This is a genomic window from Kitasatospora sp. NPDC058243, assembly GCF_042882025.1.
Lineage (GTDB): Bacteria > Actinomycetota > Actinomycetes > Streptomycetales > Streptomycetaceae > Kitasatospora.
In genome coordinates, this window is sequence record NZ_JBHVWW010000007.1 from 15875 (window position 1) to 127676 (window position 111802).

Annotated in this window: 108 protein-coding genes and 1 riboswitch (1 of these 109 only partly in view); of the genes, 52 read left to right on the forward strand and 56 right to left on the reverse strand. The window is 74.0% G+C overall.

Translation table 11 applies throughout. The annotated features are described in order from the left end of the window. Positions 1-192: 192 nt before the first annotated feature. From ACFVX9_RS07255 to ACFVX9_RS07265, 3 genes are all read right to left on the reverse strand, one after another. Positions 193-720, reverse strand: a complete 528-nt coding sequence (locus ACFVX9_RS07255; RefSeq protein WP_063349631.1) for a histidine phosphatase family protein — start codon at positions 718-720, stop codon at positions 193-195. Between the two features lie 162 nt (positions 721-882). Continuing rightward, positions 883-1005 carry an SGM_5486 family transporter-associated protein gene (locus ACFVX9_RS07260; RefSeq protein ID WP_279634939.1) on the reverse strand — a complete coding sequence of 41 codons (123 nt, stop codon included), beginning with the start codon at positions 1003-1005 and terminating at the stop codon, positions 883-885. Between the two features lie 67 nt (positions 1006-1072). Beyond that, on the reverse strand, positions 1073-2359 hold the full coding sequence (locus ACFVX9_RS07265; RefSeq protein WP_387980841.1) for an MFS transporter: 1287 nt from the start codon (positions 2357-2359) through the stop codon (positions 1073-1075). A gap of 135 nt (positions 2360-2494) precedes the next feature. Here ACFVX9_RS07265 and ACFVX9_RS07270 point away from each other — a divergent pair, with 135 nt between their 5' ends. Continuing rightward, positions 2495-3169 carry a FadR/GntR family transcriptional regulator gene (locus ACFVX9_RS07270; protein WP_350887659.1) on the forward strand — a complete coding sequence of 225 codons (675 nt, stop codon included), beginning with the start codon at positions 2495-2497 and terminating at the stop codon, positions 3167-3169. Positions 3170-3246: 77 nt separating this feature from the next. On the opposite strand, the gene fabI is transcribed toward ACFVX9_RS07270, so the two are convergent. Next, positions 3247-4014: an enoyl-ACP reductase FabI gene (gene fabI, locus ACFVX9_RS07275; protein WP_387980843.1), complete on the reverse strand. Its 768-nt coding sequence runs from the start codon at positions 4012-4014 to the stop codon at positions 3247-3249. Positions 4015-4016: 2 nt separating this feature from the next. Then, positions 4017-4736, reverse strand: a complete 720-nt coding sequence (gene fabG / locus ACFVX9_RS07280; RefSeq protein WP_063349627.1) for a 3-oxoacyl-[acyl-carrier-protein] reductase — start codon at positions 4734-4736, stop codon at positions 4017-4019. 314 nt (positions 4737-5050) lie between these two features. Between fabG and ACFVX9_RS07285 the strand changes: the two genes are divergently transcribed. The 6 genes from ACFVX9_RS07285 (at position 5051) to ACFVX9_RS07310 (ending at position 11000) form a co-directional block, all read left to right on the forward strand. After that, a complete protein-coding gene (locus ACFVX9_RS07285) occupies positions 5051-6196 on the forward strand; it encodes an MBL fold metallo-hydrolase (protein WP_380376493.1) in 1146 nt (381 codons plus the stop codon). A 127-nt stretch (positions 6197-6323) separates the two neighbouring features. Then, positions 6324-7925 carry a TldD/PmbA family protein gene (locus ACFVX9_RS07290; protein WP_380376491.1) on the forward strand — a complete coding sequence of 534 codons (1602 nt, stop codon included), beginning with the start codon at positions 6324-6326 and terminating at the stop codon, positions 7923-7925. After that, a complete protein-coding gene (locus tag ACFVX9_RS07295) occupies positions 7925-9322 on the forward strand; it encodes a metallopeptidase TldD-related protein (RefSeq protein WP_387980846.1) in 1398 nt (465 codons plus the stop codon). The genes ACFVX9_RS07290 and ACFVX9_RS07295 overlap by 1 nt, the downstream gene beginning before the upstream one ends. A 32-nt stretch (positions 9323-9354) precedes the next feature. Continuing rightward, positions 9355-9903, forward strand: a complete 549-nt coding sequence (locus tag ACFVX9_RS07300; RefSeq protein ID WP_380482741.1) for an RNA 2'-phosphotransferase — start codon at positions 9355-9357, stop codon at positions 9901-9903. A gap of 196 nt (positions 9904-10099) precedes the next feature. Next, positions 10100-10495, forward strand: a complete 396-nt coding sequence (locus ACFVX9_RS07305; protein ID WP_380482678.1) for a DUF3099 domain-containing protein — start codon at positions 10100-10102, stop codon at positions 10493-10495. 277 nt (positions 10496-10772) lie between these two features. Further along, entirely contained in the window at positions 10773-11000 is a 228-nt protein-coding gene (locus ACFVX9_RS07310) for a hypothetical protein (protein ID WP_387980848.1), read from the forward strand. A 41-nt stretch (positions 11001-11041) separates the two neighbouring features. Here the strand turns inward: ACFVX9_RS07310 and moaA are convergent, their stop codons facing one another. From moaA to ACFVX9_RS07330, 4 genes are all read right to left on the reverse strand, one after another. Next, entirely contained in the window at positions 11042-12031 is a 990-nt protein-coding gene (gene moaA / locus ACFVX9_RS07315; protein ID WP_380482680.1) for a GTP 3',8-cyclase MoaA, read from the reverse strand. A gap of 92 nt (positions 12032-12123) precedes the next feature. Continuing rightward, positions 12124-13734 (reverse strand): cation acetate symporter, encoded by a 1611-nt coding sequence (locus ACFVX9_RS07320; RefSeq protein WP_387980851.1) that lies wholly within the window; start codon positions 13732-13734, stop codon positions 12124-12126. Next, on the reverse strand, positions 13731-14087 hold the full coding sequence (locus tag ACFVX9_RS07325) for a DUF485 domain-containing protein (RefSeq protein ID WP_063349620.1): 357 nt from the start codon (positions 14085-14087) through the stop codon (positions 13731-13733). The genes ACFVX9_RS07320 and ACFVX9_RS07325 overlap by 4 nt, the downstream gene beginning before the upstream one ends. A gap of 261 nt (positions 14088-14348) precedes the next feature. Beyond that, on the reverse strand, positions 14349-15392 hold the full coding sequence (locus tag ACFVX9_RS07330) for a zinc-dependent alcohol dehydrogenase family protein (RefSeq protein ID WP_380376478.1): 1044 nt from the start codon (positions 15390-15392) through the stop codon (positions 14349-14351). 158 nt (positions 15393-15550) lie between these two features. Here ACFVX9_RS07330 and ACFVX9_RS07335 point away from each other — a divergent pair, with 158 nt between their 5' ends. Both ACFVX9_RS07335 and ACFVX9_RS07340 read left to right on the forward strand, forming a co-directional pair. After that, positions 15551-16546, forward strand: a complete 996-nt coding sequence (locus ACFVX9_RS07335) for a DEDDh family exonuclease (protein ID WP_380376475.1) — start codon at positions 15551-15553, stop codon at positions 16544-16546. A 31-nt stretch (positions 16547-16577) separates the two neighbouring features. Continuing rightward, positions 16578-17384, forward strand: coding sequence for an SURF1 family protein (locus tag ACFVX9_RS07340; protein WP_063349618.1), 807 nt, complete (start codon positions 16578-16580; stop codon positions 17382-17384). A gap of 47 nt (positions 17385-17431) precedes the next feature. Here the strand turns inward: ACFVX9_RS07340 and trxA are convergent, their stop codons facing one another. Then, the gene (gene trxA / locus ACFVX9_RS07345; protein WP_063349617.1) at positions 17432-17764 is read right to left on the reverse strand and encodes a thioredoxin; all 333 of its coding nucleotides are present in this window, start codon (positions 17762-17764) and stop codon (positions 17432-17434) included. A gap of 3 nt (positions 17765-17767) precedes the next feature. Then, the gene (locus ACFVX9_RS07350; protein WP_063349616.1) at positions 17768-18193 is read right to left on the reverse strand and encodes a MerR family transcriptional regulator; all 426 of its coding nucleotides are present in this window, start codon (positions 18191-18193) and stop codon (positions 17768-17770) included. A gap of 177 nt (positions 18194-18370) precedes the next feature. Between ACFVX9_RS07350 and ACFVX9_RS07355 the strand changes: the two genes are divergently transcribed. Further along, the gene (locus ACFVX9_RS07355; protein WP_387980854.1) at positions 18371-19141 is read left to right on the forward strand and encodes an SDR family oxidoreductase; all 771 of its coding nucleotides are present in this window, start codon (positions 18371-18373) and stop codon (positions 19139-19141) included. 42 nt (positions 19142-19183) lie between these two features. Here ACFVX9_RS07355 and ACFVX9_RS07360 read toward each other — a convergent pair whose 3' ends face one another. The 9 genes from ACFVX9_RS07360 to ACFVX9_RS07400 all read right to left on the reverse strand — a co-directional run bounded on the left by ACFVX9_RS07360 (position 19184) and on the right by ACFVX9_RS07400 (position 26190). Beyond that, the gene (locus tag ACFVX9_RS07360) at positions 19184-19825 is read right to left on the reverse strand and encodes an alkaline shock response membrane anchor protein AmaP (RefSeq protein WP_387980856.1); all 642 of its coding nucleotides are present in this window, start codon (positions 19823-19825) and stop codon (positions 19184-19186) included. Further along, on the reverse strand, positions 19822-20430 hold the full coding sequence (locus tag ACFVX9_RS07365; protein ID WP_387980858.1) for a DUF6286 domain-containing protein: 609 nt from the start codon (positions 20428-20430) through the stop codon (positions 19822-19824). Before ACFVX9_RS07365 ends, ACFVX9_RS07360 begins: the two co-directional genes overlap by 4 nt. After that, the gene (locus tag ACFVX9_RS07370; RefSeq protein WP_363369085.1) at positions 20427-20774 is read right to left on the reverse strand and encodes an Asp23/Gls24 family envelope stress response protein; all 348 of its coding nucleotides are present in this window, start codon (positions 20772-20774) and stop codon (positions 20427-20429) included. The genes ACFVX9_RS07365 and ACFVX9_RS07370 overlap by 4 nt, the downstream gene beginning before the upstream one ends. Continuing rightward, a complete protein-coding gene (locus tag ACFVX9_RS07375; protein WP_063349611.1) occupies positions 20774-20965 on the reverse strand; it encodes a hypothetical protein in 192 nt (63 codons plus the stop codon). The genes ACFVX9_RS07370 and ACFVX9_RS07375 overlap by 1 nt, the downstream gene beginning before the upstream one ends. A 52-nt stretch (positions 20966-21017) precedes the next feature. Then, the gene (locus tag ACFVX9_RS07380) at positions 21018-21542 is read right to left on the reverse strand and encodes an Asp23/Gls24 family envelope stress response protein (protein ID WP_380376497.1); all 525 of its coding nucleotides are present in this window, start codon (positions 21540-21542) and stop codon (positions 21018-21020) included. 217 nt (positions 21543-21759) lie between these two features. After that, positions 21760-22566 (reverse strand): enoyl-CoA hydratase/isomerase family protein, encoded by an 807-nt coding sequence (locus tag ACFVX9_RS07385; RefSeq protein WP_380376463.1) that lies wholly within the window; start codon positions 22564-22566, stop codon positions 21760-21762. Between the two features lie 232 nt (positions 22567-22798). Then, entirely contained in the window at positions 22799-23032 is a 234-nt protein-coding gene (locus ACFVX9_RS07390; protein ID WP_030059940.1) for a helix-turn-helix domain-containing protein, read from the reverse strand. 327 nt (positions 23033-23359) lie between these two features. Beyond that, the gene (gene abc-f, locus ACFVX9_RS07395) at positions 23360-24958 is read right to left on the reverse strand and encodes a ribosomal protection-like ABC-F family protein (RefSeq protein WP_063349609.1); all 1599 of its coding nucleotides are present in this window, start codon (positions 24956-24958) and stop codon (positions 23360-23362) included. Positions 24959-25164: 206 nt separating this feature from the next. Then, complete coding sequence (locus ACFVX9_RS07400) at positions 25165-26190, reverse strand: hypothetical protein (RefSeq protein ID WP_387980861.1); 1026 nt, start codon at positions 26188-26190, stop codon at positions 25165-25167. 360 nt (positions 26191-26550) lie between these two features. Here ACFVX9_RS07400 and ACFVX9_RS07405 point away from each other — a divergent pair, with 360 nt between their 5' ends. Beyond that, positions 26551-27819: a glycoside hydrolase family 26 protein gene (locus tag ACFVX9_RS07405; protein ID WP_387980863.1), complete on the forward strand. Its 1269-nt coding sequence runs from the start codon at positions 26551-26553 to the stop codon at positions 27817-27819. A 22-nt stretch (positions 27820-27841) separates the two neighbouring features. Here the strand turns inward: ACFVX9_RS07405 and ACFVX9_RS07410 are convergent, their stop codons facing one another. The 9 genes from ACFVX9_RS07410 to ACFVX9_RS07450 all read right to left on the reverse strand — a co-directional run bounded on the left by ACFVX9_RS07410 (position 27842) and on the right by ACFVX9_RS07450 (position 38661). Next, the gene (locus ACFVX9_RS07410) at positions 27842-29002 is read right to left on the reverse strand and encodes a GNAT family N-acetyltransferase (RefSeq protein ID WP_380376453.1); all 1161 of its coding nucleotides are present in this window, start codon (positions 29000-29002) and stop codon (positions 27842-27844) included. Continuing rightward, the gene (locus tag ACFVX9_RS07415) at positions 28999-29868 is read right to left on the reverse strand and encodes a Wzz/FepE/Etk N-terminal domain-containing protein (RefSeq protein ID WP_380482689.1); all 870 of its coding nucleotides are present in this window, start codon (positions 29866-29868) and stop codon (positions 28999-29001) included. The genes ACFVX9_RS07410 and ACFVX9_RS07415 overlap by 4 nt, the downstream gene beginning before the upstream one ends. A 49-nt stretch (positions 29869-29917) precedes the next feature. Further along, positions 29918-31033, reverse strand: a complete 1116-nt coding sequence (locus tag ACFVX9_RS07420) for a glycosyltransferase (RefSeq protein ID WP_387980866.1) — start codon at positions 31031-31033, stop codon at positions 29918-29920. Further along, complete coding sequence (locus ACFVX9_RS07425; protein WP_387980868.1) at positions 31030-31944, reverse strand: polysaccharide deacetylase family protein; 915 nt, start codon at positions 31942-31944, stop codon at positions 31030-31032. Before ACFVX9_RS07425 ends, ACFVX9_RS07420 begins: the two co-directional genes overlap by 4 nt. After that, positions 31934-33673: a lipid II flippase MurJ gene (locus ACFVX9_RS07430; RefSeq protein WP_380482693.1), complete on the reverse strand. Its 1740-nt coding sequence runs from the start codon at positions 33671-33673 to the stop codon at positions 31934-31936. Before ACFVX9_RS07430 ends, ACFVX9_RS07425 begins: the two co-directional genes overlap by 11 nt. Beyond that, positions 33670-34983, reverse strand: coding sequence for an O-antigen ligase family protein (locus tag ACFVX9_RS07435; protein ID WP_387980870.1), 1314 nt, complete (start codon positions 34981-34983; stop codon positions 33670-33672). The genes ACFVX9_RS07430 and ACFVX9_RS07435 overlap by 4 nt, the downstream gene beginning before the upstream one ends. Before the next feature lie 5 nt (positions 34984-34988). Continuing rightward, complete coding sequence (locus tag ACFVX9_RS07440; RefSeq protein WP_387980872.1) at positions 34989-36512, reverse strand: sugar transferase; 1524 nt, start codon at positions 36510-36512, stop codon at positions 34989-34991. 378 nt (positions 36513-36890) lie between these two features. Next, positions 36891-38045: a glycosyltransferase gene (locus ACFVX9_RS07445; RefSeq protein ID WP_380376436.1), complete on the reverse strand. Its 1155-nt coding sequence runs from the start codon at positions 38043-38045 to the stop codon at positions 36891-36893. 175 nt (positions 38046-38220) lie between these two features. Then, on the reverse strand, positions 38221-38661 hold the full coding sequence (locus ACFVX9_RS07450; RefSeq protein WP_063349600.1) for an SRPBCC family protein: 441 nt from the start codon (positions 38659-38661) through the stop codon (positions 38221-38223). 123 nt (positions 38662-38784) lie between these two features. Here ACFVX9_RS07450 and ACFVX9_RS07455 point away from each other — a divergent pair, with 123 nt between their 5' ends. Next, the gene (locus ACFVX9_RS07455) at positions 38785-39678 is read left to right on the forward strand and encodes a HipA family kinase (RefSeq protein WP_380482699.1); all 894 of its coding nucleotides are present in this window, start codon (positions 38785-38787) and stop codon (positions 39676-39678) included. Positions 39679-39808: 130 nt separating this feature from the next. Here the strand turns inward: ACFVX9_RS07455 and ACFVX9_RS07460 are convergent, their stop codons facing one another. From ACFVX9_RS07460 to ACFVX9_RS07470, 3 genes are all read right to left on the reverse strand, one after another. After that, positions 39809-41296 carry a S8 family serine peptidase gene (locus tag ACFVX9_RS07460; protein WP_380376432.1) on the reverse strand — a complete coding sequence of 496 codons (1488 nt, stop codon included), beginning with the start codon at positions 41294-41296 and terminating at the stop codon, positions 39809-39811. Positions 41297-41504: 208 nt separating this feature from the next. Continuing rightward, positions 41505-42641 carry an amidohydrolase family protein gene (locus tag ACFVX9_RS07465; protein ID WP_387980875.1) on the reverse strand — a complete coding sequence of 379 codons (1137 nt, stop codon included), beginning with the start codon at positions 42639-42641 and terminating at the stop codon, positions 41505-41507. 3 nt (positions 42642-42644) lie between these two features. Continuing rightward, complete coding sequence (locus tag ACFVX9_RS07470) at positions 42645-44099, reverse strand: glutamine synthetase (RefSeq protein ID WP_387980877.1); 1455 nt, start codon at positions 44097-44099, stop codon at positions 42645-42647. A 530-nt stretch (positions 44100-44629) separates the two neighbouring features. Here ACFVX9_RS07470 and ACFVX9_RS07475 point away from each other — a divergent pair. The 9 genes from ACFVX9_RS07475 to ACFVX9_RS07515 all read left to right on the forward strand — a co-directional run bounded on the left by ACFVX9_RS07475 (position 44630) and on the right by ACFVX9_RS07515 (position 56240). Beyond that, complete coding sequence (locus ACFVX9_RS07475; protein WP_380482705.1) at positions 44630-46405, forward strand: 3-hydroxyacyl-CoA dehydrogenase family protein; 1776 nt, start codon at positions 44630-44632, stop codon at positions 46403-46405. Positions 46406-46614: 209 nt separating this feature from the next. Continuing rightward, positions 46615-47535 carry a TetR family transcriptional regulator gene (locus tag ACFVX9_RS07480; protein WP_371519426.1) on the forward strand — a complete coding sequence of 307 codons (921 nt, stop codon included), beginning with the start codon at positions 46615-46617 and terminating at the stop codon, positions 47533-47535. Between the two features lie 367 nt (positions 47536-47902). Further along, positions 47903-49240, forward strand: a complete 1338-nt coding sequence (gene ccrA, locus ACFVX9_RS07485) for a crotonyl-CoA carboxylase/reductase (protein WP_387980880.1) — start codon at positions 47903-47905, stop codon at positions 49238-49240. 10 nt (positions 49241-49250) lie between these two features. Then, the gene (locus tag ACFVX9_RS07490) at positions 49251-51278 is read left to right on the forward strand and encodes a protein meaA (protein WP_063349594.1); all 2028 of its coding nucleotides are present in this window, start codon (positions 49251-49253) and stop codon (positions 51276-51278) included. Between the two features lie 27 nt (positions 51279-51305). Then, a complete protein-coding gene (locus ACFVX9_RS07495; RefSeq protein WP_363369053.1) occupies positions 51306-52268 on the forward strand; it encodes a CoA ester lyase in 963 nt (320 codons plus the stop codon). Between the two features lie 11 nt (positions 52269-52279). Beyond that, positions 52280-52783, forward strand: coding sequence for a MaoC family dehydratase (locus tag ACFVX9_RS07500; RefSeq protein ID WP_380376418.1), 504 nt, complete (start codon positions 52280-52282; stop codon positions 52781-52783). Positions 52784-52944: 161 nt separating this feature from the next. After that, a complete protein-coding gene (locus ACFVX9_RS07505; RefSeq protein ID WP_063349591.1) occupies positions 52945-54147 on the forward strand; it encodes an acyl-CoA dehydrogenase family protein in 1203 nt (400 codons plus the stop codon). A 535-nt stretch (positions 54148-54682) separates the two neighbouring features. Next, complete coding sequence (locus ACFVX9_RS07510; RefSeq protein WP_063349590.1) at positions 54683-55375, forward strand: phosphatidylserine decarboxylase; 693 nt, start codon at positions 54683-54685, stop codon at positions 55373-55375. Further along, positions 55362-56240 (forward strand): CDP-alcohol phosphatidyltransferase family protein, encoded by an 879-nt coding sequence (locus ACFVX9_RS07515; protein ID WP_030059975.1) that lies wholly within the window; start codon positions 55362-55364, stop codon positions 56238-56240. Before ACFVX9_RS07510 ends, ACFVX9_RS07515 begins: the two co-directional genes overlap by 14 nt. Before the next feature lie 100 nt (positions 56241-56340). On the opposite strand, the gene ACFVX9_RS07520 is transcribed toward ACFVX9_RS07515, so the two are convergent. Further along, positions 56341-57774, reverse strand: coding sequence for a hypothetical protein (locus ACFVX9_RS07520; RefSeq protein ID WP_244293475.1), 1434 nt, complete (start codon positions 57772-57774; stop codon positions 56341-56343). Between the two features lie 347 nt (positions 57775-58121). Next, positions 58122-59234: an alpha/beta hydrolase family protein gene (locus tag ACFVX9_RS07525; RefSeq protein ID WP_387980884.1), complete on the reverse strand. Its 1113-nt coding sequence runs from the start codon at positions 59232-59234 to the stop codon at positions 58122-58124. Positions 59235-59531: 297 nt separating this feature from the next. After that, positions 59532-59664: riboswitch (cobalamin riboswitch) on the forward strand. Between the two features lie 107 nt (positions 59665-59771). On the opposite strand from ACFVX9_RS07525, the gene ACFVX9_RS07530 reads away from it, so the two are divergent. The 5 genes from ACFVX9_RS07530 to ACFVX9_RS07550 are packed head-to-tail and all read left to right on the forward strand — an operon-like array spanning position 59772 to position 66463. After that, positions 59772-60740 carry a cobalamin biosynthesis protein gene (locus tag ACFVX9_RS07530; RefSeq protein WP_380558578.1) on the forward strand — a complete coding sequence of 323 codons (969 nt, stop codon included), beginning with the start codon at positions 59772-59774 and terminating at the stop codon, positions 60738-60740. Beyond that, a complete protein-coding gene (locus ACFVX9_RS07535) occupies positions 60737-62275 on the forward strand; it encodes a cobyric acid synthase (RefSeq protein WP_380482710.1) in 1539 nt (512 codons plus the stop codon). The genes ACFVX9_RS07530 and ACFVX9_RS07535 overlap by 4 nt, the downstream gene beginning before the upstream one ends. Further along, complete coding sequence (locus ACFVX9_RS07540) at positions 62272-64437, forward strand: putative cobaltochelatase (RefSeq protein WP_387980887.1); 2166 nt, start codon at positions 62272-62274, stop codon at positions 64435-64437. Before ACFVX9_RS07535 ends, ACFVX9_RS07540 begins: the two co-directional genes overlap by 4 nt. Positions 64438-64443: 6 nt before the next feature. Continuing rightward, positions 64444-65049, forward strand: coding sequence for a cob(I)yrinic acid a,c-diamide adenosyltransferase (gene cobO / locus ACFVX9_RS07545; RefSeq protein WP_380425523.1), 606 nt, complete (start codon positions 64444-64446; stop codon positions 65047-65049). Between the two features lie 25 nt (positions 65050-65074). Beyond that, entirely contained in the window at positions 65075-66463 is a 1389-nt protein-coding gene (locus ACFVX9_RS07550) for a cobyrinate a,c-diamide synthase (protein ID WP_387980972.1), read from the forward strand. Between the two features lie 61 nt (positions 66464-66524). On the opposite strand, the gene ACFVX9_RS07555 is transcribed toward ACFVX9_RS07550, so the two are convergent. From ACFVX9_RS07555 to ACFVX9_RS07570, 4 genes are all read right to left on the reverse strand, one after another. Continuing rightward, on the reverse strand, positions 66525-66881 hold the full coding sequence (locus ACFVX9_RS07555; RefSeq protein ID WP_387980889.1) for a hypothetical protein: 357 nt from the start codon (positions 66879-66881) through the stop codon (positions 66525-66527). Then, entirely contained in the window at positions 66878-67339 is a 462-nt protein-coding gene (locus tag ACFVX9_RS07560) for a prevent-host-death family protein (RefSeq protein ID WP_387980891.1), read from the reverse strand. Before ACFVX9_RS07560 ends, ACFVX9_RS07555 begins: the two co-directional genes overlap by 4 nt. A 69-nt stretch (positions 67340-67408) precedes the next feature. Then, positions 67409-67873: a hypothetical protein gene (locus ACFVX9_RS07565; protein WP_380379949.1), complete on the reverse strand. Its 465-nt coding sequence runs from the start codon at positions 67871-67873 to the stop codon at positions 67409-67411. Between the two features lie 208 nt (positions 67874-68081). Beyond that, positions 68082-68594, reverse strand: a complete 513-nt coding sequence (locus ACFVX9_RS07570) for a MarR family winged helix-turn-helix transcriptional regulator (RefSeq protein WP_387980893.1) — start codon at positions 68592-68594, stop codon at positions 68082-68084. A gap of 159 nt (positions 68595-68753) precedes the next feature. Between ACFVX9_RS07570 and ACFVX9_RS07575 the strand changes: the two genes are divergently transcribed. Together ACFVX9_RS07575 and ACFVX9_RS07580 are read left to right on the forward strand one after the other, a co-directional pair. Next, positions 68754-69677 carry an EamA family transporter gene (locus ACFVX9_RS07575; RefSeq protein ID WP_387980895.1) on the forward strand — a complete coding sequence of 308 codons (924 nt, stop codon included), beginning with the start codon at positions 68754-68756 and terminating at the stop codon, positions 69675-69677. A gap of 29 nt (positions 69678-69706) precedes the next feature. Next, complete coding sequence (locus ACFVX9_RS07580; protein ID WP_380336192.1) at positions 69707-70003, forward strand: DUF1330 domain-containing protein; 297 nt, start codon at positions 69707-69709, stop codon at positions 70001-70003. Positions 70004-70097: 94 nt separating this feature from the next. Here the strand turns inward: ACFVX9_RS07580 and ACFVX9_RS07585 are convergent, their stop codons facing one another. The 4 genes from ACFVX9_RS07585 to ACFVX9_RS07600 all read right to left on the reverse strand — a co-directional run bounded on the left by ACFVX9_RS07585 (position 70098) and on the right by ACFVX9_RS07600 (position 74241). After that, positions 70098-70874: a hypothetical protein gene (locus tag ACFVX9_RS07585; protein ID WP_387980897.1), complete on the reverse strand. Its 777-nt coding sequence runs from the start codon at positions 70872-70874 to the stop codon at positions 70098-70100. Between the two features lie 66 nt (positions 70875-70940). Next, positions 70941-71975 carry a hypothetical protein gene (locus tag ACFVX9_RS07590; protein ID WP_063349576.1) on the reverse strand — a complete coding sequence of 345 codons (1035 nt, stop codon included), beginning with the start codon at positions 71973-71975 and terminating at the stop codon, positions 70941-70943. Beyond that, positions 71972-73300 (reverse strand): MFS transporter, encoded by a 1329-nt coding sequence (locus tag ACFVX9_RS07595; RefSeq protein ID WP_387980899.1) that lies wholly within the window; start codon positions 73298-73300, stop codon positions 71972-71974. Before ACFVX9_RS07595 ends, ACFVX9_RS07590 begins: the two co-directional genes overlap by 4 nt. Before the next feature lie 5 nt (positions 73301-73305). Next, the gene (locus tag ACFVX9_RS07600) at positions 73306-74241 is read right to left on the reverse strand and encodes an alkaline phosphatase family protein (protein WP_387980901.1); all 936 of its coding nucleotides are present in this window, start codon (positions 74239-74241) and stop codon (positions 73306-73308) included. A gap of 243 nt (positions 74242-74484) precedes the next feature. Here ACFVX9_RS07600 and ACFVX9_RS07605 point away from each other — a divergent pair, with 243 nt between their 5' ends. Beyond that, positions 74485-75885: a cobalamin biosynthesis protein gene (locus ACFVX9_RS07605; protein ID WP_387980903.1), complete on the forward strand. Its 1401-nt coding sequence runs from the start codon at positions 74485-74487 to the stop codon at positions 75883-75885. After that, positions 75882-76958, forward strand: a complete 1077-nt coding sequence (gene cobC, locus ACFVX9_RS07610; RefSeq protein WP_387980905.1) for an Rv2231c family pyridoxal phosphate-dependent protein CobC — start codon at positions 75882-75884, stop codon at positions 76956-76958. The genes ACFVX9_RS07605 and cobC overlap by 4 nt, the downstream gene beginning before the upstream one ends. Here cobC and ACFVX9_RS07615 read toward each other — a convergent pair. The 7 genes from ACFVX9_RS07615 to ACFVX9_RS07645 form a co-directional block, all read right to left on the reverse strand. Continuing rightward, on the reverse strand, positions 76915-77736 hold the full coding sequence (locus ACFVX9_RS07615; protein ID WP_387980907.1) for an MOSC domain-containing protein: 822 nt from the start codon (positions 77734-77736) through the stop codon (positions 76915-76917). The genes cobC and ACFVX9_RS07615 overlap by 44 nt on opposite strands. Further along, the gene (locus tag ACFVX9_RS07620; RefSeq protein ID WP_380336171.1) at positions 77733-78263 is read right to left on the reverse strand and encodes a hypothetical protein; all 531 of its coding nucleotides are present in this window, start codon (positions 78261-78263) and stop codon (positions 77733-77735) included. The genes ACFVX9_RS07615 and ACFVX9_RS07620 overlap by 4 nt, the downstream gene beginning before the upstream one ends. A gap of 49 nt (positions 78264-78312) precedes the next feature. Next, positions 78313-79410, reverse strand: coding sequence for an LLM class flavin-dependent oxidoreductase (locus ACFVX9_RS07625; RefSeq protein ID WP_387980910.1), 1098 nt, complete (start codon positions 79408-79410; stop codon positions 78313-78315). Positions 79411-79627: 217 nt separating this feature from the next. After that, positions 79628-80650, reverse strand: coding sequence for a glutamine synthetase (gene glnII, locus ACFVX9_RS07630; protein ID WP_063349568.1), 1023 nt, complete (start codon positions 80648-80650; stop codon positions 79628-79630). A gap of 261 nt (positions 80651-80911) precedes the next feature. Next, positions 80912-82009: an SCO1860 family LAETG-anchored protein gene (locus tag ACFVX9_RS07635; protein ID WP_387980912.1), complete on the reverse strand. Its 1098-nt coding sequence runs from the start codon at positions 82007-82009 to the stop codon at positions 80912-80914. 184 nt (positions 82010-82193) lie between these two features. Beyond that, positions 82194-82871, reverse strand: coding sequence for a uracil-DNA glycosylase (locus ACFVX9_RS07640; RefSeq protein WP_387980914.1), 678 nt, complete (start codon positions 82869-82871; stop codon positions 82194-82196). Between the two features lie 133 nt (positions 82872-83004). Beyond that, complete coding sequence (locus tag ACFVX9_RS07645) at positions 83005-84096, reverse strand: amidohydrolase family protein (protein WP_387980916.1); 1092 nt, start codon at positions 84094-84096, stop codon at positions 83005-83007. A gap of 97 nt (positions 84097-84193) precedes the next feature. Here ACFVX9_RS07645 and ACFVX9_RS07650 point away from each other — a divergent pair, with 97 nt between their 5' ends. Both ACFVX9_RS07650 and ACFVX9_RS07655 read left to right on the forward strand, forming a co-directional pair. Further along, complete coding sequence (locus ACFVX9_RS07650) at positions 84194-85279, forward strand: pyridoxal-phosphate-dependent aminotransferase family protein (protein WP_380481504.1); 1086 nt, start codon at positions 84194-84196, stop codon at positions 85277-85279. A gap of 253 nt (positions 85280-85532) precedes the next feature. Continuing rightward, positions 85533-87128, forward strand: a complete 1596-nt coding sequence (locus tag ACFVX9_RS07655) for a TauD/TfdA family dioxygenase (protein WP_387980918.1) — start codon at positions 85533-85535, stop codon at positions 87126-87128. Positions 87129-87176: 48 nt separating this feature from the next. Here ACFVX9_RS07655 and ACFVX9_RS07660 read toward each other — a convergent pair whose 3' ends face one another. Continuing rightward, on the reverse strand, positions 87177-87956 hold the full coding sequence (locus ACFVX9_RS07660) for a GntR family transcriptional regulator (protein WP_063349562.1): 780 nt from the start codon (positions 87954-87956) through the stop codon (positions 87177-87179). A 369-nt stretch (positions 87957-88325) separates the two neighbouring features. Between ACFVX9_RS07660 and ACFVX9_RS07665 the strand changes: the two genes are divergently transcribed. From ACFVX9_RS07665 to ACFVX9_RS07735, 15 genes are all read left to right on the forward strand, one after another. Beyond that, entirely contained in the window at positions 88326-89492 is a 1167-nt protein-coding gene (locus tag ACFVX9_RS07665; protein WP_387980921.1) for an ABC transporter substrate-binding protein, read from the forward strand. 7 nt (positions 89493-89499) lie between these two features. Next, complete coding sequence (locus ACFVX9_RS07670; protein WP_387980923.1) at positions 89500-90549, forward strand: ABC transporter permease; 1050 nt, start codon at positions 89500-89502, stop codon at positions 90547-90549. Next, positions 90549-91358 carry an ABC transporter permease subunit gene (locus ACFVX9_RS07675; protein WP_063351452.1) on the forward strand — a complete coding sequence of 270 codons (810 nt, stop codon included), beginning with the start codon at positions 90549-90551 and terminating at the stop codon, positions 91356-91358. The genes ACFVX9_RS07670 and ACFVX9_RS07675 overlap by 1 nt, the downstream gene beginning before the upstream one ends. 78 nt (positions 91359-91436) lie before the next feature. After that, a complete protein-coding gene (locus ACFVX9_RS07680) occupies positions 91437-92522 on the forward strand; it encodes an ABC transporter ATP-binding protein (RefSeq protein ID WP_380378114.1) in 1086 nt (361 codons plus the stop codon). A gap of 55 nt (positions 92523-92577) precedes the next feature. Beyond that, positions 92578-93333 carry an HAD family hydrolase gene (locus ACFVX9_RS07685; RefSeq protein ID WP_387980925.1) on the forward strand — a complete coding sequence of 252 codons (756 nt, stop codon included), beginning with the start codon at positions 92578-92580 and terminating at the stop codon, positions 93331-93333. A 5-nt stretch (positions 93334-93338) separates the two neighbouring features. Then, the gene (locus ACFVX9_RS07690; protein WP_063349558.1) at positions 93339-93659 is read left to right on the forward strand and encodes a multidrug efflux SMR transporter; all 321 of its coding nucleotides are present in this window, start codon (positions 93339-93341) and stop codon (positions 93657-93659) included. Positions 93660-93761: 102 nt separating this feature from the next. Then, a complete protein-coding gene (locus ACFVX9_RS07695; RefSeq protein ID WP_380378109.1) occupies positions 93762-94250 on the forward strand; it encodes a hypothetical protein in 489 nt (162 codons plus the stop codon). Positions 94251-94415: 165 nt separating this feature from the next. Further along, positions 94416-94712, forward strand: coding sequence for a hypothetical protein (locus tag ACFVX9_RS07700; RefSeq protein ID WP_063349556.1), 297 nt, complete (start codon positions 94416-94418; stop codon positions 94710-94712). Next, on the forward strand, positions 94709-96028 hold the full coding sequence (locus ACFVX9_RS07705; protein ID WP_387980928.1) for a putative T7SS-secreted protein: 1320 nt from the start codon (positions 94709-94711) through the stop codon (positions 96026-96028). The genes ACFVX9_RS07700 and ACFVX9_RS07705 overlap by 4 nt, the downstream gene beginning before the upstream one ends. After that, on the forward strand, positions 96018-96698 hold the full coding sequence (locus ACFVX9_RS07710) for a hypothetical protein (RefSeq protein ID WP_380481492.1): 681 nt from the start codon (positions 96018-96020) through the stop codon (positions 96696-96698). Before ACFVX9_RS07705 ends, ACFVX9_RS07710 begins: the two co-directional genes overlap by 11 nt. Next, positions 96695-97351 (forward strand): hypothetical protein, encoded by a 657-nt coding sequence (locus ACFVX9_RS07715; RefSeq protein ID WP_387980930.1) that lies wholly within the window; start codon positions 96695-96697, stop codon positions 97349-97351. The genes ACFVX9_RS07710 and ACFVX9_RS07715 overlap by 4 nt, the downstream gene beginning before the upstream one ends. A gap of 95 nt (positions 97352-97446) precedes the next feature. Beyond that, on the forward strand, positions 97447-97779 hold the full coding sequence (locus ACFVX9_RS07720) for a WXG100 family type VII secretion target (protein ID WP_380378101.1): 333 nt from the start codon (positions 97447-97449) through the stop codon (positions 97777-97779). 135 nt (positions 97780-97914) lie between these two features. After that, the gene (locus ACFVX9_RS07725) at positions 97915-99405 is read left to right on the forward strand and encodes a hypothetical protein (protein ID WP_387980932.1); all 1491 of its coding nucleotides are present in this window, start codon (positions 97915-97917) and stop codon (positions 99403-99405) included. A 20-nt stretch (positions 99406-99425) separates the two neighbouring features. After that, positions 99426-99986 carry a hypothetical protein gene (locus tag ACFVX9_RS07730; RefSeq protein ID WP_387980934.1) on the forward strand — a complete coding sequence of 187 codons (561 nt, stop codon included), beginning with the start codon at positions 99426-99428 and terminating at the stop codon, positions 99984-99986. Between the two features lie 174 nt (positions 99987-100160). Further along, positions 100161-100775: a hypothetical protein gene (locus ACFVX9_RS07735; protein WP_387980936.1), complete on the forward strand. Its 615-nt coding sequence runs from the start codon at positions 100161-100163 to the stop codon at positions 100773-100775. Between the two features lie 60 nt (positions 100776-100835). On the opposite strand, the gene ACFVX9_RS07740 is transcribed toward ACFVX9_RS07735, so the two are convergent. The 5 genes from ACFVX9_RS07740 to ACFVX9_RS07760 form a co-directional block, all read right to left on the reverse strand. Next, positions 100836-101510: a phosphonatase-like hydrolase gene (locus ACFVX9_RS07740; protein WP_380378095.1), complete on the reverse strand. Its 675-nt coding sequence runs from the start codon at positions 101508-101510 to the stop codon at positions 100836-100838. A gap of 11 nt (positions 101511-101521) precedes the next feature. Continuing rightward, positions 101522-102643 carry a TIGR03364 family FAD-dependent oxidoreductase gene (locus ACFVX9_RS07745; RefSeq protein WP_380336134.1) on the reverse strand — a complete coding sequence of 374 codons (1122 nt, stop codon included), beginning with the start codon at positions 102641-102643 and terminating at the stop codon, positions 101522-101524. Between the two features lie 104 nt (positions 102644-102747). Then, positions 102748-103263 (reverse strand): pyridoxamine 5'-phosphate oxidase family protein, encoded by a 516-nt coding sequence (locus tag ACFVX9_RS07750; protein WP_063349549.1) that lies wholly within the window; start codon positions 103261-103263, stop codon positions 102748-102750. A 243-nt stretch (positions 103264-103506) separates the two neighbouring features. Continuing rightward, positions 103507-104178, reverse strand: coding sequence for a phosphatase PAP2 family protein (locus tag ACFVX9_RS07755; RefSeq protein WP_380378090.1), 672 nt, complete (start codon positions 104176-104178; stop codon positions 103507-103509). Continuing rightward, positions 104175-104843 (reverse strand): DedA family protein, encoded by a 669-nt coding sequence (locus ACFVX9_RS07760; protein WP_387980939.1) that lies wholly within the window; start codon positions 104841-104843, stop codon positions 104175-104177. The genes ACFVX9_RS07755 and ACFVX9_RS07760 overlap by 4 nt, the downstream gene beginning before the upstream one ends. 115 nt (positions 104844-104958) lie before the next feature. Here ACFVX9_RS07760 and ACFVX9_RS07765 point away from each other — a divergent pair, with 115 nt between their 5' ends. From ACFVX9_RS07765 to ACFVX9_RS07775, 3 genes are all read left to right on the forward strand, one after another. Beyond that, complete coding sequence (locus tag ACFVX9_RS07765; protein ID WP_380424229.1) at positions 104959-105438, forward strand: BlaI/MecI/CopY family transcriptional regulator; 480 nt, start codon at positions 104959-104961, stop codon at positions 105436-105438. Beyond that, complete coding sequence (locus ACFVX9_RS07770; protein WP_387980942.1) at positions 105438-106532, forward strand: M56 family metallopeptidase; 1095 nt, start codon at positions 105438-105440, stop codon at positions 106530-106532. Before ACFVX9_RS07765 ends, ACFVX9_RS07770 begins: the two co-directional genes overlap by 1 nt. A gap of 288 nt (positions 106533-106820) precedes the next feature. After that, positions 106821-108344 carry a GAF domain-containing protein gene (locus tag ACFVX9_RS07775; RefSeq protein WP_380378083.1) on the forward strand — a complete coding sequence of 508 codons (1524 nt, stop codon included), beginning with the start codon at positions 106821-106823 and terminating at the stop codon, positions 108342-108344. Here the strand turns inward: ACFVX9_RS07775 and ACFVX9_RS07780 are convergent. Then, positions 108263-108763 carry an SsgA family sporulation/cell division regulator gene (locus tag ACFVX9_RS07780; RefSeq protein ID WP_380336124.1) on the reverse strand — a complete coding sequence of 167 codons (501 nt, stop codon included), beginning with the start codon at positions 108761-108763 and terminating at the stop codon, positions 108263-108265. The genes ACFVX9_RS07775 and ACFVX9_RS07780 overlap by 82 nt on opposite strands. A 339-nt stretch (positions 108764-109102) precedes the next feature. On the opposite strand from ACFVX9_RS07780, the gene ACFVX9_RS07785 reads away from it, so the two are divergent. Both ACFVX9_RS07785 and ACFVX9_RS07790 read left to right on the forward strand, forming a co-directional pair. Then, positions 109103-110437: a hypothetical protein gene (locus ACFVX9_RS07785; RefSeq protein ID WP_380378080.1), complete on the forward strand. Its 1335-nt coding sequence runs from the start codon at positions 109103-109105 to the stop codon at positions 110435-110437. A 239-nt stretch (positions 110438-110676) separates the two neighbouring features. Next, a protein-coding gene (locus tag ACFVX9_RS07790; RefSeq protein ID WP_380378123.1) for a TerD family protein crosses the window boundary here: on the forward strand, positions 110677-111802 show its 5' portion. Its footprint extends 116 nt past the window's final position; only the first 1126 of its 1242 coding nucleotides appear in the window; its start codon is at positions 110677-110679; its stop codon lies off the right edge, out of view.

A 111802-nucleotide genomic window follows, 5' to 3' on the forward strand; every position in this document is an offset into this window, starting at 1 on the left:
GATACGTCGGGGGGGGGGGGGCGGGGGCCGAAGGGGGGGTGGGCGGCGCTCGGAGAAAGGGGCCCCGAAACACAGAGGGGGGGTGCCCGCCCCCTTCCCCCCCCCGCCCCTCGTCGTCATCGAAGCCCGAAGCCCGGAGCAACGGAGCCCGGAGCAACGGAGCCCGTACGGAACCCGGAGCTCCGTACCGGGTCAGTCCTGCGGCGTGTAGTACGAGACCAGCGCGGCCGCGCCCGGCTCGACGCCCTTCCACGAGCCGCTGAAGCTGAGCACCGCGATCGCCGCCGTCGGGAAGCCGCCGAGCCGCAGCCGCTCCAGCGCGTCCCGGTCGCCCGCGTCCCCGGCCAGCACCTGGGTCAGGCCCAGCACGCCGGGGTTGTGCCCGACCAGCACCACGTCCGCGTACTCCTCCGGGGTCTCCTGGAGGACGGCGATGATCTCGCCGGGGCTGGCCTCGTAGATCCGGTCCTCGTACACGGTCTTGCGGGCCCGCTTCGGCAGCTCGTGCGCCGCCAGCTTCCACGTCTCGCGGGTGCGCAGCGCGGTGGAGCAGAGCACGTACTCGGGGTTGATGCCGGAGTCGACCAGCCAGCGGCCGGCGTCCGGGGCCTGGTGACGGCCCCGGTCGGCCAGCGGCCGCTCGTGGTCGTCCACGCCGTTGGGCCAGTCGGCCTTGGCATGGCGGAGAACGATGATCCTGCGGGACGTGTCGGCGCTCATACCCAGCAAGCTTGGCAGAAAAGCCGCTCCGGGGCGCGATGCTCCCGGATGCCGCCACTCGCAGGGGTGGCGGGTGTCATCATCCGCCGTTCGTCCGGCCCTTCCGATAAACGGGGGTGGCCGGTGAGCGGCGGTCGTGCGCGGGGGGGGGGATGGACCGGATCAGCCTATGGCGGCGGCGACGGAGGCGATGATCGCCACCAGCACCACGATGCCGGCGATCGCCAGGGCGATCTGGCCGAGCTGCTTGCGGCCGTCGGTCGGGTTGGGATCGAGAACGGGCATGTCCGGGATTCTTCCACCCCGAACACGCCCGTCGGTCACCGACCCCTCGGCGTTGGCCGGCCCTTGGTCAGGCCTTGACCTGCGCCACGGGGTGGACCGCCTCGTCCTCGATGTGCCGGGCCATCGCGGCCCGCAGGCCGAACAGCACCTGCGGCACCAGCAGCAGCGCCAGGAAGCCCAGCGGGCCGTACCACTCGCCGGTCATCTGGTAGATCCCGCCGATCAGGAACGGGCCGGGGATGGAGATCAGGTAGCCGACGCCCTGGGCGAAGGCGGAGAGCTGGGCGACCCCGCCGGCGGTGCGGGCGCGCAGCCCGATCATCGTCAGCACCAGCGGGAAGGCGCAGTTGGACAGGCCCACCAGGACCGCCCAGAGCCACGGCGCGCCGGCCGGGGCCAGCGCCAGCCCGGCGTAACCGGCGATGCCGCAGGCTGCCAGCACGACGACGAACAGCCGCTGGTCGCCGCGGCGAACGGCCAGGTTGGGCAGCACGAAGGAGACCGGCACGCCGATCACCATGGTCACCGCGAGCAGCACCCCGGAGGTGCCCTCGTCGATGCCGGAGGCCTGGAAGATCTTCGGCATCCAGCCCATCACCCCATAGGCGCCGGCGGCCTGGAGGCCGAAGAAGCAGGCCATCGCCCAGGCCGTCCGGCTGCGGGTGATCGGCAGCCTGGCGGCGGCCGCCCCGCCCGCGCGCTCGCCGCGCTCGCGCTTGGTCAGCAGCACCGGGAGCCAGAGCAGCAGGGCCAGCGCGGCGAGACCGGCCCAGACGCCCAGGCCGTAGCGCCAGTCGCCGCCGAGCGCGCTGGTCATCGGCACGCTGACGGCGGCGGCCAGCGCGGTGCCGGCCGACAGCGCCATCGAGTACAGGCCGATCATCGGACCGACCTTGTCCGGGAAGTAGCGCTTGATCACCACCGGGATCAGCACGTTGGAGACCGCCACACCGGCCAGCGCGAGCGCCGTCAGCAGCAGGAACACCGCGGTGCCGCCGGCGAAGGAGCGGGAGAGCACGCCCACGGTGATCGCGCCCATGCCCGCGGTGATCACGGCGATCGGGCCGATCCGCCGGGCCATCGAGGGCGCGGCGTAGCCGAACAGGCCGAAGCAGAGCGACGGGACGGCGGTGAGCAACCCGGCGAGCGTCGGGTTCATCCCGAGGTCGGCGCGGACCTGGTCGAGCAGCGGTCCGAGGCTGGTGACCACGGGGCGCAGGTTGAAGGCGGCGGCGGCGATCGCGACGGCGAACAGCCAGCCCAGGTACTTGCCGGAGGAGGGCGTGGAGGGCCGCTCGGTCTGCGGCCGGGCCTCGGTTCGTGGGGAGGCGGTGGTGTCTGCTGCGGGAGGCATGGGCACCATCATAGAATGATGGGATGAATCGGCGCACCTTCGAATTGGCATGATGTGCCGACCCTCTCCCCCACCGGACGCCGGCCCTCCCACCCGCCGGCCCCGTCCATCGAACCGTAGCCGCAAGGAGTACCCGTGGCGCTGTCCTCGCCGAGGCGCACCCCGCTGTCCGACCAGGTGATCGCGCAGCTGCGCGCCCAGATCACCTCCGGAGAGTGGCCCGTCGGCTCACGCATCCCCACCGAGGCCGCACTCGTCGAACAGCTCGGCGTCGCCCGCAACACCGTCCGCGAGGCCGTCCGCGCCCTCGCCCACAACGGGCTGCTCGACATCCGCCAGGGCTCCGGCACCTACGTGCTCGCCACCAGCGAGCTGGCCGGGGTCATGCACCGCCGCTTCGCCGACGCCGACCAGGCGCAGGTCGCCGAGCTGCGGGCCGCCCTGGAGACCTCCGCGGCCGGCCTCGCCGCGGCCCGCCGCACCGACCGCGACCTCGGCCTGCTGGACGCCGCGCTGGGCCGCCGCGAGAGCGCCTGGCACTCCGGCGACGCCGAGGACTTCATCCAGGCCGACGCCGCGTTCCACCAGGCCGTCGTCGCCGCCGCCCACAACGACGTGCTGGCCGCCGTCTACGCCGACCTCGGCGAGGTCACCCGCGCCCACCTGCGGCACGACGTCGGCCCCGAGCTGATCGCCGAGCGCTACATCGGCCACGCCACCATCCTCGACGCCATCCGGGCCGGCGACGCCCAGCGCGCCTCCGTCGAGGCCGGCCGCGCCATCGGCGCGTGCACCCCCGCCGACGCCTGAGGCGCCCCGGCACGTCCTGGAACGCCGCTGCCCGGCACCCCCACGAGGGTGCCGGGCAGCGGCGTGCGGCGAAGCGGTCAGGCGCCGATGGCGTGCAGACCGCCGTCGACGTGGATGATCTCGCCGGTGGTCTTCGGGAACCAGTCCGACAGCAGCGCGACGATGCCGCGGCCGGCCGGCTCCGGGTCGCTCAGGTCCCACTTCAGCGGGGAGCGGTGGTTCCAGGTGTCCGCGAGGTCGCCGAAGCCCGGGATGGACTTGGCGGCCATCGAGCCGAGCGGGCCGGCCGAGATCAGGTTGCAGCGGATGTCCCGCTCGCCCAGGTAGCGCGCCAGGTAGCGGTTGGTCGACTCCAGGGCGGCCTTGGCCGGGCCCATCCAGTCGTACTGCGGCCAGGCGAACTGCGCGTCGAAGGTGAGGCCGACGACCGAGCCGCCGTCCTGCATCAGCGGCAGCAGCGCCATGGTCAGCGACTTCAGCGAGAAGGCCGAGACGTTCATCGCGGTGGCCACGGACTCCCACGGGGTGTCCAGGAAGTTGCCGCCCAGGGCGTCCTGCGGGGCGAAGCCGATCGAGTGGACGATGCCGTCCAGGGTCGGCAGGTGCTCGCGGACCGTGTCGGCGATGCCCGCCAGCTCCTCCGCGCTGGAGACGTCCAGCGGCAGCACGGTGACCGGCTTCGGCAGCTTCTTGGCGATCCGCTCGGTCAGGCTCGGGCGCGGGAACGCGGTGAGGATGATCTCCGCACCCTGCTCCTGGGCGAGCTTGGCGGCGTGGAAGGCGATGGAGGACTCCATCAGCACACCCGTGATCAGGATGCGCTTGCCCTCAAGGATTCCAGTCATGCTCAGTGACCCATGCCCAATCCGCCGTCCACGGGAATGACGGCTCCGGTGATGTACGCGGCCTCGTCCGAACCGAGGAACCGCACGGTGGACGCGACCTCGGCGGGCGACGCGTAGCGGCCCAGCGGCACGCCCGAGACGATGTCCGCGCGGCGCTCGTCGCTGAGCACAGCGGTCATGTCGGTGTCGACGAAGCCGGGGGCGACCACGTTGACGGTGATGTTGCGCGGGCCCAGCTCGCGCGCCAGCGACCGGGCGAAGCCGACCAGGCCCGCCTTGGACGCGGCGTAGTTCGACTGGCCCGGCGAGCCGGACAGGCCCACCACGGACGAGATCAGCACGACGCGGCCCTTGCGGGCGCGCATCATCAGCTTCGAGGCGCGCTTGACCACCCGGAAGGCCCCGGTCAGGTTGGTGTCCAGGACGGAGGTGAAGTCCTCCTCGGACATGCGCAGCAGCAGGGTGTCGTTGGTGATGCCCGCGTTGGCGACCAGCACCTGGACCGCGCCGTGCTTCTCCTCGATCTCGGTGAAGGCGGCGTCGACCTGCGCGGCGTCCGTGATGTCGCAGCGCACCGCGAGGACGTCGTACTTCTGCAGGGCCTCCGGCACCTCGCCCGAGCGGCTGGTGATGGCGACCTTGTCACCCGCCTCGGCGAAGGCCTGGGCGATCGCGAGGCCGATGCCCCGGTTTCCTCCGGTGACGAGAACCGAGCGGCTCAACGATCCACCTCTCTCCGTGTGTGCGGACGTACGTCGGAACGCGTACGCAGTGTGACGCTATCGGGCGGTCGGCGGTGTCGGCGCATCGGGCTCCCACAGCGCCGCACCGGAGGAACTGTCGCAATCCGACAATCCGTACCCGCAGCGCCCCGCACCTGCTCAGCCGCCCTGACCGAACCACGGCCGGAGCCCAGCCGGCGCCGCCGTACGGGAACAACACGGCCCCGCGCACCCGTTGCCCCCGTGGTGCGGGCCGACCCGGGACCGGCCGTACCGATCCCCGAAGGGTCCCGCGAGGAACGAAGGCAGGGCGCATGACCAAGGCACGGCCCAGGAGCACCCACCGGAACGGACGGCTGCTGGCCCTGACCGCCCTCGCGGCCGGCCTGGGAGCGGCCGCCTGGTCGCTGCGCGACCTGCCGGCGGCGTTCGGCCGGCGGCCGGACGGCGAGCACGAGGAGCGGGTGCGCGACTCGCCGCAGTACCGCGACGGCGTCTTCCACAACGCCCCCTCCACCCTGGCCCGGGCCACCACCGCCCCGGACATCGACCGCGGCACCATCCGCCGGATGCTGTTCGAGCGCGAGGGCCGCGTCCCCGCCCACCCCGTGCCGACCGTCCGCCCCGCCGGTGGCCCCGGCCCGGCCGCCGAGGGCGTGGCGATCACCTGGTACGGGCACGCCTCCGCGCTGGTGGAGATCGAGGGCTCCCGGGTGCTGCTCGACCCGATCTGGAGCGAGCGCTGCTCCCCTGCCGCGCACGTCGGCCCCAAGCGGCTGCACCCCGTGCCGGTGGAACTGGAGGAGCTGCCGCAGGTCGACGCCGTGCTGATCTCGCACGACCACTACGACCACCTGGACATGGCGACGGTCAAGCGCCTGGTGCGCAGCCAGTCCGCGCCGTTCGCGGTACCGCTGGGCATCGGCGGCCACCTGCGCCGCTGGGGCGTCCCGGAGCACCGCATCATCGAGCTGGACTGGGACGAGACCTGCACCCTCGGCGACCTGGTGCTCACCCTCACCTCGGCGCACCACTTCTCCGGCCGCGGCCTGACCCGCAACACCACCCTGTGGGGCTCCTGGGTGATCGCCGGCCCCGACCGCAAGGTCTTCTACACCGGTGACTCCGGCTACTTCGAGGGCTACGCCCGGATCGGCGACCGGCACGGCCCCTTCGACGCCGCGCTGGTGCAGATCGGCGCCTACGACGCCGCCTGGGCCGACATCCACATGACCCCCGAGGACGCCGTGCGCGCCCACCGCGACCTCCAGGCGGGCCTGCTGGTGCCGGTGCACTGGTGCACCTTCAACCTGGGCCTGCACCCGTGGGCCGAGCCGATCGAGCGGGTGCTGGCCGAGGCCAAGGCGCAGGCCGTCCCGCTGGCCGTGCCGCGCCCCGGCGAGCGGGTCGACGTGGACAACCCGCCGGAGCTGGACGGCTGGTGGGAGATCGTCGGCTGACCGACCGGCCACCACGGCGGCGCACCGGCCGAAATGCGCTGGCCGAAACCCCCTGGACCGGCCATGATGCGGTGCGGGCGCCCCTGTGTGGCGCCGCACCGCCACCCTCCGCGACCAGGGAGCACGATTGCCTCCGATCCCTCCGGCCGACAGCGTCGGCGCCCCGCACGGGCGCGCCGTCGACCCGCTGTTCCTCGCCTTCCCGCTGCGCACCCTCGCCGACGCCGCCCTCACCCGGGCCCGCGAACTCGGCGCCGCCCACGCCGACTTCCGCCTGGAGCGGGTCCGCAGCGCCTCCTGGCGGCTGCGCGACGCCCGCCCGGCCGGCACCTCCGACAGCGTGCAACTCGGCTTCGCCGTCCGGGTGCTGCTGGACGGCGCCTGGGGCTTCGCCGCCGGGGTGGACCTCACCGCCGACGCGGCGGCGCGGGTCGCCGAGCAGGCCGTCGCGGTGGCCCGCCTGTCCGGCGGGATCAGCCGGGCCGCCGGCTCCGCCGAACGGGTCGAGCTGGCCGACGAGCCGGTGTACCGGGACGCCACCTGGGTCTCCTCCTACGAGGTGAACCCCTTCGAGGTGCCGGACGCGGAGAAGACCGCACTGCTCGCCGAGTGGAGTTCGCGGCTGCTGGCCGCCGAGGGCGTCTCGCACGTCCAGGCGAGCCTGCTGACCGTCCAGGAGAACAAGTTCTACGCGGACACCGCGGGCACCGTCACCACCCAGCAGCGGATCCGGCTGCACCCCACGCTGGAGGCCACCTCGGTGGACGAGCGCACCGGGGCCTTCGACTCGATGCGCACGCTGGCCCCGCCGGTCGGACGCGGCTTCGAGTACCTCACGGGGGTCCGGGGGCCGTCCCCCGACGGCCGGGGCCTGCCCGCGACGGGCTGGGACTGGGACGCCGAACTCGCCGAACTGCCCACCCTGCTGGCCGAGAAGATGAAGGCGCCGAGCGTCCGGGCCGGCCGCTACGACCTGGTCATCGACCCGTCCAACCTCTGGCTGACCATCCACGAGTCGATCGGCCACGCCACCGAGCTGGACCGCGCCCTCGGCTACGAGGCCGCCTACGCCGGCACCTCCTTCGCCACCTTCGACCGGCTCGGCTCGCTCAGGTACGGCTCCGAACTGATGCACGTCACCGGCGACCGCACCGCCGAGCACGGCCTGTCCACGATCGGCTACGACGACGAGGGCGTCGCCACCCAGTCCTGGGACCTGGTCAAGGACGGCACCCTGGTCGGGTACCAACTCGACCGCGGCATGGCCAAGCTGAAGGGCTTCGAGCGCTCCAACGGCTGCGCCTTCGCGGACTCCCCGGCCCACGTGCCGGTGCAGCGGATGGCCAACGTCTCGCTCCAGCCCGCCGCCGACGGCCCGGACACCGAGGGCCTGTTCGCCGGGGTGGAGAACGGCCTGTACATCGTCGGCGACCGCTCCTGGTCGATCGACATGCAGCGCTACAACTTCCAGTTCACCGGCCAGCGCGCCTACGCCATCAAGAACGGCGAACTCGCCGGCCAGGTCAAGGACTTCGCCTACCAGGCGACCACCACCGACTTCTGGGGCTCGATGACGGCGGTCGGCGGCCCGCAGACCTACGTCCTCGGCGGCGCCTTCAACTGCGGCAAGGCGCAGCCCGGCCAGATCGCGGCGGTCAGCCACGGCTGCCCGTCGGCGCTGTTCCGCAACGTCAACGTGCTCAACACCCAGCAGGAGGCGGGTCACTGATGACCGCGATGCAGCCCCACGAACTGGTCGAGCTGGCACTCGGCCTCGCCCGCGCCGACGGCTGCGTGGTGATCGCCGACGAGGAGTCCACCGCCAACCTGCGCTGGGCCGGCAACTCGCTGACCACCAACGGCGTCACCCGCGGCCGCCGCCTCACCGTGATCGCCACCGTGGCCGGGGCCGAGGGCACCGCCTCCGGCGTGGTCTCCCGCGAGGCCGTCACCCCGGACGAGGTGGAGGGCCTGGTCCGCGCCGCCGAGGAGGCCGCCCGCGCGGCCGGCCCGGCCGAGGACGCCCAGCCGCTGGTGGCCGACCGGCCGTCCTCCCCAGACTTCACCCGGCCGCCCGCCGAGACCTCGATCGCGGTGTTCGACGCCTTCGGCCCGGCCCTCGGCGAGGCCTTCGCCCGGGCCGCCGCGCAGGGCGAACTGCTGTACGGCTTCGCCCGGCACGAGGTGGTCAGCAGCTACCTGGGCACCTCCACCGGCCTGCGGCTGCGCCACGACCAGCCGACCGGCATGGTCGAGATCAACGCCAAGACCGCCGACCTGTCCGGCTCCGCGTGGGCCGGCGCCGCCACCCGGGACTTCTCCGACGTGGACGTCACCGCCCTGCACACCGAGCTGACCAAGCGCCTCGGCTGGGGCGCCCGCAAGGTGGACCTGCCGGCCGGCCGGTACGAGACGCTGCTGCCGCCCTCGGCCGTCGCCGACCTGATGCTCTGCCTCGCCTGGTCCGCCGTCGGCCGCGACGCCCACGAGGGCCGCACCGTCTTCTCCAAGCCCGGCGGCGGCACCCGGATCGGCGACAAGCTCGCCGGGCTGCCGCTCACGCTGCGCACGGACCCGGCCGAACCCGGCCTGGAGTCGGAGCCGTTCGTCCTCGCGCACTCGACCGGCGGGGACATCTCGGTCTTCGACAACGGCCTGCCGATCGACGCCACCGAGTGGATCCGCGAGGGCGTGCTGGCCGACCTGGTCACCAGCCGCCACTCCGCCGGCCTCACCGGCCTGCCGCTGCGCCCGTTCGGCGACAACCTGGTGCTGGAGACGGCCGACCAGGACAGCGCGCCGACCCTGGACGAGATGATCGCCCGCACCGAGCGCGGCCTGCTGCTCACCTGCCTCTGGTACATCCGCGAGGTGGACCCGGCGACGCTGCTGCTCACCGGTCTGACCCGGGACGGCGTCTACCTGGTCGAGAACGGCGAAGTCGTCGGCGCGGTCAACAACTTCCGGTTCAACGAGTCCCCGGTGGACCTGCTGGACCGGATCACCGAGGCGGGCCGCACCGAGCGCTGCCTGCCCCGCGAGTGGAGCGACTACTTCACCCGCACCGCGATGCCACCCGTGCGTGTCGCGGACTTCAACATGAGTTCGGTCAGCCAGGCCTCATAGCCACTGACCAACGGGGGGATACGAGAGACATGATGGACGAGAAGCGGCTGGTCAAGACGAGCAAGATGCTGTCGCGCATCCTGCGGCACGAACCGGAGCGGGTGGGCGTCACGCTGGACGAGTCCGGCTGGATCCGGATCGACGTGCTCCTCACCGCCCTCGCGGCGAAGGGCAACCGGCTGACCAGGGCCGATCTGGACCACGTGGTGGCGGCCAACAACAAGCGCCGCTTCGGCTACTCCGCGGACGGTCTCTCGATCCGCGCCAACCAGGGCCACACGGTGGCGGTCGACCTCGGCCTGGCCGCCACCGTGCCGCCCCCGGTGCTCTACCACGGCACCGCCGACCGCCACCTGGCGTCGATCTTCCGGGAGGGCCTGCGCCCGATGGCCCGGCAGGACGTCCACCTGTCCGCGGACACCGAGACCGCGGTCCGGGTCGGCGCCCGGCACGGCCGCCCGGTGGTGCTCACCGTGAACGCGGCCGCGATGGCGGCGGCCGGCCACGAGTTCCGGATCAGCGACAACGGCGTCTGGCTCACCGACGCCGTCCCGCCGCAGTTCCTCTCCCGGCGGTCGTGAGGCCCCTCGCCCCGCCGTTCCGATTGCCCGTCCCGATTGCCCGTCCCGATCGGCCGTCCCGATCGGCCGGACAGTCCCTTCGCACACCCGACCGGGTGGGTCCGCCCCACCCGGTCTCGTCGTCCCCGCTGCCCAGGCGTACCGTGAGGAGGCCGCGCGGCGAGTCGCGCGGGAGCGTGGACGAGGGCGGTAGGACATGGGCAAGAGCGCCGACGGTGGACAGCAGGTCCACCGGATCACGGGAGCGCGGAGCAGCCTCACCGAGGACGTCCGCGGGCGGCAGCGCCGCTACGTGGTCTCGATGCTGCTCCGGACGGTCTGCGTGCTGCTCGCCGTGGTGCTGTGGGACGTCCAGCGGTGGCTGGCGTTCGCGGCGCTGGCCGGCGCCGTGCTGCTGCCGTACTTCGCCGTCCTGATCGCCAACGCGGGCCGGGAGCGGGCGCCGGGACTGCCGAGCACCTTCGACATCCCGCTGGACACCCCGCTGATGCTCGGCCCCGGTGGGACGGGTGGGAGGGGTGGGGCAGCTGGGGCCCCCGGTACAGGAGGGGCAAAGACCGCTGCCACCGATCCTTCACAGGGCCAGAACTGACCGTCCGTTTCGCGACGTTTCGAGAGAATCCGGCTCGAAGAAAGCTCAGAAGAAGCTCAGATTAATCATGCAAGACCTCCCCATCCGAGGCCCCTGGCGTGACATACTGCGTACGCGCTCCGCATCCCCCGTCGGAGCGACGGACCGACGCCGGGCGGCTCCCCCCGTGGCTGCCCGGCGTCGCCATGCCCGGATCCGGGCGGGCTCCCTCCGGGCCGCGCGGAGCGCGTGAAACACTGGCGGTGCAGACCACCCGCCTAGCGCTGAGGACGACCCGATGGACACCCCGCAGACGCCGATCTGCTCCGCCAAGGGCTGCCGGGCGGACGCCCGTTGGGTACTGGTGTGGAACAACCCCAAGCTGCACACCCCGGACCGCCGCAAGACCTGGCTCGCCTGCGACGAGCACCGTGAGCACCTGTCCCAGTTCCTCGGCGTGCGCGGCTTCCTCAAGGAGGTCGTCGCCTTCGCCGACTGGACCCCGGACCCGTCCGAGACGCCCTGACCGCCCGGGGCGCTCCGACCTCCCACGCCGTCCGAGGCCCGCTAGCCGCCGATCGCCGACATCGGTCGCTCGGGCTGGTGGAACTCCGGGTCGTCGATCCCGGCCCCGGCCTTCTTGCCCCACATCGCCGCCCGCCACAGCGCGCCCAGCTCGGCGTCGTCCGCGCCCGAGCGCAGGGCGGTGCGCAGGTCCGTCTCCCCGGTCGCGAACAGGCAGTTGCGCACCTGCCCGTCGGCGGTCAGCCTGGTCCGGTCGCAGGCCCGGCAGAACGGGCGGGTGACGGAGGCGATCACGCCCACCTGGGCCGGGCCGCCGTCCACCAGCCAGCGTTCGGCGGGCGCCGCGCCCCGGCGGGCGGACGGCTCCGGGGTGAGCGCGAACCGCGCGCGGAGCAGGTCGAGGATCTCCTCGGCGGTGACCATCGCGGAGCGGTCCCAGCCGTGCTGGGCGTCCAGCGGCATCTGCTCGATGAAGCGCAGCTCGTAGCCGTGCTCCAGGCACCAGGCCAGCAGGTCGGGCGCCTCGTGGTCGTTGACCCCGCGCATCAGCACCGCGTTCAGCTTGACCGGCGTCAGCCCGGCGGCCTCGGCGGCGGCCAGCCCGGCCAGCACGTCCTGGTGGCGGTGGCGGCGGGTGAGGGTGTGGAACACCTCGGGGTCGAGGGTGTCCAGCGAGACGTTGACCCGGTCGAGCCCGGCCTCGCGCAGCGCCGTCGCGGTACGGGCCAGCCCGATGCCGTTGGTGGTGAGGGACAGCTCGGGGCGCGGATCCAGCTCCGAGCAGGCGGCGACGATGGCGACCAGGCCGGGGCGCAGCAGCGGCTCGCCGCCGGTGAAGCGGACCTCCCGGACGCCCAGGTCGCGCACCGCGAGGGTGACCAGCCGGACGATCTCCTCGTCGGTCAGCAGCTCGGGCTTGGCCAGCCAGCGCAGGCCCTCTTCCGGCATGCAGTAGGTGCAGCGGAGGTTGCACCGGTCGGTGAGGGATACCCGCAGGTCGACGGCCTGGCGTCCGAAGGTGTCGAGCAGCACGTGCGTCCCTTCCCGAGAATGCGGCCGGCCCGGCCACCGTCACGGCGGGCCGGGCCAGCATAGTCATCGCCGGTCGGTCGGTGGGCGCCCGGTCAGTGGGCGCCCAGCCCGGTCAGCGCCCGAACCTCCAGTTCAGCGTACTTCGCCGGGTCGGGTCGGTCCTTGGACAGCAGGGTGGCGATCCACCCGGCCAGGAAGCCGATCGGGATGGAGACCAGGCCCGGGTTCTCCAGCGGGAACCAGTGGAAGTCGGTGTCCGGGAACAGCGAGGTCTTCGCGCCGGAGACCACCGGGGAGAAGACCACCAGCACCACCGAGCTGGTCAGGCCGGCGTAGACCGAGCTGACCGCGCCGGAGGTGGTGAAGCGCTTCCAGAACAGCGAGTAGAGCAGGGTCGGCAGGTTCGCCGAGGCGGCCACCGCGAAGGCCAGGGCGACCAGGGCGGCGGTGTTGAGCTTGCCCGCGAAGAGGCTGAGCACGATGGCCACCGCGCCGATCGCGACGGCGGCCCACTTCGCCGAGAGCACCTCCTGCTTCTCGGTGGCCTTGCCGCGCCGGATCACGTTGGCGTACAGGTCGTGCGCGAAGGAGGCGGAGGACGCCAGGGTGAGTCCGGCGACCACGGCCAGGATGGTGGCGAAGGCGACGGCGGAGATCACCGCGAGCAGGATCGCGCCGCCGGTGGTGCCGGAGCCTCCGCCGAGCACCTCGGCCAGCTGCGGGGCCGCCGTGTTGCCGGAGGCGTTGGCCGCCTTGATCGCCTTGGGGCCGACCAGCGCCGCCGCGCCGAAGCCGAGCGCCAGGGTCATCAGGTAGAAGACGCCGATGATGCCGATCGCCCAGAGCACCGACTTCCGGGCCGCCTTGGCGGTGGGCACGGTGTAGAAGCGGACCAGGATGTGCGGCAGGCCGGCGGTGCCGAGCACCAGCGCGATCCCGAGGCTGATGAAGTCGAGTTTGCTGGTGTCGCTGGCCCCGTACTTCAGCCCCGGTTCGAGGAAGGCCGCGCCCTTGCCGCTCGCGCTGGCGGCGGCGCCGAGCAGTTCCGAGGGGTTGAAGTGGTACTTGGCGAGCACCAGGACGGTCATCAGCGCGGTGCCGGCGATCAGCAGCACGGCCTTGACGATCTGCACCCAGGTGGTGCCCTTCATGCCCCCTATCACCACGTAGACGACCATCAGCGCGCCGACGGCGACGATGGTCCAGCGCTTGGCGGCGTCCCCGTTGACCCCGAGCAGCAGGGCGACCAGCGTCCCGGCGCCGACCATCTGGGCGAGCAGGTAGAAGATCGACACCACGATGGTGGAGACGCCCGCCGCGGTGCGCACCGGGCGCTGGCGCATCCGGAACGCGAGGACGTCCGCCATGGTGAAGCGGCCGGAGTTGCGCAGCGGTTCGGCGATCAGCAGCAGCGCGACCAGCCAGGCGACCAGGAAGCCGATCGAGTAGAGGAAGCCGTCGTAGCCGGAGAGCGCGATGGCGCCGGCGATGCCGAGGAAGGACGCGGCGGACATGTAGTCGCCGGAGATGGCCAGGCCGTTCTGGAATCCGGTGAAGCCGCGGCCGCCGGCGTAGAAGTCGGCCGCGTCCTTGGTCTGCCGCCCGGCCCAGACGGTGATCGCGAGGGTGGCCAGCACGAACAACCCGAAGAGGGTCATCGTGATGCCGCGGTGCTCCGTGGCGGAGCTGGCGAGCAGGGTCATTCGGCGGACTCCCGGGGAGCGTGGACGACGGCGCCGTGGGCCTCGCGGATCGCGGCGGCGGTCGGGTCGATCCGCCGGTCGGCGTAGCGGGCGTACCAGGCGGCGATGGCGAAGGTGGTGACGAACTGCAGCAGCCCCAGCACCAGGGCCACGTTGATGTGCCCGACGACCTTGGCGCCCATCAGGCCGGGCGCGTAGCAGGAGAGCAGCACGTAGAGCAGGTACCAGAGCACGAAGCCGATGGTGACCGGGAAGGCGAAGCTCCGGAACGAGCGCCTCAGGGTACGGAACTCCTCGCTCTCATCGATGAGTTGGACTTCCGTAGGGGTAGTGGTGATCGGCGGCGAATCCACTCTGTCTCTCCTCACTCCTTCGGCGTAGCGGTCGCACACGGGGAACGATCGGACGTGAGGGGCGTCACAATCCGTGTGCGCGCCGCGCAATGCTAGGAGCGTCGCGTCCGCCCCGAAAGGGGTTGACCGCGATCAGCCAGTCGTTCACCCTCTCGCACTATCCAATTGGCCGAAAACCACCACTCGCGCCACTTCACGACACCGCCGCCACACGCCGAAGGGGCGGCACCGTCCAGCAGTGCCGCCCCTTCTGACGCATCGTCAGAAAGTGATCCGGACCTTCAGCGCCGAGCGGTCGTCCATCGCCCGGTACCCGTCCGGGACACCGTCCAGGCCCACCGTGCGGTCGAACACCAGACCCGGCTCGATGGCCCCGGAGAGGACGTCCGGCAGCAGGTCGGGGATGTAGGCGCGGGCCGGGGCGACGCCGCCGTTGAGCGAAACGTTTCGGCCGAACATCTGACCGATGTCGACGCCCGCACTGCCGCCGTGCGGAACGCCGACGTAGCCCACCGCGCCGCCGTCCCGGGCGATCGAGACGGCCGTACGCATCGACTCCTCGGTCCCGACCGCCTCCAGGACCGCGTGCGCACCCTGGCCGCCGGTCAGCTCCTTCACCGCCTCGATCCCGGCCTCGCCGCGCTCGGCCACCACGTCGGTCGCGCCGAAGCGCCGGGCCAGGTCGGTGCGGGCGGTGTGCCGGCCCAGCGCGATGATGCGGTCCGCGCCCAGCCGGTGCGCCGCCAGCACGCCGCACAGGCCCACCGCGCCGTCGCCGACCACGGCGACCGTCACGCCCGGGCGCACCCGCGCCGACACGGCGGCATGGTGCCCGGTGGCCATCACGTCGGACAGCGCCAGCAGCCCCGGCAGCAGCTTCTCGTCGCCCGCGGCCTCCTTCGGCAGCTTCACCAGCGTGCCGTCCGCGAACGGCACCCGCACCGCCTCGCCCTGACCGCCGTCGGAGCCGACCTCGCCCCAGAACCCGCCGTGCGGGCAGGAGGTCTGCAGGCCCTCCCGGCAGAAGTCGCAGCTGCCGTCCGACCAGACGAACGGCGCCACCACCAGGTCGCCGGGCGCGAAGCCGCGCACCTCGGCGCCCGCCTCCTCGACCACGCCCAGGAACTCGTGCCCGATCCGCTGCCCGGCCACCCGCTGGGCCACCCCGCGGTACGCCCACAGGTCGCTGCCGCAGATGCAGGCGTTCACCACCCGCACCACGACGTCCGTCGGGTGCTGGATCACCGGGTCCGGGACCTCTTCGATCCGGATGTCATTGGGGCCGTGGATCACGGTGGCGCGCATGGGAGTTCGTCCTTACGGAGTCGGCCGTCGGGGGGTGTCGGCAGCCGGTTGACGGCGTCGACCGGCTAGGCGACGCCTATGCGGAATACTCTATTCCGGTCGCTCGGCCGGAACATTTCGACCGGACGCGGGCCCGACGGCGCTTATCCTGTTGGACCATGCACCCGATCCAGCCCGAGACGTACGGCGCGCCGCGGACCGTCCAGGTCCCCGCCCAGCGCACCGCCGCCCCCGCCGAGGGCTTCGCGGTGGTCGACGTCGAGACCACCGGCCTCGGCCGCTCGGACCGCGTCATCTCGGCGGGCGTCTACCAGCTGGACCCGGACGGCGAGGTCACCGACCACTGGTACACCCTGGTCAACCCCCAGCGGGACCCGGGCCCGGTCTGGATCCACGGCCTCACGTCGGAGCTGCTCTCCGGCGCCCCGACCTTCCCGCAGATCGCCGACGAGTTCGCCGACCGGCTGAACGGCCGGGTCCTGGTCGCCCACAACGCGCTCTTCGACTGGAACATGATCTCGCGCGAGTTCTCCCGGGCCGGCCTGCGCGCCCCGGTCGAGCAGCGGATCTGCACCATGGTGCTCTCCCGCGACCTGCGGCTGCCGCTGCCCAACGGCAAGCTGTCCTCGCTCGCCGCCCACTTCGGCGTCCGCCAGCAGCACGCCCACAACGCCCTGGACGACGCCCGGGTGCTCGCCGAGGCGTTCCGCCCCAGCCTGCACCTGGCCCGCCAGGGCGGCGTCCCGCTGCCGGTGCAGGCCTGCGTGGCCGTCACCGACCTCGGCGAGGACGAGCCCGCCACCCCCGGCCGCGCCTCCTGGACCGGCGCCGCCTACCGCCAGGCCAAGAAGCGCCCGCCCTGCCCGTACCCCAACCCGGGACGCTGGGAGGACGGCAAGCCGCTGGTGCAGGGCATGCGGGTGGCCTTCACCGGCGACACCGCCACCGACCGGGAGCTGCTGGAGGACCGCGCCGCCGAGGCCGGCCTGCACATCGCCACCTCGGTGAGCCGGCTCACCAGCCTGCTGGTCACCAACGAGCCGGGCAGTTGGAGCGGCAAGGCCCGCCGGGCCCGCGAGGTCGGCACGCCGGTGGTCGGCGAGGACGCCTTCCTCCAACTGCTCCGCGAGGTCGCCCCGCACCCCGGTGCGTGAGCCGGATGTGAAGTCGGCGTACCGTGCCCATGTGTACCGTTTTCTGCTGACCCGCCAGTGGCTGATCACCATGCTGATCGCGCTGCTGCTGATCCCCGCGACGATCGAGCTGGGCTTCTGGCAGCTGCACCGCCACGAGTCGCGGGTGGCCCGGAACGACCTGATCGGCAAGGCCCTCACCGTCGCCCCCGTGCCGTTCGACACGGTGTCGTCGGCCCCCGGCTTCGCGGTGCCCAAGGACCTCATCTGGCACCCGGTGACGGCCACCGGGCAGTACGACACGGCGCACGAGTTCGTCGTCCGCAAGCGGACCGACTCCAGCGGGGACACGATCGGCTACTTCGTCATCACCCCGCTCAAGCTCTCCGACGGCAGGGGCAGCATCCTGGTCAACCGCGGCTGGGTGGCCGGCGACGGCGGCGCCACCGCCTACCCGACCGTCCCGGCCGCCCCGACCGGCGAGGTCTCCCTCACCGGTCGGATGCGCGCCGACGAGACCACGGGCAGCAGCGGCATCAAGGACCGCGCCGGCCTGCCCGACCGGCAGTTCAACCTGATCAACACCGAGCAGCAGGCCAAGGAGACCGGCGTCACCACCGTGCTCGGCGGCTACCTGGAGCTCACCGCCACCACCCCGGCCCCCGCCGACCAGCCCGAGCTGATCCCCGAGCCCAACCACTCCGACATCGGCCCGCACATGGCGTACGCGATCCAGTGGTGGCTGTTCACCGCGATGATCCCGGTCGGGGTCGGGGTGCTGGCCCGCCGCGAGGCCAAGGACCGGGCCAAGCAGGCCGCCGAGGCCGAGGTGCCGGTCGAGGCCGTACCGGCGGCCTGAGGCCCCGGCCCGAGGCCCCTACCCGGGGGAACGCCCCGGAGAACCGCCTACAGCACGTCCTCCAGCTCGCGCAGCAGCCGCGCCTTGGCCCGGGCGCCGACCACCGAACGCACCGGCTCGCCGCCGCGGAACACCATCAGCGTCGGCATCGACAGCACCCCGTACGCCGCCTGGGTGCGCGGATTGCGGTCCACGTCCACGCTGACCACCCGCAGCCGGTGCGCCTCCTCACGGGCGACGTCCGCCAGCACCGGCGCCATCATCCGGCACGGCGGGCACCAGTCCGCCGTGAAGTCCACCAGCACCGGCCCTTCGGCCGCCAGCACCTCCGCGGCGAACGTGTCGTCCGTCACCGCGGGCACCCCTGGGATCTGCACCATCGTCTACTCCTTCGCCCATTCGTTCGCCAGTTCACAGCGCGGCGGCTGTCCGGAGGGCTCGGCCGCCAGCCCGTCCCGGGCCCGTACCGCCCGGTCGAACTGCCCGGCCACCTGGGCCCGGACGTCCTGCAGCCGGGCGATGCACTCGTCCAGTTCGGCGAGCTTGCGCCGGTACACCTCCAGCGAGGCCGGGCAGGAGTCGCCCTCGGGGTGGCCCGCCTGGAGGCACTCCACGAACGGGCGGGTCTCCTCCAGGCCGAACCCGAAGTCCTGCAGCGTCCGGATCTGCCGCAGCAGCCGCAGGTCCTCCTCGTCGTACGCCCGGTAGCCGTTGCCCGCCCGGCGGGCCGGCAGCAGGCCGAGCTGCTCGTAGTACCGCAGCGCCCGGGTGGTCGTCCCCGCCCGCTCCGCCAGCTCCCCGATCCGCATCCCCGCACCCGCTCTCCCGGCCCGCCTCCGCACGCCGCCGGGACCGACGGTAGACCTTGACCCGGACGTCAACGCCAGCCCGTACGCCGCCCGCCCTCCACCGCCCCCGGCGCCACGTCACCCCGCCCCAGCCCCCGGCCCTCCCCCTCGCGCCCGCCACCCGGCAGGATGGGCCCCATGGATCTTGGACTGAAGGACAAGGTGTACGTGGCCACCGGCGCCACCCGGGGCCTCGGCTTCGCCGCCGCCCGGGAGCTGGCCGCCGACGGAGCACGGGTGCTGGTCAGCGGGCGCGGCAAGGAGTCCGTGGCCGCCGCCGTCGCCGAGCTGGACGCCATCGGTGGCGCCGGGACGGCCCACGGCCTGGCCGCCGACAACGCCGACCCGGCGACCGCCGAACGGCTGATCGCCGAGGCGACCAGGCACTTCGGCCGGCTCGACGGCGTGCTGATCAGCGTCGGCGGCCCCCAGGCCGGCCCGGTGGCCACCGCCCCCGAGGAGGCCTGGCGCGACGCGTTCGAGTCGGTCTTCCTCGGCGCGCTGCGGCTCGCCCGCGCCGCCGCCGCAGCCCTCGGCGAGGGCGGCGTGATCGGCTTCGTGCTCTCCGGCTCGGTGCGCCAGCCGATCCCCGGCCTGGGCATCTCCAACGGCCTGCGCCCGGGGCTGGCGATGGCCGCCAAGTCCCTCGCCGACGAGCTCGGCCCGCGCGGCATCCGGGTGGTGGGCCTGCTCCCGGCCCGGATCGACACCGACCGGGTGCGCGAGCTGGACTCCCTGGGCGGCGACCCGGACGCCGCCCGCGCCCAGGCCGCCGCGACCATCCCGCTCGGCCGCTACGGCACCCCGGAGGAGTTCGGCAAGGTCGCGGCCTTCCTGCTCTCCCCCGCCGCCTCCTACCTGACCGGTGTGATGATCCCCGTCGACGGCGGCGCCCTGCGCCCTCTCTAGGACGCACACGGGGGCGGGCGCCCGAATCCGCCCGCCCCCGGTTCACTCCACCCGCGGGGGTCTGCGCCGCCCGCGGCGCCGTCGCGACTCGGGCCGGGCGGCCTGGAGGATCCGGATCCGCAGGTCGGCGGGGAGTTCCGGGAGACCCAGGCTGGTCCGGGCGTCGGTTCGCGGGCCGGTGTCGAAGTGCTCCACCAGGGCCGCCGGATCGCCGCCGGGGGTGAGCCGGACGGCGCACCGCAGCCGCGGGTGCCCGGGTGCGCGCACCAGGCGTACGCCCGCGCGCTCGACTTCGGGGAGCGTGGCCGTCCCGGTCTCCAGCGCCTCTTCCAGCGCCCGGGTGCGGACCCGCAGCCGGAGTCCGGTGGCACCGGGCGTCGGCACGACGAGGCCGGCCGGGCCGCTGCGCCGCAGCTGCGCCACCAGCCACCAGGCCGTGCCCGCGACCACCACGGCCAGCCCGCCGATGACGGTGGGCCACCACCAGGCCGAATCCGCCCAGCGGGTGCGCGAGCGGGCACTGAGCACCGGCTGGTCCGGGGAGGTGAGCGGCCACCAGCCCGGCGGGTCGGCGCCGAGCCGCCGGTACAGGTCGAACCCGCCGGCCAGCACCAGCACGCCGGCGGCCAGCAGCACCGCCCCGACCACGCCCAGCAGCACCCGGTTGACGGCCGTCCGCCTCATCCCGCCGCCCCCACCCCGGGCCCCGCCCCGGGCGCCGCCCGCACGTCCAGGCGCAGCGGCCGGGCCAGCGTCACCCGTGCCAGCTCGTCGCGCAGTTGGCGCTGGACCGACACCGGGTCCGCCGCCCCGATGAGGGTGACCCGGACGCGCCGGCGGCTGATCCGGATCCGCAGCTGGTCGATGCCCTGGAGTCCGGCGGCGCGGTCGGCGAGCAGGTGCCCGATGCCGGCCCGGTCGATGACGGCGCCGGTGTCGCCGTGCCGGCGCAGCGGGAGCCAGCGGCCGAGACCGGGGGCGAGGGCCAGCCAGAGCAGCACCCCGCCGAGGAGGACGGCGGCGCCGGCACCCACTAGCGCCCACAGGTAGTCGAGGTGACGGGTGGCCAGTTCGTCAGCGATCCGGGCGCGCCACCGGCGGGTCGGGTACCCGGCGCGGACGGCGATCACGTCGTACAGCAGCGCGCCCGCGAGCACCAGCAGCACGGTGGCGACGAACGCCGCGACGACGGCCCGCGGCGCCCGCGGCCGCCGTACCTTCTCCGGCGGGGGCCCGTCCCCGGCCGCCGTCGCCTCCTCGCCGGGCACCGGTTCGCCCCCCGCACTCATGACACTCCCCCGGTCACCAGCCGCTCCACGACGACGACCACCTCGGACACCCTGGTCCCGGTGAACCCGGCGACCTGCGCGGCGACGCGTTCGCGGACGGCCCGGGCGAGCGCCGCGAGGTCGGCGGGGAAGGGCAGTGCGACGGCGACCCGGACGGTCACGGTGCTGCCGGGCGTGGCCACCGAGACGGCGGGCGGTGCGCCCTTGGCGGTGCGGCCGGTCCAGGCGTCGGCGAGGGCCTCGCGGGCGGCCCGGGCCGCGATGCGGGCGTAGACGCGGTCGGCGATCCGGAGTCGGCCCCGGGCGGCGGGTTCGCGGCGGGCACTGGTGGTGGGAGCCGCCATCAACGGCGCCGGTCGCGGCCGCGGAGCAGGTCGCCGAGGTCGCCCAGCTCGATGTCGCCCTCCAGCAGGCGGCCGGCCACGAAGCCGACCAGCCCGAGCGCGGCGACCAGCAGGAACGCCGCGAAGCCGCCGAAGTACCCGGCGAAGCCGAGGGCCATGCCCACCACCAGGCCGACGATGGCCAGGTTCATCCGCTACTCCTCGTCCTCGCTGCCGCCCGCCGCCGGGCGCTTCGTGGGCTCGCTACTTGAGCTTGGGCCGCTGCCCCGCGACGACCGTCTCCTCTTCCTCCTCCTCGACGTCGGGCTCGTCGGGGAGGTGGACGTCGTTGACCGCGATGTTGACCTCGACGACTTCCAGGCCGGTCATCCGCTCGACCGCGTCGATGATGTTCTCCCGTACCTGGCGGGCGAGTTCGGGGATGACCACGCCGTACTCGACGACCAGGGCGATGTCGATGGCGGTCTGCTTCTCGCCGACCTCGGCCTTGATGCCGCGCCCGACGCCGGACTTGCCGCCCGGCACCCGGTCGCGCATCGCGCCGAAGGTGCGGGCGAGGCCGGAGCCGAGGGCGTGGATGCCGTTGACCTCGCGGGCGGCCATCCCGGCGATCTTCTCGACCACGCCGACGGCCAGCGCCGTGCGGCCGCGCTCGCCGGTCGGCTTGCCGGCGTCGGTCGCGGCGGAGGCGGCGGACGCAGAGGACGGCGAGGACGGCGCGTGGACGGCGGAGCCGGCGGCCGCGACGTGGCCGGGGTTCTTGTGCATGGTGGCGGGGGTCGGAGTGTCAGGCATGGGGGCGCATCTCCCGTCGTACGGCTCCAGCTATATCGCAAATCCCCATAACTCTGGCATTTCGCCACGTTCCGCGCCCGCCGGGGAGGGCCGCCGGGACGCCACCGGGACGCCACCGGGAACGTCGAGGGCCCGGCCCGGGGAGCACACCCCGGGCCGGGCCCGTTCACACGACGCAGCCGGACAGGTCCTAGTCGCCGATCCCGGCGAGGTCCCGAAGGCGGCGGGCCTGCGCCGCCCGTTCGGCCGAGCGCTGCTCGTCGAAGGAGCGGCCGGCGGCGCCCTGGAGCAGGGCCTTGGTCTCGATGACGGCGTTGCGCGGCGCGGCCAGCAGGGCGGCGGCGAGGTCGCGGGCGGCGGCGTCCAGTTCCGCACCGGGGACGGCCAGGTTGGCCAGCCCGATGGCGGCGGCCTCCTCGGCGCCGATCCAGCGGCCGGTGGCGCAGATCTCCAGCGCCCGGGCGTAGCCGACGAGTTCGGTGAGCGGCTTGGTGCCGGCCAGGTCGGGGACGAGGCCGAGCGAGGTCTCCTTCATGGCGAACTGGACGTCGTCGGCGACGACGCGCAGGTCGCAGCCGAGGGCGAGCTGGAAGCCGGCGCCGACGGCATGGCCCTGGACGGCGGCGATGGAGACCAGGTCGGGGCGGCGCCACCAGGTGAAGGCCTGCTGGTAGGAGGCGATGGTGTCGTCGAGCTCCTGGTCGGGGGCGCCGGCGAGCTGGAGGAAGGTGGGCTCGCCGGGGATGCCCTCGGGGGTGAACATGGCCCGGTCCAGGCCCGCCGAGAAGGAGACGCCCTCCGCGCGCAGCAGGACCACCCGGACGCCGCCGGGCAGGTCGCGGCCGGCGGCGGCGAGGGCGCGCCACAGGGCGGGCGACTGGGCGTTGCGCCGCTTGGGCTGACACAGGGTGACGACGGCGAGCTCACCGTCGATCTCCAGGCGGACGCCGTCCTGCTCCCAGCTCGGGGCCTGCGGGTCGGTGGCGGGGGCGGTCATGCGGGGACCTCCGGTGGCGAGGGGCTTGGCTACCGGAGAGTAACAAACCTGGGCGCGCGGCGGCAGGGCGCCGGCCCGGAAAGATCGACGGAAGGGGGGCGCCCGGGGGTGGACGACACCCCGGACATGACGATCGGCGGCCGGTCCACTCGACCCGAGGGCGGACGATCGGTTCTCGTCTCCCCGGTCGGCGCCCTGCCGCCGCGCCATTCAGCCATAAGCTGACGGACCGTCAGGAACCGGCCCCGGCGGTCGCCTTGTTCTTGCCACGCGTGGCACCACCGCGGCCCCGGAGAATGACTCCGGACTCGCTCAGCATCCGGTGCACAAAGCCGTACGAACGACCGGTCTCCTCCGCGAGAGCGCGAATGCTCGCCCCGGAGTCGTACTTCTTCTTGAGATCGGCCGCGAGCTTCTCACGCGCGGCACCGGTTACCCGGCTGCCCTTTTTCAGAGTCTCGGCCACCCGTGCCTCCTCGTAGCGTTGCTCGGTCAGATTCCCATGATCACCCATCCACCGCGTCCTGGCCACCCATTCGGCAAGGTCGATGTCGGGAATGCGTGGTCCTGCGGTGGTGATCCGAGCGCATCAGGGCGCTCACGTAGAGTGCGCGCCCCCAGGCGGATTCCGCCGTCCGCCGAGAAAGGGCTGATCAGCAGTATCGGCCCGACCACGATCGAGTGGCGGGCCGACAGGAAGTCCTTAAACGGAATCCAGGCTTTCTTCATTCCCGGACACGCCGTAAGTACTAGTTTTTCTGGTCCTAAAAGCGGAGATCGCGTCTACACCCGGTCAGGCCAGCGAGACCAGATCGGCGTACGCCGGGCTCCAGAGGTCCTCGACCCCGTCCGGCAGCAGGATGATCCGTTCCGGCTGGAGCGCCTCGACGGCGCCCTCGTCGTGGGTGACCAGCACGACCGCGCCGCTGAACTCGCGCAGCGCGCCGAGGATCTCCTCACGGCTGGCCGGGTCGAGGTTGTTGGTGGGCTCGTCGAGCAGCAGCACGTTGGCGCTGGAGACCACCAGCGAGGCCAGCGCGAGCCGGGTCTTCTCACCACCGGAGAGCACCCCGGCCGGCTTGTCGACGTCGTCGCCGGAGAACAGGAAGGAACCGAGGATCTTGCGGATCTGCACCAGGTCGGTGTCCGGCGCGGAGGAACGCATGTTCTCCAGCACCGTGCGGTCCGGGTCCAGGGTCTCGTGCTCCTGGGCGTAGTAGCCGATCTTCAGGCCGTGGCCCGGGATCACCTCGCCGGTGTCCGGCTGCTCCACCCCGGCGAGCATCCGCAGCAGGGTGGTCTTGCCCGCGCCGTTGAAGCCGAGGATGACGACCCGCGAACCGCGGTCGATGGCCAGGCCGACGTCGGTGAAGATCTCCAGCGAACCGTAGGACTTGGAGAGCCCGCTGGCCGTCAGCGGGGTCTTGCCGCAGGGCGCCGGGTCCGGGAAGCGCAGCTTGGCGACCTTGTCGTTCTGGCGCACCTGCTCCAGGCCGGAGAGCAGCTTCTCGGCGCGGCGGGCCATGTTCTGCGCGGCGACCGTCTTGGTCGCCTTGGCCCGCATCTTGTCGGCCTGGGAGTTGAGGGTCGCGGCCTTCTTCTCGGCGTTGGCCCGCTCGCGCTTGCGGCGCTTCTCGTCGTCCTCGCGCTGCTGCTGGTACTGCTTCCAGCCCATGTTGTAGACGTCGATGGCGGAGCGGTTGGCGTCCAGGTAGAAGACCTTGTTGACGACCGTCTCGACCAGGTCGACGTCGTGCGAGATGACGATGAAGCCACCCTTGTAGGTCTTCAGGAAGTCCCGCAGCCAGACGATCGAGTCGGCGTCGAGGTGGTTGGTGGGCTCGTCGAGCAGCAGCACGTCGGAGTCCGAGAACAGGATCCGGGCCAGCTCGACGCGGCGGCGCTGACCACCGGAGAGGGTGTGCAGCTCCTGGTTCAGGATGCGGTCCGGCAGGCCCAGGGCGGCCGCGATGGTGGCGGCCTCGGCCTCGGCGGCGTACCCGCCCTTGGTGAGGAACTCGGTCTCCAGGCGCGCGTACTTCTTCATCGCGTTGTCCCGGGTGGCGCCCTGGCCGTTGGCCATCCGGTCCTCGTTCTCGCGCATCTTCCTGAGCACGGTGTCGAGGCCGCGGGCGGAGAGGATGCGGTCCTTGGCGAGGACGTCCAGGTCGCCGGTGCGCGGGTCCTGCGGGAGGTAGCCGACCTCGCCGGAGCGGGTCACCGTGCCCGAGGCCGGCATGCCCTCGCCGGCCAGCACCTTGGTCAGTGTGGTCTTGCCGGCGCCGTTGCGCCCGACCAGGCCGATCCGGTCGCCGGCGGCGACCTTGAAGTTCGCGGACTCGATCAGGATCCGGGCACCGGCGCGCAGCTCAAGGGCGTTGGCGGAAATCATGGCGGAAACTACTCCTGGGACGTGGGCGGGCGGCCGGACGGGGCCCGGGGCCGGGCATCGGGAAGGGGCGTCGTCGGTGGTCGGCACAGCGCACGGGGCGGTGCCGCGCGCCCGCTATTGCCCGGAGAAGTCAGCCATGACGGCAAGTCTACCGGGCCGCGCGGGAACCCCCGGGGCTACCGCCCGGGGGTACCGGCGGTCCGGCGTTACTGCTGGGACTGCTGGGACTGCTGAGGCTGCTGCGCCTCGGGCTGCGCGGGCGGCTGGTCGCCCGCCGGGGCGTCCTGACCCACCGGGGCGTCCTGGGCCGGACTCGCCGCCGGGTCGGTGCAGCCGCCCTGCGGACGGACCGCCGCGAACGGCGCGGACGGGCTGCCGCAGGCCGCCTCGGGGGCGGCCGCCTTGGTGTCGAACACCCGGGCCGGAACGATCGGGCCGTCGGTGATCAGCACCCGGCTGCCGTCCAGCGCCTTGATCGAGGCGCTCGGGCCGGTGTTCAGCTGCCAGCCGGTGCTGTCCAGCCGGTACCCGTTGATGCCGCCGGAGACGGCCTGCCCGGCACTGTTGGTGCAGCCGCGCGGGACGAGCACGGCGTACTCGGTGCCGACCGTGCGCAGCGGGTCGTAGACGCAGCCGCCGGGCGGCTTGGAGTTGTAGCGCAGGTCGCCGTCGGCGTCGCGCAGGCCCATGGTCAGGTTCGGGGTCACCACGGCCACCCAGGCGGAGGCTCCCTGCGGGACGGTGTGCAGGGCCGCCGCGGCCCGCTCCTGGGCCAGCTCCTTGCGCTGCGCGTCGGTGCGCTTGTCGGCGCCGGGCTCGCCGTCGCCGCGCAGCCAGTCCGCCAGGCCGGGCACCGCCCGGTGCCAGCGCACCTCGTGGTCGCCCGGGCGCACCGAGGTGACCAGGCCGTCGTCCCAGACCACGATGGCGTTGTCCCCCGCCATCGACAGGTACAGCGCGGTGGCGCCCTCGCGGCGGTAGGACCAGGCCTGCTCGCCGCTCTGCCGGTGGAAGGCCTCCAGTCCGGGGCCGACCTTCAGGTCCAGATCGGCCGTGCTCAGCGACTGTGTGCTGACCGGCGTGGCCTCCGCCTCGCCCGGCCCCGCCACCCGGTCGCCGAACGGCACCGGCTTGTTGGCGTGCGCCGCCGCACCGGCCGCAAGGACCAGCATCACCGCCAGGGCAGGCAGGATCGAGCGGGGGGTCAGTACACGCAGCGGCTTCCAGGACACGGCCGGAGCGTACCTTTCACCGGGCACGCGAGTCAGCCTGGAATTGCCCCCGCCCCACCCCTCGGACCGCGCGTCCGGCCGCGCGCGCCCTCCCCGCGCACCCGCCCGCCCACCTGCACCGTCGGTGCCGAGGCCGGGCCGCCGCCCGCTCCGGGGCCCGGCGCCGGGCCCCGGCCGGACCGTTACAGAGCTGATACACGCGGCAAGACCCGGCCGGGCGTTGCGGCAGACGGCGTTCGAATACCGCCCACTTTAGGGTGACATTCGGCTTTTCCGACGCCCGCCGGGCCTACTGTCGGCGAGCGGAGCGCCACGGTCCGTCCAGCGCGCCCCCGCCCCTCGACGCCCGGAGGAGAGACCATGCGAATCGGCCGCCTGACGCTGGCTGCCGCCGCCCTGCTGCTGATGGCCACGGCCAGCGTCCCGGCCGGGTCGCCGCTCAGCCAGACCGAACGGCACTCCCTCTCCTCGGACGCCTTCGAGCCGCGCGGCGCCGCCCCCCGCCCGCCCGTCCAGCGGCCCAAGCACGAGCCGCCGTTCGGCGCCTTCGTCGGCTCCTGGGACGACTACATCCCGCAGATCGGCCGGTACGCGCAGTGGCTGGGCGACGCCAACCTGCAAGTCGGCCACACCTACCTGGCGGGCAACGGCTGGGCCGACGTCGAGGGCGAGCTGATGGTGCTCGGCATGTGGTCGCAGTGGCGGCTGGCCGACCCGTCCCGGACGCTCGTCCTCGGCGTGCCGATGCTGGTACCCAACGAGGCGAACGTGCCGGACGGCGAGGTCGCCAAGCTGCTCGCCCAGGGCGCGCGCGGGGACTTCGACCGGCACTTCCTGCGGCTCGCCCACCGGCTGGTCGCCCTCGGCGGCGCGGACACCGTGCTCACCCTCGGCTGGGAGATGAACGGCGTCACCTACACGCACCGCTGCAAGCCCGACCCGTCCTCCTGGAAGGCCTACTGGCGACGGATCGTCGGTGTGATGCGCTCGGTGCCGGGGCAGCGGTTCCGCTTCGACTTCACCCCGAACCGGGGCCTGGACGCCATCCCGTGGACCAAGTGCTACCCCGGCGACGACGTGGTCGACATCATCGGCATGGACAGCTACGACCAGCCCGCCGGGGGCACCTTCGACGACTACGTGCGCGAGCCGTACGGGCTGCAGGACCAGGTGGAGTTCGCCGCCAAGCGCGGCAAGCCGGTCTCCTACCCGGAGTGGGGGCTGTTCCGCAACGGCGACAACCCGGAGTTCGTGCAGCGGATGGTCGAGTGGATGCGCACCCACGACACCGCCTACCAGACCGTCACCGACTACTGCCCGCACGGCTTCTTCGAGTGCGACCGCAACCCGCGCTCCGCCGCCCGGTTCAAGCAGCTGATGTCCGGGTCGAAGGGGGCGCCGGCGGTGGTGCCGCCGGCGCCCCAGGCCCCCGTCCAGCCGATCGTCCCGCCGGTGGCGCCGCGCCCGCCCGCGCCGCCGACCGGGCCCGGGGCCCCGAACGTGGTGCCCGGCCCGTCCGCGAGCCCGTCGCCGGGCCCCTCGGCCACCGCGTCGGCGAGCCCCTCCCCAAGCCCCTCCCCGAGCCCCTTCGCGAGCCCGTCAGCGGCCCGGACGCCCGCCCGGCGCTGAGCCCGGGCGGGGGCGGGCGCGGTCAGCCGCGGCGGCGGGCCAGCAGGGCCTCCTTGAGCCGCGGGAAGCGGGTCCGCAGCACGTGCGCCGCCTGCTGGCGGACGCGCACCGCGCCGGACCGGGCGATGGCCGCCGGCGCGGGCCCGGGCGGACCGAACAGCAGGCGCTGGTTGGACAGCTGGTCCGGCCGCCAGCGCTGCTTGTACGGCTCCTGGCCGCGCAGCAGGCCGAGCAGCGGGACGCCCGCGCCGACCGTCTCGTCCAGGGCCGCGCTGAACAGCAGCCCCGCGATGTCCAGCCGCTCGCGCAGCACCGGGTGCGCGCCGTACATGTACAGGCCGCCGAAGGAGGGGCAGAGCAGCAGCAGGTTCACCGCGACCAGTTCGCCGTTCAGCCGGAACTGGTGGACGGTCGCCCTGCCGGTGGCGACCAGGCCGACGGTGGACTCGGTCAGGTGGCGGGCGAAGCGCTCGGTGCGGTGCTCCGGGGTGACGCCGCGCTGCTGCCACTGCAGGAAGTGCAGCCGCAGCAGGCCCTCCAGCGCCGCCGGCACCTCGGCCGCCGACGTCGAGCTGACCTGCACCCCGGCCTCGGCGATCTTGCGCAGCTTCACCCGGCTGCGTTGCGCGGTCTTGCCGGGCACCCGCTTGAGCAGCCGGTCCATCGGGACGGCCGGCAGGTACTGGCAGAGCGAGTCCTGGTAGCGGCGGCGCCGGCCGTGCCAGTGCTCGTACACCCGCTGCACCGCCGCCTCGGGGTGCACCTCGCGCAGCTCCAGGGAGTGCCACGGGCGGGTGAGCGGGAGGGCGGCGGCGAACTCGGCGGCGGCCCGGTCGGCGCAGTCGTCGTCGAGCAGCACGTCCGAGTAGTCGACCAGCCCGGCGCCCAGGGCGGTCAGCCCGCCGAGCGGGCCGCCGCGGCGTCTGAAGGCACCCGCGCCGACCAGCAGGCCGTCCCGGCGGACGAGCACCACCAGCAGGTCGCCCGGACTGCCGTAGTGGCGCCACCAGGAGCGCTGCCAGTCGGCGGCCTGGAAGAAGGTGGCGGTCCGGCAGCGGGCGGCCAGGTCGTCCCACTCCTCGGCGAGGGTGTCCAGGGCGTCGTCCTCGCGGCGCAGCTCGGTGGTCCAGCCCGGCGCCGCCGGCTGGGCCGGGAGGCCGGTGTGCCGGGTCTCAGTGCTCATCGCCCGCTCCCGGCCGCGGCCTTCTCCTTGGCCGGGGGCTCCTCGGCGCTGTTCTTCGCGGCGGCGGGCTTCCCGGGCTGCCCTTCCGCCTCCTCGGCCTTCTCCGCCTCCTCGACCTTCTCCGCCTTCTCCATCTTCTCCGTCTCCTCCGCCTGGCCGGTCCTGCCGGCCTCGTCGGCCTGCCCGGCCCGGTCGGCGGCGGGCGGCTCCTCGCCGCGCGGGCGGGGGGTGGCCGGCGTCGTCGGCTCCACCGGGGCCTCTGCGGGCTCTGCGGCCTCGGCGGCCTCGGCGGACTCCGGCGGGGCGGCCTCGCCCCGGCGGCGGGTCATCATCACCAGGGCCCCCACCAGCAGCCCGGCCGCGCCGCCGACCGCGACGTCCAGCGCGGCGGACGGGGTGGTCGGCTTGTCCGGCTCGGCGGCCGGCGCCAGCGTCACCAGCCGGACGCTGGTGTCCTTGCTGCTCGTGTTGGCGAAGGAGACCAGCGAGCGGGCCACCGCGTCGGCGGTCTGGGCCGCCTCCTGGGGGCGCGTCCCGGTGCCGGTGATCTCGATCATCGGGGCGTCCGGGGAGGTGGTCCCGTGCACCAGGGACTCCAGCTGGGCACGGGTGTGGCCGGTCTCGACGGCCGCCACCGCGAGCACCTGCGGCTGGCCCGCCAACCGCCCGTACGCCTGCGCGAAGTTGGTCGCGGTGGCGGCCTCCCCCGGATTCTGCGGCACCACGAGGACGTAGGCGCTGGCGGCGTACGAGGGGTGCGAGACGACGGCGTACCCGGCGCCGGCCGCGGCGCCCAGCGGCACCGCGAGCGCCACCGGCCACCAGCGGCGGACCAGGTGGCGGGCCCTTCGGCGCGGTGTGGTCATGGGTGTGACTCCTTGGGTATGTGACGGCGGTTCCGGCGGCGGCGGGCGGTCAAGCGCGGGCCAGCCGGTCGTAGAGGGCGCCCAGGTCGGCGGCGACCCGGGCGATGTCGTAGTGGCCGACCGCAGGGGGGTGCGGCAGCGGGTCGGCGTTGTGGTCGTTCAGGTGCCGCAGGTCGCGCAGCGCGGCGGCGTACGCGGCGCCCTCGGAGGGGATCCGGCGGGCCTGCGGGGCGGCGCTGGGCGGCAGTTCGTCGAGCGCCGGGCAGGCGCTGTGCCGCACCGGCAGGCCGGCCGCGAGGCCCTCCAGGATGCCGAGGCCGAAGGTCTCCGCGGTGGAGGGGGCGGCCAGCACGTCCAGGGCGGTCAGCAGGTCGGGCACGTCGTCGCGCTCGCCGGTGAGCACCAGCCGTTCCCGGACGCCGAGGGCGGCGGCCCGGTGCTCCAGCGCGGCGCGCTCCGGGCCCGCGCCGACCAGCACCAGCCGGGCGGCCGGGTCGAGTGCGGCGAGGGCCTCCAGCAGCACCTCGAAGCGCTTGCCGGGGACCAGCCGGCCGACTCCGCCGACCACCCAGCTCCCCTCCGGCAGGCCGAGTTCGGCCCGCAGCCGGCGGCGGGTCGCGGCCCGGTCGGCGGCCGGGCGGCGGTAGCGGGCGGTGTCGATGCCGTTGGGGATCAGCTCGACCCGGGCCGGTGGGACGCCCCAGGAGTGCAGCGTCTGGGCGACCTGCCGGGAGACCGCGACGGTGGTGCTGCCGAGCCGTTCGGCCGCCAGGTAGAGGCCCTTGACGCCGCGGGTGACCGGGCGGCCCTCGATCACCCCGGCGTGCAGCGAGTGCTCGGTGGAGACCACCGCGCGGACCCCGGCGAGCCGGGCCGCCAGCCGGCCGTACAGCTGCGCCCGGTACAGGTGGGTGTGCACCAGGTCGTAGCGGCCGGAGCGGACCAGCCGGACCAGCCGGGGCAGCGCGCCCAGGTCGCGGTTGCCGCGCATGCCGAGGTGGTGGACGGTCACCCCGTCGCCGCGCAGCGCGGCGGCGACCGTGCCGGGGTTGGTCAGTGCGACCACCTCGCACTGCTGGTGTGCGGGCAAGTGCCTCAGCAGCAACTGGAGTTGGCGCTCGGCGCCGCCCGAGGCGAGGCCGGTGACGATGTGCAGGACCCTCACGGCCGGGCCCCCCGCCGGGCGACCAGGGGGCTTCGGCGCAGCTCGGTGACGGTGTCGCGCAGCCGCTGCCGGCCGCGTTTGGCACGCAGCCGCCAGGCGCCGTCGCGGTCGCCGACGTAGCAGCGGGGCAGCGCGAAGCGGCCGGTGAGCGGGGAGTGCGCGATGGCGCAGGCGTAGTCGTAGCCGGCGTCGCGGACGGCCTGGGTGGCGGGCAGGTCGACGGCGCCGTACGGGTAGCAGAAGCCGGTGACCGGGCCGCCGACCACCTCCTCCAGGAGGCGCCGGCTCTCCCGGGTCTGCACCGCCAGGACGTCGGCCGGCAGGCCGGGCAGCGCCTGGTGGCCGAGGCCGTGCGAGCCGATCTCCCAACCGGCGGCGGCGAGTTCGGTGACCTCCTGGACGGTGAGCAGCTGCTTGCGCGGCCCCTCGGTGTCCCAGCCGTTGTCCCGGCCGAGCAGGTCGGCGACCACGTACGCGGTGGCGGTGAAGCCGTACGCCTGGAGGATCGGCACGGCGTGGCGCGCGAAGTCCGCGTAGCCGTCGTCGAAGCTCAGCCCGACCAGCCTGTCGTCCCGGCCGGCGGCCCGGGCCCGCATCAGCTCGCGCACGGAGACGCCGCGCCGCCCGCGCCGGTGCAGCCAGGCGACCTGCTCGGCGAACCGCTCGGGGCTGACGGTCAGCTGGTACGGGTCCTCCTTCTCGACCGCCACCGAGTGGTACATCAGGATCCACGGCGAGGAGGAAGCGGGGCCGGACGGTTCGCCGAGCGGGCGGCGGCTCCTGGACAGCCGCGCCTTCGGCCCGGCGGAGTCGGTGTACGGGAGGTCGCCGCGTGGTGCGGCTGCGGCCGGTACGGCCTGGCGGCGGACGCCCGCCTGGGTCGAACGGACGGTTCCCCGTTCATTGTCCATGGGGAAGCTTCCCTTCATCGGCGACGGTTGGCGGGTTCAGGGCCCGGGCCACGGCGAGGACCGGACCGCGCACCTCACGCGCGCCGAGGCCGGTGCCGAGGACGGCGAAGGCCAACGCCACGGTGAGGCCCCCGAGGAGGGTCGAGAGCAGGGGGCCGGTGGCCAGCCCGGCGACGGCGGCGCCGAGGGCGGTGGCGCCACCGGCGGCGGCCAGCAGCCGGGCGTGGCCGCCGAGCACCCGGCGCAGCCGCAGCGGGATGCCGCGCAGCACCAGGCCGTGCAGCAGCAGCGCGGCGGCGACGGTGATGCCGGCCGCGTTCCCGGCGGCGAGCCCGAGGGCGCCGAAGCGGGGGGTGGCGAGCAGGCTGACCACGACGGTGACGCCGAGGCCGAGCAGCATCGCGGCGACCGGGAACCAGTCCAGCAGCCGGCGGCCGCCGTCCTCGGTTCCCGGATCGTCGGCCCGGCGGACCACCGGGCGCAGCGAGAAGTACGGGCGGATCATCACGCCGATCAGCGCCTGGGCGGGCAGGCCGAAGCTGTAGACCCGGATGACGGCGGCGGTGGCGGCGGTGTCCCGCGGGCCGAAGGCGCCGCGCTGGAAGAGCAGCGAGACCACCGAGGGGGCGCAGGCCATCAGGAAGGCGGTGCCGACCAGGACGACCGCCGCGGCCTGGCCGAGGTCCTTCTCGACGCGGTCCCGGGCGGCGGTGAGGTCCCCGGCCGCCAGCGCCCGGGCGACCAGCGGGAAGGTGACGGTGCAGATCAGGATGCCGGCCGTCATGGCCAGTTGGGAGACCTTGGCGGCGTAGTTGAGGTGCGAGATGGTGCCGGGCGGCAGCGCCGAGCCGAGGTAGCGCTCGACGAAGACCTGCGACTGCCGGGTCAGGGTGAACGCGGCCACCGGCAGCAGGGCGAACGGCATCAGCACCAGCGCCTTGCGGGAGCGGCGGGCGCGGCCCGCGCCGGGGGGCGATCCCGGGCCCGCGCCCTGGCGCAGCCGGCGCAGGAACGGGGCGACCAGCAGGCCGGCCATCAGCAGGCTGCCGAGCGCGACGCCGAGGGCGGCGGAGCGCACGCCCAGGAAGGACTGGCAGCCGAGCAGCACGGCGAGGATGCCGACGTTGTAGGCGACGTAGATGCCGGCCGGCGCGGTGAAGCAGTGGTGGGCGCGCAGCGCGGCGGCGAGGTAGCCGGCCACGCCGAACGGCAGCACGGTGATCGCGGTGATCCGGGTGCAGGTGACGGCGAGGCCGGGGTTGGCCAGGCCGGGGGCGAGCAGCTCGACCAGCTGCGGGGCGCCGAGGGCGGCGGCCAGCGCGAGCCCGCTGAGCGCGAGCAGCAGCCAGGGCAGGGTGGCGCGGACCAGTTGGCGGACCGGGTCGGGGGCGTCCGGGTCCTCCTCTCGCAGCACCAGGGCGAGCGCGAAGGCGGGCACCATGAGGAAGGACATGGCGTCCTCGATCAGCAGCGGCGCGGCCGTCTCCGGGACGGTCCAGGCGACCAGGAAGGCGTCGGTGCCCTGGTTGGCGCCGAAGTAGCGGGCCAGCAGGAGGTCGCGCAGCAGGCCGAGGCCGGAGCCGGCGGCGCTGAGGACGGCGGTGATGCCGAAGGCCTTGGCGAGGAAGCCGCGCCGGGGGGCCGGATCGGGCCCGGACGGCCGGCCGCCGGCGCGGACGCCGCGCGGGGCGGGCACGGCGGAGGCGAGGGCCGGCTGGTCGGTGGTCATCGCGGGTCGGCCTCCGCGACGCAGGCCCGGGCCGCGAGGCCGAGGACGACGGAGGTCAGCACGGTGGTGGTGCCGCCGATGTCCGCGTACAGGTAGTCGACCAGCACCCAGGTGAGCAGGGCCAGGGCGGCGAGGGCCGGGCCGCGGGAGTGGCGCAGGCAGCCGAGCAGCAGGCCGAGGAAGAGCGCGGCGTAGGCGACGATGCCGATCAGGCCCTGCTCGCTGAGCACCAGGAAGTACATGTTGTGCGGGGAGAGCAGCGGTTCGCGCTGGAAGCCGATGGTGGAGTCGGCGGCGTCGCTGCCGGAGGAGAGCCGCAGCGGGGCGTGGCTGTCGCGCAGTTGCTGGAAGGCCTTGGGGCCGGCGCCGTGGACGGGGTGGTCCTGCCAGATCCGCCCGGCGGTGGACCACAGGTCGTAGCGGTCGGAGACGGACTGGTCGGGGGCCGCGGAGACGGAGCCGATCGAGCCGAGCCGCGCGGTGACGCCGGAGGCGCCGAGGCCGAGGCCGCCGACCAGGACGACCGCGGCGGCCAGGCCGAGGACGGCTCCGCGGACGGCGAGCCGGGCGTCGGCGCGCAGCAGCAGCACGGTGGCCGCGGCGGCGGTGGCGATCCAGCTGCCGCGGCTGAACGAGACGGCGAGCGGGAAGGCCAGGAAGGCGGCGGCCGCGAACATGGCGCGGCGCAGCCGGACGTCGCCGCCGGGGCGGCGCTCGGCGAGCGCCAGGGCCAGGGCGGCGAGCAGCCCGTAGCTGACGACCGTGGACATCGCCATGATGTCGAGGGCGCCGAAGGTGCCGACGGCCCGGATCGGCTGGCCGGTGTAGGAGGCGCCGGTCCGGGTGAGGTACTGGTGCGCGCCGACCACGCCCTGGATCAGCGCGGCGAGCACGAAGGAGCCGAGGACCAGCCGCTGGTCGACGCGGTCGCGCAGCGAGCAGAGCACCCCGGCCGGCACCAGGACGAACACCTGGGTGAGCCGGACGAAGCCGGTGAGGCTGGTGGCCGGGTCGATCGAGCCGACGGTGGCGACGGCGGCGGCGACCACGATGCCGCCGAACAGCACGCAGGTGGCGCGGCTGACGGCGGGCAGCCGCCCGCGCAGCAGGTTGAGCGCGGTGAGCGCGACCAGGGCCAGCGAGGCCACGTCGGCGGCGGTGACGTGAACGGCGGCGGCGACGTCCTTCTCGCCGGTGGGCACGCAGACCAGCAGGACGGTCGCCGCGGCGAGCAGGCTGGGCCGGTCCGCGAGCGCGGGCAGCGCCTTGCGTAACGCGAGCCGGGGGACGGCGGGAAGGGTCAGGGCCACGCGGGTCAGCTCCCGTCCGGGTGGAGCATCAGGACCGCGGTGCGGCACAGGATCTTGACGTCCTGCCAGAGGCTCCAGCTCTCGATGTAGCGGTTGTCGAACCGGGCCCGGTCCTCGATCGAGGTGTCCCCGCGCAGGCCGTTGACCTGGGCGAGGCCGGTCAGGCCCACCGGGACGCGGTGGCGGTCGGCGTACTCGGGGTAGGCCTGGCCGAACCTCATGACGAAGTAGGGGCGTTCCGGGCGCGGGCCGACCAGGCTCATGTCGCCGCACAGCACGTTCCACAGCTGCGGCAGCTCGTCCAGCGAGCTGCGGCGCAGCAGCCGGCCGACGGCGCCCATCCGGTGGTCCTGGGAGATGTTCCAGCGGGTCGCCGACTCGTGTTCGTTGCTCGGGCGCAGGGTGCGGAACTTGAGGACGGTGAAGACCCGGCCGTCCAGCCCGGTGCGCTGCTGGCGGAAGAGCACGCCGGGGCCGGTGTCGAAGCGGACGGCCAGCGCGCAGAGCACCAGGACGGGGGCGAGCAGCAGCAGGCCGAGCCCGGCGGCGGTGACGTCCAGGGCGCGCTTGGCGGCCCAGCCGGGGCGGCGCATCGCCGGGCTGCCGACCCGCAGGCAGGGGAAGCCCCACAGGTGGTCGGCTCCGGACAGCGGGCCGGCGGGCAGCGAGCCGTGCTCGCGCAGCGCGGGCACCAGCCAGACCTGGCAGCCGAGCCGGGCGGCGTCGCGCAGGGCGGCGGCGGTCTCGGCCTCGTCGGCGGCGCCGGCGGTCGCGACCACGTGGTGGATCCGGTGCCGGCGGACCTCGCGCTCCAGCACCTCGCGGCCGCCGAGGACGGGCAGGTCGGTGTCGCCGGCGAGCAGCGGCGGGTCGGCGTCGAGGAAGCCGACCGGGCGCATCCCGTACTCGCCGCGCTCGCTGAGGGCGGCGGCGACCCGGCGGCCGAGCCGGCCGGCGCCGAGCACCAGGACGGGGTTGGGGCGGCTGCGGCGGATCCGCCGGACCAGGTGGTAGAGCACGGCGCGGCCGACGGCGGCGATCAGCAGCTGGACGCCGAGCAGGACGGTGAGCCGGGCCGGGGTGGCCGGGCCGCAGTCGGGCCAGCGGCCGTCCAGACAGCCGGCCAGGGTGACGGCGAAGGCGGTGGCGACGACGGCCCGGACGGCCAGCGCGGGCAGTTCGTCCAGGACGGAGAGGGTGAGCCGGGTGCGGTAGAGGCCGCCGACCAGGTTGAGCACGAGCAGCAGGGGCAGGACGGCGGCGGCACCGAGCAGCGGCGCGAGCGGGACGGCGGGGTCGACGGCCCGGTTGGCGAGGCCGGTGGCGGTGCACAGCGCGATCGCGTCGACCTGGACCAGCGCGAGCGGCAGGGCGAGCCGGGAACGGACCGCCCCGCGGGGCCGGCGGGGCGGCGGCACCGTCCGGGTCCGGGCGGATCCGGCCGGACGGTCGAGCAGCCCGGTACCGGGCCGCCGCGGGCCGGACAGGGACCGACCCGCTCGCGGCACGCTGTCGTGGTCAATGGTCATCAGCGCACGAACTCCCCTGCTGTGTGCCCGGGGTGACGGCGCCCCGGCACCGGATGGCGCGGAGCGGCCGTCCCGGCCCGGTGGGCGCGGTCCTGACAGCACCTGCTACCGCTGGCGGCTTTCGGTCCTCTCGCACCGGGCCCGGCCGCGCGGGGCGCGGCCATGAAGGGCTCAGTCGCGAATTCCCGGCGTGAAATCGAAACGAAGCAGGCGAAATCCGACAATACATAACCGGGCTGCGCAGGCTGGAAGTTGACTTGCCGTTTCATTCCAGCCGCCCATTAATAGGTATTTCGGATTTGACGCCTCGTCCCTATCCGGTTGAGGGTGCGAATACGACGGCGCCGGATCGGCGGGCATTCACGGCATGTGAAACGATCAGATCCGCTCTGGGACACGGGCCCGGCGCCGCCCGGCCGCCGGACCGGCACCCAGCAGATGGCGGTACAGCGCGTCCACCTGTTCGACCACCGTGCGGACGTCATGCCGGGCGACCACGTGATCGCGCAGCCGCGCCCCGCGCCGCTCACACTCGATCGAATCGGACAGCGCTTCCGCCATTCGGGTGGCGAGCGCGGTCACGTCCTCGGGCGGCACCACCGCCCGCTCCCGCTCGGCCTGGGGCAGGCACTCCCGGGCGCCCGGCACGTCGGTCAGCAGCACCGGACGGGCCACCGCCATCGCCTCCAGCGGGGCCAGCGCCATGCCCTCCCAGCGCGAGGGCAGCACCACCAGGTCGGCCGCCGCCAGCCACGGCCTCGGATCCGGCACGTCCCCGACCAGCCGGACCCGGGACGGCTCGGCCGACTCCCGGACCAGATCCGCCAGCCGGTTCCCCTCGGGGCCGCCGCCCACCAGCGCCAGCCGGGCCTGCGGCACCGCCCGCAGCACCTCCGGCCAGGCCGCCAGCAGCACGTCCTGCCCCTTCTGCCGGCACAGCCGGCCGACGCAGACCGCGAGCGGCGCGTCCAGGTCCAGGCCCAGCGCGATCCGGGCCGCCCGGCGGTCGGCGGGTGCGTAGTGGCGGACGTCCACGCCGTTGGGCACCACCGCCCAGTCCGCGCTCACCCCGGCGGCGACGCCGTCGGCCCGCTCCTGGACGCTGACACAGAGCAGGCGGTGCGCCCAGCGGCTCGCGAAGCGCTCCCAGTGCAGGGTCGCGGTGGCCAGCGGGCCCTCGACGGCGGCGAAGGACCAGGCGTGCGGCTGGAAGACGGTCGGCACCGCGCCGCGTACCGCCAGCCGGCCGGCCAGCCCGGCCTTGGCACTGTGCAGGTGGACCACGTCGGGCGCGGCCGCCCGGACGATCCGGCGCAGCCGCCACGCCTCGGCGGCGGTGCCCGGGCCCGGCGAGCGCCCGGCGGGCCAGTCATGGACCAGCGCGCCCACGGCGGCGGCCTCCTCGGCCAGCCGTCCGCCGCCCGGGCAGGCGACCAGCACCCGGTGGCCGGCCTCGCGCTGCCCCCGGACCAGATCGGCGACGACGCGGGCGACTCCGCCGTCCACGGGCTGTGAAATGTGAAGGATCGTCATATGCACGGCGGCGAGCCTAGGGTGGCTCCCCCGCGCCGGGCGGCCCTCGTCACCCGCAGGTGGCGGGCCGTCCACCCGTACGGCTTTCCGCTCGTACGGGTGGACGGGCCGCTCGAATTCCCGGGCGAATTTCCGCGGAAAGGTGAACCCGGTGAACTCGGTGAACTCCGCGGACTCAGCGGACCTCGGCGGCCAGGTTGGCCAGCACCTGGTCGTGGATCCGGTTCAGGCCCTTCGGGGCGAAGGTCCGCTCGAAGAAGCCGCCGATGCCGCTCGCGCCCTGCCAGGTGGCCGAGACGGTGACCTTCGACCGGCCCTCGCCGGCCGCCGAGACGGTCCAGGTGATCACCATGCTGGAGTTGGCGTCCTTCTCCACCAGTTGGTCGGGCGAGGGCGCCGAGACGGTGAACAGGCAGTCCCGCACGCGCTTCTCGGTGGCCTGCAGCTTCCAGTGCACCTGGGTGCCGGCGCCGGTGCCGCCGACCCGGACCTCGTACTCGCTGTACTGCGGGGGCAGCAGCTTCGGGCGGGTCACCTGGTAGTCGGCCAGCGCCTCGTACACCCGCTCGGGGGCGGCGTCGTAGTCCCGCTCGGTGGTGGCCTGCACCTGTCCCATGGCCTTGCTCTCCTCGTCCGTTTGGTCTTCCGATTCTCACCGGCAAGCCAATCACAGCGCCGGGGGCGCAGGCCGACCGGACGGCCCGCAGAGGTGGCGGGGCGGCGGGATAGGGTGGCCGGTGTGCTCGATCTGGTGACAGCAGTGCGCTACGTCGACCCGCTGCGGTCCGGCGGTTCCGTCCCCGGTGTGGTGGAGACCGACGACCTGGGAACCTACGTGGTCAAGTTCACCGGCGCCGCGCAGGGCCGCAAGGCGCTGGTCGCGGAGGTGATCGTCGGCGAGCTGGCCCGGCGGCTCGGCCTGCGCGTCCCCGAGCTGCGGCTGGTGGACTTCGATCCGGCCGTCGCCGCGGACGAGCCCGACACCGAGATCCAGGACATGCTCAAGGCCAGTGGCGGCCTCAACCTCGGGATGGACCTGCTGCCCGGCGCGCGGGACTACCGGCCGGGCATGATCCCGGTGGACTCCGCCGAGGCCGGGCGGGTGGTCTGGCTGGACGCCCTCACCGGCAACGTCGACCGCACCGTCCACAACCCCAACCTGGTGGTCTGGCACGGACGGCTCTGGCTGATCGACAACGGCGCCGCGCTGATCTTCCACCACCGCTGGGCCACCGCCGAGGCGGCGGTCGGCAAGCGCTACGACCTCAGCGCGCACGCGCTGGGCGGCGCGGCCCCGGACGTCCGGCTGGCCGACGAGGAGCTCGGCCCGCTGGTCACCGTCGGCCTGCTGGAGGAGGTGCTGGCGCTCGTCCCGGACGAGTGGCTGGCCGACGAGCCCGGCTTCGACTCGGTGGCCGCCGTCCGGCACGCCTACGTGACCCACCTGGCCGCCCGGGTGGTGCTCTCCGCGCAGTGGCTCCCGGAGGGCTTCGCCACCCCCGAGCAGCTGCGCGAGGCCGAACGCCGCCGGGAGGCCCGGACGCGGGCCGGCCGGCCCGCCTGGCTCCGGGAAGTCCCGGACCTGCACGGCAAGCCGTCGGTGGAGACGGGCTGGGACCAGCACGTCGAATGAGTGGGCCGGGGCCCGCCCGTGGAAGTCAGCAGGGCGGGGCCCGGGCACGGAGGCCCGGAAACGACCGGGGAGCGGACCCGGATGGGCCCGCTCCCCGGCTCAGTGTTCAGGTGTCGCCGTGGTCAGCGCGTCAGCGCCACCACTGGACCGCCTTCTCGGCGTTGATGATGCCCGCGCCGTAGAAGCCGTTGTCGTCCGCGCCGCCCTCGCAGGTGGCCTTGTACGCGCCGGTGCCGCCCGGGTTGTACTCGCCGGTCGGGCAGGGGTGCGACTCCGCCTGGTTGGTGAGCAGCTCGGTCAGCTCGTCCGGGTTGGCCCACGGGAAGGTGCTGGCGAGCAGCGCGACCACGCCGACGACGTGCGGGGTGGCCATCGAGGTGCCCTGCATGTAGCCGTACTTGTTGCCCGGGATGGTGGAGAGGATCCGGCCGTCCTTGTCCGGGGTGTCCGGGAGCTGGTAGCGGCGGTCGCCACCCGGCGCGGCGACGGTCACGACGCCCTTGCCGTAGCTGGAGTAGTACGCCTTGTCGCCCTTGACGCCCACCGAGGAGACGGCGATGACGCCGGGCAGCTCGGTCGGCAGCGACAGGCAGTCGTTGGTGACCGGGCGGGTCACCTTGGTGGTGTCGTCCGGGCTGGCGACGTCAACGGTCTTGTGCGCCAGGTCGATGTTCTCGTTGCCCGCCGCGGCGACGTTGAGGACGCCCTTGCGCTGCGAGAACGAGACCGCCTTGCGGACGGCGGCGCTGATCGCGGCCTGGTCCTTGTCGTTCGGGCAGTTGAACATCCACGGGTCGACGTAGTAGCTGTTGTTGGTCACCTTGAACTGGTGCTCACCGGCCCACACGAAGCCGCAGATCGCGTACTCGGGGTAGATGAACCCGCCGTCGTCGACGACCTTGACCGCGGCCAGCTTCACGTTCGGGGCGATGCCGACGACGCCCTTGCCGTTCTTGGCGGCGCCGATCGTGCCGGCCACGTGGGTGCCGTGGTCGCTGGTGGTGGGCTGCCAGGACTTCCAGTCGGTGTTCGGCTTGCCGCCGTCGATGCAGGAGACCGACTGCGAGGCGTCCACGTTGGCGGCCAGGTCCTCGTGCGTCGCGTCGATGCCGGAGTCCAGCACGCCGACGGTGACGTTGCGGCTGCCGAGCGAGAGCTTGTGCGCCTTGTCGACACCGATCTGGCGCATGTCCCACTGGTTGGCCTCGTACGGCTCCTGACCGGCGGCGGGCGCGGCGGAGGGCTCGGCGGCGACGTCGGCCTTGGCCTGGTCGGCGGCGGTGATGCCCTTGGTGCGGCTGGCACCGACGGAGTCGACGCCCTTGGCCTGACGCAGCTTCTGCGCGAACGCGGTGTCGTCCGAGCGGGCGATGACGACGCCGATCTGCTCGTACGAGTACACCACCGAGCCGCCGAGGGCGGTGATCGCCTTCTCGACCTTCTGCACCTGGCCGTGGTTGGCCTTGGTGTTGACGACGTAGCTGAGCAGCGGACCGGTCGTCGAGCCCGCCGAGGGGGCCGCGACGGCGGTGCCGGCCGGGAGCGCGAGGGCGCCGGCGGTGGCGAGCACGAGGCCCACCGCCGCGAACCGGGTCCGGCTGATCCGAGGAACTCTCATAGGGGTTGGCCCTCCCGAGTCGTCATGCGGCAGCTGCGGTGTGGCAGGTGCGCCTGGAATGATCGGGACGCTAATGAATATTCGCTGATAAGCGCAAGAGGTAGTCATCTAATCGTCACATGTTGGCCAACATCGGAACCGAGGAGTCCGGAGGCCCAACATGTCAACAGAATTGAAGAGTGTTAAAAAGTGACGGTCCGCCGACGTGCTACGGTGCGCCGGGCAGTGAGTACAGCGTCCGGGCGTTGTCGGCGGCGACCAACCGGGCCAGCCGCTGCGCGTCCGCCGCCGAACAGGCGCCACCCGCCTGCCAGTCGGCCAGCACCGCCCCCAGTCCGTACCGGAACTGGGCGGCGCCCACCAGGTACAACTCGGGCAGCCCGTACGCGTCGGTGGAGAACAACAGCTTGCCGAACGGCGCCAGTTCCAGCATCTCGCCCAGCACCGCAGCCACCCGCGGGCCGGTGTAGGAGGCGGTCAGCCCGAGGTCGGTGTACACCGTCGGGAAGGCCTGGGCCAGCCACCCGGCCTGGCGGTGGTACGGGTAGCAGTGCAGCAGCACCAGCGGGACGCCGCTCGGCTCGGCGGCGCGCACGAAACCGGTCAGCAGCGACGGATCGGCCCGGTGCAGGGTGAGGTCGGGATCGCCGAAGCCGGTGTGGAGTTGGAGCGGCAGGCCCAGCCCGGCACAGACGTCCACGGCCGTCCAGAGCAGGTGGTGCAGCAGCACCGGATCGGCCAGCCGGCCCCGCCCGCCGCGCGCCCAGGCGCCGGCCGCGGCCACCACGGCCGCCCGCGCGGGCCGTTCGGCGGGGGCGGCCAGGCCGTGCCGGTAGGCGAGCACCGACTTGACCGCGACCGCACCCGCGGCGGCCGCCGCCAGCGCCTCCCCGACGGCTTGCGGCCAGGACTCGGCCGGGCCCGCCACCGCCTCGGCCACCGACTCCAGCCGGACCACCTCGCGCACCACCGCCCCGGCGGCCGCGGCGAGTTCGCCGAGCGGCAGCAGCGGAAGGCCCGCGGCGGCGGTCAGCCCGGTGTCCACCAGGCAGGTGTCCAGCCCGGCCGCGGCCAGCAGCCGGCGGGTGGCCTCGGCGCCGCCCAGCTCCCGCCGCCGGGCCAGGTAGTCGGCGGCCGGGGCGTGCGCGGGCAGGCCGAGGACGGGCGGGCACCAGCGCCGGACGGCCAGGCCGAGCGCGCTGTCGAAGGGCGAACAGCCGGGCGCGGGCGGCCGGTCGGACTCGGTGAGCAGCCCGGCCAGGGCGTCGTCGGCGAGGTCGGCCGCCACCACGCTGTGGCAGTGGTGGTCGACCAGCGCGGGCACCGCCGGGGCCCCGGCGTGCACCGGTCAGTACCGCCAGCGGGTGGCGGCGACCAACTGCTCGGGGGTGGCGGCGGCGTACTGCTCGCCCTCCGCCCGGCGCACCGCCAGCACCGCCTCGTACAGCGGCCCGCCGAGCGCCTCGCGCAGCACCGCCGAGCGCTCGTACGCGGCCAGCGCCTGCGCCGGTCCGGTCGGCAGCCGGGGCACCGCGCCGGGTTCGGCGGCGGCCGGGTCACCGGTGAACTCCGGTGGCAGCTCCCGGTGTTGGTCGAGGCCGGCGAGACCGGCGGCGAGCACCGCGCCGACCGCCAGGTACGGATTGGCGGTGGCGTCGAAGCACTTGACCTCGGCGTTGGCGGCGTCGGCCCGCTCCCCCGTGGAGCCCGTCACCAGGCGCAGCGCGGCCTCGCGGTTCTCCAGGCCCCAGCACTGGTAGGCGCCGGCCCAGTGCGAGGGCACCAGCCGCAGGTAGCCGGCCGGGCTGGAGCAGCCCAGCACCAGGAGTTCGGGCAGCGCGCCGAGCACCCCGGCGAGGAAGCCCTCGGCCTCGGCGGTCAGGCCGTGCGGGCCGGGGCCGCCGTGGCCGAGGTTGCGGCCGTCCCGCCAGAGGCTCAGGTGCAGGTGCCCGCCGTTGCCGACCGCGCCGGGCTCGACCACGGGGGCGAAGGAGACCCGCAGGCCGTGCCGGGCGGAGACGGCCCGCACGGTGTGCCGGACCAGGACGGAGGTGTCGGCGGCGCCGACCGGGCCCTCGGGGGCCACCGAGACCTCGAACTGGCCCGGGGCGTACTCGGGGTGGATCTGCAGGACGGTCAGCCCCTGCTCGCCGAGGGCGCGCAGGACGTCCCGCAGGTAGTCGGTGAGGTCGGTGAGCCGGTGCATCCCGTACGCGGGGCCGTGCGTCGGGTACTGCGGCTCGTCCTGCGGGCCGCCGGCGAGGGCGACCACCCACTCGACCTCGATGCCGGCCCGCAGGGTCAGCCCGCGCTCGGCGGCCGCGGCCTCCATCCGGCGGGCGAACAGCCGCTGGCAGCCGGGGTGCGGGGTGCCGGCCTGGGTGTGCCGGTCCCCCGGGGCCCAGGCCCAGCCGGGCTGGGCGGCCAGCGGGACGACCCGGTCGAGGTCGGGGTAGAGCCGCAGGTCCCCGGTGGGGCCGCCGGTGCTCGGGCTGGTGGTGATGCCGTCGTCGGCGAGGAAGACGTCGAAGCAGGGTGCGGTGCCTACGCCCCACTGCGCGGCGTGCACCAGGGCGCCCAGCGGGACGGCCTTGACCCGGGTGATGCCCGCGTTGTCCACCCAGGTGACGGCCACCGCGTCGACGGCAGCGGTGCGCAGCCGGTCGACGGCGGCCTCGGCCTGTTCGACGCGCGCGGCGCGCGGGGGCAGCGTGACGGCGGCGAGGTGCCCGCCGAGGCCTCCGGCCGGGCCGGTGGAGCCGGAGGCGGACGCGGCGGGGCCGGCGGCGGTTCCGAGGGTCATGCCCCCATGCTGCCCCGCCCGCCGCGGCCGGGTAACTCCCCTATCGGGTGGTCCCCGTGGACGCCCGTCCGCCCGTTCACCCGTTCGGGCCGCCACCGGACCCCGCCCCGCCGTCCGGATGCCTTTTGTGACGCCCGCACCCCTTCCTACTCGCGGGTAGCTTCGCTACAGTGGCCGGACGCACCACCGCCGGGCTACGGGAGCCGCACCGGCGGGGGCCTGCGGTCGCCGTGTCCACGGCGGGCGCGCGGTGCGTCATTCACCGGCCGGCGCCGCGAACCGCGGCGGGCCGGGTCTCCTTCCTCGTATCAGAGCCGCTTCCTTTCACCCTTGAGCGCCTGAGCACCACGGCACACCCCTCAGTTCGGCCGGAGCGGACCGGCCGCCGGGGCCGTGTGCCGGAACCCGTCATCTCCCCAGCCCCGCGCGCGGACCCTCCCCCGGCGGCGGCCGCCCCCGCCGCACGCGCGGGCGCGGCGGCCCGCCCGCCGGGGCGTGCGCGGGCCCTTCAGGACTAGGAGTCAGGACAGATGGAGCGTCCCTTTTCCACGGTCGCCGTCGTCGGCCTCGGCACGATGGGTGCCGGTGTCGCGGTGGCCGTCGCCAGGAGCGGCCGCCGGGTGATCGGCATCGAGGCCACCGAGGACTCTGCCGCCCGGGCACTGGCCCGGATCGAGGAGGCGACCGCGCACGCGGTCGACCGGGAGCGGATCACCGCCGGGGAGCGCACCGCGCTGCTGGCGCTGATCTCGGTCGGCCACGAGCTGTCGGCCGCCGCCGGGGCCGAGCTGGTGGTCGAGGAGGTGCCCGAGCAGCTGGAGCTGAAGCGGGAGCTCTTCGCCGAGCTGGACCGGATCTGCCCGGCGGGGACGGTGCTGGCCACCGGCACCACCGCGCTCTCGGTGACCCGGATCGCCGCCGCGACCGCCCGCCCGGAGCGGGTGCTGGGCCTGCACTTCTTCAACCCGGTGCACAGCATGAAGCTGGTCGAGGTGGTCCGCACGGTGCTGACCTCCCCGCAGGTCGCCGAGGACGCCGCCGCGTTCGCCCGGGACCTCGGCAAGGAGCCGGTGGCGGCCGGCGACCGGGCCGGCTTCGTGGTCAACGGCCTGCTGTTCGCGTACCTGAACCAGGCCGCCGCGATGTACGAGTCCAAGTACGCCTCCCGGGAGGACATCGACGCCGCGATGCGGCTCGGCTGCGGCCTGCCGATGGGCCCCCTGGCGCTGCTCGACCTGATCGGCGTGGACACCGCGCGGACCGTCCTGGAGGCGATGTACGAGCAGTCCCGGGACCGCCTGCACGCGCCCGCCCCGATCCTCGGCCAGCTGGTCGCGGCCGGGCTGCTGGGCCGCAAGTCCGGCCGCGGCTTCTACACCTACGAGGCGCCCGGCTCGTCCAGGGCCGTCGACGCGGCGACCGGCCCGGCGCGGCCCGCGGTGGCGGGCCGGGAGGTCCGCACGGTCGGCGTCTGCGGCTCGGGCACCATGGCGACCGGCATCGCCGAGGTCTTCGCCAAGGCCGGCCGCCCGGTGCTGCTGGCCGCCCGCAGCCAGGAGAAGGCCGACCGGGCCAAGGCGCAGCTGGCGAAGTCGCTGGCGCGCGCGGTCGACCGGGGCCGGCTGAGCGCGCAGGCGCGGGACGCCGCGCTGGCGCTGGTCACCCCGGTCGGCCAGTACGCCGAACTGGCCGACGTGGACCTGGTGATCGAGGCGGTGGCCGAGGACCTGGCGGTCAAGCGCGAGCTGTTCGCCACCCTGGACAAGATCGTCAGGCCGGGCGTGGTGCTCGCCACCACCACCTCCTCGCTGCCGGTGATCAGCTGCGCGACCGCCACCTCGCGGCCGCAGGACGTGATCGGCATGCACTTCTTCAACCCGGCGCCGGCCATGAAGCTGGTCGAGGTGGTCTCCACCGTGCTGACCGCGCCGGACGTCACCGCGACCGTGCTGGAGCTGACCGCCGAGGTCCGCAAGCACCCGGTGGAGTGCGGCGACCGGGCCGGCTTCATCGTCAACGCGCTGCTCTTCCCCTACCTGAACGACGCGGTGCGGATGCTCCAGGAGCACTACGCGACGGTGGACGACATCGACACCGCGATGAAGCTGGGCTGCGGCTACCCGATGGGCCCGTTCGAGCTGTTGGACGTGGTCGGCCTGGACGTCTCGCTGACCATCGAGCAGGTGCTGCACCAGGAGTTCCGCGAGCCGGGCCTGGCGGCCGCACCGCTGCTGGAGCACCTGGTCGCCGCCGGCTGCCTGGGCCGCAAGACCGGCCGCGGCTTCCGCGACCACGCGCGCCGGTGACCACGCCAGCTGCCGGGGGCGCCGCCGCGCGCGAGGCGGCGCCGCCCGGGGCCGGGCCGTCCGCGGCCGGGTCGGGCCCGGTCAGACCGGGCTGGAGCCCGGGGACGGTGTCCGCGCGCTGGCCCAGACCGGCCGTCACCGGCCCGGTCGCACCGGTCCGTCGGGGAAGGGCCGCGGCCGAACCGCCGGGGCCGTGTAGCGTTCCGGACATGGATCGGGTTCAGTCAGCCACCCCGCAGCACTCCGCCGGACCGCGCGGCGCCGACCGGACGGCCTCCTCGACCGGGGGCACCGGGCCGGAAGGGGGGCCGGGCAGCCGCCGGGCGGCGGCGCAGCGCCAGCAGATGCGTCAGGACCTGGCCACGGCCGCGATGGAGCTGTTCTCCTCGCAGGGCTACGAGGAGACCACGGTCGACCAGATCGCGGCCGCCGCCGGGGTGGCCCGGCGGACCTTCTTCCGGTACTTCCGGTCGAAGGAGGAGGCGATCTTCCCGGACCACGACGACACCCTCGTCCGGGTGGCCGACCTGCTGGCCAGCGCCGAGCCGGAGGAGCACCCGCTGGACGTGGTCTGCCGCGGCATCAAGGAGGTGCTGCGGATGTACGCCTCGACGCCGGGGGTGTCGGTCGCGCGGTACCAGCTGATCCGTCAGGTCCCGGCGCTGCGCGAGCGGGAGATCGCCGTGGTGGCCCGGTACGAGCGGCTGTTCACCCGGTACCTGCTGGGCCGCTTCGACACCGGCGAGTCCATCCCGTCGGGCTGGCAGCGCGGCGGCGAGGACGACTCGATGCTGGCCGAGGTGTCGGCGGCGGCGGTCGTCGCGGCGCACAACCACGTGCTGCGGCGCTGGCTGCGGGCCGGCGGGCGCGGGGACGTGGAGGCGCAGCTGGACCACTCCTTCGAGGTGATCCGGCGGACCTTCTGGGCCGCCAGCACGCCGGGTGCCAGACGCCGCGGCTCCCTGGTGGCACCGGGTGCCAATGGGGCTCCCGGTGACGTGCTGGCCGAGAGCGCACTGAGTGCCAGTCCTGGAGGTGAGGTGCTCATCACAGTCGCCCGGACGGACGCTCCGCTGGACGTGGTGGTGGACAGCATCCGGGCCGCACTGAGTGGCGCCAGGGAGTCCTGAGGTCACCATCTAGCCAGGTCAGAGCGATATCGAGGGCCCGCGTCGAGCAGTCGGCGCGGGCCCTTTCGGCGTCCGCCGCAGCGCGTTCGAGGGCCGCTCCAGCGCGCCGGAATTCGTGACACCCGGTGTCTTTACGAGTGGCACAGGGTGCCACTACCTTGTTACTCACCAGTCGCGGCGCCGCGGCTCCCCACCTCGGCGCGCCGTCGTCCGGCGTTCCCACACCCCGGGAGCAGTGCGCGTTCGACCCGGTCCACCCCGGGCGCCCAGCCCGACCAACCACCACCCACCTCAGCGAAGCCGGTGTCCGCTCCCGGCTACCCCAGACGCCCTGTGCCCTCACACAGGTACGCCTTCGGAGGCAGCCATGCAGGAAATCCTCGACGCGATCCTCAGCAACGACGCCACGTCGGAGGACTTCGCCGCCGTCAAGCTTCCCGAGTCCTACCGAGCGGTGACGCTCCACAAGGACGAGGAGCAGCTGTTCGCGGGCCTCGACAGCCGCGACAAGGACCCCCGCAAGTCCCTTCACCTCGACGAGGTCGCCCTGCCCGAGCTGGGCCCCGGCGAGGCCCTGGTCGCCGTCATGGCCAGCGCGGTGAACTACAACACCGTCTGGAGCTCGATCTTCGAGCCGGTCTCCACCTTCTCCTTCCTGGAGCGCTACGGCCGGCTGTCGCCGCTCACCAAGCGCCACGACCTGCCGTACCACGTCCTCGGCTCCGACCTCGCGGGCGTGGTGCTGCGCACCGGCGCCGGCGTCAACGCCTGGAAGCCCGGCGACGAGGTCGTCGCGCACTGCCTCTCCGTCGAGCTGGAGTCCCCGGACGGCCACAACGACACGATGATGGACCCGGAGCAGCGCATCTGGGGCTTCGAGACCAACTTCGGCGGGCTGGCCCAGATCGCCCTGGTGAAGACCAACCAGCTGCTGCCCAAGCCCAAGCACCTCACCTGGGAGGAGGCCGCCTCCCCCGGCCTGGTCAACTCCACCGCGTACCGCCAGCTGGTCTCGCGCAACGGCGCCGGCATGAAGCAGGGCGACAACGTGCTGATCTGGGGCGCCAGCGGCGGCCTCGGCTCGTACGCCACCCAGTACGCGCTGGCCGGTGGCGCCACCCCGATCTGCGTGGTCTCCAACGACCAGAAGGCCGGGATCTGCCGCGCCATGGGCGCCGAGGCGATCATCGACCGCTCCGCCGAGGGCTACCGGTTCTGGAAGGACGAGCACACCCAGGACCCGCGCGAGTGGAAGCGCCTGGGCGCGAAGATCCGCGAGTTCACCGGCGGCGAGGACGTCGACATCGTCTTCGAGCACCCGGGCCGGGAGACCTTCGGCGCCTCGGTGTACGTCACCCGCAAGGGCGGCACCATCGTCACCTGCGCCTCCACCTCCGGCTTCATGCACCAGTACGACAACCGCTACCTGTGGATGTCGCTCAAGCGCATCGTCGGCTCGCACTTCGCCAACTACCGCGAGGCCTTCGAGGCCAACCGCCTGATCGCCAAGGGCAAGATCCACCCGACCCTGTCCAAGGTCTACTCCCTGGAGGAGACCGGCCAGGCCGCCCTCGACGTGCACCACAACAAGCACCAGGGCAAGGTCGGCGTGCTCTGCCTGGCGCCGGAGGAGGGCCTGGGCGTGCGCGACCACGCGCTGCGCGAGCTGTACCTGCCGGCGATCAACCGCTTCCGGAACGTCTGAGGCCCATCCGATGACCGATCAGCACGAGCGCGACCGCCCCTGGCTGATGCGCACCTACGCCGGGCACTCCACCGCGAGCGACTCCAACGCGCTCTACCGGCGGAACCTGGCGAAGGGCCAGACGGGCCTGTCCGTCGCCTTCGACCTGCCGACCCAGACCGGCTACGACTCCGACCACCTCCTCGCCCGCGGCGAGGTGGGCCGGGTCGGCGTCCCGGTCGGCCACGTCGGCGACATGCGCACCCTGTTCGACGGCATCCCGCTCGAACAGACCAACACCTCCATGACGATCAACGCCACCGCGATGTGGCTGCTGGCGCTCTACCAGGTGGTCGCCGAGGAGCAGGGCGCCGACATCGCCAAGCTCACCGGCACCACCCAGAACGACATCGTCAAGGAGTACCTGTCGCGCGGGACGCACGTCTTCCCGCCCGGCCCCTCGGTGCGCCTGATCACCGACATGATCGCCTACACCGTCGGCCGCATCCCCAAGTGGAACCCGATCAACATCTGCAGCTACCACCTGCAGGAGGCCGGGGCCACGCCCGTCCAGGAGATCGCCTACGCGATGTGCACCGCCATCTCGGTGCTCGACGCCGTCCGCGACTCCGGCCAGGTGCCGGCCGAGCGGATGGGCGAGGTGGTCGCCCGGATCTCCTTCTTCGTCAACGCCGGCGTGCGCTTCGTCGAGGAGATGTGCAAGATGCGCGCCTTCGCCCAGCTGTGGGAGAAGGTCACGCTGGAGCGCTACGGCGTCCAGGACCCGAAGCAGCGCCGCTTCCGCTACGGCGTCCAGGTCAACTCGCTCGGCCTGACCGAGGCCCAGCCGGAGAACAACGTCCAGCGGATCGTCCTGGAGATGCTGGCCGTCACCCTCTCCAAGGACGCCCGCGCCCGCGCCGTCCAACTGCCCGCCTGGAACGAGGCGCTGGGCCTGCCCCGGCCCTGGGACCAGCAGTGGTCGCTGCGGATCCAGCAGGTGCTGGCCTACGAGTCGGACCTGCTGGAGTACGGCGACCTCTTCAACGGCTCCGAGGTGATCGAGGCCAAGACCGCCGACCTGCTGGCCGGCGCCGAGGCGGAGATCGCCAAGGTGCTGGCGATGGGCGGGGTCATTCCCGCCGTGGAGTCCGGCTACCTGAAGTCCAACCTGGTCTCCTCGCACGCCGCCCGGCGGGCCCGGATCGAGTCCGGCGAGGACAAGATCGTCGGCGTCAACTGCTTCGACACCACCGAGGAGAGCCCGCTCACGGCCGACCTCGACACCGCCATCATGGTCGTCGACCCGGCCTCCGAGCAGTCCGTGCTCGCCGCCCTGGAGGCCTGGCGCGGACAGCGCGACGAGGCCGCCGTCCAGACCGCGCTGGCCGAGCTCAAGGCCACCGCGGCCACCGACGCCAACCTGGTGCCGGCCACGCTCGCCTGCGCCCGGGCCGGCGTCACCACCGGCGAGTGGGCCTTCGCCCTGCGCGAGGTCTTCGGCGAGTACCGCGCGCCCACCGGCGTCGGCGGCGCCCCGGTCGCGGTGGCCGCCGAACCCGGCGGGGAACTGGCCGCGGTGCGCGCCGCCGTCGCCGCCACCGCCGAGGAACTGGGCTCCGGCAAACTGCGCCTGCTGGTCGGCAAGCCCGGCCTGGACGGACACTCCAACGGCGCCGAGCAGATCGCCGTCCGGGCCCGCGACGCCGGGTTCGAGGTGGTCTACCAGGGCATCCGGCTGACCCCCGAGCAGATCGTCTCCGCCGCCGTCGCGGAGGACGTGCACTGCGTGGGCCTGTCGATCCTCTCCGGCGCCCACTGCGAGCTGGTGCCCGACGTCCTGCGCCGGCTGCGCCGGGCCGGGGTGCAGGATGTCCCGGTGATCGTGGGTGGCATCATCCCGGCAGCGGACGGCGAGGCCCTCAAGGCCGCCGGCGTCGCCGCCGTGTTCACCCCGAAGGACTTCGGCATCACCACCATCATCGGCCGGATCGTGGACGAGATCCGGCTCGCCAACAAGCTCCAGCCCTGGACGCCCGCACCCGCGCCCACCAGCTGACCACTGGGAAGGAACCGACCCACCCTCATGGCTACCGTCAACCGTCTGCGCCCGCGCCGCTCCTGCCTCGCCGTGCCCGGCAGCAACCCGCGCTTCCTGGAGAAGGCCCAGGGCCTCCCCGCCGACCAGGTCTTCCTCGACCTGGAGGACGCCTGCGCCCCCCTCGTCAAGGAGAGCGCCCGCCACCACATCGTCGACGCGCTCAACAACGGCGACTGGGGCGGCAAGACCCGCGTCGTCCGGGTCAACGACTGGACCACCCACTGGACCTACCGCGACGTGATCACCGTCGTCGAGGGCGCCGGCCCCAACCTCGACTGCATCATGCTGCCCAAGGTCCAGGACGCCGAGCAGGTCAAGGCGCTCGACCTGCTGCTCACCCAGATCGAGAAGACCATGGGCTTCGAGGTCGGCCGGATCGGCATCGAGGCACAGATCGAGAACGCCAAGGGCCTGGTCAACGTCGACGCCATCGCCGAGGCCTCGCCCCGGCTGGAGACCATCATCTTCGGCCCCGCCGACTTCATGGCCTCCATCAACATGAAGTCCCTGGTGGTCGGCGAGCAGCCGGCCGGCTACCCGGCCGACGCCTACCACTACATCCTGATGCGCATCCTGATGGCCGCCCGCGCCAACGACCTCCAGGCCATCGACGGCCCGTACCTGCAGATCCGCAACCAGGAGGGCTACCGCGAGGTCGCCCGGCGCGCCGCCGCCCTCGGCTTCGACGGCAAGTGGGTGCTCCACCCCGACCAGGTCGGCGCCGCGAACGAGATCTTCTCGCCCTCCCAGGAGGACTACGACCACGCCGAGCTGATCCTCGACGCCTACGACTGGTGCACCTCCGAGGCGGGCGGCGCCAAGGGCTCCGCGATGCTCGGCGACGAGATGATCGACGAGGCCAGCCGCAAGATGGCCCTGGTCATCGCCGGCAAGGGCCGGGCCGCCGGCCTGGAGCGCACCACCAAGTTCGAGATCCCGGAAAGCTGAGGCCCGCCGCGATGCAGTTCGGACGCACCTACGAGGAGTTCGAGGTCGGCGCGGTCTACAAGCACTGGCCCGGCAAGACCGTCACCGAGTACGACGACCACCTCTTCTGCCTGCTCACCATGAACCACCACCCGCTCCACCTGGACACCAACTACGCCGAGCGGACGACGGACTTCGGCAGGAACGTGGTGGTGGGCAACTACATCTACTCGCTGCTGCTGGGCATGTCCGTCCCGGACGTCTCCGGCAAGGCCATCGCCAACCTGGAGATCGAGTCGCTGCGGCACGTCGCGCCGACCTTCCACGGCGACACCCTCTACGGCGAGACCACCGTCCTCGACAAGTGGCCGTCCAAGTCCAAGGACGACCGCGGCATCGTGTACGTCGAGACCAAGGGGTACAAGCAGGACGGCACGGTCGTCTGCATCTTCCGCCGCAAGGTGATGGTGCCGACCGGGACGTACATCAAGGAGCGCGGCGGCGAGCAGCCCGGCCGCCCGACTCCCCTTTCCTAGGACCCCTTTCCTGGGACCCCGGATCTCCCCAGACCCCGGAGGGGCCGGCCGCCGTCATCGGCCGACCCCCACCCGGAACGGGGGCCCTGCTGCCGCAGCCACGCCGGCAGGGCCCTCGGCAATCCCCCCCCCCGCCCCCTCAAACCTTTCGGAGCCGCACGATGGGACGCCTGGCACAGACCGACGGCCTCACCGAGATCCAGCGGGACATCCTCGCCACCGTGCGGGATTTCGTCGACAAGGAGATCATTCCGGTCGCGACCGAGCTGGAACACAAGGACGAGTACCCGACCGCCATCGTCGAGGGGATGAAGCAGCTCGGCCTCTTCGGCCTCACCATCCCCGAGGAGTACGGCGGCCTCGGCGAGTCGCTGCTCACCTACGCCCTGGTGGTCGAGGAGATCGCCCGCGGCTGGATGAGCGTGTCCGGCATCGTCAACACCCACTTCATCGTGGCGCACATGATCAACGCCCACGGCACCCAGGAACAGAAGGACCACTTCCTGCCGAAGATGGCCGCCGGGGAAATCCGCGGCGCGTTCTCGATGTCCGAGCCCGGCCTCGGCTCCGACGTTTCGGCCATCTCCACCAAGGGCGTCAAGGACGGGGAGTTCTACGTCCTCAACGGCCAGAAGATGTGGCTCACCAACGGCGGCACCTCCACCCTCGTCGCGGTCCTGTGCAAGACCGACGAGGGCGGCAGCACCCCGTACAAGAACATGACCACCTTCCTGATCGAGAAGACCCCCGGATTCGGCCCGAACCCGACCGTCCCCGGCCTCACCGTGCCCGGGAAGATCGAGAAGATGGGCTACAAGGGCGTCGACACCACCGAACTGGTCCTCCAGGACGTCCGGATCCCGGCCGACCGCATCCTCGGCGGCGTCCCCGGGCGCGGCTTCTACCAGATGATGGACGGCGTCGAGGTCGGCCGCGTCAACGTCGCCGCCCGCGGCTGCGGCGTCGCCCGCCGCGCCTTCGAACTCGGCATCTCCTACGCCCAGCAGCGCTCCACCTTCGGCAAGAAGATCGCCGAGCACCAGGCCATCCAGTTCAAGCTCGCCGAGATGGCCACCAAGGTCGAGGCCGCCCACCAGATGATGGTCATGGCCGCCCGCAAGAAGGACGGCGGCGAGCGCAACGACCTCGAAGCCGGCATGGCCAAGTACCTCGCCTCCGAGTACTGCAAGGAGGTCGTCGAGGACGCCTTCCGCATCCACGGCGGCTACGGCTTCTCCAAGGAGTACGAGATCGAACGGCTCTACCGCGAGGCCCCGATGCTGCTCATCGGTGAAGGAACTGCGGAGATCCAGAAGATGATCGTCGGACGCCGGCTCCTGGAGGAGTACCGGATCGCGGAGTGAGCACCGGGTCACCCCGGCTCGACGAGCGGCCCCCGGGGCGCTCCGGGCCGGCTGGACGACCCCTTCCGAACCGCCGGTCGACGGGCGTGCGGGCCCGTCCCGGCCACCCGCCGTGCCCATCACGACCCCGGCCTGGTCCGCCTGGGTCCGGCACGGCCCTCCGGGAGCGGCCGCAGGGCGTACAGCTGCAACGACACGCCCCGCGGCCGCTTCCGCACACCCTCGACAGGCCGTGTCCCGCGCCCCCGGCGGACCGCGAACGGCCCGTTCCGCCCACCGGGTTCCGCCGACGGGCCTGTTGAGACAAGTGTCACCAGCCCCGTCCGGTCCCTTGGGAACCGGACCGGGGCGAGCTACGGTCGTAGAGGTGGGACGCGCACACGCGCTTCCACCGGACACGTGAACGAGCAGGCGGGTTGCCCACCCACCGTGTGCTCCCGATAGCATCCACCGGGACAGCAAGCCGTCCCTCTATTACCCGATCCCGCGGTGGCCCCCGTCCAGCGGCCATGATCCCCCGCGACAAAGGTCTTCGATGCCCATCAGCCCGTCCCCTCACACCTCCGTCACGGACCGCGATGCCCTCGCAGCCACGACGGCCGGTCGGCGACCCCGCGTGACCATCGCGCGCGGAGCCACCCCCTGGTTCGTCCCCACCCTCGCCACGGCCGCCGTGACCACCGCCCTCACCCGGCGCAGCGGCAAGTGGGCCCTGGCAGCGGTACCCGCCTGTGCGCTCAGCGCGGGCATGCTGTGGTTCTTCCGCGACCCCGAGCGTGAGATCGGCGCGGGCAGAGTGATCTCCCCCGCCGACGGCGTGGTGCAGAGCATCGACGCCTGGCCGGACGGCCGCACCCGGGTCGCGATCTTCATGAGCCCGCTCAACGTCCACGTCAACCGCGCGCCCCTGCCCGGCACGGTGACGTCGGTCGAGCACGTCGCGGGCGGCTTCGTCCCCGCGTTCAACAAGGACAGCGACCAGAACGAGCGGGTCGTCTGGCACTTCGACACCGAGCTCGGCGACATCGAGATGGTGCAGATCGCGGGGGCCGTGGCCCGTCGCATCGTGCCGTACATCGCCGCCGGTACCAAGGTCGAGCAGGGCGACCGGATCGGTCTGATCCGGTTCGGCTCCCGGGTCGACACCTACCTGCCGGCCGGCGTCGAGGTCGGCGTCGAGGTCGGCCAGAAGACCACAGCCGGGGTGACGCGCCTTGACCGTGACTGATCCTGAGACAATCGTCGGCCTGGACGACGAGGAGACGGCCCTGCGCCGTCGCCGCTGGGCGCGCGACCGCGAGCTGCGCGCCCCGCGCTCTCCCCAGCACCTGTCCACCGCCGACTTCCTGACCCTGGGGAACGCCGTCTGCGGCTTCCTGGCGATCTACTCGATCACCACCGGGGTCCTCGTCCCGCACATCACCAACCCGGACGCCGCACCCGACCGGCACAGCGCCGCCACCGCGGTCACGCTGCTGCTCATCGGCTCCATGTGCGACCTCTTCGACGGGCTGGTGGCGCGCAAGCTCCGCTCCTCCGCCCTCGGAGCGGAACTGGACAACCTGGCCGACCTGATCAGCTTCGGCATCGCGCCGGCCTACTTCGTCGCCGTCTGGGGCATGGTCTCCCAGGGCTCCAACAGCAAGCTCTCGGCGCTCATCGCGATCACCGTCCTGCTCGCGGTCGTCCTGCGGCTCGCCCGATTCTCCGCCGTCAAGATGCGACCCGGGGTGTTCCAGGGCATGCCCTGCCCGATGGGCGCGATGACGGTGATCGCCATCGTGCTGCTCGACCCGCCGTTCCTGCCCGGTCTGCTCGCCATCTTCGGCGCCGCGTACCTGATGGTCAGCCGGATCGAGTACCCCAAGCCCCAGGGGCTGCTGGCCACCGCCACGCTGTGCTGGATCGTCGTCTCCATCGGCTGCCTCGCGGCCTGGGCGACCGGCCTGCCCGGCGGCGACGCCCTGATGCACGTCGGCGCCTTCGCCCAGATCACGCTCGCCGCGATGGCCCCGCTGCTGGTCATCCGGCGCAAGGTCGGACAGAAGGTCGGCGACGTCCGCGCCAGGCGGGCGGAGTCCCGCCTCGGCTAGTCGTTCCCGTACGCGAGAGGGGCCCAGATCCAGTCGGATCCGGGCCCCTCTTCGTCGTGCCCGCTCTTCGGCGGGCGCTGCTACGCGTCGGCGGGCGCTGCTAGGCGCCGCCGGTGTGCACGCTGAACGCCGAGCGGCGGGCCGCCCGCGCCACGCCCGGATCCGGATGCACGCTCGAGACCGCCGACAGCACCGAGGCCGCCCGCGGGTGCCCCGACTGCCGGGCCCGGGCGAACAGCCGCACCGGATCGCCCGCCGCGGCGCCCTCGACGTGGCCCACCAGCAGCTCCGTCTCGCCGTGGTCCAGCACCGCCGCCGCCGTGTCCACCCACAGCCAGGCCGCGTCCTCCGCCCCCAGCACGTCCGCCGGCGAAACCCCCTCGTCCGAGCGCTCCGCCAGCCACAGCAGCGCGTACGGGCGCAGCACCGGCTCGTCCACCGACCCCCGCACCGCCTGCTCCGCCGGGCCGCCGGCCACCCGCAGCGCCTCGAAGGCCAGCCCGCGCACCAGCGCGTCGTCCCCCTGCGCCGCGTCCAGCAGCTCCGCCACCGCCCGATCGGCCGGACGGGCCGCCACCCAGGCGCGGAACTCGGCCCGCGCCGGGCCCGGCGAATAGTCCGCGCAGGCGTTCAGCAGCTCGAAGGCACTCTGCTCGATGTGCCCGGCCGCGGTCTGCGCGACCGTGCAGATCTCCTCCAGCTTCGCCCGCACCGCCCAGTGGCCCAGCGGCGACAGCTCGGCGGCCTCGTCCCTGCGGACCACGGCCCCGACGGCCGCCAGGCCGTCCAGCATCCAGTCCAGGACCGCGGCCACGTCCGCCGGCGACGGCGGGGTGTCGATCTGCGGCTCCCGGCACGTGCCGCGGACCGCCGACACCGCCGAGGCGGCGTGCGGCACGGGCGACAGGCCCGAACCGTCCGTGCCACCCACCCGGCGCTCGTCCAGACCCCGGCGCAGCAGCTCCAGCAGTTCGCCGTCCGACACCGGACCGGCCACCAGGTGCAGGAACGACAGCAACTGCGGCGCCTGGTCCACCGCCTGGCCGGCCAGCACCGCGAACACGCCCCGCAGAGCGGCCGGCGGCACCGGGGCCAGCAGCGTCCAGGCGTCGAACAGCGCCGACCAGCCGCGGACCACCGCCTCGTCGTCATGCTCCCAGGCGTGCAGGCGCCAGCCCGGGACCGCACCGCCGTCCCTGGCCTCCACCAGGCCGACCAGCAGTGCCTGCCCCCACGCCTTGGCGGCGGCGCCGACCGTCATGGCCAGCGCCCGACCCGCCGCACGGGCGTCGTCGGGCAGCAGCTCGCCCCGCTTGTCGACCTCTTCCAGGTCCCCCGCCCAGCGGGCGATCCGGACGGCGTCCACCAGCATCCGGCGGGCCAGCGGCGCCAGCTCGGCCGGCGCGGGAAAGCCCTCCGGTACGGGAACCCTCCCCCGACCGGGCGCCGCAGCGGGCCCTCGTCGGCGGGGTACCCCGGCCCCGCCCGGCTTGCCGGCGGCGGGCCGGTGGGCCGTACCGGGGAGACGGGTCACCGTCGCACCAGTACCGATCGTCGGAGGGAGCGGGGCATCACGGTCGCGCGGATTCCGAGACGTCACGTCGAGCAGTCTTCCCCTTGTACCGGCCTTCTGTCACATCCGGTTGGCTGTACGGACGGGCGGCCGTCGACGGCGCCTCCCCAAGATCGGGCAACAATCGGGCAACAGAGGCAAACCGCCTGGCCGGAAACAGGTGGCGGGGGCATGCCATCCCGGCTCAACCCTTGCGGCGGCGGTCGCGCTACCCGCCCGACCGGTCACACTCCGTGGCTGACGGGTGAGGTCCGGGTTTCGTACAGAGGCCCTGTCGGTGTGACTTCTCGTGCGGGGGGGGGCTGGGTTCAGAGAAGGGGGGTGAGCCAGCGGCGGAGGAGTTCGGTGTAGTGGGTGGGGGCGGAGTTCCAGAGGGTGGCGTGGTCGGCGCCCGGGAAAGGCCGGAGGCTGACCACGCCGGGGCGGGCGGCGGCGAGGCGCTCGGCGGCGCGGAAGGGGGCGACCTGATCGTCGGGGCTGTGCAGGAGGAGGGTGGGGACGCGCAGGTCGGCGCCCTCGGCGATGCGGCTGAAGTCGGCGAGGTCGACGCCGGTGCGGCCCTCGGCCGCGAGGGCGCCGAGCTCGGCGGCGGCGCCGGTGTAGCCGGCCCGGGCGGCGCCGCGGCGGGCGGTGGCGGGCAGGTCGAGGACCGGCGAGTCCAGGACGAGGCCGCTGATGGCATGGGCCCAGGCGGAGCGGGAGGCCGTCTGGAGGGCCATGGTGGCGCCGAGGGACCAGCCGTACAGGATGACCCGGCCGGCGCCGCTGTCGAGGGCGAGCCGGACCGCCGACTCGACGTCGCGCCACTCGGTCTCGCCGAAGTGGCCGAGCCCGTCCGGCGAGGCGGGGGCGCCCTGGTCGCCCCGGTAGGTGACGGCGAGGGCGGGCAGGGCGAGGCGGTCGAGGACGGGGAGGATCGGGAGGGTCTGCTGCCGGTCGGCGCCGGGGCCGTGGACGAGGATCACCCAGGTGCCGCGTTTGCCGTCGAGGCGCCAGGCGGGGAGGGCGCCGAGTTCGCCGTCGGCGGCGGTGTCGGTGAAGGGGAGGCCGAGCGCCTCCGTGGGGTCGCCGAGGTGGACGCGGGGGGTGAAGCGGACCTCGGTGCCGGGGGTGAGGGTGCCCCGGTCGGCGCGGACGAGGCGACGGGTGACACCGTTCTCGTCGCTGTGCAGGACGTCCTCGACGACGGCGTGGCCGTGGTCGTCCCACTCCACGGCCCATCGGCCGGGGCGCAGGCTCTCGGGGCGGCGGTTGAAGGTGATCCGGCCCGCGGCGAGGCTCCGCACCAGGACGGGGCCCGACTCCCGGACGGCGCTCGCCGGGTGGACCAGCCGTTCGGAGGCCCGACGGCCGATCACCAGGACGGCGGCCCCGGCGCCGACGACGGCGGCCGCCACGACGGCCGCGGTTCCCCAACGCATATCGCTCCCCGCTCTGCTGGTCTTGGCTGGTCTTGGACCGGACGGTGTCCGGGCGGTGTCCGGGCGCTGCTCGGACGGTGTTCGGGCACCAGTTCACCGGGGGGCCGCGCGGGCGGCCACCGGGCTGGGCCGTCCGGGGTACGGCGGGGCGTCGGGCGGGGCGGGCGTCAGGCGGGCCTCGGGCGGGCGAGAACGGCACCGGCGACAGGGCTCCGAGGTGTGACCAACCCCTCCGTGACCTCGGTTGACTCCCGGTTCGGCCGCGTGATGGGATCCTGGGGCCAAACGGAGGCATGCAGAGGAAGCCGGTGCGAGTCCGGCGCGGTCCCGCCACTGTCACCGGGGAGCACGCTCGGAACATTGCCACGGCGGACCGTCAGAAGCCGCTGGAAGGCCCGGGGGTGCGTCCGACCCGGAAGCCAGGAGACTCTCGCCCCCGGTACGTCGATCCAGGGCGCGGACCCTGAGTGAGGACACGCACGCGATGCAGGCTGCCCCGACCCGCCGGACCCCACGCGGCCTTCCGCCGAACCCGCCGTGCGCCCGCTGACCCGCGCCGCCGCGTTCGCGCTCGGCGCCGCCGCGGGCTTCGCCGCGGACGCCCGCTTCGCCGACCCCCGGCGCGGCCACCCGGTGGCCGTCTTCGGCGGCGCGGCGACCCGGCTGGAGCGGCGGGTGTGGCAGGACGACCGGGTGGCCGGCGCCGGGTACACGGCGCTGTGCGTGGGCGCGGTCGCGGCCGGCGCGGTGGCCCTGGACCGTACGGTGGGCCGGCGTCCGCTGGGCCGGGCCGCGCTGGCGGCCGCCGCGACCTGGACGGTGCTGGGCGGCACCTCGCTGACCCGGGAGGCGCGCACCATCGGCCGGTCGCTGGCCACGGGCGACCTGACGGCCGCGCGGGAACGGCTGCCGCACCTGTGCGGGCGGGATCCGAGCGCGCTGGACGGGCCGCAGATCGCCCGCGCGGTGGTCGAGTCGGTCGCCGAGAACACGGCGGACGCCGTGGTGAACGCGCTGGTCTGGGGCACGCTGGCGGGCACGCCGGGGCTGCTGGCGTTCCGCGCGGTGAACACGCTGGACGCGATGGTCGGCCACCGCTCGCCGCGGTACGCCCGGTTCGGCTGGGCCTCGGCCCGGCTGGACGACGTGGCGGGCTGGCCGGGCGCCCGGCTGACGGCGCTGCTCACGGTGGCCGCCGCGCCGCAGCCGAAAACGGCCTGGCGGGTCTGGCGGCGGGACGGTTCGGCGCACCCGAGCCCGAACGCGGGCCAGGCGGAGGCGGCCTTCGCGGGCGCGGTGGGCGTCCGGCTGGGCGGGACCCTCCAGTACGGGGAGCGGGTGGAGCACCGGCCGGTGCTGGGCGCGGAGTTGCGCCCGGTGACGGTGGACGACATCGAGCGGGCCTGCGTGCTCTCCCGGCGGGTGGGCGCGCTGGCCCTGGGTACGACGGTCGCGGGGCACGTCGCGCTGCGCTTGCTGACGACACGGTGGAGGGGAAGGGCATGAGCAACGCACTGCTGGTCGCCGGGACGACCTCGGACGCGGGCAAGAGTGTGGTGACCGCGGGCATCTGCCGCTGGCTGGCCCGGCAGGGGGTGCGGGTCGCGCCGTTCAAGGCGCAGAACATGTCGCTGAACTCCTTCGTCACCGCCGACGGCGCCGAGATCGGCCGGGCGCAGGCGATGCAGGCGCAGGCGGCCCGGGTGGAGCCGGAGGCGGCGATGAACCCGGTGCTGCTGAAGCCGGGCGCGGACGGCCGCAGCCAGGTGGTGCTGCTGGGCCGGCCGGTCGCCGAGGTGGGCGCGCTGGACTACCGCGAGCGCAAGCCCGTCCTGCTGGAACGGTCGCTGGAGTGCCTGGCGGATCTGCGCCGCCGCTACGAGGTGGTGGTCTGCGAGGGCGCCGGTTCGCCCGCCGAGATCAACCTGCGGGACCGGGACATCGCCAACATGGGCCTGGCGACGGCCGCCGGGCTGCCGGTGGTGGTGGTCGGGGACATCGACCGCGGCGGCGTCTTCGCGGCGATGTACGGGACGCTGGCGCTGCTGTCGGCGCAGGACCAGCGGCACGTGGCGGGCTGGTTCGTCAACAAGTTCCGCGGCGACGCGCGGCTGCTGGCGCCCGGCCTGGAGATGCTGCACGGGCTGACCGGCCGTCCGGTGCTGGGCACCCTACCGATGCTGCCGGGCCTGTGGCTGGACGCCGAGGACTCGCTGGACCTGTCCACGGTGGTGGACCGGGTCGACGGCCGCGGCCCGCTCGGGGCGGACGTGCTGCGGGTGGCCGTGGTGCGCTTCCCCCGGCTGTCGAACTTCACCGACCTGGACGCCCTGGCGCAGGAGCCCGGCGTGCTGGTGCGCTGGGTGACCCGGCCGGAGGAACTGGCCGACGCCGACCTGGTGGTGCTGCCCGGCACCCGGGCCACCGTGGCCGACCTGGCCTGGCTGCGCGAACGCGGCCTGGAGCCGGCGCTGAAGGCGCGGGCGGCGGCCGGGCTGCCGGTCCTCGGGGTGTGCGGCGGATACCAGATGCTGGCGCGCGGGATCGAGGACGAGGTGGAGTCCGGGGCCGGCTCGGTCGAGGGCCTGGGCCTGCTGCCGACGCACGTGCGGTTCGGCGCCGAGAAGGTGCTGGCGCGCCCGGTCGGCACGGCGTACGGGCAGCGGGTCGAGGGGTACGAGATCCACCACGGGGTGGTGGCCGTGGAGGGGGGCGAGCCGTTCTTCTCCGATGACGACGGGCACGGCCTGGACGGCTGCCGGGTCGGCCCGGTGTGGGGCACGACCTGGCACGGCGCGCTGGAGAACGACGGCTTCCGTCGTGAACTCCTGCGCGAGGTCGCCGCGTTGGCGGGCCGGGCGTTCGTGCCGGCGCCGGACACCTCGTTCGCCGAGGCGCGCGAGGCCCGGCTGGACCGGCTGGGCGACCTGATCGAGGAGCACGCGGACACCGACGCGCTGTGGAAGCTGATCGAGGGCGGGGTGCCGGCGGCCGGATCGCTGCCGTTCCTGGCGCCCGGGGCACCTGGGGAGTATGCATGAGTGACGTCCGCTATCCGTTCACCGCGATCGTCGGCATGCCCGACCTGCGGCTCGGCCTGCTGCTCAACGCGGTCTCGCCGGCCGTGGGCGGCGTGCTGGTGCGCGGCGAGAAGGGCACCGCGAAGTCGACCATGGTGCGCGCGCTGGCCGGCCTGCTGCCGACCCTCGCGGCCGTCGACGGCTGCCGGTTCGCCTGCGACCCGTCCGCGCCGGACCCGCAGTGCCCGGACGGGCCGCACGACCGCCCCTCGGCGTCCGAACGCCCCGCCCAACTGGTCGAGTTGCCGGTCGGCGTGGCCGAGGACCGGATCGTCGGCTCGCTCGACCTGGAACGGGCGCTCGCCGAAGGCGTCAAGGCGTACGAGCCGGGGCTGCTCGCCAAGGCGCACCGCGGCGTGCTCTACATCGACGAGGTGAACCTGCTCCAGGACCACGTCGTGGACCTGCTGCTGGACGCCGCCGCGATGGGCCGCTCGTACGTCGAGCGCGAGGGCGTGTCGGTGCGGCACGCCGCCCGCTTCCTGCTGGTCGGCACGATGAACCCCGAGGAGGGCGAGCTGCGGCCGCAGCTGCTCGACCGGTTCGGCCTGACCGTCGAGATCGCCGCCACCCGGGACCCGGCCGAGCGCGCCGAGGTGGTCCGCCGCCGGCTCGGCTACGACGCCGACCCGGCCGGCTTCGCCGCACGGTTCGCCGCGGACGAGCAGGCGCTCGCCGAACGCATCACCGCCGCCCGGGAGTTGCTGCCCAAGGTGGAGCTGACGGATGTGGCGCTGCGTCAGATCACCGCCGTGTGCGCCGCGTTCGAGGTGGACGGGCTGCGCGCCGACATCGTGATGGCCCGCACCGCCGTCGCGCTCGCCGCCTGGGACGGGCGGACCGAGGTGCTGGAGGAGGACGTCCGCAAGGCCGCCCAGCTGGCGCTGCCGCACCGGCGCCGCCGCAACCCCTTCGACGCGCCGGGGCTGGACGAGGAGCAGCTCGACCGGACGCTGGAGGAGCACGCGCAGCCGGAGGAACCCACGCAGCCATCGGAGCCCTCGGAGCCCGAGGGCTCCGGGGAGCTCGGGGGCTCAGGAGAGACCGAGGGCGACGGGGACGGCGAGGGCGACGGCCCCGAGGACGACGGTCCCGGCCCGGACGGCGGCCCCGGCGGCGGCCCGGACGGCGGCGGGGCCCCCGAGCCCGCCTCCGGCCCGCAGGCATCGGCCGCCGAGCCGGACGAGCCGCTCCAGCAGCCCGTACCGGCCCAACACCCCGCCCCCGCCCGGGAGTCGGCGCCGGTCGCGGCCGGCGACCCGTACCGGACCAAGCTGTTCACCGTGCAGGGCACCGGCCACGGCGCCCAGGGCCGCCGCTCCCCCGCCGAGACCACCGGCGGGCACACCGTGCGCGCCCGGCGCCCCCAGGGCACGCTCAGCCGCCTGCACCTGACCGCCACCTTGCAGGCCGCCGCGCCGCACCAGGCGGCACGCGGGCGGGCCGGCCGGGCGCTGGTGCTGCGCAAGGACGACTTCCGCGAACAGGTCCGCCAGGGGCGGGAGTCCAACCTGGTGCTGTTCGTCGTCGACGCCTCCGGCTCGATGGCCGCCCGGCAGCGGATGACCGCCGTCAAGGGCGCCGTGCTGTCCCTGCTGATGGACGCCTACCAGCGGCGCGACAAGATCGGCATGATCACCTTCCGGGGCGCGGGCGCCGAACTGGCGCTGCCGCCGACCTCGTCCGTGGAGGTCGGCGCGGCCCGGCTGGAGTCGCTGCCCACCGGCGGCCGCACCCCGCTGGCCGCCGGCCTGCTGCGCGCGCACGAGGTGCTGCGGGTGGAGCGGCTGCGCGACCCGAGCCGCCGCCCGCTGCTGGTCGTGGTAACGGACGGCCGGGCCACCGGCGGGCGGGACGCGCTCGCCCGGTCGCAGCGCGCGGCCGGACTGTTCGCCGCACAGGGCACCGCCAGCGTGGTGCTGGACTGCGAGTCCGGCCCCGTCCGGCTCGGCCTCGCCCGCACCCTGGCCGGACTGCTCGGCGGCACCGCCGTCAGTCTGGACGAGCTGCGCCCCGAGGGCGTCGCCTCGCTCGTCCGCGAGAACCGCCACGACGGCCGGCGTGACAGCCGGCAGGAGAACCGTCGTGAGAACCGTGCCACCACCATGCGAAAGGCGGCCTGAGCCGACATGCCCAAGGGTGTCCCCGAGAGCGTCCCCGACGATGGCCTGACGACCCGTCAGCGCCGCACGCAGCCGATCACCGCCGTGCACACCGGCCCCGGCAAGGGCAAGTCCACGGCCGCGTTCGGCATGGCGCTGCGGGCCTGGAACCAGGGCTGGCCCGTCGGGGTGTTCCAGTTCGTGAAGTCCGCCAAGTGGAAGGTCGGCGAGGAGAACGCGCTGCGCGTGCTCGGCGCCTCCGGCGAGGGCGGCACGGTCGACTGGCACAAGATGGGCTCCGGCTGGTCGTGGATCCAGCGCTCCAGCGAGATGGAGATGGACAGCGAGGCGGCCGCCAAGGAGGGCTGGGAGCAGGTCAAGCGCGACCTGGCGGCCGAGACCTACCGCTTCTACGTGCTGGACGAGTTCACCTACCCCATGCACTGGGGCTGGGTCGACCCGCAGGAGGTCGTGTCGGTGCTCAAGGACCGCCCGGGCAGCCAGCACGTCGTCATCACCGGCCGGTACGCACCCGAACCGCTGACCGAATTCGCCGACCTGGTCACCGAGATGACCAAGGTCAAGCACCCCATGGACGCCGGCCGCAAGGGCCAGCGCGGTATCGAGTGGTAGACCGTTGAGCACTGCCGGCAGGCCGTTGGCCGCCATCCCCCGCCTCGTCATCGCCGCACCCTCCTCGGGCGCCGGCAAGACCACCGTCGCCACCGGCCTGATCGCGGCGCTCGCCGCGCGCGGACTGGCGGTGTCCCCGCACAAGGTCGGCCCCGACTACATCGACCCGGGCTACCACGCGCTCGCCGCCGGGCGCCCGGGCCGCAACCTGGACGCCTTCATGTGCGGCCCGGAGCGGATCGCCCCGCTCTTCCTGCACGGCGCGGCGGGAGCGGACGTCGCGGTGGTCGAGGGGGTCATGGGCCTGTTCGACGGGGCCTCCGGGCGGGGGGAGCTGGCCTCCACCGCGCACGTCGCCAAGCTGCTGCGGGCACCCGTGGTCCTGGTGGTGGACGGCTCCTCGCAGTCCCGGTCGGTGGCCGCGCTGGTGCACGGCTTCGCCTCCTGGGACCCGGAGGTGCGCCTCGCCGGGGTGATCCTCAACCGGGTCGCCTCCGACCGGCACGAGCAACTCCTGCGCGAGGCCCTGGAAGAGGGCTCGGGCGTGCCCGTGCTGGGCGCGCTGCGCCGCTCCACGACCGTCGCCACGCCGTCGCGCCACCTCGGGCTGATCCCGGCCGTGGAGCGCTCGGCGGAGGCCCTGCGCGCCGTCGCCGACATGGGTGAACTCGTCGCCGCCTCGGTCGACTTGGACGCCCTACTCGAACTCGCCCGGACAGCACCGGAGTTGACCGCCGAACCGTGGAGCCCGTCGACCGAGGTCGACCCGGTGGCCGGCACGCCGCGGATCGCGGTCGCGGGCGGCGCCGCGTTCTCCTTCTCGTACGCCGAGAACGCCGAACTCCTCACCGCCGCAGGCGCCGAGGTCGTCCCCTTCGACCCGCTGCACGCCTCGGCACTGCCCGACGGCACGGCCGGCCTGGTGATCGGCGGCGGCTTCCCCGAGCTGTACGTCCGGGAGCTGAGCGGCAACACGGCGCTGCGCGGGGCCATCGCGGCGTTCGCCGCCGGCGGCGGCCCGATCGCCGCCGAATGCGCCGGACTGCTCTACCTGGGGCGCGAGTTGGACGGCCTGCCGATGTGCGGCGTACTGGACACCGGCGCCCGGATGACCGAACGGCTCACCCTCGGCTACCGGGAGGCCGTCGCCCTGCACGACTCCCCGCTCGCCCGGACCGGCACCCGGGTACGCGGCCACGAGTTCCACCGGACGGTCTGCGAACCGGGCGCGGGCGAACACCCCGCCTGGGGCTGGCGCCTGCCCACCGGCCCCCGCACCGAGGGCTTCGCGGGCAGCCACGTCCACGCCTCCTACCTGCACCTGCACTGGGCCGGAGCCCCGTCCCTGGCCACCTCCTTCGCCTCCGCCGCAGCCGCCCACCAGACAACCCCCGGCAAGCCCGCGTCACCGTGACCCCCCTCGGCGGGCCACCCGGCCCTGCGTCGGCAGGGCCCGAGGGCCGGACGCCTGTCCGCTACGCCTCGGTGTCCTTCGGGTGCCTGGGCGAGGCATAGACGAGGTGGACGACGCGGGCCGCCTCGTCCACCACGTACCGCACCCGGCCGCCGGCGGTCACCTCGTACTCCCACTGCGGCAGCTCGACGCCCCCGAACACGCGGGCGGCCAGCCGGCCCCGCAGCCGGTGCTGCCGATCCGGATCCCCCGTGGACAGGGGGTTCACCCGGAGCGCCTCGAAACAGCGGCGGGCGTTCCCGGCCGCCTCCGCACACAGCTCTCCCCACCCCTTGGCAGCCTCCGTCGTACCGAATCGCAGCCGCCACTCCGCCCCGACGGGCGGGGGCGGCACATCATCACCGCGCTTCGGGCTCACGGCTCGATCACCTCGCCGTGATTGTCGCCGGGCAGGGGCCTGGCGAGCTCTGCCGCCAGCTCCGGGTCCGCCAGCACTCTCGCGGTGGCGCGCCACTCGACTATCACCCGGTGCAGATTGGCGTGCACGTCCAGGTCCACGGCATCGCGCGTCGCGTCCACGAGGTCGACGACGAACTCGCGCACCTCATCGGCCGACAGGTGCCGGACCCAGGGGAAGACGGCGGGGAGGGCCAGGAGCACCGCCTGCGTGCCCTCATCGCTGCTGATCAACGCGGCGAACAGGCGAGCGGCGACATCCGCGGTCTGCTCGCGCTGACGGTCGTGACGCTCGGTGGTGAGGTACAGGTCCTCCCCGTCGCGACGCGTGACGTGCACGCGCTGGACTCGCTCCACACTGTCCGCGACGCGCTTGGAGTTCTTCGAAAGATCGGAGAACGACACGGTGAGAGTCGACATGGCTCGACGCTAGTTCGGAATACGTTCCGAAGTCAATCGCACGGGCCGCCCGGCCGCGCCCTGCCCGTCTCAGGACGGGCCGTTGCCGAAGGTGCCGGTCAGGGGGTCGGGGCGGTCGGGGCGGTGGCAGGTGGCGCAGCGGAGGCGGGTGTAGATCGCCACCGGGCCCATGAAGACGTCCTCGCGGCCGTCCGCCGGGGAGGCGGAGGCGGCCGGCCCGCCACAGTCCAGGCAGGCGCGGCGGGGGCGGGCGGCGATGGAGCAGGCGCGGCAGAGCAGGTGGGTCGGGTGCTCGGCGTGGACGACCACGGGCTGGGGGCCGCCGTCGAGCAGATGGACGCACCACGTGCAGGACTCGTCCACCTGCGCCGCCAGCATCCGGGCCCTGGTCTCCTGCTGCCACCTGGCGGCCTTCTGCACCGGGACCGTCACCGGCGGCCCCCACCCGGCGGCACTGAGCCACTGGGCCCCCTCCGCCCCTGCCGCCCGCAGCTGGTCGTCGACGGCGATGTCCCTGGGGGTCTTGTCCTTCATGGGCTCCTCCTCCGGTGCGGTTCCCGCCGGGTTAACGCCACCGGGGAGGCCATGGACACGCGAACTGCCCGACCACTACGGCCACCTACCGCTGCCGCCGCCCGCGCACGCCCGGACCGACCGTCACCGCGGGGCCCGCCCCGGCCCCCCAACGTACGCCGAAGCGCCGGGCCGCGCGGCGGTTCAGGCACAGACGCCGGGGCCGCGCTCAGCCCAGCAGGGGCTCGGTGTCGCCGTGCGCGATGAGGAGCTTGCGCAGCAGGGTGTCGAGTTGGGCGCGCTCATCGGCGTCGAGGCCCGCGAGGATGCGCTCCTCGTTGCGGACGTGGCCGGCCAGCGCCGCATCGATGAGGTCCTTGCCGGCCGGGGTGAGGCGGACCAGCACGGCGCGGCGGTCGTCGGGGCTGGGGTTGCGCTCGACCAGGCCTTTGGCGGAGAGACGGTCGACCCGGTTGGTGATGGCGCCGGAGGTGACCATGGCGGCCTTGAGGAGGGCGCGGGCGTTGAGCTCGTAGGGTTCGCCGGAGCGGCGCAGGGTGGCCAGGACGTCGAACTCGGAGGAGTCCAGGCCGCAGGAGCCGAAGTACTCGCGCAGGGCGCCGTCGACGCGGACGTTGAGGCGTCGCAGCCGGCCGATCAGGCCGATGGCCTCGGTGTTCAGGTCGGGGCGGGTCCTGGTCCACTGCTCGACGATCTCGTCGACGGTGTCGCGCTGCTGCATGGCCTGACGCCTCCTCGGTTGCCGCCTGCCGGGGCTCGGGGCCGGGGCTCACGGCTGGACTGCGGGTAACTATCTTAACATTCACATACTTGACGTTCACTCACCCAGAGGCGTACTAATTATCTCAACGTTCAGATAATCAACGTTGAGGGGGATGCCATGGGTGGAACACGCGCAGGAGTGGCCGTCACGGCGGCACTCGCCCCGGCGGCCTGGGGCACGACCTACCTGGTCACCACACAGCTCCTACCCGAAGGCCGTCCACTGCTGCTCGCCGCCCTCCGGGCCCTCCCGGCCGGACTGCTCCTCCTGCTCATCGGCCGCAAACTGCCCAAGGGGCGCTGGTGGGGGCGCGCAGCCGCGCTCGGGATGCTCAACATCGGGCTGTTCTTCCCGCTCACCTTCGTCGGCGCCTACCGCCTGCCCGGCGGCGTCGCCGCCACCATCGGCGCGATCCAGCCGCTGCTCGTGACCGGCCTCTCGATCGGCGTCCTCGGCGTACGGCCCGGACGGCGGGCACTGCTCGCAGGGCTCGCCGGCGTCGGCGGCGTCGCCCTGCTGGTACTGAAGAGCGGCGCACGACTGGACGCCACCGGGATCGCCGCCATGGTCGGTGCGATCGCACTGATGGCCACGGGCACCGTCCTCACCCGCCGCTGGGGCCGCCCGGAAGGGGCCACCCTGCTCGACCTGACGGCCTGGCAGCTACTCGCCGGATCACTGTTCCTCGTCCCGCTCGCGGCCGTCGTCGAAGGCGCGCCGCCCGCACTCAGCGGCGCCAACCTCGCCGGGTTCGCCTACCTCGGGCTGTTCAGCACCGCGCTCGGCTACGTCCTCTGGTTCCGCGGCATCGACCGCCTCGGCGCCGGACCGGCCTCCTTCCTCGGCCTGATCAACCCGGTCGTCGCGACCGTGGGCGGCCTCGTCGTCCTCGGCCAGACCCTCACCCGCTGGCAACTCCTCGGCCTGCTGCTCGCCCTCGGCGCCATGCTCGCCGGCCAGGCCCCCACCCGAAAGCCCACTCCCGCTCCCGACACCGCCACCGTCCCCGACGCCCCCACGCTCGCCCCGGCCACCCGCTGACCACCGACCGCCCGGACAAGGAACCCACCATGCACTACGTCCTCATCACCCGCACCGACCACACCCCGGACGCCGCCCTCGGCCACTACCTCGCCAACGTCGGCGCCACCATGGAGCCCTACCAGGGCCGCCTGCTCGCCTTCGACACCCCGGCCCGCCTGGAAGGCGAGACCGCCTACACCAAGACCGCCATCCTCGAATTCCCCACCGCGGCCGACGCCGACGGCTGGTACCACTCCCCCGCCTACCAGGCCCTCGCCACCTGGCGCATCACCACCATGGGCCACCCCGTCACCATCACCACCGTCCCCGGCCTACCCGCCTGACCCACCCCCGCCCCCACCCACCAACACACCGCAGCCCCGCCGGTCCCCACCGGCGGGGCCTCGGCTCGTCAGCGGCACCCGGCGGGCTGCGCCCTCAGCCGGTGGCGCGGATGTAGATGTCGGCGGCGCCGGGGGCGGCGCCGGGGATGGTGGCGACGTAGATGCGGCGGGTGGTCTGGGGGTGGGTGGGGGGCGGGGTGGGGGTGAGGGAAGGGGTGGGGGTTGGGGCCGGGGGGAGGGTGACGGAGGGGGTGGGCTCGGGGGTGTCGTCGTCGAGGTCCGGGGTGGGGTCGGCGTCGGGGTCGGGTTCGGCGTCGGGGTCGGCGGCCTGGAGGCCGGGGGGTGCTGCGGGTGCCGGGGGTGCCGGGTCTGCGGTGGTGGCGTCGGGGGTGGGTGACGGGGTGGGGGTGGGCTCAGGGTCCGGGGGGAGTTCGGGGGCCTCGGCCGGGCCGTCGCCGCCGAGGGCGGCGGTGAGGTCGGCGGGGAGGGAGGCGGTGGGGCCGGGGGCCGGGAGGTCGTAGGCGCGCAGGAAGTCGCCGAGGCCGACGTCCTTGCCCGCGACGCGGTAGTGCAGGTAGGCGATGGGGGCGCCGTCGGGGGTGTGGGTGTAGATGGCGCCGACGGGGACGTAGGAGCGGCCGACGCCGGGGTGCTGGGAGGGGTGGAGGCCGGCGAGGAGTTCGGCGCGGTCGCGGTCGGTCTCGCGGCCGACGCGGCCGGCGGTGAGCGAGTTGACGCCGCGCACCACGAGGGCGGCCGCGACGGACACGCAGAGGACCAGTCCGACGGCGACGGTGCGCCGCAGGACGGGTCGGCCGTGCAGGGCCGGCCAGGAGTCGGTGACCGCGCGCTCGGGCGGGATGCCGTCCACGTTTGTCGTTCCCCCGTTCGATCAGGACGTCATTGTGCTCGACGAGGGACCGTAGCCGAGAGTTCCTCAGCCCAGGTAGGCGGGGGCGACCGCGGCCTGGGTGACCCGCCGGGGGGCGCCGCCGCCGTCGGCGGGGACGGTCCACAGGTCGGCGCCGTAGTCGCCGGGCAGAGCGTAGAGGAGGGTGCCGGTGTCCGACCAGACGGCCTGGTCGTCGATGTTGCGCTGTTCGGCGGTGGCGGTCTCGGTCATGGTGGCGAGGTCGAGGACGTACAGGCGCCAGGGGGCGTCGGGGGACAGGCCGGGGACGCGCTTCTTGTAGGCGATGCGGGTGCCGTCCGGGGAGAGCGAGGGGCACTCGACGTTCTCGTGCAGGGTGGTGAGGGTGTGGGCGGCGAGGTCGCCGCGGACGAGGTGGGTGTGGCCGCCGGTGGCGAGGGTCGCGTAGAAGGTGTTGTCGTCGGCGAAGGTCACGCCCCAGATGTTGATGTCGTGGGCCTGGTAGGGGTGGCCGTCCTTGATCACGTCGAAGGTCTCCAGGTTGTCCCGGAGGTTCCAGTCGCGGACGTCGACGATGGAGGTGCGGGTGGAGAAGTCGGTGCCCGCGTAGGAGTCGCCGCTGACGAAGACCGTCCAGGCGGCGAGGTGCCCGGACGGGGAGACCCGGGAGCGGGTGGGGATGCCGGCCGCCGGGTAGGAGCGCCGTTCGCGCAGGTGGTCGTCGAGGACGACGGCGCGGTAGGTGTCCTCCAGGGCGCCGTGCTGGGCCTGGAGGCAGATGCCGGTGCCGGCGGCGGCGTAGAAGCGCAGGCACTGGACGCCGGAGGCGGTGCGCGGGCCGTCCGGGCGGTCGGCGGGGACGGCGGTGAGTTCGTCGCGGTGCGGGCCCCAGGCCATGTTGCGGAAGACCAGCTTCCGCCCCTCGGAGGGCTTTTGCAGGGTGACGGCGCCCTCGGTGACGGCGGGGCCGCCGGGCTGGGCCTGGTCGCGCCGGGCGGTGCGGTCGGCGGCGTGGAGGACGGCCCCGGTGCCGACGGCGCCGAGCAGCAGGACGGCGACCAGGAGGATGATCACCCTGGTCCGGTTCTGGAGTCGGTTCACGGGCTCTCCTCGACGGTGGTGGCGGCGGGTTCACGCAGGACGGCGGCCGCGCCGAGCACGCAGAGCGCGAGCGCCCCCGCCGACCAGCCCAGCGCGCCGGTGCCGCCGACCGCGCTCCACAGCGCGCCGAACAGCAGCGAGCAGGCGAACCGGGCGAGCGCCTGCCCGGTGCCGACCAGGGCGAGCCCGGCACCGCGCTGCCCGGCCGGGACGGCGTCGGCCGCGGCGGCGGCGAGCACGCCGTCGGTGGCCGCGTAGAAGGCGCCGTGCAGCACGAGGACGCAGACGGCCACCGCCGGGCCGCCGGCCGGTGAGAGCAGCAGCCCGTACGCGAGCAGCAGCAGCACGTGCCCGCCGAGGAAGAGCCGGCGGCGGCCGATCCGGTCGGCGAGGGCGCCGAGCGGGACGGCGAGCAGCAGGAAGGCAGCGGCGGTGCCGAGCGGCAGCAGCGGGAACAGGTCGACGGAGAGGCCGAGCCGGCGCTGGACGAGGAGGTAGAGGAAGGAGTCGCTGACGGTGGTGAGTCCGAGCAGGACGGCGCAGAGCGTGAGCCGTCGCAGCCCGGGAAGCCGCAGCAGGGTGAGGCTGTCGCGCAGCGAGGGAACGGCAGTTGACGGATCGTCAGTCGACGGTCGGTTCGGCACGAACAGCAGCAGGACCAGCACGCCGAGGGCGGCGACGCACGCGCTGACCGTGAACACCGCGTTGTAGCCGTGCCGTTCGCCGCCGTCGGCGAGCATCGGCCCGCCCGCCAGGCGCAGCACGAGGAAGGCGGTGAGCGGGCCGAGCAGGGCGCCGGCGGTGTCCATCGCCCGGTGCACGCCGAACGCCCGTCCGCGGTGGGCGGGTTCGGTGGAGAGCGAGATCATCGCGTCCCGGGGCGCGGTGCGCAGGCCCTTGCCGGTGCGGTCGACGGCGATCACGGCGCCGATCAGCGGCACGGTGTGGACGAGCAGCAGCAGCGGTTTGCAGAGCGCGGACAGGCCGTAGCCGACGGCCGCGACGGCCTTGTGGCGGGCGGCGCCGTCGCGGCCGCGGCGGTCGGCGAGGTGGCCCCCGGCGAGGCGGACGAGCGCGCTGAACCCGTTCTGGATGCCGTCCAGCAGCCCGAAGCCGAGCGGGGAGAGGCCGAGGCCGGTGAGCAGGTAGAGCGGCAGGACGGCGGTGACCATCTCGGAGGAGATGTCGGTGACCAGGCTGACGGCGCCGAGGGCGAGCACCGTCCCGGGTACGGCGCGCAGGGCGGCGCCGCGCCGCCCCGGCGGCTCCGTTGCGGAGGCCGGGGCGGCGGGGGCCTTGGAGCTGCGGGAGTCCGCGACGTACACGGGCGTCAGTTCCAGATGCCGGTGATGTCGGTGGCGTTGGCGGCGTTGCCCGCGTGGGCGGTCAGCCCGGCGAGGTCCTCCAGGGTGCGCAGCACGTTGTAGTGGTTGTAGGTGGTGCCGGTGCTGCTGCCGGGGGTGACGTGGGCGCCGTAGAAGACGGTCGGGATGCGGTTGCCGGCGAGGCGGTTGTCCTCGTCGAAGGTGACCACGAGCAGGCTGTTGTGGCTCTTGGCCCAGGTGGCGTAGGCGGCGAGGTTGGTCTGCAGCCAGGTGTCACCGGTGCCGACGGAACAGTCGTGCATGTCGTTGCACAGGTCCGGGATGACGAAGGAGACCTTGGGCAGGGTGGTGTAGTCGGTCGGGAAGGCGTCCATGCCGTAGGCGCTGGAGGCGGGCACGTTGCCGAAGCCGAACCACGGGTTGTGCTTCTGCGCGTAGTTGTCGACGCGGCAGTCGGTGGCGCCCTGGGCGGGCAGGCCCTCGTTGTAGCTGGCCCAGGTCTGGCCGGCGGCGAGCAGTTCGGAGCCAAGGTTGGGCTGCTGGAGGGCGCCGACGTCGACGCAGCTGTCGTCGGTGACGCCCTGCGCGCTGCCGGAGAACAGCATGTAGTAGTTGGGCTGGCTGGGGTGGGTGAGCGCGAAGGACTGGGTGAGCGTGGCGCCGCCGGCGACCAGCGTGTTGTTGATGTACGGCGCGCTGGAGCTGCTGCCGATGACCTGCGAGTAGGCGTGGTTCTCCATCACCACGACGATCACGTGGTCGGGCGAGGGCAGCCCGCCGGCGGTGTCGGCGGCCGCGCTGCCGCCGGCGGCCCACAGGCCGAGCGAGCCGCCGACGAGGCCGAGCCCGGCGGCGAGGGCGGTGAGGGGCCGGCGGAGCGGGCGGCGGAAGGGGCGGCGGGGGGACGTGGTTCCGGGGGTGCGGAGTCGTGCGAAGGCCATCGGGTCCTCCGTGCGTCGGGGCTGCCTGGTTGGAGCGCCGAGAACAGTAGGATCGCGCCGTGTCGTGTACCGCACAAGACAAGTGAAGAACAGGCGAACAGCTGCCGCCCGTCGGCGGTCCACGTCACAGCCGCCCCGATTGACCCGTTCCGACCGGGCGTGGTGGGATCACGGGGGCCCTTGTGGCGGGATCACGGATGCTCGTGTACGGGGATCACGGGGCTTTGGGTGAAGGAGCGGGACGTGATCGGACTGGTCGCCCTCAACGGGACGGGCCGCCTGCTGGCCGACGAGATCCACGCCGCCTGGCCGGAGACCACCCGCATCCACACCGCGGTGGCCAGTGCCTGCTTCGGTCCGACCGAGGCCCTGGACTACGCCCTCGGCCGCAACGACCTGGTGGTCTGCCTCGCGCCGGTCGCGGCCACCGCGCAACTGCTGATCGACGGCTCGCACCTGCGCCCGGGCGGGCCCGGCCTGGTCAGCCTGGACCTGAACCTGCGCTACGCCGTCCCGCTGACCGGCCGCGACAGCGGCGCCGACGAACTGGCCGAGGAACTCGCCGCCCTGCTCGGCGTCCGGGCCGTCCTGACCGGCAGCCCTCCCCCGGCCACCGCCCGGCCCTTCGCGCACCTGGTCGGGCACGCGTCGACGTACACCCGCGGGCCGCGCGGCTCGGCGGCCTCGCGGGCGCTCGCCGAGGGCCGGCCGGTCCGGCTGGAGAGCGACCTGGCGTACCCGCTGCCCGCCCTGCCGCCCTCCGCCCGCGCCGACGCGCCCGCCGACGCCCCCGTCCTGCGGGTCACCGACCGCACCCACCCCGACGAGGACGTGCTCCTCGTGCACCCGCGCACCCTGGTCGTCGGGGTCGGCGCGGGCGGCGGCGCCACGGACTCCGAGCTGATGCGGCTGATCACGGACACCCTGGCCGAACACGGCCTGGCCCGCGCCTCGATCGCCCGGCTGGCGACGGTGGCCGGCAAGGCGGACCACCCGGAGGTGCGCTGGGCCGCGTTCTGCCTCGGCGGGGTGCCGGTGGACGAGCACCCGGCGGCGGACCTGGCCGCGGTGGCCGTACCGAACCCGTCGGACCTGGTCGGCGCCGCCGTCGGCACCGCGAGCGTCGCCGAGGCGGCCGCCCTGGCGAGCGCCCCCGGTGGCGAGCTCGTCGCCACCAAACGGAAGTCCGCCGCGGCGACGGTCGCGATCGCCCGGGCGGCGGTCCGCGGACGCCTCGCCGTCGTCGGACTCGGACCGGGCGCGCACGACCTGCTGGTGCCGCGCGCGCTGGCGGAACTGCGGCGCGCGTCGGCGGTCGTGGGCGCGCCGGGCGCGGTCGGGGCGGTCGCCGAGCTGCTGCGGCCCGGGACCAGGCGGATCGCGACGGACGACGGCTCCGGAGCGGCCACCGGCGCGGCCGTCGACATGGCTGTCGACCTGGCTGTTGACCTGGCTGTCGACATGGGTGTTGACCTGGCCGTCGACCTGGCCGCGCACGGGCACGCCGTGGCGCTGGTCGCCCTCGGCGACGGCGCGGCGCTGCGCGTGCCGCCGGGCGCGTACGACGTCCACCGCGTCCCGGGGCTGCCCCTCCAGCCGCTCGCCCCCGATGTGCCCGCCCACCCGCAAGGAGACCCCGCGTGACCGCCCCCGAACCCGACCTGCGCCACCACGGCGACGCCGAGGTGCGCGCCGACGGGTCCGGCCTGGTCGACCTCGCCGTCAACGTCCGCACCGGCACACCCCCGGCCTGGCTGCGCGACCGGCTCGCGGCCACCCTCGGCGACCTCGCCGCCTACCCCGACCAGGGCGCCGCCCGCGCGGCGGTGGCCGCCCGGCACCGGCGGCCCGCCGACGAGGTGCTGCTCACCTCGGGGGCGGCAGAGGCCTTCGTCCTGCTGGCCCGCGTCCTGACGGCGCGTCACATCGTCGTGGTGCACCCGCAGTTCACCGAACCCGAGGCGGCGCTGCGGGACGCCGGGCACCAGGTGCACCGGGTACTGCTGTCCCCCGAGGACGGGTTCCGGCTGGGGGCCGTCCCGGAGGAGGCCGACCTGGTCGTCCTCGGCAACCCCACCAACCCGACCTCCGTCCTGCACCCCGCCGACGCCGTCGCCGCACTCGCCCGCCCCGGACGCACCCTGGTGGTCGACGAGGCGTTCATGGACACCGTGCCCGGCGAACGCGAGTCCCTCGCCCCGGCCCGGGACCTGCCCGGCCAGGTCGTCGTCCTGCGCAGCCTCACCAAGACCTGGGGCCTGGCCGGACTGCGGATCGGCTACGCCCTCGGGCCCGCACCGCTGATCGCCGCGCTCGGCGCCGCCCAGCCGCTCTGGCCGGTCTCCACCCCCGCGCTGGCCGCCGCCGAGGCGTGCAGCGGCCCGGCCGCGCTGGCCGAGGCGGAGGAGGCCGCCGCCGAACTGGCCCTGTGGCGGACGTACTTGCTGAAGGGCTTGGCCGCCTTCCCGACTCTTCGGGTGTACGGCGAGCCGGCCGCGTCCTTCGTCCTGGTACGGCTGCCGGACGCGGCGGCCGTCCGGGAGCGGCTGCGCGGGCGCGGCTTCGCCGTCCGGCGCGGGGACACCTTCCCGGGGCTGGGCGAGGAGTGGCTGCGGATCGCCGTCCGGGACGAGGCCACCACCGACCGCTTCCTGGACGCCCTCGCCGCCGTTCTCACCCCACCGCCTCCCTCCCTGCCCCGCCTCGGCCCAGCCTGATCGCATCCCCCACCGCGACCCGGCCGGGCACCAGCACCTGCGCGTACACCCCCGCACAGGGCAGCGCGGGCATGCCCTCCAGCGGGACCAGGCGGTTCCGCTCGGCCGGGACGCGCAGGGCGGACGTGCTCCGGGGCAGCGGGCCGTGCCGCAGGGTCGGGACGGCGCAGCGCGGCGTGGGCACCACGATGCGCAGCCGCAGCACCGGCCCGATCGTCAACTCCCGCCCCACCCAAGCGTTCTCGACGTACCCCTCACCCTCGGTGCGGATCACCAGGTTCGGGCGGTAGCGCTCCGCCTCGGCGCCGGTCGCGGCCAGCGTCGAGGTGGTGACCAGGTGCAGCGGGGCGAAGTCGAAGAAGCCGCCGTCCGGCGCGGCCCGGCCCAACTCGTTGACGGTGACGTCGACTTCGGCCTCGATGCCGTGCGCCAGCACCTCCTCCGGCACGGCCCGCTCGATCGTCGCCCCGGGCGGGCGCTCGGCGATCAGGGCGACCTTGCGGCCGAGCGCCGCCGACAGCTCCTCCTCGTCCACGCACCGCCCGTCCGGGCCGGTGATCACCACGCCGCCCGCCGCGGTCGCCGCCGTGTAACCGAGCAGGCCCGCCCACAGCCGCGGGTTCTTGGCGCTGGCGACCTTCCCGGTGTCGAGGTCGAGCAGGGCGCGGCCGCGGTCCCGCTCCAGGCCGCGCCCGTCCACCCCGACCGCCGCCAACTCCTCCCCCAGCAGCGACTTCACCGGGTAGCGCCGCAGCCGTTCGACCGTCCCGACCCTCATGCCGCGACCGCCCATTCGCGCAGGGCCACGAAGTCGGCGGCCAGCAGGCCGATTCGGGGGTTGACGTGGAACGTGAGTGCCGGGGCGGGGTGGTGGGCGGCTATCCAGGCGGTGTCCTGCGGGCCGAGTTCGTCGTCCACCCAGACGAACGGGCGGCCGTCCGCCCAGGCGACCACGTCCCGGGTCTTCCAGTGCAGGCCGTCCGGGTCCTCCCCGAACAGGTCCGTCCACTGGATGTAGGGGAGTTCGGGCAGGCCGAGGTTCGGGCCGATGTGGGTGTTCGCCTCGCCCATCCAGCCGGTGGCCCACACCAGTTCGTAGGGCAGGCCGAGCAGTTCCGGCCCGTGCGCCGGGTTCAGCCACACCCGCAGCGGCTTCGCCCGCGCGCCGGAGTAGCGCGCCTGCCGGTCCGCCCACCAGGTCGGGAGCAGGCGGTGGGTGTCGTACCCCTCCGGCCGCCGGGTCTTCGGCGCGGCGTAGGGGTTGAGCGGTCCGTCCACGTCGAGGAGGAGCAGGGGCAGCGTCATGCCGTGAATTCTCCGGCCGCCCCGGCGGATTGACCAGCGGTTTGCGGGTTCACGGCCGGTGCCACAGGTTGCGGGCGGCCAGCAGCGGCAGCACGCCCTCGCCGAACCAGTACGCCTCCTCCAGGTGCGGCATGCCCGACAGCACGAACTCGTCGATCCCCAGCTCGTGGTACTCGGTGATCAGGTCCGCGACCTCCCGGTGGCTGCCCACCAGGGCCGTCCCGGCACCGCCGCGCAGCAGGCCGATCCCGGCCCACAGCCCCGGGTACACCTCCAGCCGCTCGGCCGAGCCGCCGTGCAGCGCGAGCATCCGCCGCTGGCCCTCCGACTCGCTCTCGGCGAGCGCCCGCTGGGTCCGGCGCACGCGCCCCGGGTCCATTCCGGCGAGCAGCCGCTCGGTCTCCGCCCAGGCCTGCGCGGCGGTGTCCCGGGTGATCACGTGCAGCCGGATCCCGAACCGCACCACCCGCCCGCGGGCGGCGGCGAGTTCGCGGATCCAGCGGACCTTCTCCCGCACCTGGGCGGGCGGTTCGCCCCAGGTCAGGTAGACGTCCGCGGACCGCGCCGCGACCTCGCCGGCCGCCGGGGACGAGCCGCCGAAGTACACCGTCGGCACCGGCTCCGGCAGCCGGTTCAGCCGGGCCCGCTCGACTCGCAAATGGGGCCCGTGGTGGTCGACCGTCTCGCCCGCCCACAGCCGCCGGACGATGTCCAGGAACTCCCCGGTCCGCGCGTACCGGGCGTCCTTGTCCAGGAAGTCCCCGTAGGCGCGCTGCTCGGCGGACTCGCCGCCGGTCACCACGTTCAGCAGCAGCCGCCCGCCGGACTGCCGTTGGTACGTCGCGGCCATCTGCGCGGCCAGCGTCGGGCTGATCTGTCCGGGCCGGAACGCCACCAGGTACTTCAGCCGCTCCGTCACCTGCGTCAGCATCGCCGTCGTCAGCCAGGCGTCCTCGCACCACGCGCCGGTCGGCGTCAGCACCCCCTCGAACCCCAACTGCTCGGCGCTGCGGGCGACCTGCCCCAGGTACCCCAGGCTCGGCGGCCGGTCCGCCCCCGCCACCCCCGGTGTGGACCCGTGCCCACCCCCGACGATCTGCCGGCTGTCACCGTTGGTGGGAAGGAACCAGTGGAACACGAGCGACATGGACGGACACACTCCTACGCCGGGTTGCCTGCGGGATGAGGACGGAGACACTCACCGGCAACACGCAGCCGCGCACACCCGCACCAGGTCCACGTGCAGACGTCGCACGAGGACACGGCGGGCGGAAGCGGTCATGCGAGCGATTATGCCCGACGACGACGGCCGCCGGCCCTCCCTTGTACGGGAGGACCGGCGGCCGGTGCGCAGCGGGGGCGGATCAGACCTGGCCGGCCTTCTCCAGGGCCTCGCAGCAGGTGTTGATCATGAGGCGGGTGACGACGTAGGGGTCGATGTTGGCGTTCGGGCGACGGTCCTCGATGTAGCCCTTCTGCTCCACCTCGACCTGCCACGGGATGCGGACCGAGGCGCCGCGGTTGGAGACGCCGTAGCTGTAGACGTTCCACGGGGCGGTCTCGTGCTTGCCGGTCAGGCGGGACTGGATGTCGTCGCCGTACTGGCTGACGTGCTCCAGCACCTTGTCCTGGGAGGCACCGAGGGACTCGCAGGCGGTGATGATGGCGTCGTAGCCCTCGCGCATCGCCTTGGTGGAGAAGTTGGTGTGCGCGCCCGCGCCGTTCCAGTCGCCCCTGACCGGCTTGGCGTCCAGGGTGGCGTCGATGCCGAACTCCTCGGCGGTGCGGTACAGCAGGTAGCGGGCGATCCACAGGTCGTCCGAGACGGTCAGCGAGGAGACCGGGCCGATCTGGAACTCCCACTGGCCGGGCATGACCTCGGCGTTGATGCCGCAGATCGCCAGGCCGGCGTCGATGCAGCGGTCCAGGTGCAGCTCGACGATCTCGCGACCGAAGACCTCCTCGGCGCCGATGCCGCAGTAGTAGCCGCCCTGCGGGGCCGGGAAGCCGCCCTCCGGGAAGCCGAGCGGGCGGGAGCCCTTGAAGAAGGTGTACTCCTGCTCGATGCCGAAGATCGACTCCTGGGCCGCGTACTTCTCGTCGACCTCGCGCAGCAGGGCACGGGTGTTGGACGCGTGCGGGGTGCCGTCGGTCTCCAGCACCTCGCACAGGACCAGGATGTTGTCACCGCCGCGGATCGGGTCCGGCACGACCTTCACCGGGTCCAGCACGCGGTCCGAGGCGTGGCCCTCCGCCTGGTTGGTCGAGGAGCCGTCGAAACCCCAGGTCGGGATCTTGTCCGCGTTGGGCAGGACCCGAGTCTTGGAACGGAGCTTCGCGGTCGGCTTGGTGCCGTCGATCCAGATGTACTCGGCCTTGATTGCCACGGCGGTGTACCTCGCATTGCTGGGTGGTGGGTGCCCGCGTAGCGTCGCAAGCCGCCGTTTCCCGGTTGTTCCTCTCGTGTAACGCGGATGTGAACCAACCCTCCGTATTGGCACGGTCACGGTGCGGGAGTGCCAGGGCGGCGCCCGGAGTGGCGGGAGCGGCACCCGGGGTGCCGGGGTCGCACCCGGGGTTCCGGGATGGCACCCGGGGTTCCGGGGTCGCACCCGGGATGGCGCTCCCGCACCGCGAGGGACCGGGGCTCAGCTCCGGCGGGCGTGCGCGGCCCGGCGGCGCCGGGTGGCCCACAGGGCGCAGGCCCCGCCGGCGACGAGGGCGGCGGCCCCGGCGGCCAGCGGGCCGGTGGCGCTGCTGCCGCCGGTCGCGGCGAGGCCGGCGGCCGGCTTCTCCGACGGCCCGGGCTTCTCGGTGGCGGCCTGCGGGACGACGGCGCGGGCGGTGGTGCTGGTGTCCGCGACCGGCTGGGCGGTGGTGGCGGCGGCGGTGCCGGTCGGCGCGGGCGACGTCGGGGCCTGGGTCGGGGTCGCGCCGGCAGCCGGCGCGGAGGGCTTCTCGCAGCTCACCGAGGCCACGGTGATCTTGCCGGTGACCTTGGCGACGTTCAGGTTCAGCGGGTTCACCTCCACCTGGACCTCCAGGGCCGAGGCGGCGGCGGTGGTCGAGGTGGTGCTCTTCTTGGAGAGCTCCACCGACACGCTGCCGATCAGCGGGACGTCCACCTTGGTCGGCCCGTACAGGCCGATGGTGACGGGCTTGCCGAGCACCGTCAGCTTGGCGGGCGCGACGACGTCGGCGGTCGGCTGCCCGTCGACGGGGCAGGTCGCCTCGGCGCTCATCGCCTCCAGGCCGATCAGCGTGGTGGCGGGCAGGCCGGGGGCGTGCACGTCGGCGTTGACCAGCTTGACGGAGGCGGCGGTGCCCTTGGCGTCGATGCGGGTCACGGCCGTGCCGATGTCGGCCTTGACCAGGGTGACCGGGCCCTGCTGGTCGACGCCGTCGACCTTGGCGGTGAGGAGCGAGCCCTCGCGCTGGGCCGGCGTCTCCACCTTGTTGAGCGCGAGGTCCACCGGGACGTCGACCGTCTTGTTCAACAGGCTGACGTCCAGGGCGAGTTCGGCGGTGACGGCGCGTGCCTTGCCGGGCGAGGCGGCGGACGGCTGCGAGGACGACGCAGTGCCCGCCGGGGTGGCCGCCGGCGCGGCCGGGGCGGCGTACGCGGGCGGGACGGTGAGCAGCGCGCAGGCCGCGACCACGGCGGCGGCGGAAGCGGCTCGGCGGACGGAACGAGCCGAACGGGTGGAACGGGTGGAACGGGCGGAGCTGGTGGAACGAGAAGACATGGCGGTACCCCCACAGGTGCTGTTGATCCGGAGCGCGCCCAGACGTCACCCGCGACAGGCGGGGAGGGGCCGGCGTTCCGAACGGTGAGCCGCCAGTCTTCTCGAACAGTCCGTCACAGGAGCCACACAGAACGTCATTTCACTCGTTGGAGTGAGATTGACGTCTGCCACTGACTCCGGTCTGCTACGGCAGTCGCCAGTCCACCGGCTGCGCCCCCTGCCGCGCCAGCAGCTCGTTCGCCCGGCTGAACGGCCGCGAGCCGAAGAAACCGCCGCTCGCCGAGTACGGGCTCGGGTGCGCCGACTCGATCGCCGGGATCTCCCCGAGCAGCGGCCGCAGGTTGCGGGCGTCGCGCCCCCACAGGATCGCCACCAGCGGGCCGCCGCGCGCCGCCAGCGCCCGGATCGCCTGCTCGGTGACCTCCTCCCAGCCCTTGCCCCGGTGCGCGGCGGGCTTGCGCGGCGCGGTGGTCAGCGCGCGGTTGAGCAGCAGGACGCCCTGCTGCGTCCACGGGGTGAGGTCGCCGTTGGACGGCTGGGGCAGGCCGAGGTCGCTGCCGTACTCCTGGAAGATGTTGATCAGGCTGGCCGGGATCGGCCGGGTCTCCGGCGCCACCGAGAAGCTGAGCCCGACGGCGTGGCCCGGGGTCGGGTACGGGTCCTGTCCGACGATCAGCACCCGCACGTCGGCGAAGGGCTGTTGGAAGGCCCGCAGCACGTTCGGCCCGGACGGCAGGTAGGTACGGCCGGCGGCCAGTTCGGCGCGCAGGAAGTCGCCCATGGCGGCGACCTGCCCGCCGACGGGCTCCAGGGCGGTGGCCCAACCGGGCTCGACGATCTCGTTCAGTGGACGCGGTGCCATGGTGGCCACCCTATCGGCCTACGCCGACAGCGCGTTCAGCGGATGATCATGCACACGAACCCGGGGCCGACTGGCCCACCAGCCACGCACCCCACGGCCGACCACGACGGGTCGCCCGCCACCGGCCACCCGCTCACCCCACCGGCCGGCCGCGCAGCACCACCAGCCGCGGGTCGGCGAGCACCCGGACGTCCGCCCGCGGGTCCTCCCCGTACACCACGAAGTCGGCCGACTCCCCCTCCTCCAGCCCCGGCCGCCCCAGCCACTCCCGCGCACCCCAACTGGCCGCCGACAGCGCCTGCGCCGGGCTCAGCCCCGCCTTCACCAGCTCCGCCACCTCCTCCGCGACCAGCCCGTGCGCCAGCGAGCCGCCCGCGTCCGTGCCGACGAACACCGGGATGCCGGCGTCGTGCGCGGCGCCGACGGTGGCGTAGCGGCGCTCGTGCAGCCGCCGCATGTGGGCCGCCCAGGCCGGGAACCTGCCCTCGCCGCCGGCCGCCAGGCCCGGGAAGGTGGCGATGTTGACCAGCGTCGGGACGATCGCCACGCCGCGCTCGGCGAAGGCCGGGATCAGCTCCTCGGTCAGCCCGGTGGCGTGCTCGATGCAGTCGATGCCGGCCGCCAGCAGGTCCGGCAGCGACTCGGCGGCGAAGCAGTGCGCGGTGACCCGCGCGCCTTCCTCGTGCGCCGCCGCGATCGCCTCGGCCAGCGCGTCGCCGGGCCAGCAGGCGGCGAGGTCGCCGTGCTCGCGGTCGATCCAGTCGCCGACCAGCTTCACCCAGCCGTCGCCGCGCCGGGCCTCCGCACGGACGTACGCGGCGAGGTCGCCGGGCTCGATCTCGTGCGCGTAGTTGCGGATGTAGCGGCGGGTGCGGGCGATGTGCCGCCCGGCGCGGATGATCCGGGGCAGGTCCTCGCGCTCGTCGATCCACCGGGTGTCGGCGGCCGAGCCGGCGTCGCGGATCAGCAGGGTGCCGGCGTCACGGTCGGTGAGCGCCTGCTTCTCGCTGGTCTCCGCGTCGACGGCGCCGTGCGCGTCCAGGCCGACGTGGCAGTGCGCGTCCACCAGACCGGGCAGCACCCAGCCGGTCACCGTCCGGACGTCCTCGGCGCCGGGCGGGCGGGTGAAGCTCACCCGGCCGTCCACGACCCAGAGTTCGTCCCGGACGTCCTCCGGACCGACCAGCACCCGACCCCGGACGTGCAGCACCGCGCCATCGCTCATGGCCCGCACTCTACCGACGGGCGTGTTCCCTGTAAGCAGCAAGAATGCGGCAGACTCGTGCCGACACCCACCACCTCATGCCCGAAAGGCCGCTACCGTGAGCCCCTTCCTCGACCTCCCCCCGCTCAGCGCCGCCGAGTTCGCGGCGATCGAGGACCAGGTGGCCGCACTGCTGCACACCACCGCGGACGTCATCGTCACCCAGGGTGAGGCGCTGCTGCCGTTGGAGGCCGCGATCCGCGGCGCCGCACGCCCCGGCTCCACCGCGCTCAACATCGTCACCGGCCCGTACGGGCAGACCTTCGGCAACTGGCTGCGCTCCTGCGGGGTCGAGGTCGTGGACCTGGCCGTCCCCTTCGACAGCGCGGTCAGCGCGCAGCAGGTCGCCGACGCCCTCGCCGCCCACCCGGCCGTCGACTTCGTCTCCCTCGTCCACGCCGAGGCCGCCACCGGCAACACCAACCCCGTCGCCGGGATCGCCGCCGCCGTCCGCGAGCACGGCGCCCTGCTGATGCTCGACGCGGTCGCCTCCGTCGCCGCCGAGCCGCTGCTCACCGACGAGTGGGGCGTCGACCTGTGCGTCATCGGCGGCCAGAAGGCCATGGGCGGCCCCGCCGGGGTCTCCGCCGTCTCCGTCTCCCAGCGCGCCTGGGAGCGGATCGCCGCCAACCCGGCCGCCCCGCGCCGCTCCTACCTGTCCCTGCTCGACTGGAAGGAGCGCTGGACGGACGCCGGGCGCACCGTGCTCCCGCACGCCCCCGCCCAGTTGGAGATGCTGGCCCTCGGCGCCTGCCTCGACCGGATCGCCGCCGACGGCCTGCCCGCCGTCATCGCCCGCCACCGCGCCGCCTCCGCCGCCACCCGCGCGGGCGCCCGCGCACTCGGCACCCTCGCCCCGTTCGTCGCCGAGGACGCCCACGCGGCCCCCGTCGCCACCACCCTGCGCACCCCGGCCGGCGTGCACGCGGCCGAGCTCGCCGCCCGCCTCGACCCCGCCCTCCCCGTCCAGCCCGGCGGCGGCCCCCTCGCCGCCTCGATGCTCCGCGTCAACCACTACGGCCCCGCCGCCGCCCTGCCCACCGTCCACGCCTGCCTCACCGCCCTCGCCACCGCGACGGACGCGGACCCGGCCCCGGCCCTGGCCGCCGCGGAGGCGGCCTGGACGGCAGCCGTCCAGGGCTGACACCACGGCGCCGTCGAGGCCCGATCACGCGGAGCGGCCCCCGGGACACCCGGTCCCGGGGGCCGCTCCGTCTCACCCTCGGACAGGACCTGGTCCCACGCGGAGCGGAAGGTTTCGGCCATCGGCTCCCGGCACAGTTCCCGCAGCGTTCATCTGCGCGGCACGCCGATCTCACCGGGGGCAGGCAGGCTCCGGCCAGGGGTGAAGTTGGCTATACAACTTCACCCGGGACGCCGCCGAGGAGGAGACCACCGTGACCGAGCTGCCGCCGTACTGGCTGCGCGACAACTGCCCGTGCGCCGAGTGCCGGGACCCCAGGAACGGGCAGAAGCTGTTCCAGATCGACGACCTGCCGCAGGACCTGGCGGTCGCCGCGAGCACGGAGACCGACGGGGGCCTGGAGGTGCTCTGGTCGGACGGGCACCGCTCGCGGTACCCGCTGGAGTGGCTCGGCGCCGAGCGGGACGGCGACGGGCGGACGGAGGAGGGCAAGCGGCTCTGGGTGGCGGCGGACTTCGCACACGGGATCCCCGAGGCGCGGTGGGAGGCGTACCTGGCCGACCCCGCCGAGCAGGCCGCCGTCCTCACCGCCGTGCGCCGCAGCGGCTTCGCGGTGCTGCGCGGGGTGCCGACGGTGGAGCGGCAGGTCCTCGCGGTGGCCGAGAGCTTCGGCTACGTCCGGGTCACCAACTACGGGGAGCTGTTCGACGTCCGGGTCGAGCCGGATCCGAACAACCTGGCGTTCACCAGCGTCGCGATCGCGCCGCACACCGACAACCCGTACCGGGACCCGGTGCCGACGCTCCAGCTCCTGCACTGCCTGGAGAACTCCGCGACCGGCGGCGACTCCGGCCTGGTGGACGGGTTCCGGGCCGCGGCGCTCCTCCGGGAGGAGGCGCCGGCGGACTTCGAGACGCTCACCCGCACGCCCGTCCCGTTCGTCTTCCGCGACCGCCGCACCGAACTGCGCGCCGACCGCCCGCTGATCGAGGTGAACGCCCTCGGCCGGATCCGCGAGGTGCGGTTCAACAACCGCTCGATCGGCACCCTGCGCGGAAGCTCCGGCGAACTGACGGCCTTCTACGCCGCGTACCGCCGCTTCGCCGCGATCACCCTGCGCCCCGAGCTCCAGCTCGCCTTCCGCCTCGACCGCGGCGACTGCCTGGTCTTCGACAACACCCGGCTGCTGCACGCCCGTACGGCCTTCCAGCAGGACGGCCACCGCCACCTCCAGGGCTGCTACGCCGACCTGGACACGCTGGGCAGCACCCTCGCCGTGCTGCACCGGCGCGCCGCCGCGCTGGACGCGATCGCCGGGCTGTTCGCGGGCGAGGGCGCCGGGGAGTACCTGGGCGAGGAGGTCACCATGGCCGAACACATGCTCCAGGCCGCCGCTGCCGCCGAGGCGGCCGGGGCGCCGGACCACCTCGTCGCCGCCGCGCTGCTGCACGACGTCGGGCACTTCTTTAATGAGCACGGCCAAGGGGCCCTGCACGGCCATGACTTGATGGAGGGTCAGGACAACCGGCACAGCGACACCGGCGCCGACTGGCTGGCGCGGTGGTTCGGCCCGGAGGTGACCGAGCCGGTCCGGCTGCACGTGGCCGCCAAGCGCTACCTGTGCGCGGTGGAACCGGACTACCGGCAGCGGCTGTCCGAGGCCTCGGAGTACACCCTCACCGTCCAGGGCGGCCCGATGGACGAGCGGCGGGCCGCCGCGTTCGCCGAACTCCCGGGCGCCGCCGACGCGGTGGCCGTCCGCCGCTGGGACGAGCAGGCGAAGACGGCCGGGGCGCCGACACCCGGATTCGAGCACTACCGCCCGCTGCTCGCCGCGCTCATGCGCTGATGGCGCCGGCCGGCACGCCCGGGAGGCGGACCGGGCTCCGCCCCGGGCTCAGTCACCCTCCCGGGCGTGCCGCGAAAGCGCCGACGCGGCCAGCGAGTTGTGGATGCTGAACGCCACCGTCCCGGGCAGGTAGCGGTCCTGGGACCACTCCACCGGAGTGCCGGTCGGGTCCGTCGTGCGCCGCCGTTCGCGCAGCAGCGGGCCGCCGCGGCGGCAGCCGAGGAGCCGGGCGTCCTCGGCGTTGGCGGCCACGATGTCGATGGTGTGGTCGGCGTCGGTGAACAGGATGCCGTGCTCGCGCAGGACTTCGGTGTGCGAGACGACGTCCGCCGGCAGCTCGGCGACGATCTCGCCGACCCGCGGCGGGTAGATGGTGCGCTCGACCATCACGGGCGTGCCGGAGAGGGTGCGCAGCCGGACGGTCACGTACACCTCGGCGCCCGGCTCCAGGCGCAGTTGCTCGCGTTCGGCGGTGTCGGCGGGGCGGCGGACCAGCGAGTCCAGGATGCCGCCGGGCTCCTCGCCCATCGAGTACGCCCAGTGCGTGAAGCTGAGCAGTTCGGAGAAGCTCTGCACCCGGGCGCCCCCGAGCACGACGCGCCGGGTGCCGCGGCGGGAGGTGACCAGCCCGTCGGAGCGCAGGACGGCGAGCGCCTGGCGGACGGTGCCGCGGGAGACGCCGTACTGCTCGGCGAGCGCGCCCTCGGCGGGCAGCCGGCCGGCCTCGCCGTACGCGCCGGTGGTGATGGCCTCGCGCAGGTCGGCGGCGACCTTCCGGTACAGGGCGCCGGGAGCGCGCTCGGCGGGGCGCCCGGGCTCAAGTGCCACGTCAGTCAATGTCCCTCCTGGGGCGGTGTCCTGCGCAGCCGTACCGGCACGGACAGCCCGACCTTATCCCGCTGCGCCTTTGAAGCATCGCACCGAACGGATCACGCTCCGATGGCCGGATTCGACCGTTCCCGCAGCCGACCCCGGTTCTGGGCCGTCCGTTCACCTTCCCGTCATCGGACTCCGGCGTACTTACGTCCGTCAGCGAAGTTGGCTAGTCAACTCGGACGGCCTCGAACGGCTCCGGGCGGCTCCGAACGGCACCGGGCACCTCAGAACGGCTCCGAACGGCCACTCGCACGATCCCCCGATCAGACAACCCCACCGCAGCTCACCCCCTTGCAGTACACCCGATCAGGAGACTGACCCGTGTCCGTGCACCGCGCCCGTTCCGCCGCCTTCGCAGCGGTCCTGACCGCCGCCGCGCTGTCCCTCACCGCCTGCGGCTCCGCCGGCTCCTCCACCGCGAAGTCCGGCGATACCGCGGGCGGCAAGAGCGCCAAGACCGCCACCTCGGTCGCCGACTTCGGCGGGATGGACGGCCTGATCGCCGCCGCCAAGAAGGAGGGGAAGCTGCACGCCATCACGCTGCCGCGCGACTGGGCGAACTACGGCAAGCTGATGGACGACTTCAAGGCGAAGTACGGCATCGAGATCGAGGACGAGAACCCCGACGGCGCCAGCCAGGACGAGATCAACGCGATCACCTCCCGCAAGGGCCAGGACCGCGCCCCCGACGTCGTCGACCTCGGCTCGGCCTTCGCGCTCAGCGCCGCCAAGCAGGGCCTGCTGGCCCCGTACAAGGTCACCGACTTCGACAAGATCCCGGCCACCATGAAGAACGCCGACGGCCTGCACTACAACGACTACGGCGGCTACATGTCGATCGCGTGCGACGCCAAGAAGGTGTCCGCCTGCCCGAAGACCTTCGCCGACCTGCTGAAGCCCGAGTACAAGGGCATGGTCGCCCTGAACGGCAACCCGACCAAGGCCGGTGCCGCGTTCGGCGCCGTCTACGCGGCCGCGCTCGCCAACGGCGGCTCGCTGGACAACATCCAGCCCGGCATCGACTTCTTCGCCAAGGTCAAGCAGGCCGGCAACTTCAACCCGGTCGAGGTCACCCCGGCGACCATCGAGAAGGGCGAGACCCCGATCAGCATCGACTGGTCGTACCTGAACGCCGGCTACGCCGACAAGTTCAGGAGCAAGGGCATCGACTGGCAGGTGACCATCCCCTCGGACGGCTCCTACGCGCAGTACTACAACCAGGCGATCAACAAGGACGCGCCGCACCCGGCCGCCGCCCGCCTGTGGGAGGAGTACCTGTACAGCGCCGAGGGCCAGAACGGCTTCCTGGGCGGCTACGCCACCCCGGCCCTGTTCGACGCCATGAAGACGGCCGGCACCCTGGACGCCGCGGGCGCCGCCAAGCTCCCGCCGGTCGAGAAGCCCTTCACCACCTTCCCGACCCAGGAGCAGACGGACACGGCCAAGAAGACCGTGACCGAGAACTGGGCCAAGGCGATCGCGGGCTGACCTGACGATGACCACGGCTCCCACCCCGGTGCCGGCCCCCGCCTCCGCCGCCCAGAGCGGCGGGGGCGCCCCCGGCCCCGCAGCAACCACCCCCGCCACCGCCGACGCCACAACGGCCAAGGCCACCGACACCACGGCCACCACGGCCACCACGGCCAAGAGCACCGAGACCGCCGAGACCGCCAGGGCCCCCCGCCCCGGCAAGCCCCGGGCCGGCCGCGGCCGCGCCTGGCTGGCCGCCCTCCCCCTGCTCCTGTTCTTCCTGGTCGGCTTCGGCCTGCCCGCCGTCGCGATCGCCATCGGCGCGTTCACCACCTCGCCCGACGCCCCCGACGGCGGCGGCACCTTCACCACCGACAACCTCACCGGCTCGCTGCAGGGCGCCTACTGGACCGCCCTGTGGGGCAGCGTCAAGCTCTCCCTGCTGACCGCGCTGATCGCCACCGTGGTCGGCCTGCCGCTGGCCCAGGCCGTGGCCACCTCCCGGTTCCGGGTGTTCCGCGAGGCGGTGCTCTCCGCCTCCGGCGTGCTCGCCAACTTCGGCGGCGTGCCGCTCGCCTTCATGTTCGTCGCCACCCTCGGCAACGCCGGCGAGGTCACCAAGAAGTTCGGCCTCACCAGCCACGGCTGGAACCTCTACACCTTCACCGGCCTCTCCGTGGTCTACCTGTACTTCCTGGTGCCGCTGATGGTCATCACCATCACCCCGGCCCTGGAGGGCCTGCGCACCCAGTGGCGCGAGGCCGCGTACAACAACGGCGCCACCGTCGTGCAGTACTGGCGGCACGTGGCCCTGCCGGTCCTGGTGCCCTCGCTGCTCGGCGGCTTCGTGCTGCTGTTCGGCGCCTCCTTCGCCGCGTACGCCACCGCCGAGGCCATGGTGGGCAGTTCGGTGCCGCTGATCTCGATGCAGATCGGCGACGCGCTGTCCGGCAACGTCCTGGTCGGCCAGGGCAACCTCGCCCTCGCCCTCGGCCTCGACATGATCGTGGTCGCCTGCCTGGTGATGGCCGTGTACCTGCCCCTTCAGCGCCGGAGTGCCAAGTGGCTCGCCTGATCAATCGCATCCGTTTCGGCCGCGGCCTCGTCCTGCTGCTCTGCGGCGTCTACTTCGCCGTACCGCTGGCCTCCTCGGTGATCTTCAGCGTCGACGACAACAAGGGCGGCACCACCTTCCGGGCCTACACCGAGCTGCTGAACGCGCCCGGCTTCCTGGACAGCCTGGTGCTGAGCCTGGAGCTGGCCGGCGTCACGGTGGCGGTGCTGCTGCTCCTGCTCGTCCCGGCGATGCTCGCCGCCCGGCTCGGTGCGCCGAAGCTGCGCCCGGTGATCGAGGTGATGTGCTCGATGCCGCTGGTCGTCCCCGTGGTCGCGCTCACCACCGGCATCATCGGCGTGCTGCGCTGGGGCCCGGACTACCTCCAGGACACCCCGCTGTTCCAGACCATCGTGGCCATCCAGGACCCGAAGTTCCCGATCGTCCTGGTCATCGCCTACGTGCTGATGGCGCTGCCGTTCGCCTACCGGGCGCTGGACGCCGGGCTGCGCGGCGTGGACGTCGCCACCCTGGTCGAGGCCGCCCGCAACTGCGGGGCCGGCTGGCTGCGCGCGGTGTTCACCGTCGTCCTGCCGAACCTGCGCAGCGCGCTGCTGAACGCGGCCGTCCTCACCGTCGCCCTGGTGCTCGGCGAGTTCACCACCGCCTCCATCCTCGGCTTCGCCCCCTTCTCGGTGTGGATCAACTCCAACGGCAAGAGCGACGGCCAGATGTCCGTCGCCGTCTCGATGCTCAGCCTGCTGATCGTCTGGCTCGTCCTGCTGCTGATGTCCGCCGTCGGCCGCGGCCGCAAGGGCGCGCGGGCCTGAGACACCCCGCCGCGCGGCCGTCCCGCGCCCTGGCCGCACGGTCCTGAACCACCCCACGCTTTCCAGGAGTCACCAGCCATGACCACGGTTTCCGCCCCCGTCGCCGGTGCCGCGCTCGCCCCCGGCGGCGCCACCGTCGAGTTCCGCTCGCTGCGCCGCTCGTTCGGCGCCACCACCGCCCTCGACGGCCTGGACCTGACCGTCCACCCGGGCGAACTGCTCGCCCTGCTCGGCCCGTCCGGCTGCGGCAAGACCACCGCGCTGCGCATCCTGGCCGGCTTCGAGCAGCACGACTCCGGCGAGGTCCTGGTCGACGGGCAGGACATCACCGCGATCCCCGCCCACAAGCGCGACGCGGGCATGGTGTTCCAGTCGTACAGCCTCTTCCCGCACCTGAGCGCGCTGGACAACGTCGCCTTCGGGCTGCGGATGCGCGGCGCCGGCAAGGCCGAGCGCCGCAAGCGCGCCCAGGAGCTGCTGGAGCTGGTCGGCCTGCCGCACCGCGCCGAGCACTACCCGCACCAGATGTCCGGCGGCCAGCAGCAGCGCATCGCGCTCGCCCGGGCGCTCGCCCTGCAGCCGCGCGTGCTGCTGCTCGACGAGCCGCTGTCCGCGCTGGACGCCAAGGTCCGCCTCCAGCTGCGCGAGGAGATCCGCCGGCTCCAGCAGGAACTGGGGATCACGACCCTGTTCGTCACCCACGACCAGGAGGAGGCGCTGTCGATGGCCGACCGGGTCGCGGTGCTGCGCGCGGGCCGGCTGGAGCAGTGCGCCACCCCGTCCGAGCTGTACGGCCGCCCGGCCACCGCGTTCGTCGCCGAGTTCGTCGGCACCATGAGCCGCATCCCGTGCACCCGCACGTCCGACGGCGTCGAGGTGCTCGGCCGCCGGCACGCGGTGGACGGCGACCTGCCCGCCGACGGCGAGCTCCAGGTGCTGGTCCGCCCGGAGAACGTCACTCTGACCCCGTCCGAGACCGGCCCGGCCCTGGTGATCACCGCGTCCTTCCTGGGCGCCGTCACCCGGCTCACCGTCCGCCTCGACGACGGCACCGAGGTCAAGGCCGACCTGCCGACCGAGGCCGCCGCCGCGCTGCCGGCCGGCTCGCGCGCCGAGCTCCTGCTGCCGGAGCGTCCGGTGCTGGTGGACCGCCGCACCGTCTGAGAGCCTCGAACCCCATCTGCGTAGCACCATCTGATGAACCACCGAAGGTACCGCCATGCCTGAAGCCCTGACGCCCGACTCCGCTCTGACGCCCAAATCCTCCGTGACGCCCGACCCCCTGGCCCCCGGCGCCCCGGCGCCCGAGGCCCCCCGCCCTGCCGCCGTCCTGTTCGACATGGACGGCACCCTGGTCGACACCGAGCAGCTCTGGTGGCAGGCCGCCGCCGAACTCGCCGACGAGCTCCACCACGCGCTCACCGACCAGGACGCCCCCGAAGTGCTCGGCCAGGCCGTCGAGCACACCGCCGCCCACCTGCACAAGGTCAGCGGCACCACCCTCACCGAGGCCGAACTCGCCGCCCGGCTCGGCGAGTCCTTCGCCGCCAAGGTCGCCGCCGAGACCGTCCCGCGCCCCGGCGCGCTCGCCCTGCTGGCCTCCCTGCGGGACGCGCAGGTGCCCACCGCCCTGGTCTCCGCCTCCCCGCGCCAGGTGGTCGACCTGGTCCTCGCCGCCATCGGCCGGGACTGGTTCGCCGTCACCCTGGCCGCCGAGGACACCCCGCGCACCAAGCCCGCACCGGACCCGTACCTCGCCGCCGCCGAACGGCTCGGCCTGGACCCGGCCACCTGCGTCGCCGTCGAGGACACCCCGACCGGAGTCGCCTCCGCCGCCGCGGCCGGCTGCGCCGTGCTCGCCGTGCCGTCCACCGCGACGCCGATGCCCGACGGCGGCCGGATCACCCTGCTCGCCAGCCTGGAACAGGCCGACCTCGCCCTGCTGGGGAAGCTCGGCGCCGCCTGGGCCGTTTGACCGGCATGCCCTATCTCCTGCTCTCCCTCGCCATCCTGAGCGAGGTCTGCGCGACCAGCTGCCTCAAGCTCACCGAGGGGTTCACCCGCCTCTGGCCGAGCCTGGGGGTCGCGGTCGGCTACGTGCTGTCCTTCGTGCTGCTCGGGCGCGCGCTCAAGCACATCCCGGTCTCGGTCGCCTACGCCGTCTGGTCGGGGGCCGGGACGGCGGCGGTCGCCGGAATAGGCGTGGTCGCCTTCGGCGAATCGCTGGGACGCCTCCAGTGGCTGGGGATCGCCCTGGTGATCGTCGGAGTGGTCGTGCTCAACCTCAAGAACAGTCACTGACGGGCCGCCACCCCGGCCCACGGTGCTGGTCAACTGCCCTTTCGGAGCGGGAAGTCGGATGTGCCGACCGCCCGCTCCGAGCGGTTCGCTACCGTGGGCCCCATGAGCGACCCACGGCCCCACCACTACCGCTTCGTCCACCGCGAGCTCGCCCGCCAGGTCCTCGAATTCGGCCCTCGGCTGACCGTCCCGGACGCCGGCGGCAGCCTCCTGCCCGTCCTCACCGGCATCTGGGACGACCTCGGCCAGACCCTCCCGCCCGAGGACCGGCTGCCCAGCCACGGCCTGGACTGCCGGCACCTGCGGGCCGACGGCCACCCCCTGCTGCTCGTCACCCTCCCCACCCCGACCGGCGCCACCGAGGCCCACTTCGTCGCCGCCGTCCACCCCCAGGGCGCCAAGACCGTCCGCTACGTGACCCTGGAGCACGCGCTCAACCCCTTCGACGGCAGCCCCGGCACCGTCCTCGGCGAGTGGTCGTCCGAAGGCCACCTCAACCACGGCGAGGGCCCCTCCCCCGTCGCCGAACTGTTCGTCGCCGCGGTGGCGAAGCTCGTCGCCCCGAAGAAGCGCGGCTTCTGGCGCCGCTGACCCCGACGGCGCCCGGCCGCCTCCCGGCCGCCGCCGACGCCGCCGCGTGCTGGCGCATCGTCAAGATCCCGTCACCGCAACGTGAAGCACCCGTCACAACAGATCGCCCGCGTACCGACTGCGGCTATGCTCGGCCGGTCACGCCATCGACACATCGGGGGAGCAGTGGCCGACTTCACGGTCAGCACCGAGTTCCTCGCCAAGCTGGCCAAGGACCTCAAAGGCTGCGGCGACGAACTCGACCAAGGACTCAAGGCGCTCAAGGAAGCGAGTCGCAGCGGACTGGGCTACGACTTCCTCGACGAGGCCTGCGGACACTTCCAGGGCACGTGGGAGTACGGGCTGAAGAAGGTCCGCGAGTGCGTCAAGATCCTTGACGACGGCCTGGAGCAGGTGCAACAGGGCTACGACAGCACCGAACAGGACACCACCAAGGCCCTCACCCCCCAGGGGCGGTCGTGACCGCCCCCACGCCGGACTGGTCCGGCCTCGGCTTCAACCCGACCCCCGGCGACACCGCCGCGGTCACCGGCCTCAGCGGCAGCCTGCGCCGAGTGGGCCAGCACCTGACCGACGTCCACACCACGCTCTCGCAGCTCTCCGCCAACCAGGGCCAGTGGACCGGCGAGGCCGCCAAGGCCTTCGCCGGCCAGTTCGGCAAGCTCCCCAAGTACCTCCAGGACGCCGCCGACTCGATCACCGCCGCCTACCAGGCCCTCGACGTCTGGTACACGGCACTGACCGAACACCAGCCCAAGGCCGCCGAGTTGGCCCGCGCCGCGGTCGCCGCCAAGCAGCAGAAGGAGCAGGCCGAACAGGCGCACACCGCCGCGGCCGCCGCCCCCGACCTCAAACTCGCCGGCCAGACCTTCCCCGACGACGCCGGCCTCGCCGCCGCCGAACAGCGCTACGCCAAGGCGAAGGACCACCTGGACGCGGCCGCCGCACTCGTCGGCAGCGCCGCCAACGACCTCACCGAGCTCCAGAAGCAGGCCCACGAACTCGCCGGGGGCCACAAGTCCGACGCCCACAAGACCGCGGCCGCCATCCGCAAGGCCGCCGACAGCAAGGCGCCGCCGGAGCCCGGCTGGCTCAGCAAGGTCGGCAACTGGCTCAAGAACCACGGCGCCGACATGCTCACCGTCGCCGCCGGCCTCTGCGGCGTCGCGGCGATCTTCTTCCCCGCCTTCGCGCTGCCGGCCCTCCTGCTGAGCGCCGCCGCCGCAGGCACGCACGCGACCAAGTACGCCCTTGAGGGCAAGCTGTGGCCGCCGCAGAAGAACATCGGCAACTGGCTGACGCTGGGCGGCGACGTGATCGGCGCGATCCCCGGGGTGGGCGTCGCGGCCAAGGGCCTGAACGCCACCCGGGGGGCGCGCGCCGCCGGTGGGAGCGTACGCGGCGCCATGAGCGCCGGTACGACCGAGGTCCGGGCCGCCGCCCGCGCCGTCGACCCGGCCAACCCGATCTTCACCACCGCGATCGAGAAGCCCGCCATCAAGCTCGGGGTCTCCAAGGCCACCGCGATGAACGTCTCCGACGGCGTCCAGGCCGCCACCACCTTCGGGCTCAACGTCCCGACGGCGTACGCCCTCAGCCAGGACAATCCGAGCGGCGGCCTCACCGACGCCGTCAACTACACCACCGGCGGCAACAACGTCATCGGGTCCGTCGGCGTCAGCACCGCCGGCGGCAAGGGCTCCGCCGTCATCGGCACCGTGTCCGCCGTCGGCAACCTGCTCGGCATGGGCGGATGGGCGGCCGGCTATGGCCGTTGAGACCACCGGGATTCCGCCGCTCTGGCTCACCCTGCCCGCGGGCTTCACCCCCCTCGACCTCGACGAGGACCTCGGCGACCGGATGGCCCGCACGGCGGAGGGCCTGGACGCGGCCTTCCCCGACGCCCGGCCCGAACAGAAGCTCGGCACCGTGATCGCCGCCGAGACCGCGCTGCAGACCCAACTGCGCGAGGGCGCGGTCCACATCTCCAGCTGCCTGGTCCGGGCCGAGGACGGCGAGCCCATCCACGGCATGCTCACCGTCTTCGTCCGCCCGCAGGACCTCGGCGCGCCCGGCAGCTACCCCGCCCGAATCGCCGAACAACTGGCCGAGGCCTGGCCGGACGCCGACGTCGGCGTGGTGGACCTGCCGACCGGCCGCGCCGCGCTCGCCGCCCGCGACCTGGCCGTCCCGGTGCCCGGCGCGGTGTTCGGCGTGCCCGAGTCCACCGTCAACACGGTGCGCCAGCTCGAACTGCTGATCCCGCACCCGTGGAGCCCGCACGTGGTCGCCGCCGTCTTCACCACCGAGGACCTCGACCACTGGGACGAGTGGCTGCCGCTCCTGGCCACCGCGTTCCGCGGCATCTCCTTCCACCCACCCCGGGACGAGAGCGCCGACGCGCTGCCGCCCGACCAGTGGGACAACATCCGAAAGGCCTTCGGATGACGACCACCACCGACTCGGCCCCGCCCGACGGGCTCCGCCGCCTCCGCGGCACACTGGCCCTCATCGCCCTCTCCACCGCCATCCTCATCGGCGTCACGGCACTGAACGTGTACGTCAACTCGTTCGTCGCCACCATCGTGGGCTTCGCCTACCCCGTGGTCATGCTGCTCGCCCTCGCCCTACGGCGCGACGCCGACAGCAACCCCGCGTTCCAGCGCAAGGCGTTCGCCTGGGGCGCAGGCATCGCCGCCGTCGCCTTCGTCGCCTACCTGTCGGGCTCCGTCGCCTGGACCAACCTGATCCTGGACTCGGGCCGGACGGTGCAGGCCGTGGTCCTCAACGAGAAGACGACCGACTCACTCCACGGCTCCGGACGGGCCTACGCCCTCGCCTCGACCGACCCGGCCGGCGAGATCCCCGGCGGCGACCTCGAAGAGAGCTCCACCCGGTTCAAGCCCGGCGACGTCATCACCGTCCGCATCGACCCGGCCGGCCAGGTCGCCCCCAAACTCCCCGGCGAAGTCGACTCCACCGCCTACCTGTTGACATTCCTCGCCTGCAACGCCCTGATCGGCGGCACCCTGCTCTGGTCCGCACGCAGACCCACACCGCCACACGACCCCTCCGACCCCGCGACCCGGATCAGCCCGTGACCCAGATCACTCCGTAGCCCGCAACCCCGCCGCTCCTCCGCGCATCTCTCCCTTCGCTCCTTCTCAACGCACGGACAGCACGGGGGGATGACGCCATGGCGGATGACGGACCGAAAGCCGGCGGCCCGGAGTTCAAGATCCGGCCGGGGGACCTGAAAGCGGCCGCGCCGACCTTCGAAGCCCAGAGCAAGGCACTCAAGGACGCCCTCGACACGCTCAAGCACACCCTCGCCGGCGCCGGCAGCCCGTGGGGCGACGACAAGCAGGGCAAGGAGTTCGCCCAGGCCTACAACGGCCCGCACGACCACGTGCTCTCCGCGCTGGACGTCCTGGTCAAAGGCCTCACCAGCATCCACGACGGGCTGAACGCCCACGCCGACAACCACACCGACGCCGACAACCACGTCCGCAAGGACCTCACGCCGTGATCGGCCGCCCGCCGCGGAGGGAGCCGGCGCGTGGGTGAGTCCGCGGCCGAGAAGATCGTCCGCAAGGTCACCGGTCTGTGGTGGCCCGACGCCGACCCGGACGAGCTCCGCACGGTCGCCGCCGCCTGGGACACGATGGCCACCGCCATCGACAACGTCACCGCGCCCACCCACCAGGCCGCCGCCGCCATCGTCGCCAACAACCACGGCCCCGCCATCGACGCCTTCGGCAAGTTCTGGGGCCAGTACTACGGGGGCAAGGGCAAGGGCTGGCTCCCCGATGTCGCCGCCGCCTGCCGCAACCTCGCCAAGGCCCTGCGCGCCTTCGCCGACGAGGTCGACAAAGCGCTCAAGAAGCTCAAGGAAGAGGCCGCGATCGTCGGCGCGACCCTGGTCGCCGGCACCGCCCTCGCCATCTTCACCGCCGGCATCTCCGAAGCCGCCGCCGGCACCGCCGCCGCAGGCATCATCGCCACCGCCGCGGGCCTCGGCGTCGCCGTCTCCGAAACCATCGCCACCATCGCCGCCACCATCCTCACCGGCGTCGTCTTCGGCTCCGTCGAGGCCATCGCCGTCGACCTCGCCGTCGCCCAGCCGATCCGGGTCGAATTCTTCGACGACGGCGGCTACAGCCTCCAGGAAGCCGTCGACTCCGCCGAGACCGGCGGCGTGATGGGCGGCGCCGGCGGCGGCCTCGGCGCCGGCGGCCGCGTCGCCGCCAACGCCGCCGAGGGCGCCGAAAACGCCTCCGTCGCCCTCGCCGGCCTCGCCAAGGTCGCGGGCGCCGCCGACACCCTCCCCGGCCGCATGCTCACCGGCGCCGGCCTCACCTACGGCTACGACGCCACCTTCAAAACCGGCCCGGTCATGCCCCTCGACCTCATCCTCGGCGCCATCGGCACCGCGGCTGCTCCCGGGAGCAGCACTCCGAAGCGCCGCCCCGGTTTCACCGGGGCCGACGCGAACGGCTGGGAGGGCGGACTCGGCGCCCGCCCGGAGCCCTGGCTCTCCGAGTCGGGAACCCCGTACGCGATCGACCCGACCGGTGCACCGAACAAGAGGGCCGTGCAGCGCTACGAGGACTACCGCACCAGGACGGACGATGTGGTCGAGGTCGCCAAGGAAACCGGTGTCGATCCGCGGATCGTCCAGGTCGCCAAGGACAACCTCATGATCAACCGGCATGACGTCCCGGTGGGACCGGGCGCACACAATGTCCTGAAGAACGTCCATTTCGAACCGGACCCGGCGGTCTCCACACCCTGGAACGCCGCCGTCAACGGGTTCATAAAACCGGGCAGCATTCCACCGCTGCGTGGAACGCTCGCCCACGAGTATGTCGAGGCCAAGCTTCTCGAAGCCGGCCTCCCCTATCTTTCCAGCCATCCGGACGCATGGAACTCGGAAGGCGCGCCAATTGTCCACCCCGAGCATTTCGGCGCACACAATCTGGCACCACGGAGCTATCACGAGGGAGAGGTGTCGGCGGACGGATCACTCGACCACTGGAAGCTCTACGGGCTCAAGGCGCCCACCGGGGCCGTCGCCGAAGACCTCTCGAACCTTGATATCGTAGTCGATGCCATCAAATCCCAACTCCGCGAGAAAGGTTATGATCTCAAGTGAGCACGGAAAATGTTCAGTTGATGGTCGACCGCCTCAAAGCCATCCAGTGGACGGCCTATCGGGAGGGGGAGCGGAGGTCCTTTTCTCGCGCGGCGCTCATGAAGGAGTACTTCCGACGGGCCGCGCTCTGGCTCGATGCCTACGGGGAAACCGACGAATGGCCTTTCTTCGATCTCGCGGCGATTGTGGCGCCGGCCGTGCGGGCCGACCCGGCGGTGGTCTCCGACATCGAGGATTTCGTGGAGGACGCCTCCGGTTCGTGGCACGCGATCGAGTGCTCGGCGGCCGCCGTCCAGTGGGCCGCCCTGGGTGACGCCCCCGGGCCGGTGCTGCGTCCGCTGCCCGATCCCTTCGAGCCCCTGATCCGGGTCTACGAGCGCGGCGGCGCCGGTTTCTCGTTCGCCAACGGCTTCCTCGACTTCGGCATGCTGATGGTGAAGCGCGGCAACTGGCGCGCCCACCTGTCGCCTGAGCCCGTCGTCGAACTCGACGACGGCGTCCTCGACGACCTGGATGCGCAGGCCTGGGCCGAGTTCCGAGCGCTGGCGGCCCGCAGCGGACACCCGGTGGACAACAGCTGAGCACTACGGACGGCTCCGCGTGCTCGCGGCCCTGCGCCATGCCTGTAGAAGGCCCACGCCTGCTTCTTCCTCCACCCCGAGGAAGTCCCCCTCCCGCCCGACCAGCCCCCGTGGCCGGGGGCGAGGGGACGCGTCGTACTCTTCCAGCCCGATCGGACGAACGCGGGGAGAGTCATGGGTACGACCAGGGACCGTAGCCGGGCCACCGTGCTGAGCGCTGTCCTGGTCCTGGGCGTCCCCGTGGGGACGTTCGGGCTGGTGCTCGCGGGCACCTACCTCGGCGGGGGCGCCGCGTCGCTGCTCGGGCTGGTGCTGGTGGTGGCCTGGGTGGTGGGTCTGGTGCGGCTGCTGGGGCGGTGGGTGGGCTGTTGGGTGGCGCTGTTCGCCGTTCTCCTCTCGGGCCTGGCGACGGGGGCCGTGGCCATGGCGCGGGACGACGTGATCCTGCGGCTGTCCGGCGAGACGGTGACGGCCCGGGTCACCGGGGAGACGGACCGTCTCGCCGGGAAGCACCCGTCCTCGATGTACGACCTCGCGGCCGAGGACGGCACTGCGTTGCCCGGCGGCGAGTTGTCGACGGGGCTGCGCGCGCTCGCGGTCGGCGACCGGGTGACGGTCCGTTTCGATCCGGCCGGCCGCGCCGACCCGCAGCGCCCGGGGGACATCAGTCTTCCCCGGGATCTCGGGCTCGCCGTCGGGCTGACGGCCGCCCTGATGCTCGCCGTCGCCTGGCTGGGCCGCGAGTCGGCCCGGCGGCGAGGCGGCGGAGCGGCCGGGCCGGTGTCCTGACCTGACCCCGGGGAGCAGGAAGTCGGCCGGGCCGACTTCCTGCTCCGGGAGGGGGATCGGTCAGCCCAGCAGTCCGGGCAGTTCCGCGACCGAGCCGAGGACGTGCGTCGCCCCGTCGGCCCGCAGCCGGGCCTCGTCGTGGGCGCCGGTGAGCACGCCGGCGACGACGGACGCTCCGGCCCGTACGCCGGTCAGCATGTCGTAGCCGGTGTCGCCGGCGACGGCGATCTGCCGCACCGACTCGACTCCGGTCCGCAGCAGCGCGGTGAGCGCGAGGTCCGGGTAGGGGCGGCCGCGGCCGGCCTCGGCGGGGCTGAGCGTGAGGTCGGCGACGGACTGCCAGCCGAGGGCGGTGAGGATGCGGTCCTGGGTGGCCCGGGAGAAGCCGGTGGTGAGGGCGACCTTCCGGCCCTGGCCGCGCAGTTCGGCGATGGCTTCGGCGGCGCCGGGCAGGGCGGCGCAGTGCCCGGCGTCGACGAGGTCGTGGTAGGCGGCCTCGAAGGCGGTGTTGGCCCGCTGGGCCTTGTCCTCGTCCCCGAAGAGGTGCCGGAAGACGGAGATCTTGGATTCGCCCATGGTGGCGCGGACGTGGTCCAGCATGGGGCCGAAGCCCGGGCTGCCGGCCTCGACGCCGAGCGTCCGGGCGGCGGCGGTGAAGGCCTGTTCGACGAGGCCGTCGTCGGCCACGGTGGTGCCGGCCATGTCGAGGACGACCAGGCGGATATCAAAGGACATGTCAACTACCCTTACAGGTTTGCGAGTTCGGCGGTGGTTTCGGCGATGGCCGGGGAGCAGGTCATGCCGCGGCCGCCGGGGCCGGTGACGAGCCAGACGCCGTCGCGGAGTTGTTCGCGGTGGACGACCCGGGTGGTGTCGACGCACTGCGCGTACACCCCGGCCCAGCGGCGGCGGACGCGCGGCAGGGGGCGGCCGAGCAGGTCCTCGGCCACGCCGACCAGGTGGTCGTACGGGTCCTCGACGACGTCGAAGCCGAACGGCTGGTCGTACTCGTGGGTGTCGCCGATGGTGAGGCCGCCGTCGCGCCGCTGGACCATGAGCAGCTGCATCTTGTGTTCGGCGGCGACGTCGGGCTGCGGCTGGGTGTCCCGGAGGCGGTCCAGGGCGGTGCCGGCGAAGGCCGGGTAGTAGCGGAAGCTGTCGCCGTCGGCGACGGAGGTGGTGAGGGTCTCGCCGAGCGGGTCGGTCTGCATCATCTGCAGCCGGACCTTGCGCACGGGCAGCGAGGGGGCGAGTTCGCGGACGAGGCCGCCGAGCCAGGCGCCGGTGCAGAGGATGACGAGGTCACCGGTGTGGACGTCGCCGTGGTCGTCGCGGACGGCGTTCTCGCCGATCACGTCGCGGACCTCGCGGCCGGGCAGGAAGGTGTAGCGGCCGGTGGCCTGGAGGGCGGCGCGCAGCGCGGGCTGGGCGGTGCGGGGTTCGACGGCGGCGTCGCGCTCGCACCACAGGGCGCCGAGGAGTTCGCCGCGCAGGGCGGGGTTGGCGGCCCTGGTCTGGTCGGCGTCGAGCAGCCGGTAGCCGCGGGCGGCGGCGTCGGGCAGGGTGAGTGCCTGTTCGGCGACGGCGAGTTCGGCCTGGGTGCGGATCGCGGTGAGCGATCCGTTGGCGCGGAAGCCGAGGTCGGGGACGCGGGCGCCGATGCCTTCCCACAGTTCGCGGGCGCGCAGCGCGGTGTCCAGTTCCTCGCCCTGCGCGCGGCCGCTGACCCAGACCAGGCCGAAGTTGCGCACGGAGGCGCCGCGCGCCTCGGTCTCGCGCTCCAGGTGGACGACCTCGTGGCCGCGTTCGACGGCCTGCCAGGCGTGCATGGTGCCGAGCACGCCTGCTCCTACGACGATGACTCTCATGCGGCCAGGCTGGTGCGCCCAGGTGTCCTGGGGGCGTCCCGGTAGCGTCCCGCAGATGAATCACCCGAAAAGTTGTACAGACAACCCTGGGGACCGGGTAGGGCCTACGGCCGCAGCACCCGCGCCCGCAGGTAGTTGCGCCGCCCGAAGTTCGGCTCGTCCACCGCCGTCAGCTCCTCCACCTGGAACCGGTACAGCGCCGCCGCCCCGCCCCCGGTGAGGAACTGCCGCCGCACCTGCTCGTCCTGCGCGAAGGACGGGTACCGCCCCTGGTAGGCGGCCAGCGCCGCCTCGGCCTGCCGCCCCCAGGCCTCGCTCGCGCCGCCGGTCAGTTGCAGGCCGCGCAGCTGCTCGCCGAAGACCGGCGGCGGCAGGAAGACGGTGGCGGCGGCCCGGGCCTCCTCGGCGAGGTGGTGGCTGTGCCGGGTGGAGCGCTCGCTGACGAAGTACAGGACGAGGTCGTCGTCGTACGCGAAGAAGGCCAGGTTGGCGTGCGGGCCGTGCTCGTGGCCGGCGGTGGCGAGGGTGAGCACCATGGCCTCGGCGAGCAGGCCCTCGACGCCCTTGTGCGGCGACTCGCCCGGCCAGTCCCCCTGCGTGATGTCGAGTCGGTACGGCATTGGCACTCCCTCCGCTGGCACGCCCGGCGCTCCCGCGCCCCGGCACGACTGAGCCGGGCGGGTTCCCCGCGAAGGGGCCCCACGCCCGGCTCACATGCTCTACCCGCCACCCCGGCCAGACAAGGGTCGGACGGGCTACGGGGAGGCTACGGAATCAGCGCTGTCGGGTCTCGCCGCCAGTACTGCCGGCACCCGCCGTTCAGCGCTGCCGGCACCCGCCGTCAGTACTGTCGGCCGTCGCCGTCAGTGCTGACGCGTCCCGTACGCCGCGTGGCGGCCCGCCGTCGCCGGCACCGCGCCCGGACCGAGCAGCGGGCGCAGCGCACCCGCCCGCATCCGGTCCACCAGCGGCCCGCAGCGGCCGGCGAGCGGCGCCAGCACCACCGCGACCAGGAGGCCGACCAGCGCGCCGACGGCCACGTCGTGCGGGTAGTGCACGCCGACCCAGACCCGGGAGGCTCCCATCAGCACCGCGAAGATCCCGGCGATCCAGCCGAGCCGCCGGTCGGCGAACCAGAGTGCGGTGGCGGCGGCGAAGGCGATCACGGTGTGGTTGCTGGGGAAGGACCAGTCACCGGCGCCGGGGCAGGTCTCCAGCGAGATGCTGCCGGGGATCTGGGCACACGGCCGGACTTCTTCGACCATGCCCTTGAGCACCGAGTTGACGCCGTACGCGACGACCACGATCACCGGCGAGGCGAGCACCTTGGCCATCACGGCCGAGTCGGCGCCGCGCGCCCGCCACCAGGCGTAGAGCATGAAGACCGCGAACAGGCCGAGGCCGAGCGCCGACCAGACCTTGATCAGCTCGTCCAGCCAGTGCGGGGCGGCTTGCGCCCACCCGTTCACCCGGGTGTAGAGGCTGCCGTCGATGCCGCTGCCGTCGTAGACGGCGAGAGCCCGGGAGGACGTCACTTGTCACCTCCGTGACGGTGCGCCTTACGGGCGCGGAACAGTTCGAGAACAATGGGGAGCACGGAGACAACTACTACCAGACCGATGATCGGGAGCAGATATCTGTCGATGCTGGGGATCGACGATCCGAGCCCGTACCCGGCGAGCACGACGCCGACCGTCCAGAGGGCGCCGCCGGTCACCTGCCAGAAGGTGAACGAGCGGACCGGCACTTCGAGCACGCCGCAGAGCGGGTTCAGCACCGTTCGGACCACGGGGATGAAGCGGGCGAGCACGATCGCCTTGCCGTGGCCGTACTTGCCCAGCAGTTCCTCGGCCCGCTCGACGCCCTCCAGCAGGCTCCTGCGCTCGGTGCGGCGCAGCAGCGCGCGGCCGCCGCGCTTGCCGATCAGATAGCCGACCTGGGCGCCGGCCAGCGCGCCGACCAGGGCGGCGGGCAGCACCTGGTAGAGCTCCAGCTGCGGGCCCTTGGTGGCGCCGGGCACGCACAGCAGGCCGGCGGTGAACAGCAGCGAGTCTCCGGGCAGGAAGAAGCCCACCAGCAGGCCGGTCTCGGCGAAGAGCACGACGGCGATGCCGAGTGCGCCGAAGGCGGCGAGCAGCGAGGACGCGTCCAGCGGGTTCACCGCGAGGTGAGCGGCCGGATCGGCGAGGAACTGAAGCAAGGCTGGCGGACCTCCCGTACGTTGGGGGGCGGTTCACAGCGGAACCCGCCCCGACCGTCTACAGTGACGTAGACGGTCTACATGACTGTAGACGAAACCTGGAGGAAGCGCCGCCATGTCCGACGTACCGTCCGCCCGCCGGCCTGCCGGGGAGCTGGAGGCCGAGGTGCTGGCCGCGCTCTGGTCGGCCCGGCAGCCGATGACCCCGCAGGACGTCCAGTCGGCACTCGGCGGGGACCTCGCCCGCACCACCATCGCCACGATCCTCGCCCGCCTGCACGACAAGGGCACCGTGGAGCGCACCCGGGCCGGCCGCGCCTACGCCTACATCCCGACCGTCCAGGACACCGCGGGCCTCGCCGCCCGCCGGATGCACACCGAGCTCGGCCGCGAGGCCGACCGCTCCACCGTGCTCGCCCGCTTCGTCTCCGACCTCTCCGCCGAGGACGAGCAGCTGCTGCGCGACCTGCTCGGCGACGGCGCCCCGGGCCTCGGCTCCGCCCCGGGCACCGACGGCGACACCCCCGGTCTCGGCCCCCTCCCGGGCACCGCCCCCGCCCCCGGCCACCGCACCCCCGGGGCGGCCGGATCGTGATGATCGCCGTCTGGGCCCCGCTGCTGCTGCCGTTCCTGGCCGCCCCGCTGGCCCGCCGCCTCGCCGACGCGCTGCCGCCCCGGGCCGCCGCCTGGATGCTCGCCGGGACGTCCGCCGTGCTGGCCGGCGGCACCCTCTGCTCGCTCGGCCTGCTCGCCGCCGCCGGGCTGCTCCAGCTGCCGCCGGTCGCCGCGATCGGCCACCTGTCGCTGCCCTGGCTCACCGCCGCCGCACCCGACGCACCGGTGGCGGCCGCCGCGGCCGGCCTGGTGCTCGCCGCGCTGACCGCCCAGGCCGTCCGCACCGCCCGCCGCCACCGGCTGGAACTGCGCGAGGCCCGGGCCGCCCTCCCGGCCTGCGCCGCGACGGCCTGCCCCGCGCCGGCCGAGGGCCGGCATCCGGACGCGCGCCCCGGGCACGCCACCATGCGCCGGGCACGCACCCCGCAGGCCGTCCTGGCCGGCGCCCGCACCCTGCTCCAGCCGGGCGAGCACCCGCTCGCCGTCCTCGACGACGAGCGCGCCGACGCCTTCGCCCTACCGGGGCGCCTGCCCCTCCCCGGCAGGCCCGGCGAGCCCGGCCGGATCGTGGTCACCTCCGGCATGCTGCGCATCCTCACCGGGCCCGAGCGGGCCGCCCTGCTCGCCCACGAGCGCGCCCACCTGACCGCCCGCCACCACGTCTTCCTCGCCCTCGCCGAGCACGCCGCCGACCTCCACCCGGCGCTGCGGCCGCTGCGCGCGCCCCTCGGGTACCACCTGGAGCGCTGGGCCGACGAGGTGGCGGCCGCCCGGGTCGGCGACCGCACCGTGACCGCCCGCGCGGTCGGCCGGGCCGCCCTGGCCGCCAGCCGCTCCCCGTGGCCGGCCCGGCCCCGACTCGTCCCCGCCGCCCACTCCGGGCCGGTCCCGCGCCGGGTCGCCGCCCTGCTCCAGCCCCGCCCGGCGGCCACCGCCACCGGCACCCGCCTGCGCGCGGTGGCGATCGCGCTGGCCGCCTGCCTGGCGCTGAGCACCGCCGCCTCCCTGGAGGCCACCGCCGACCTGCACCACACCGTCGAGGCGGCCCAGCGCGGCACCGGCACGGAACGCTGACCGCCGAGCCTGCACCAGGCCCACATCAGGCCTCGCACCAGCACCGCACCAAGGCCCACGCAAGGCCCGCATCAGGTCCCGCACCAGGCCTCGCACCAGGTCCGCGTCGGGCCCACACCAGGCCCACACCAGGACCCCCGCCAGTCATCACACCTCGGCATGTCCACGGTCATACCGTCCGGTATGCCGAGTTGGCAGACCCCGTCCCCAGACCCTCACCGCCCCCGTACGCTTTCGTCAGCGCGTCGACCCCGGCGCGGCCTCGAACGGCGGCGAGGAGCAACGCGAGTGCGGCAGACCGGACGGCAGTCCCGACGACCAGAACGCCGCACCGCGCCGAGCGCGGCCGAGCTGGCCAGGGTCCACGACCGCACCCTCGCCGAAGCCGCCGCCCGCGAACTCGTCCAGCCCCCCTACCCCGACCCCGGCTCCCCCGGCCGGCTCGAACCCCGCCCCGAGATCGGCGACTCCTGGGCCCGGCTGCGCCGCCTCGGGCTCGACCCCGACGCCGGCGCCGCCGCCGTCCACCTCGGCCCCGCCGAGATCGAGCAGCGCCGCCGCACCAGCGGCCTGGACGCCGTCCTGTCGGTGCTGCGCGACACCCTGCTCCAGCCGGTCGGCCAGAGTCCACTGATCCTCGCCATCGCCGACGCCGAGGGCCACGTGCTGTGGCAGGAGGGCGAGCGCGCCCTGCGCCGCAGCGCCGACCGGATCGGCTTCCTCACCGGCGCCCGCTGGATCGAGGAGAGCGTCGGCACCAACGGCATCGCCGTCGCACTGCGCGCCCAGCGCCCGATGCACGTCCACTCCGCCGAGCACTACCTGCGCAGCCACCACTCCTGGACCTGCGTCGCCGCCCCCGTGCACGACCCGGGCACCGGGCGACTGGTCGGCGCGATCAACCTCAGCGGCCCGGCCCGCAACGTCCGCCCGTACCTGCTGCAGCTCACCGCCACCGCCGCCCGGCTCGCCGAGACCGAGCTGCGCGCCCACCGGCTGGAGGCGCTGCACCAACTGCGCACCCTGGCTGCCCCGATGCTCGCCCGGGTGGCCGGCCCGGCCCTGGTGGTGGACTCCGCCGGGTGGACCGCCGCCGCGGCCGGGCTGCCGCCGCCCGGCCGGCTGCGGGTGCCGGTCGGCGGCTGGGGAACCGCCGCCGTGCACTGGGTGCCGGGCCTCGGCGAGTGCGCCCTGGAACCGCTCGCGGACGGCTGGCTGGTGCGACCGGTCCGGCCGCCCGAGGCGGACGGCTCCGGCACGGTGACGGCCGAACAGGCCGAGCAGGCCGAGGGCGCCCGGCTCCGGCTCGACCTGCGCCGCCAGGACCGCCCGGAGCTGACCGTCCGGGGCGCGGCCGGCAGCTGGTCGCACCCGCTCAGCCCGCGCCACGCCGAACTGCTGCTCCTGCTCGCCACCGGACGCGAGGGCAGCACGGCCGCGCAGCTCGCGGAGGCGCTGTTCGGCGACCCGGGCCGGACGGTGACGGTCCGCGCCGAGCTGTCCCGGCTGCGCCGCTACCTGGGCGGCCTGCTGGCCCACCGGCCGTACCGCATCGCCGAGTCGGTGCTGGTCACGGTGGACGGGCCGGACGACCCGTACGACCTGCTGCCGGCCTCCTCGGCCCCGGCCGTCCGGCGGCTGCGGGCCGGGCTGGCCGCGGGGACGGTCCGGCTGCCGAGCGCGGCGCCCGTCCCGCCGCCGCGCGGGCCCGCCGGTGCCCCGACCGGGCCTCAGCCGCCGGCGAGCAGCGCGGCCAGCTGGGCGTCGGTCGGGCCGCAGACGCGCTCCGCCTCGGCGGAGACCAGCGCGTAGGTACGGTCCAGCCACGCCTGCACCCGGGGCTTGGAGGCCTCCAGCAGGGCGCTGCCGTGCGGTGATTCGAGCGCCAGGTGCAGCGTCGAGCCGTGGCACGGGCAGTACGCCGGCCACAGTTTGACGTCGCCCTGGCCGCTCAGCGCCTGCAGGCCGTCGCGCAGCAGCTCGCGCGAGAACACCCAGTCGGCCTCGTCCGGCCGCCCCAGATGGAAGGTCAGCAGCACCTCGTACGGGCGCGCGGCCTCGAACCGGAACCGGGTGCGCACCTCGCCGACCACCTCCTCGCCCAGCGAGATCCGCAGCATCAGCACCTCCTCCACCGCCGCCGGAGCGGCGGTGGAGCCGTCCCCATCGCCGCCCGTGGGGGTGGCGGCGAGGGGTGCACTGGAGGCTGCGGACAGCGGGTCGGGCGGCATGACGGTCTCTCCGGGACGGCGTGGGATGACCTCAGCCTGGGCCACTTCCGGCCGGGCGGGCAAGGGTTGCAAGGAGGTTGCATTAATCCCTGTCCGGGCAGCCCGGCCGCCATCGCCGACTTATCAGACGGATCGTCAACTTCCTTCCGTCGAACGGGTGTCCACGAAATGGATCAAAACCGTCCAGGCCACGACGAGCCGCTGGTACGCTCTCCCCCTCCCGGCGCGGGCCCCACCCGGACCCCGGCCGACCGACCCCGGGCGGCCGATGCCGGCCCGGTGGCAGCGCATGGGAGAATACCGCGACCGCGACGGCGACTTCGGGGAGGGAGGGGTCCGGTGGCTGCGCGCGAGGACACTGCGCGGGACGTTCGGCACGAGCCCGAACGGCACGGCCGGCACGGGCGGCCACGCCCGTTCGGCGGCCGGTTCCGGCTGCCCACCCTGCGCTTCTCCGGTGCCGCGATGGCGATGTCCACCGTCGTCGGCATCAGCATCGCCACCACCCTCCTGCTCAACGAGCAGCAGGGCGTGGGCCGGCGGGCCGGGGTCGCACGCGTCGGCACCACCCCGCCGCCCACCCCCGCCGCGGGCGACCAGGCCGAGGCCGCCGCCGACCGGGCCCCGACCGCGCCGAACCCGACCGCGCCGAACCCCGCCGACCTCCCGGCCACCGGCCGGCCGCCCGTACCGAGCCCCTCGGCGCACCACCCCGGGGCGGCGGAGGACACGGCCGCCACAGCCGCCTCGCCCAGCGCCTCTCCCCACGCGCCCGGCACCCGGTCGGCGCTCCCGGAGCCCACCGGCGGACAGGCCGCGGCCGAACCCATGGCCGACCACGGCCCCGGCGCCCGGCCGGCTGGCACCGGCGAGCCCGCCACGCCGGCCGACGCCGCCGCGCCCTCGCCGTCGGCCCAGCCCGTCGCGCCCGTCGCCGAGCAGCCGGCCGACCCCTCTTCGCCCTCCCCCTCGCCGACCACGCCGCACGCACCCGGACCCCGCCCGGCCGCCCCGGCCCAGCCCGCACCGCCGCCGCCGCCCGGCGCAGTTGCCCCGGGCACCGACGGCCCGACCGCCGGCGCCCCTGGCCCGGACACCGAGCCGGACACCGACCAGGCCCTGACCGGCGTCGCCACGGTCACACCGCTCGGCCGGGACGGCCTCCGGCACCAGCTCGACCTCGCCGTCACCGAGCCGCTCACCGCACTTCAGACCGAATTCCGGCTTGCCCCAGGCGAGTTGGCCCCCGGCAGCGGCACCGCCTGGACCGACCTGCCCGGCGCGGTCGTCACCGCCCAACAGGAGCGCGGCACCCTGGTCTACCGCTTCACCACCCCGGCCGGCACCGACGTCCCGCCCGGCCACTACGCCTTCGGCGTGCGCGGCACCCGCCCCGCCGCCGAACCCTCGGGGCCCACCGGCCCGTCCGGCCCCTCACTCCCGTCCGGTCGGCCCGCTTCGTCCGGCCCGGTCCGCAAGGCCGCCGCGGCGGAGAGCTGGAGCGCCGCCGCCTTCGGCATCGACCGGCCCCGGGCGGTCGCCGCCCTCGGCGCCTTCGGCCCGGTCGCACCGCAGCCCGTCGCGCCGCCGCCGGTCGCGCCGCCGCCGGTCGTGCCCGAGGCACCCGGGCTCCCGCCGCGCCCCAGCACGCCGACCGCCTTCGCGCCCCGCTGACCTCCGGCCGCGTTGTCCCGCCGCCTTGCCACCGTGCGGCCTTGCCGGGGCCTGCCACTCAACCCCGCCACCCAACCCCGCCGCCCGGCCGTACCGTCCGACGATCCGACAGGTCACCGCCCCGGCCGGGCTCATCCCGACGCGCCCGTTCGTTACTGTGGGCAGCACCCGGCCCGGCGGTCCCAGCGGCCCCGGCCGGCCGCCGTTCCGCACCCGAGGAGGAGTCCGTGTCCACCGTCCTGACCCAAGGCGGCAACGCCCCGCTGACCGCCGCGCGGGTGACTGTCGAGGTCACCGCGCCCAAGGCGCTGGACGTCTCCGGCCTGCTGCTGACCGACGCCGGAAAGGTGCGCTCGGACGACGACTTCGTCTTCTTCAACGCCCCGCACGGCCCCGGCGTCAGCCACCGCCCGGCCGCCGCCGGAGCGCCGGACGCGATCACCGTCGACACCCTGGCCGTCCCGGCCGGCATCACCAAGATCGTGGTGACCGCCAGCCCCGCCGACCAGTCCTCCACCTTCGCCGGGATGGAGCCGACCGCCACCGTCCGCGACGCCGACACCGGGCAGGCCCTGGTCACCTTCACCCCGCCGCAGCTGGGCCAGGAGACCGCGCTCATCGTGGTCGAGGTCTACCAGCGCGGCGGCGCCTGGAAGGTGCGCGCGGTCGGCCAGGGCTACGCCAACGGCCTGGCGGGCATCGCCACCGACTTCGGCGTCTCCGTCGACGACTCCCCGGCCGCGACCCCGGCCCCGGCCGCCCAGGCCCCCGCCCCCGCCACTCCCCCCGCGGCCCCTCCGGTCGCTCCCCCGGCTCCCCCCGTCGACCCGCGGATCGCCCTCGCCGCCACCCCGCCCGCGCCCCCCGCGCCCCCGGTCGCCCCGCCGGCCCCGTCCGCCCCCGCCAAGATCACCCTGGACAAGGGCCGGGTCAACCTGGTCAAGGGCAGTTCGGTCTCCCTGGTGAAGAACGGCCGTCCGTTCCTCTCCTCGGTCCGGATGGCGCTCGGCTGGGAGCCCGCCGGCCGCGGCCGCAGCGTCGACCTGGACGCCTCCTGCCTCGCCTTCGACGCCCAGCGCAAGAAGCTGGAGACGGCCTGGTTCATGAAGCTGACCGTCTTCAAGGGCGCGATCGCCCACTCCGGCGACAACCTCACCGGCGGCGGAGCCGGCGACGACGAGTCGATCACCGTCCACCTGGACGGCCTGCCGGCCGAGGTCACCGGCCTGGTCTTCGTCGTCAACTCCTTCTCCGGCCAGCGGTTCACCGAGGTCAAGAACGCCTACTGCCGCCTGCTGGACGCCCGGACGGAGGAGGAACTGGTCCGCTTCGACCTCACCCACTCCGAGCCGCACACCGGCGTGG

Bases quoted from the DNA above. Each gene is read 5' to 3' on its own strand.
- ACFVX9_RS07255 (WP_063349631.1), bottom strand. From the start codon at position 720: ATGAGCGCCGACACGTCCCGCAGGATCATCGTTCTCCGCCATGCCAAG.
- ACFVX9_RS07260 (WP_279634939.1), bottom strand. From the start codon at position 1,005: ATGCCCGTTCTCGATCCCAACCCGACCGACGGCCGCAAGCAGCTCGGC.
- ACFVX9_RS07265 (WP_387980841.1), bottom strand. From the start codon at position 2,359: ATGCCTCCCGCAGCAGACACCACCGCCTCCCCACGAACCGAGGCCCGG.
- fabI (WP_387980843.1), bottom strand. From the start codon at position 4,014: ATGACTGGAATCCTTGAGGGCAAGCGCATCCTGATCACGGGTGTGCTG.
- ACFVX9_RS07285 (WP_380376493.1), top strand. From the start codon at position 5,051: ATGACCAAGGCACGGCCCAGGAGCACCCACCGGAACGGACGGCTGCTG.
- ACFVX9_RS07295 (WP_387980846.1), top strand. From the start codon at position 7,925: ATGACCGCGATGCAGCCCCACGAACTGGTCGAGCTGGCACTCGGCCTC.
- ACFVX9_RS07300 (WP_380482741.1), top strand. From the start codon at position 9,355: ATGGACGAGAAGCGGCTGGTCAAGACGAGCAAGATGCTGTCGCGCATC.
- ACFVX9_RS07305 (WP_380482678.1), top strand. From the start codon at position 10,100: ATGGGCAAGAGCGCCGACGGTGGACAGCAGGTCCACCGGATCACGGGA.
- ACFVX9_RS07310 (WP_387980848.1), top strand. From the start codon at position 10,773: ATGGACACCCCGCAGACGCCGATCTGCTCCGCCAAGGGCTGCCGGGCG.
- ACFVX9_RS07320 (WP_387980851.1), bottom strand. From the start codon at position 13,734: ATGACCCTGCTCGCCAGCTCCGCCACGGAGCACCGCGGCATCACGATG.
- ACFVX9_RS07330 (WP_380376478.1), bottom strand. From the start codon at position 15,392: ATGCGCGCCACCGTGATCCACGGCCCCAATGACATCCGGATCGAAGAG.
- ACFVX9_RS07335 (WP_380376475.1), top strand. From the start codon at position 15,551: ATGCACCCGATCCAGCCCGAGACGTACGGCGCGCCGCGGACCGTCCAG.
- trxA (WP_063349617.1), bottom strand. From the start codon at position 17,764: ATGGTGCAGATCCCAGGGGTGCCCGCGGTGACGGACGACACGTTCGCC.
- ACFVX9_RS07350 (WP_063349616.1), bottom strand. From the start codon at position 18,193: ATGCGGATCGGGGAGCTGGCGGAGCGGGCGGGGACGACCACCCGGGCG.
- ACFVX9_RS07355 (WP_387980854.1), top strand. From the start codon at position 18,371: ATGGATCTTGGACTGAAGGACAAGGTGTACGTGGCCACCGGCGCCACC.
- ACFVX9_RS07360 (WP_387980856.1), bottom strand. From the start codon at position 19,825: ATGAGGCGGACGGCCGTCAACCGGGTGCTGCTGGGCGTGGTCGGGGCG.
- ACFVX9_RS07365 (WP_387980858.1), bottom strand. From the start codon at position 20,430: ATGAGTGCGGGGGGCGAACCGGTGCCCGGCGAGGAGGCGACGGCGGCC.
- ACFVX9_RS07370 (WP_363369085.1), bottom strand. From the start codon at position 20,774: ATGGCGGCTCCCACCACCAGTGCCCGCCGCGAACCCGCCGCCCGGGGC.
- ACFVX9_RS07375 (WP_063349611.1), bottom strand. From the start codon at position 20,965: ATGAACCTGGCCATCGTCGGCCTGGTGGTGGGCATGGCCCTCGGCTTC.
- ACFVX9_RS07380 (WP_380376497.1), bottom strand. From the start codon at position 21,542: ATGCACAAGAACCCCGGCCACGTCGCGGCCGCCGGCTCCGCCGTCCAC.
- ACFVX9_RS07385 (WP_380376463.1), bottom strand. From the start codon at position 22,566: ATGACCGCCCCCGCCACCGACCCGCAGGCCCCGAGCTGGGAGCAGGAC.
- abc-f (WP_063349609.1), bottom strand. From the start codon at position 24,958: ATGATTTCCGCCAACGCCCTTGAGCTGCGCGCCGGTGCCCGGATCCTG.
- ACFVX9_RS07405 (WP_387980863.1), top strand. From the start codon at position 26,551: ATGCGAATCGGCCGCCTGACGCTGGCTGCCGCCGCCCTGCTGCTGATG.
- ACFVX9_RS07410 (WP_380376453.1), bottom strand. From the start codon at position 29,002: ATGAGCACTGAGACCCGGCACACCGGCCTCCCGGCCCAGCCGGCGGCG.
- ACFVX9_RS07415 (WP_380482689.1), bottom strand. From the start codon at position 29,868: ATGACCACACCGCGCCGAAGGGCCCGCCACCTGGTCCGCCGCTGGTGG.
- ACFVX9_RS07425 (WP_387980868.1), bottom strand. From the start codon at position 31,944: ATGGACAATGAACGGGGAACCGTCCGTTCGACCCAGGCGGGCGTCCGC.
- ACFVX9_RS07430 (WP_380482693.1), bottom strand. From the start codon at position 33,673: ATGACCACCGACCAGCCGGCCCTCGCCTCCGCCGTGCCCGCCCCGCGC.
- ACFVX9_RS07440 (WP_387980872.1), bottom strand. From the start codon at position 36,512: ATGACCATTGACCACGACAGCGTGCCGCGAGCGGGTCGGTCCCTGTCC.
- ACFVX9_RS07445 (WP_380376436.1), bottom strand. From the start codon at position 38,045: ATGACGATCCTTCACATTTCACAGCCCGTGGACGGCGGAGTCGCCCGC.
- ACFVX9_RS07450 (WP_063349600.1), bottom strand. From the start codon at position 38,661: ATGGGACAGGTGCAGGCCACCACCGAGCGGGACTACGACGCCGCCCCC.
- ACFVX9_RS07460 (WP_380376432.1), bottom strand. From the start codon at position 41,296: ATGAGAGTTCCTCGGATCAGCCGGACCCGGTTCGCGGCGGTGGGCCTC.
- ACFVX9_RS07470 (WP_387980877.1), bottom strand. From the start codon at position 44,099: ATGACCCTCGGAACCGCCGCCGGCCCCGCCGCGTCCGCCTCCGGCTCC.
- ACFVX9_RS07475 (WP_380482705.1), top strand. From the start codon at position 44,630: ATGGAGCGTCCCTTTTCCACGGTCGCCGTCGTCGGCCTCGGCACGATG.
- ACFVX9_RS07480 (WP_371519426.1), top strand. From the start codon at position 46,615: ATGGATCGGGTTCAGTCAGCCACCCCGCAGCACTCCGCCGGACCGCGC.
- ccrA (WP_387980880.1), top strand. From the start codon at position 47,903: ATGCAGGAAATCCTCGACGCGATCCTCAGCAACGACGCCACGTCGGAG.
- ACFVX9_RS07490 (WP_063349594.1), top strand. From the start codon at position 49,251: ATGACCGATCAGCACGAGCGCGACCGCCCCTGGCTGATGCGCACCTAC.
- ACFVX9_RS07495 (WP_363369053.1), top strand. From the start codon at position 51,306: ATGGCTACCGTCAACCGTCTGCGCCCGCGCCGCTCCTGCCTCGCCGTG.
- ACFVX9_RS07500 (WP_380376418.1), top strand. From the start codon at position 52,280: ATGCAGTTCGGACGCACCTACGAGGAGTTCGAGGTCGGCGCGGTCTAC.
- ACFVX9_RS07505 (WP_063349591.1), top strand. From the start codon at position 52,945: ATGGGACGCCTGGCACAGACCGACGGCCTCACCGAGATCCAGCGGGAC.
- ACFVX9_RS07510 (WP_063349590.1), top strand. From the start codon at position 54,683: ATGCCCATCAGCCCGTCCCCTCACACCTCCGTCACGGACCGCGATGCC.
- ACFVX9_RS07525 (WP_387980884.1), bottom strand. From the start codon at position 59,234: ATGCGTTGGGGAACCGCGGCCGTCGTGGCGGCCGCCGTCGTCGGCGCC.
- ACFVX9_RS07535 (WP_380482710.1), top strand. From the start codon at position 60,737: ATGAGCAACGCACTGCTGGTCGCCGGGACGACCTCGGACGCGGGCAAG.
- ACFVX9_RS07540 (WP_387980887.1), top strand. From the start codon at position 62,272: ATGAGTGACGTCCGCTATCCGTTCACCGCGATCGTCGGCATGCCCGAC.
- cobO (WP_380425523.1), top strand. From the start codon at position 64,444: ATGCCCAAGGGTGTCCCCGAGAGCGTCCCCGACGATGGCCTGACGACC.
- ACFVX9_RS07560 (WP_387980891.1), bottom strand. From the start codon at position 67,339: ATGTCGACTCTCACCGTGTCGTTCTCCGATCTTTCGAAGAACTCCAAG.
- ACFVX9_RS07565 (WP_380379949.1), bottom strand. From the start codon at position 67,873: ATGAAGGACAAGACCCCCAGGGACATCGCCGTCGACGACCAGCTGCGG.
- ACFVX9_RS07570 (WP_387980893.1), bottom strand. From the start codon at position 68,594: ATGCAGCAGCGCGACACCGTCGACGAGATCGTCGAGCAGTGGACCAGG.
- ACFVX9_RS07575 (WP_387980895.1), top strand. From the start codon at position 68,754: ATGGGTGGAACACGCGCAGGAGTGGCCGTCACGGCGGCACTCGCCCCG.
- ACFVX9_RS07580 (WP_380336192.1), top strand. From the start codon at position 69,707: ATGCACTACGTCCTCATCACCCGCACCGACCACACCCCGGACGCCGCC.
- ACFVX9_RS07600 (WP_387980901.1), bottom strand. From the start codon at position 74,241: ATGGCCTTCGCACGACTCCGCACCCCCGGAACCACGTCCCCCCGCCGC.
- ACFVX9_RS07615 (WP_387980907.1), bottom strand. From the start codon at position 77,736: ATGAGGGTCGGGACGGTCGAACGGCTGCGGCGCTACCCGGTGAAGTCG.
- ACFVX9_RS07620 (WP_380336171.1), bottom strand. From the start codon at position 78,263: ATGACGCTGCCCCTGCTCCTCCTCGACGTGGACGGACCGCTCAACCCC.
- ACFVX9_RS07625 (WP_387980910.1), bottom strand. From the start codon at position 79,410: ATGTCGCTCGTGTTCCACTGGTTCCTTCCCACCAACGGTGACAGCCGG.
- ACFVX9_RS07635 (WP_387980912.1), bottom strand. From the start codon at position 82,009: ATGTCTTCTCGTTCCACCAGCTCCGCCCGTTCCACCCGTTCCACCCGT.
- ACFVX9_RS07640 (WP_387980914.1), bottom strand. From the start codon at position 82,871: ATGGCACCGCGTCCACTGAACGAGATCGTCGAGCCCGGTTGGGCCACC.
- ACFVX9_RS07645 (WP_387980916.1), bottom strand. From the start codon at position 84,096: ATGAGCGATGGCGCGGTGCTGCACGTCCGGGGTCGGGTGCTGGTCGGT.
- ACFVX9_RS07670 (WP_387980923.1), top strand. From the start codon at position 89,500: ATGACCACGGCTCCCACCCCGGTGCCGGCCCCCGCCTCCGCCGCCCAG.
- ACFVX9_RS07680 (WP_380378114.1), top strand. From the start codon at position 91,437: ATGACCACGGTTTCCGCCCCCGTCGCCGGTGCCGCGCTCGCCCCCGGC.
- ACFVX9_RS07685 (WP_387980925.1), top strand. From the start codon at position 92,578: ATGCCTGAAGCCCTGACGCCCGACTCCGCTCTGACGCCCAAATCCTCC.
- ACFVX9_RS07690 (WP_063349558.1), top strand. From the start codon at position 93,339: ATGCCCTATCTCCTGCTCTCCCTCGCCATCCTGAGCGAGGTCTGCGCG.
- ACFVX9_RS07695 (WP_380378109.1), top strand. From the start codon at position 93,762: ATGAGCGACCCACGGCCCCACCACTACCGCTTCGTCCACCGCGAGCTC.
- ACFVX9_RS07710 (WP_380481492.1), top strand. From the start codon at position 96,018: ATGGCCGTTGAGACCACCGGGATTCCGCCGCTCTGGCTCACCCTGCCC.
- ACFVX9_RS07715 (WP_387980930.1), top strand. From the start codon at position 96,695: ATGACGACCACCACCGACTCGGCCCCGCCCGACGGGCTCCGCCGCCTC.
- ACFVX9_RS07720 (WP_380378101.1), top strand. From the start codon at position 97,447: ATGGCGGATGACGGACCGAAAGCCGGCGGCCCGGAGTTCAAGATCCGG.
- ACFVX9_RS07725 (WP_387980932.1), top strand. From the start codon at position 97,915: ATGGCCACCGCCATCGACAACGTCACCGCGCCCACCCACCAGGCCGCC.
- ACFVX9_RS07730 (WP_387980934.1), top strand. From the start codon at position 99,426: ATGGTCGACCGCCTCAAAGCCATCCAGTGGACGGCCTATCGGGAGGGG.
- ACFVX9_RS07735 (WP_387980936.1), top strand. From the start codon at position 100,161: ATGGGTACGACCAGGGACCGTAGCCGGGCCACCGTGCTGAGCGCTGTC.
- ACFVX9_RS07740 (WP_380378095.1), bottom strand. From the start codon at position 101,510: ATGTCCTTTGATATCCGCCTGGTCGTCCTCGACATGGCCGGCACCACC.
- ACFVX9_RS07745 (WP_380336134.1), bottom strand. From the start codon at position 102,643: ATGAGAGTCATCGTCGTAGGAGCAGGCGTGCTCGGCACCATGCACGCC.
- ACFVX9_RS07750 (WP_063349549.1), bottom strand. From the start codon at position 103,263: ATGCCGTACCGACTCGACATCACGCAGGGGGACTGGCCGGGCGAGTCG.
- ACFVX9_RS07765 (WP_380424229.1), top strand. From the start codon at position 104,959: ATGTCCGACGTACCGTCCGCCCGCCGGCCTGCCGGGGAGCTGGAGGCC.
- ACFVX9_RS07770 (WP_387980942.1), top strand. From the start codon at position 105,438: ATGATCGCCGTCTGGGCCCCGCTGCTGCTGCCGTTCCTGGCCGCCCCG.
- ACFVX9_RS07780 (WP_380336124.1), bottom strand. From the start codon at position 108,763: ATGCCGCCCGACCCGCTGTCCGCAGCCTCCAGTGCACCCCTCGCCGCC.